Source organism: Devosia enhydra (assembly GCF_900119845.1).
Lineage (GTDB): Bacteria > Pseudomonadota > Alphaproteobacteria > Rhizobiales > Devosiaceae > FPKU01.
In genome coordinates, this window is the sequence record NZ_FPKU01000001.1 from 460,606 (window position 1) to 573,185 (window position 112,580).

Here is a 112,580-nt window from a genome sequence, read left to right on the forward strand (position 1 = left end):
CTTGAGGATGTCGAGCAGGTCCGCCACCGGCATGCCGGGCTTGAGATTGACGAAATAGAGCACCCGGTGATGGGCGCGGCCGAACCCCTGGCGCTCGAGCAGGGCGTCTGCATCCCCCACGAAATCGCGATAGGCAAAAAAGAACAGGCCCATGACGTCGAGGGGCAGGTCGGTTGCATCTGCGCGCGTATTTATGTCAGCTTTGTTGACATTTATTCGGGTCGATGCCATTGTCATCCTGCAAATGAACGGGCCGTTTGTGCGGTCCGGCCGACTATCCCAAAGCCGATCGGGTTTGCCAAGGGCAGCCGGCTGGGGCATTGTCGGGCACTGTTTCGGCATCGAGGTAAGGCCCTTGCGAGGGGCTGTGCTGCAAGGATTGGGAGAGGTTGATGGCAGGCGTGCCAATGGACCAGCGGGATGGCTGGATTTGGTTCGACGGGGAAATGAAACCCTGGAAGGACGCGAAGATTCACGTGCTGACGCACGGCCTGCATTACGCCAGCTCGGTGTTCGAGGGACAGCGCGCCTATGGCGGTGAAATCTTCAAGCTGCGCCAGCATACCGAGCGGCTGATCTATTCCGCCCGCCAGCTTGATTTCCAGATTCCCTATTCGGCCGACGAGATCGACGCCGCCAACCGTGCGGTGCTCGAGGCCAACAAGCTCACCGACTGCTATCTGCGTCCGGTCGCCTGGCGCGGCTCCGAGACCATTTCCGTGCCGGCGCGCGAGAACACCGTGCACCTGGCCATCGCTGCCTGGGTGTGGCCGAGCTATTTCACCATGGAAGAGCGCCTCAAGGGCATTCGCCTGATGTGGGCCAAGTGGAAGCGGCCGAGCCCAGAGACCATTCCCTCGACGGCCAAGGCCGCCGGCCTCTACATGATCTGCACGCTCTCCAAGCATGCGGCGATGGATGCGGGCTATGCCGATGCGCTGATGCTCGATTATCGCGGCCTCGTGGCCGAGGCGACCGGCGCCAATGTGTTCTTCATCAAGGGCGACGAGATCCATACGCCTCTGCCCGACTGCTTCCTCAACGGCATCACCCGCCAGACGGTGATCGAACTGGCCCGCGCCAAGGGCTTCAAGGTCATCGAGCGGCATATCAAGCCGGAAGAGCTGAGCAATTATGACGAGTGCTTCCTGACGGGTACGGCAGCCGAAGTTACACCGGTATCCGAGATCGGGGATTTCCGCTTCACGCCCGGCATCGGCTGCAAGACGCTGATCGATGCCTATACCGATGCCGTGACGCCCAAGCGCCAGGCGGCGGAATAGCGAACGCTCCGATCCTCAAGATGAAGGGCCCGAAAGGGCCCTTTTTCATTTCCGGCTCTGCTCAGGCCTCCCAGCGGGAACGGGCCTCGTCGTCCTCGGCCGTGGCTTCGACCCAGCGGGCGCCCTCCGGCGTTTCCTCCTTCTTCCAGAAGGGCGCATCGGTCTTGAGATAGTCCATCAGCATGCGCGCGCCCTCGAAGGCGGCGTCGCGATGGGCCGAGAGCACCATGACCTGCATGATCGGTTCGCCCGGCGCCATCGGGCCGTAGCGATGGATGACGGTGACATCGAGCAGGTCAAAGCGTTCCGTCGCGGCGGCGATCATGTCGCCGATCTGGCGCTCGGCCAGCTCGGGGTAACACTCGAGCGTGAGCCGAGATACCGGATCGTCCGGTCTCGAGCGCACGATGCCGGTGAAGGTCACCGCAGCCCCGGCATCGCCGCGACCGGCGATGAAAGCATTCGACTCCGCGCCGGGATCGAACAGCGCTTCGAGCAACCGGATCGCCACCTCAGCCCCCCGTCATGGGTGGAAAGAGGGCGACGGTCGTTCCGCCTGCGAGCGGCGTATCATGCGACACGATGCGGGTGTCGATCGCGGCACGGATGCGGTTGGGCTTTTCGAAGGCCATGGCGAAAGCCTCGTCGCGGGCGCTGAGATGGGCGATGAGATCGCTCACCGTCACGACATCGGCCGGCAAGTCGATATCTTCCTCGGAGCGGTTGAGGCGCTCGCGCAGCCAGGCAAAATAGAGAATCTTCATGAAGTGCGTCCGTCGAGATGCGGCCAGCTGGCAATGAGATACTGGGCCCCGGTCCAGGCCGTCATGGCACCTGCGACCCACAGGAGCAGGGAAGCAACCGGATCGACGCCGGGAACCACCGCCTGCAGGATGATGGCGGCCAGCGCGGCGAGCTGGACCGTGGTCTTCCATTTGGCGAGGGCGGTGACCTTGACCACCACTTCGCGGGCGCCAAGGAACTCGCGCAGGCCCGAAACGAAGATCTCGCGCAGCAGGATGGCGAGGGCCGGCACGAGGTCCCAGCCCGAAAGGCTGCCATCCCAGGCGAGGATGACGATGGCTGCGCCTACCAGCAGCTTGTCGGCGATGGGATCGAGCATGCGGCCGAGCGGGGAGACGAGCCCGCTGCGTCGCGCCAGCCAGCCATCGAGCCAGTCGCTGGCGGCGGCAACGACAAAGAGAATCAGCGCGATCCAGCGCAACACATCGTCGCCCGCTGCGATCAGCACGCACACGACGGGGACCGCCGCGATGCGGGCAAAGGTGACGAGGTTGGGCAGGCTGGTCAGCTGCGAGGGGTGTCTGTCGGTCATGGCCGGAGGGAACAGGATTGCCCCCTCCGGGTCAAGTCATGATGCTGGTATGACAATCAGGCGACCTTGGCCGCCAGCGCCCGGCGCTCGGAAACCGCATCGGCCAGGGTTTCGAGCAAGGCGATGGAGGTATCCCAGTCGATGCAGCCATCGGTGATCGACTGGCCATAGACCAGCGGCTTGCCCGGGACGAGATCCTGACGGCCGGCCACGAGATTGCTTTCGACCATGGTGCCGATGATGCGAGTCTCGCCCCCGGCAATCTGGCGGGCGACTTCGGCCATCACCTTGGGCTGGTTGGCCGGGTCCTTGCCGGCATTGGCATGGCTCGAATCGATCATCAGGTTCGGTCGGTAGCCGGCCCGAACGACCTCGGCGGCGGCCGATTCGACGCTCTGGGCATCGTAATTGGGCGCCTTGCCGCCGCGCAGGATGACGTGGCAGTCAGGGTTGCCGGTGGTCGATGCGATGGCCGAGCGGCCGGTCTTGGTCACGGCCATGAAATGATGCGGATGGGCGGCCGCCTTCACCGCGTCGGCGGCGATGCGGACATTGCCGTCGGTGCCGTTCTTGAAGCCGACGGGGCAGGAGAGGCCCGATGCCAGTTCGCGATGGATCTGGCTTTCGGTCGTGCGAGCGCCGATCGCCGCCCAGGCCACGAGATCGGCGATGTATTGCGGGGTCGTCATGTCGAGGAATTCGCAGGCGGCCGGAAGCCCGAGATTGTTGACCTCGAGCAGCAGCGAGCGGGCTGTGCGCAGGCCCTGGTCGATCTCGAAACTGCCATCGAGATTGGGGTCGTTGATCAGCCCCTTCCAGCCGACGGTGGTGCGCGGCTTTTCGAAATAGACGCGCATGATGATCTCGAGCCGGTCCGCAAAGCGCTCGCGCTTGGCCAGCAGGCGGCGGGCATAGTCCATGGCGGCGAGCGGATCGTGGACGGAGCAGGGGCCGATGACGACGGCGATGCGATCGTCCTGCCCGGCGAGGATGTTGTGGAAGGCGTGGCGCGCCGCGATCACGGTGCGGGTGGCCATGTCGGTGCGGGGGAATTCACGCATCACGTCAATAGGCGTCGCCAACTCCCGGATGGCGTTGATGCGCAGGTCGTCGGTGGATTTCAGCATTGGGGTCGGCTCCTGGGTGGACCCGGAGGCGGCCAAAACAAAAGCCGCCAACTCGGGCTGGCGGCTGCTTTCGCGATTTGACTTGGTCCTGTCGTTAGATCAAGCGCGTCCTAGCTTCCGCCAGCGAGGGGGGATAGCTAAAGTACCAATAAAAGGTCGCGGCGGCGGTGATCATGGACCATACGCTAGCCCAAGCCCGAGACCCTGTCACGCGCAAAAATGCGCCTGACGTTACGAGACGAAGACCGTCAACCGCCCTTGTTGAAATGGTCGTAGACGATCTGCGCCATCTGGCGAGACACGCCGGGAACACCGGCAAGGTCCGAGAGCGACGCGCGGGACACCGCCTTGGCCGAGCCGAAATGATGCAGCAGCGCCCGTTTCCTCGCGGGACCGATGCCTTCGATCTCATCGAGCGGGTTCTTGGTGATGTCCTTCTTGCGCCGGGCGCGATGCGTGCCGATGGCGAAGCGGTGGGCTTCGTCGCGCAGGCGCTGGACGTAATAGAGCACCGGATCGCGGTGCGGCAGCATGAAGGCGTCGCGGCCATCGATGAAGAACTTCTCGCGGCCGGCATCGCGTTCCTCGCCCTTGGCGATGCCCACGAACATCACCTCGCGCGGCAGATCGAGCCCACGGACGACTTCAAGCACGGCATTGAGCTGGCCAGCGCCACCATCGATGAGCACGAGATCGGGCCAGTCGGGCATGCCGGTGGCATCGTCCTCGGCATCGGCTGCGCTCTCGGCGGCAAGACGCGAGAATCGCCGTGTCAGCACCTCGCGCATCATGCCGAAATCGTCGCCGGGGGTGAGTTCGGTATTCTTGATGTTGAAGGTGCGGTAGTGCTTTTTCGAGAGCCCTTCCGCTCCGGCGACGATCATGGCGCCGACGGCATTGGTGCCTGAAATGTGCGAGTTGTCGTAGACCTCGATGCGGCGCGGCGTATCGTCGAGCCCGAAGGCTTCGGCCACGCCCTCGAGCAGCGCCCGCTGGCTCTGGCCTTCGGCGAGCTGCCGGCCCAGCGCCTCGCGGGCATTGTCGAGCGCGTGCTTGACGAGATCGCGCTTTTCGCCGCGCCTTGGCACTTCGACATAGACCTTGTGGCCGGCGCGTGAGGAGAGGGCCTCCTCCACGAGCCCGTGCTCGGAAAGCTCATGGCTGAGGAGCACGAGGCGGGGCGGGGTGCGGCCCTCGTAGAATTGGGTGATGAAGGCCTCGAGCACCTCGGCATCATCGAGGCTCTGGTCGGCGCGGGGGCGGAAAGCGTGGTTGCCCCAGTTCTGGAAGGCGCGGAAGAAAAAGACCTGCACGCAGAACTGTCCGCCCTCGTGATGGATGGCAAAGACGTCCGCCTCCTCGACGGTGCGCGCCGTCGCATCGCCCTGGCTCTGGATGAGCGCGAGGGCGGAAAGCCGGTCGCGCAGCAGGGCGGCGCGCTCGAAATCCAGCGCTTCGGCGGCGGCGTTCATGTCGGTCGCAAGGTGGTCCTGCACGACCTTCGAGCGGCCAGAGAGGAATTCGCGGGCATCCGACACCAGCTGCGCATAGCCCTCTTTGGAAATTTCGCCCGTGCAGGGCGCCGAGCAGCGCTTGATCTGGTGCTGCAGGCAGGGGCGGGTACGGGTGGCGTAGAAACTGGCCGTGCAATTGCGCAGGAGGAACGCCTTCTGCAGCGCGGCGATGGTGCGCCCGACCGCCGTGGCCGACGCGAAAGGGCCGAAATAATGCCCAGGGCGACGCCGGCTGCCACGATGCTTGACCAGTTCGGGGGCATCGTGATCGGTTGCGATGAGGATATAGGGGAAGCTCTTGTCGTCGCGCAGCAGCACGTTGAAGCGTGGCCGCAGGCGCTTAATGAGGTTGGCCTCGAGCAGCAGGGCCTCGCTCTCGGTCTCGGTGCGCACGAACTCCATGCTGGCCGTGGCCGCGATCATCCGGGCGATGCGGATCGGGTTGCCTTCGGGCCTTGTGTAGTTGGTGACCCGCGCCTTGAGCGAGCGCGCCTTGCCTACATAGATGACCTCGCCCTCCGCATCGATCATGCGATAGACGCCCGGCGAAGCGGGCAGGGTGCGGACGAAACTCCGGATGACCTCGACGCCGGTGGCGACGGAGGCGGGCAAGGCGGGCGGGTCTGTGTCGGTCATTTGCGCGGCGTGGGGCCCTTGCGCTCGGGCCATTCGAGATGCTCGCCGCCATCGAGCGCCAGCAACTGGCCGGTGATGGCGGGGCTGTTGATGAGAAAGAGCACCGCCTGAGCGATCTCTTCGGGCTTGGCGCCACGCTTGAGCGGCAGGCGCTCGATCGATTCGGCGAAGCCCTTGTCGGTCTGGTGCGTGCTCTTGAGGGTGGGGCCGGGGCCGATGGCGTTGACCCGGATGCGCGGGGCCAGCGACTGCGCCAGTGTGCGCGTTGCCGTCCACAGCACGCCCTTGGAGAGGGTGTAGCTGAGAAAATCCGGAGTCGGGTGCAGCACGCGCTCGTCGATCATGTTGATGATCGCGCCCGGTACGCCCTCGGGCAATTGCGAGGCGAAATCGCGGGCGAGGAACAGGGGTGCTTCCGCATGGATGGCGAAATGGGCGTCCCAGAGCGTCTCGTCAAGATCGGCGACCGAATCGGGCTGGAACAGCGAGGCATTGTTGATGAGCGCGGTGACCGGACCGAAAGGCTTGCCCGCCTTGGCCATCAGCCCGGCGCGCGCCTTGCGGTCGGCGAGATCGGCTTCGACGGTCGCCGCCGCACCGCCCGCCGCTGCAATCTCGGCAACCAGCGCTTCGGCCGGAGCGGCGGAGGCCCGGTAATGCACGAGCACGGCAAAGCCCGATCGCGCCAAGGCCCGGGCGATGGTCGCGCCGATGCGATCGGCCGCTCCGGTAACGAGGGCGACGGGATGGTCGGCGCGGGCGGGAGAGGTGGCTTTGCTCATGGCTGGGTGCATCACTCGACTTGGGGCGACAATAGGCTTTTGTGGGCATGCGCCGCAATGCACCGGGCCCTCGCGGTGGCCGCGCCCGGCACTTGCCAGACACGGCCCGGGCATTGGACAATCGGACTTGAACGCGCGACGAGGCCCAGTTGATCACCCCCACCCATATGCTTGTCGCCGGAGTGCTCGTAGCGAGGCCCGCCGACAGGCCATGGCAGCAGGCCGCTGCCTGGTTCGGCGGCTTTTTTCCCGACATGTCCGTCTTTCTGATGGTCATCCTCGTGCGGCTGAGGGTCGTGGAGGCGCCCAATCTCTGGCGCGCGCCAGACGGGCTCTACTGGCAGGAGCCGTGGCAGGCCATTTCGGCGATCAGCAATTCCATCCCGATGTGGGCGGCGCTGACCGTCGCGGGCGCCTTCGCCGCTCGAAGGCTTGCGGGCCGATGGCAGCCCTTGGCGCATGGCCTGATGCTGTTTGCCCTCGGGGCGCTCTTGCATGTTCTGCTCGACCTGCCGGTGCATGCCGATGATGCGCATATCCATTTCTGGCCGTTCAGCGACTGGCGGTTTCATTCGCCCATCAGCTACTATCAGCGCGCTTTTCACGGCGAACTGGTCGGGATGATCGAGGCCGGGCTGGCGGTGGGGCTCGCGGCGCTGATCATCTGGCGGTTCCGCGCCTGGCCGGTGCGCCTGCTGGCTGTGGCACTGCTCGTTCCGCATGTGGCGAGCTACGGGTTTCTCTTTTGAGAGCCTATGCGGGTGACGGTCTCGGGACTCGTCAAGCCCGCCGCAACCGGCTAGGGCAGGGGCAAGGGCAACAGCCCGGGGCCTGAGGCGGCGAATCGCCCTGAGCCCATCGAGGAAGCGGATCTTTCGATGTCCATACCTGCCGCCGGCGCCAAGAGCGACAACATCGCGCGCGGCATCGTTCTTTCCGTCGTCGCCATCCTGATCTTCGGGTTGCAGGATGCGGCTACCAAGATGCTGGTTGAGAGCTATTCGCCCTTCCAGGTGACGATGATGCGCTATTGGGCCTTCGGGGCCTTTTCGCTCTGGCTGGTGTCGCGGCAGGGCCCGATTACGCGCGCTTTCGCGTCGAAAGTGCCATGGTTCCAGGTGGCGCGCGCCGTGCTGCTGGTCGCCGATATCTGGATGTTCTCGACCGCGACACGCACCGTGCCGCTGGCCGAATTGCAGGCGATGATCCTGATCTATCCGCTGTTGGTGACCCTGGTCGCCATTCCCATTCTCGGGGAGACGGTGGGCATCTTCAGGCTCTCGGCGGTGGGCGCGGGGCTCGTCGGTGCGCTCATCATCATCCGCCCCGGCTTCGTGCCGTTCGAGATCGGAGTGGCCTATGCGCTGCTCGCGGCGGTGTGCTACGCGCTCTATATCGCCTTTACCCGCCGGGTCGCGCGGGAGGACAGCACGGCGACCAGCATGGCCTATATGGGGCTGATCGGGCTCGTGCTGACCTCGGGCGTCGGCATCTTCTTCTGGACGCCGCTGGATGGGCCTGGAATGGCGCTGACGGCCTTCATCATGGTTTCCTCGGTTTCGGCGCACTGGCTGATGATCGAGGCGCTGACGGCGGCGCCGGCGAGCGTGGTGCAGCCGTTCAACTACATGGCGCTGCCCTGGGGCATCGTGTTGAGCTACCTGTTTTTCGGTCACCTGATCGATACCGTTGCGCTGATGGGCGGTCTGGTGATCGTGCTCGCAGGCCTGGCCGTGATGGCCCGCGAACGGCAGCTGGCGCTCAGAAGGGGTCGCCTCGCAGCCGACCTGCAAGCCAGAGGATCAACCCCGCCAGCACCACAAGAGCCGCCAGCGGCACGACGCTGAGGCTCATAAGCGCAGCGAGAAGGCCCAGAAAACCCTGGCTCAAGGCGGGCGGGAGCAGGCCCAGAAGGATGGCCGGCGCACCCGCGATGAGCAGCGCCACCAGCCCCCAGAGCATCAGCCCCTTGCCCCAGCGCATAAGCGTCATGGCGAGATCTCGGCGTGAGCCGGAAGCGGCAGATCGAGCGCCTCGGCGACCCTTGCCCGAAGCACGGGCAGCACATCGGCTTCGAACCACGGATTGCGCTTGAGCCAGCCGGTGGAGCGCCAGCTGGGATGGGGCAGGGGAAAAAATTCGGGCAGCACTTCGGCAAAGCGCGCGACAGTCTCAGTCATGGTGCGCCCCCTCGACATGCCGAGATAATAGCGCTGGGCGTAGAGCCCGACCAGCAGGGTCAGCCGGCGTTCACCCAGATGCGGCAGGATTTTCGGGTGCCAGAGGGGCGCGCATTCGGGCCGGGGCGGCTTGTCGCCTCCCTTGGGATCGACGCCGGGATAGCAGAAGCCCGAAGGGACGATGGCGATGCGGCTCTCGTTGTAAAACTGCTCGGGCGGCAGGGCCAACCACTGGCGCAGGCGCTCGCCGCTGCGGTCGTTCCACGGAATGCCGGTTTCGTGCACGCGGGTGCCGGGCGCCTGCCCGACGATGAGGATGCGCGCCGTCGGGGCGACGCGCACCACGGGACGCGGCCCCAGCGGCAGGTGCTCGGCGCAGAGCGTGCAGGCGCGGATATCGGCGAGAAGGGCGTCGAGCGGTTGTCGATCAATCATGCAAAGCGGCTGGCTATCCACACGCCTCCTGCGGCGGTGACAGCGCTCAATATCGTGCCCCAGGCCATGTCCACAAGGGCGACCGCGGGGGTGAAGCCGCGCACCGTCGAGAGATTGGTGAGGTCATAGGTGCCATAGGCGACAAAGCCGAGCACTGCGCCCAGCGCCGCCGCCTTCCACACATCGCCCTCGGCAGGCGCCGCCACCAGGATGACGAGGCCCGCCACATAGGCGAGGTAGAAACCCGCGGCGATGATGAAATTGGGCTGGTCGAGCAGCAGTGTCCCCAGCTCCCGCTTGTAGAAGCGCGGGCCCATGGTGGAAAGCCAAGCGAAATCGAGGGGGAAGAAGATCAGCGCGCAGGAGGCGTAGAGCACGAGATATCGGGTCACGGGTTATTCCTTGCGCATGTGCTGCGTAATCAACTTACGCGGAGCCAAGTGGTGCCGGATCACCGCGCGATCGTTGCATCATACGGCGACCGGCATCGGCGGGGACAGGTGCTGCTTACCGCGAAAGGTTGAACCGGGCGGCGATTGCGGGCATGTGTGATGCCCAGCCAAAGGAGTGCCGCCATGACGTACCTGCTCGCTGCCGCCGCAGGCCTCTTGCTACTCGGCTTCATCGCCAACGGGCTGATGCGCGGCAAGCGCGGCACGGAGCGGGAGGCGCTCGCCGCCAGGCGCGCCGATGCCTATATCGTCACCATCAGGCGGGGTGGCGCGCATCCCGACCTGGCCGACATGACCGACACCGAACTGCGCGACCTGCTGATTTCGGGGGCGCGCAATTTCCGCATCCAGACCGAGCGGCGCATCCAGGTGCTGATCGGGGCTGCGGGGATTGGCTTTCTCGCAGCTATCGTCGTGGGGACGATGGAAGGCGTGCGCGGCTTCGGCATCGCCATCGTGGTGGCGGCTGTCGCGGTTTACGGCATCAACGAATTCATGAGCCGCCGCATCCGCGCGCCGCTCGAGCGCCTGGGGCTCGACCCCGAGCGCCTGCGGGTGGAATGACGGCGGCGCGATGTATACTCGCAGCGCTCAGTAGCGCCGCATCTTGCCGACCATGAAGACGATGCAGCCGGCAAACACCAGCGCGATCGGCGCGATCACCATCGCCGAGAGCAGATTGGGGTCGAGATGCACGCCGGCATGTTGCGGGCCCGACAGGGTGGAGAGGCCGAAGCGCTCCAGCATGAAGAGGCCGAGGCCGAACAGGATCAGGCCATAGGCCCAGCGCATATAGGGTTTCATCGAACGCTCCGTAGCGACGGCGTAGACATAGGCGGGGCAGGGCTCAAGAACAAGACGCCGCCTCCTTGAGGAAGCGGCGTCTCGTGTGGTCAGGCGAAAACGGCTTTAGTCGCTGACGCAGAACCGGGCATTGGCGCCGCCGAAGCAGACCTGGTTGCGGTCCCAGCGGTTGTCCCAGCGCCGATCCCAACGGTCGTCCCAGCGGCGATCGCGGCGATCATAGCCGTCCCAGTAGCGCGGCGGGGCGGGGCGATAGATCGGCGGACGCGGGGGCGCCGGGCGGTACACGGGCGGACGGGGCGCCGCGCCGCCGCGGGCAAGATAGCTCGCCGAGACCCAGCCATCCGGACCCGGCCGGCTGATATTGCACCAGCTGCCCTGGCAGTATTCGATCTCGACCCGCTCTCCGGGGCGCAGGGTATCGACGACGCGATAGCTCGTGCTCGGCCCGGTGCGGACATTGACGCTGCCGGTGGCTACGGCAGGGGCGGCAAAGCTTGCGGCCGATGTTGCGATGATGCCTGCCAGTGCCAGACCGGCGGCGATGGCGGTGCGTTTGAGCGTCATGGAGAATCTCCCTGATGGCTTGTTGATGATAAGCAAACGACCTCAGGGGCGCAGAGTTGCCGATTGCGGCTGAACCTTGGATGAATGCGCGGTTCAGCAGAACGGATCGAAGCTGCCGCAGGGCATCAGTCCCCAGCCGCGATGTCCGCGCTGGTCGCGGAACAGGGGATCGAGCAGGGGCACGGGGCTGACCCGCTCCTTGGCAGCCATGCCGACGAGATAGGAGCCGCGCACCCAGCCCGACCCCTCGATCCGGCACCAGGCCTGGCCGCGGGTGCACTCGGCAAGCAGCACCGACTCGCCATTTCGCACCCTGTCGATGACGCGGTAATCGCTGCCCGGCCCGGCATGCACTGCAAGATTGCCCGTGACGCGGGCCACGGGCGGGCTCAGCTGCGCCAACGCCGCGCCGGCGGGAAGGATTGTGAGGGCGAAGGCCGCAAGGGCTGTTCTGAACATGCGCATGGGGTTTTGCCTGCGGCACGATCGCGGCGGAATGGTGGCAGCCGGATGCGCCGGCAGGGCGTGGCCCATCCGGGTTCCGGGAGAGGTTGGGCGGCCCGGCGAGGCGGTTTGCCTCGAAGCGGGTGGTCCGCAGTGTGGTGAGACTTGCGCCTCGCCGGGTGTTCGGGATTTTTGGCTTGATCGGGATGCGAACGGGGCGTTTGGGCTATGTCCCCGGGTCCCGGGAGTGTTGAGCCCCCGTCCTGGCCTTGGCCCTCTGGCCATACGCATCATCGACGGCCTGCAGGCCCGCGACCGGCCCCGCACCCGCATCCCACCCCGATCGTTCGTCGCGACACCGCCCGGGTAGGAGATGAGGCGCATTATGGGGGCGGTTGGTGGGGGTGGGGATAAGTTGGGGATGGGGGTGGGAACGCAGGAGCGAGATAGCGCTGCGAGTGGGAAGGGGCGTTCGGCGTGCCCGGTCCTCGTCCTTCGAGACGCCCCTGTGGGGCTCCTCAGGATGACGACCTTCCTTAATACCGGAAGAGCGCCACTGCGCCGAGCCATCCGCGCAGAGCGCGCGGTCCTCCGGTCGTTTGGAAGCCTCAGCATCAGAACCTCGTCACTCGCGATGGCGTCCTGCACGCCGTCGCAGGTCTTGCAACCCACGTGCATCATCGGCATTGACGCGGCAAAGGGTGGGACGGAGGAGAGCGCGGTGAGTGTTGCTTTTACCAAGGAAGACAGCGCCGAAACGGCGGCCGAGACGATCCTGCCCGACAGGACGATACCCGAGGGGCCGAACCTTGTGACCAGGGAAGGCCTCGCCGGGCTCGAGGCGATGCTGGCGACGGCGCGCAGAGCCTATGAGGCGGCGATGGCGATCGAGGACGTCAATGAACGGCGCCGGCAGGCCGCGGGGCCATTGCGCGATATGCGCTATTTTTCCGAACGGCTGCGGACCGCGCAGCTGGTGCCGCCGCCCGTCGACGCCGAACGGGTGGCGTTTGGCAGCATCGTTACAGTCGAGCGCGAGGATGGGCGGGTGCAGACCTATCGTATCGTGGGGGAAGACGAGGCGGACCCGCGCGCCGGCACGATTTCCATCGGCTCACCCATGGCGCGGGCGCTGATGGGCAAGGTCTTGGGCGAGGAAACGAGCGTGGCCGGAGCGTCGGTTGTAATCACGGCTATTGCCTGAACGGCGCCCGGCAACCGCGATGGCAAGGAAGTGTTAGGGGATTCGGGTGCGCAGTGCGCCCGTCTCGAATTCGGAGCGACCATGCGCTTACTCGTTGCCGCCGTCCTTAGCCTGATGCTCGCCACCCCGGCCGCTGCCCAATGGCAGTATGAGGATGCGCCCACCCCGATCGCCTATGTCGACAACGGGCCGGCGCTGTTCCAGTTCGCCTGCCGCGGGGGTGAGTTGACGATGGGTTATTGGGTGCGCAGGCCCCATGAGACGGTGGCGCGCGCGGGGCTCGCCAGCCTTGCGATAACGCCCGATCCCGCTGCGGGGAGCCGGGTGGCGAGGGGCGACGGGTCGAGTTTTGCCGAAGACATGCCGCTCATCCACCTCGATGGCTCATCGGTAATCGTGCGGGGACCGGTGGCCAGGGATTGGGCGCGCATCGCCCAAAGGGCGCGCGCCGAGATGCGCATCACTTTCCTGCCGTCCGGGGGCAGCGGACTGGAGATGCGCGACGCCAATGTCTTCGGCGCGCGCGGTTCGAACGCCGCCATCGCCCAGGTGCTGGGCCGCTGCGGGTGAGGCGTGACGGACGCGTTTCGCCACCGCCTTGAGCGGGTGAAACGCTGCTGGTCGGGTTTCCCGACAAAAGGCCCCTAGGCCGCAACGCCAAAAATGGCGCCGATGCTGGCCGTCGCCGCCATTGCGATGGCGCCCCAGAAGGTGACGCGGATGGCGCCCCGGACCAGACCCGCGCCGCCTGCTGATGCCCCAAGGCTGCCCAGGACGGCGAGGCCGACAAGCGTGGAGCCGGCTACGATCCATCCCACCTGTCCGGTGGGCGCAAAGAGGGCGACGAGGATGGGCAGCACCGCGCCGGCCGCAAAGGTCAGCGCGGAGACGAGCGCCGCCTGTACCGGACGGGTCTCGATGGTCTCGGAAATGCCGAGCTCGTCGCGGGCGTGGGCCGCCAGCGCATCCTTGGCGGTCAGCTGTTCGGCGACCTGGCGGGCAAGGGCGTAATCGAGCCCGCGCGCCTGGTAGATGCCGGTCAACTCGTCGAGCTCGCCGGCCGGATCGCTGCCGAGCTCGGTCCGCTCACGAGCCAGGTCGGCCTGTTCGGCATCGGACTGCGAGCTCACCGACACATATTCGCCGGCCGCCATCGACATGGCACCGGCAACGAGCCCCGCAAGCCCGGCGATCAGGATGGCCTGATGGTCCGAACCCGCCGAGGCGACACCCACCACGAGGCTCGAGGTTGAAACGAGCCCGTCATTGGCGCCCAGCACGGCGGCGCGGAGCCATCCGATGCGATGGACCATGTGAAGTTCGCGATGCGTCAGCCTGCTCAAGACCCTGTCCTCCGGCACTGCCCGCCCCGAGGGACAGGCTAGCCGGTTTTTCGGCAGGAGGCCATGCAGCCGCCGATCAGGCCGCCACCGGGTCGAACAGCCGGAACCGCTTGGGCCGGAAGGCGATGCGGCTGCGTTCGCCGGCCGGGTGATCGAAGGGCAGGTCGATCTCGACCTTGTGGTCGTTTCCGCCCACGGCCAGTTCGATGCGCCGCGTGCCCCCCACCCGCCGCGCGCCTGTGACGACCCCGGCGATGGCCGCATTGCCTTCGGCAAGCTCGACATCATGGGGCCGGAAGAACAGCCGCGCATCGCCCGACACCCGGTCGGGCGCGGGGCAGCCGATGGCCCGCCCACCCACCCAGAGCTCGCGGTTATCGACGGTGACCGGCAACTGGCTCGATTCGCCGATGAAGCCGAAGACGAAGGGCGAGGCGGGTGTATCGTAGACCGCGTCGGGGGTGCCGACCTGTTCGATGCGGCCCTTGCTCATCACGCAGAGCCGGTCGGCGAGTTCGAGCGCCTCCTCCTGATCATGGGTGACGAAGACGGTGGTGTGGCCGGTGCGATCATGAATCTCGCGCAGCCAGCGCCTGAGGTCGCGCCGCACCTGCGCGTCGAGCGCCCCGAAGGGCTCATCGAGCAGCAGCACAGCGGGCTCGATGGCCAGGGCCCGCGCCAGGGCGACGCGCTGCCGCTGCCCGCCCGACAGCTGGGTGGGATAGCGCTTTTCAAGGCCGTTGAGCTGCACGAGCTCGAGCAACTCCATCGCCTTGGCGCGGATGGCCGAGGCTTCGGGCCGCGTGCTGCGGGGCCTCACCTTGAGACCAAAGGAGATGTTCTCGAGCACCGTCATGTGCCGGAACAGGGCATAGTGCTGGAAGACGAAGCCGATATTGCGCTCCTGCACGGTCTTTTCCGAGGCATCCTCGCTGCCAAAGAAGATGCGGCCGGAGGTGGGGCGCTCGAGCCCGGCGATGAGGCGCAGCAGCGTCGTCTTGCCCGAGCCCGAGGGACCGAGCAGGGCGATGAGTTCGCCCGAGCGGATATCGAGCGAAACATCGTCGAGCGCGGGGAAGCGCTCGAACGACTTGCGAACCGACTTGATGGACACGTCCATGGCGTGATCTCCCTAATGACCGCGACGCGTGGCGGCGAGTTCATCGCCGTAGCGCCACTCGAGCAGCGATTTGACCACCAGCGTCACGAGTGCCAGAAGCGCCAGCAGCGACGCCAGGGCAAAGGCTGCCAAGGCATTGTATTCGTTGTAGAACATTTCGACCTGCAAGGGCATGGTGGTAGTCTGCCCGCGGATCTTGCCCGAGACGACTGCGACCGCGCCGAATTCGCCCATGGCGCGGGCGTTGCAGAGCAGCACGCCATAGAGCAGGCCCCATTTGATGTTGGGCAGGGTGACGCGCCAGAAGGTCTGCCAGCCGCTGGCGCCCAGCGAGAGCGCCGCCTCCTCGTCGCCCGTGCCCTGGGCCTGCATCAGCGGGATGAGTTCGCGCGCCACGAAGGGGAAGGTGACGAAGATGGTGGCGAGCACGATTCCCGGCACGGCGAAGAGCACCTCGATGCCATTGGCCTTGAGGAACGGACCGAGCGCGCTGCCGGCGCCGAACAGCAGCACATAGACCAGCCCCGAGATAACCGGGGAGATCGAGAAGGGCAGGTCGATCAGCGTGGTGAGGAAGGCCTTGCCCTTGAACTCGTATTTGGCGATGGCCCAGGCCGCCGCGACGCCGAAGACGAGGTTGAGCGGCACCGATATCGCCGCCACCAGCAGCGTGAGCTGGATGGCCGAGCGCGCGTCGGCAATCGAAAGGGCATCGATATAGGCGCCGATGCCACGCCGGAAGGCTTCGGCAAAGACCGCCCAGAGCGGCAGAACGAGCAGCAGCGCCATGAAGGCGATTGCGGTGCCGATGAGCAGCCATTTGACGAGCGGGCTCTCGCTGGTGGCGCTTTCGCGCTGCCACGCCCCGGCGCGGGCTGGCGCTATGGGCGGATGGGCCCCGAACCGCACGGAAGCGGGATCAGTCATGACCGAACCTCCTGCGGCTCCAGGCCTGGATCAGGTTGATGATGAACAAGAGCGCGAACGAGATCAGCAGCATGATCGAGGCGATGACGGTGGCCCCGACATAGTTGAACTCCTCGAGCCGGATGACGATGAGCAGCGGCGCGATCTCGGACACCAGCGGAATGTTGCCGGCAATGAAGATCACCGAGCCATATTCGCCCACCGCCCGGGCGAAGGCCAGCGCGAAGCCGGTGAGGATCGCGGGAGCGAGAGCCGGCAGCATGATGCGGCTGACGGTCTGCCAGCGGCTGGCCCCCAGCGTCGCGCTCGCCTCCTCGATCTCGACGGCGAACTCCTCGAGCACCGGCTGCACCGTGCGCACGACGAAGGGCAGCCCGATGAAGATCATGGCGATGACGATGCCGATGGGCGTGTAGGCGAGCCGTATGCCGAAGGGCGCGAACAGCTGGCCGATGATGCCATTGGGCGCATAGATCGCCGTGAGCGCGATGCCTGCGACGGCCGTCGGAAGGGCAAAGGGAAGATCGATGATGGCATCGAAGATGCGGCGGCCCGGAAAGCGGTAGCGCACCAGCACCCAGGCGATGAGTGTGCCGAAGACGACGTTGACTGCCGCTGCGATCAGGGCATTGACGAAGCTGACCCGCAGCGCACCCAGGATGCGGGTATCGGTGGCGGCTGCGATGAAACCGCCAAGACCGAGCCCGCTGGCACGCAGCGCAAGCCCGATCAGCGGGATGAGGATGATGAGCGAGAAGTAGACGATGACGAAGCCGAGCGTCAGCCCGAAACCCGGGATGACGCTCGGCTGCCGCCATCGCCATTTCGCCTTGGGCGGAATGGCGATCTGCATGCTTCAGTTACCGGTCGGCACGTAGATCTGGTCGAAGATGCCGCCGTCCCCGAAGAAGGCCGGCTGCGCTTCGCGCCAGCCGCCGAAATCGGCAATCGTCACGAGGTTGACGTTCCCGAAGCGGGCGATGTCCTCGGGATCGGCCGCATCCGGACGGAAGGGGCGGTAGTAGTGCTTGGCGGCGAGCGCCTGGCCTTCATCGGAATAGAGATAGTCGAGATAGGCCTGGGCAACGTCGCGCGTCCCCTTGCGATCGACATTGCCATCGACGATGGCGACCGGGGGCTCGGCCAGGATGGATACCGACGGGGTCACGATGTCGAAGGCGTCGGGCCCCAGTTCCTCAAGCGCCAGATAGGCTTCGTTTTCCCAGGCGAGCAGCACGTCGCCGATGCCGCGCTGGACGAAGGTGGTGGTGGAGCCGCGCGCGCCGGTATCGAGCACGGGAACGTGGCGGTAGAGTTCGGTGACGAATTCCCTTGCCGTGTCGTCGGAGCCGCCCGGCTGCGCCTTGGCCCAGCCCCAGGCGGCGAGGAGATTCCAGCGCGCCCCGCCCGAAGTCTTGGGATTGGGGGTGATGACCTCGACGCCATCCTTGATCAGGTCGCCCCAATCCGCGATGGCCTTGGGATTGCCCTTGCGCACGAGGAACACGATGGTCGAGGTGTAGGGCGCGTTGTTGTTCTCGAGCTTGCCGCGCCAGTCCTCGGGAATGAGGTCTGTGGCATCGGCGATGGCGTTGATGTCGCTCTCGAGCGCGAGCGTGACGACATCGGCCTCGAGCCCGTCGATGACCGTGCGGGCCTGAGACCCCGAACCGCCATGGGTCACCTGGACAGCCACGGTCTTGCCGGTCTCCTGCTTCCAGTGGGCGACGAACGCCTCGTTGAACTCGCGATAGAGCTCGCGGGTGGGGTCGTAGGAGACGTTGATAATCGTCTGGTCCTGCGCCCTGACCGTGGTGATGAAGCCCATCCCCAGCGACGCCAGAAGTGCGCTCAGTGCCAGAACCCTGACTGTCTTGGTGTTCATCATAACCCTCCGTTGCGATTGCCCGGATACACTACTTGTTCAGTCGGGATTAGGAAGGCATGGGTTTGTGCCATGCGGGCCGCTTGAGACATTCCGTCCTCCGGGAGCGGCCCGGTGCGAAAAAGCGGCGTTGATGGGGTGGGAATGGGGTGTTTTGGTGGGGGGTGAGGGGTGGCGCGGGGGCGACGGCAGGTGCATGGGATGCGCAGCGTCGATAACGAAACTGGATTCCGGCTTTCGCCGGAATGACGCCGTGGGGTGGGAATGACGCCGTGGGGTGGGAGTGACACGGTGGGGTAGGAGTGGACGCGGCGGGGGTGGCGGGACCATGCAGGGGGCGCGGATGCCGCTGTGTGGCGGGGGCACCCTTGCCGGTCCCAAAGCAAACGGGACGCCCGAGGGCGTCCCGCGTGGGGTGGGTGGCGAAGTCGCTCAGAGGGTGGCGTGGGCTTCTTCGAGATAGCTCGGATCGGCCCATTGCGAGATGTCGAAATCGTTCCTGATGTATCCGTGCGCGATCAGGAAATCCTTCTCGATGGCGAGGCCGGCAAGGTTCTGCGGATCGAGATTGGGCACGAGGTCGTAATTGCGCAGCGCCTTGGCGATCTCGCGCGCATCCGGATAGATGGTGGTGCGCAGGAAGATCTCGGCGGCGGCATCGGGGTTGGCGTTGATCCAGCGACCGGCGCGGATATTGGCGCGGATATAGGCCACCACGATGTCGCGGTTGGCCTCGGCGAACGCCTTGCTGACGGCAAGGGTACGGGGCGCGTTGGCGATGCGCAGCGTCCAGTCGGGGTAATTGTCGAGGTCCTCGATGACCTTGAACAGGCCGGTGCGTTCGAGCACGGCGGCGTTGCCCACCGAATAATCGTAAAGCGCATCGATGCGGCCATCGAGGAGGGCCTTGGCCTCGAGGGTGCGCACGCCGCCCGCGAGCCGGTTCCAGCCATCGCGCGACTGCGCCCAAACGCCGCCCGGACGATTGGCGGGCGCCTCGTCATGGGCATCGGCGTCTTCGACATCGACCCATTGCACATCGTCGCGCTTGAGGCCGTGCACCTTGAGCGTGGTCAGGATGCCGTGCTCGGTGGTGGCGCGGCGATGGTCAATCTTGCCGTCGTTGCGGCTGGCATAGATGCCGAAGCGATGCCCCTTGAGATCGCCGACGCGGAAGAATTCGCTGTCTGCCCGCACGATGATCTTGCCGGCCGGCTGGGCCTGGGTGAGCCCCAAAAGCACGGTGGGACGAAGATCGGCATGCGACCAGATCGCCGGGCTGTTGCCGCCATCGCGGATCAGCCGGTCTGAATCGTGATTGTAATGGGCTTTCCAGATGCCGGGCTCGGCGATCGACCGCAGATAGGTGGCACGCGCCCCGACCTTGGCCAGATTGTCCTCGATCCAGCCCAGTTCGAGGGCGACGTTCGAAGCCACGAGCACGGGGCAGATCGTGTAGATCAGCTCCCTTGTGGCGGTGCCGCCGGGAACGACGGATTTGGGATCCACTGCAATACCCATTCTAGTCTCCTTTTGAAGAAGGGTTGAAGTCAGGCGAGCTTGAGGCCGAGGCGGCGCAGTGCGGTGCCGACACGGTGACGACCTTTCAGCGCCGCCGCGGTGCCGACGCGATCGGCGACCTGGCGCGTCCAATCGATCGAACGCATGCCCTGTCCGGCCTGGAAGAGGCGCAGACGCTCGTTGTAGGTCGAGAGCTCGGCATCGGCCTGATGGGACGAATAGACCTCGCGATGGACGATGGCCTGCTGGGGCAGCCGCGGCTTGACGGCGGTGGTGACCGCCGGATCGGGGATCCCCACGGTCAGCCCGAAGACGGCGAAGGATTCTGCGGGCAGCCCAAGCTCAGCTGCGACGGCGACCGGATCGTTGCGCAGCGCCCCGATGAAGCAGGAGCCGAGCCCCAGACTTTCGATGGCGATGGCGGCCGATTGCGCGGCCAGTGCGGCGTCGATCACCCCGATCAGGACGCTTTCGAGATAGTCGAGACCGTCTCCGGGCTGGCCGTTGTCGGTGGCGATGGCCCGGAGCCGCCCCAGATCGGCGATCCAGACGAGAAGGACGGGCGCCCGGGCGATGTGCGACTGATCACCCGCGAGCGCATTGAGCCGGGCCTTGCGCGCCGGATCGGTGACCGCGACGATGCTGAAGGCCTGGAGGTTCGACGAACTGGCCGCCGATTGCGCTGCCGCCACGATCGCCTCGAGCGCCCCATCGGGCAGCGGGGCAGCGGTGTAGTGCCGGATGCTGCGCCGGGATAAGATGAGATCGATCACCGGATTGGTGAGCGCATGGCGGGGCTCGGCGCCGGCATAGCGGGCCGCAAGCGGCGCGGTTGCTAAACCGGTATCGGGCAGACGTGCGGAGAGGGTGGCGGAGGTCATGGCAGGCCCTGGGGTTTGATCGTTGGTCATTCGGCGGGGGTGGGGAGAGGCTCCGGGGCGCCCGGCCGATAGCGGCGCCAGGTGACATAGAGCGCCCAGCCCAGCAGCAGCGCGCAGACAAGGAGCATCGACCCCGAAATCGGGCGCTGCAGGATGGTGAGGAAATCGCCCCGCGCCAGCAGCATCGCCCGGCGCAGATATTCCTCGATCAGCGGGCCGAGGATGAAGCCGATCAGAAGCGGCGCGGGCTCGTAGCCGGCCAGCTTCAGGCCGTAGCCAAGGAGCCCGAAGCCGAGCACCAGCACGACATCGGTGAAGCTGTAGGTCAGCGAATAGACCCCGACGCAGATGAAGATGATGACGGCGGGAAAAATATAGCGGTAGGGCAGCGCAAGCAGCCGCACCCAGATGCCCACGAGCGGGATGTTGAGCAGCAGCAGCAGCACGTTGCCGATCCAGAAACTGGCGATGAGCCCCCAGAACATGTCCGGATGATCGGTCATGGTGGAGGGGCCGGCATAGATGCCGTGCATCATCAGCGCCCCCAGGATCAGCGCCATCGAGGCACTGCCGGGGATGCCCATGGTCAGCGTCGGGATGAAAGCGGTCTGCACGGCGGCATTGTTGGCCGCCTCGGGCGCGGAGATGCCCTCGATGGCGCCTGTCCCCAGCTGGCGCCTGTTTTTCGAGACCTGCTTTTCCACCGTGTAGGAGAGATAGGCCGCGATGGTGGCGCCGGTGCCGGGCAGGGCCCCGATGATGCTCCCGATGCCCGACCCCCGGAAGATGGAGGGGGCGGATCGCCGCCAGTCCTCGCGGGTGGGCAGCATCGAGCGCAGCGTGATGTCCTTGGCCGTGAGGCGCGCGGTGAGCTGGTTGGCCGAGGCGAAGATTTCCGACACGCCAAACAGGCCCATGGCGAGGATCACCATGTTGACGCCCTCGAACAGCGCCATGTTGCCGAAGGTGAAGCGGGGGATGCCGCTCGAAATGTCCATGCCGACGCAGCCGATCAGCATGCCGACCACCACCATGGCGATGCCCTTGAGCGGGGAGCCCTGCGCGATGGCCGTCGCGGCGAGGAGGCCGAGCACCATCAGGGCGAAATATTCGGCGGGCCCGAAGGAGAAGGCGATCTTTACGAGGAGCGGGGAGAACCCCATCATCAGCAGGATGCCGATGGAGCCGCCGACGAAGGAGGCAATGCTGGTCATGAACAGGGCCACCCCGGCTCGGCCCTGCTGGGCCATCGGGTAGCCATCGAGGCAGGTGACGGCGTTGGAGGGAGAGCCGGGCAGGTTGAGCAGGATCGAGGCGGTCGAGCCGCCATATTCGGACCCGTAATAGACCCCAGCGAGCATGATGAGCGCTGTGGTGGGATCGAGGTAGAACGTCATGGGCAGGAGCAGCGAGATGGAGGCGAGCGTGCCCACGCCCGGCAGTACCCCGACCAGCGTGCCCAGAAATACGCCGACGAGGCAGTAAAAGAGATTGTCGGGCGAAAACGCTACGGAAAAGCCCTGGATGAGCATGTCCATCACAAGACACCCCTGATCGCGGTGAAGGGAATGCCGAGCACGAGCACGAAGACGGCCCAGACCCCGGCGGTCAGCACGGCCGAATAGACCACCACCGGCAGCGGACGGCTGCTCGCATCGGCGAAGGCCGACAAAAGCGCGGCGACGAAGGTGGCGGGGAGGAGGCCGAAGGGCCCGATCAGCAGGCCGAAAGCGAGGATCGCCGCGCTGATGAACCCGAGCGGACGCCACGCGACCTTCGCTGCGCCCAAGGTCTGCGTGCCGGCCCCGAGGAGGATGACGAGCCCGAGCCCGGCCAGTATGAAGCCGAGGACGAGGGGGAAGAAACCTGGCCCCATGCGGTGCAGCGTGCCCAGCGGGTAGCCCAGCGACAGGAGGGCGAACGTGCCCCCCAATGCGACGAGGCCCAGTGCACTCCAGAACAGTCGGTAATCCTTGATCATCTCTCGCCCCTCGATGGCGGGCCGCCGCAGGACGGGCGGCCCGGCCCGATCACTCCGGCTTGATGTTGTGGCGCACGATGATCGGGCGCCACAGCGCGTCGCTGGCATCGACGAGCGCGACGGCTTCGGCCACCGTACCCCCGAGGGGCACGAAGCCCTGTTCGACCAGCTGCGCATTGGCGCCCGGATCGGCGATGACGGCGTTGATCTCGGCATTGAGCTTGTCGATCACGGCCTGCGGCGTGCCGGCCGGAGCGGCCCAGCCCTGCCAGTCTTCCCACACGAGGCCGGGATAGCCCTGTTCGCGGAAGGTAGGCGTATCGGGGAGCGAAGGGGCACGCTCCGGCGTCGTCACCGCCAGCGGGCGCAGCGCGCCGTCGCGGATGAAGGGCAGCGCAGCCGAGAGCGTCACGAAGATGGCATCGGCATGGCCGGCCACGACATCGGGAAAGGCGGCGGTGGCATTGCGATAGACCACCGGGTTGAGTTCGATATCGGCTTCGTCCTGCAAGAGCAGCACGCCGAGCTGGCCCGTGGTGCCCCAGGAGGGCGAGGCCACCGAGATCGTGCCGGGACTGGCCTTGGCCGCCGCGACCAGATCGTCGATCGTTTCGAAGGGTTGGTCGGGATGGACGGCGAGCACCTGCTGGGAGCCGATGGCCGCGATGATGGGAACGAAGCTGTCGCGGTTGAACGGCAGCCCGGGGAACAGCGCGTCGTTGAAGGCCAGCGAACTCGAAACGGCGAGCAGCGTGTGCCCATCCGGCTTGGAGGTGGCGACATATTCGCTCGCCGGATTGCCCGCCCCGCCCTGGCGGTTCTCGACCAGCACGGGCTGGCCGATCCGCTCGGTGAGGTAATGGGCCAGCGTCCGCGAGAAGATATCGGGGCTGCCGCCCGGACCAGCGGAGACGATGATGTGGATAGGCTGGGAGGGGAAGTCCTGCGCCGTCGCGAGCGCGACGGGGAAGAGCAGCAGCGCCGCCGAGGCAAGGAAGAGGGGCTTCATGTTGGCTCCGGAAGGGATCGACAGTTCCCGGAGCATGCGGCTCAACGTCTATCTTGTCTATTGAAGCGATAGACAAAATAAACCAAAACGGCTGTGCTGCCGAGCATGCCGTTTCAGCGCGTTCGGTATGTTCGGAAGCGGCCTTGGCGCGCAGCCAATCAGCGCTCCCGCAGCCACTTTCTCCCGGCGCGCCAAGATTGAAGGGGCAGATTTATGACCGGTAGCGGAGGCGAGGGGTCGGAGTTCGGTGCGAGACCGAGACGATTGACGCGCCTCGCCGGTCGCGGAGCCGAGCGGTCCGGACCCTGCCCGCTGCCGGGGAAGGCCGATCAGGTGAGCCGGATCACCACTTTGCCTTTGGCCCGTCCCGTCTCGATATAGGCGAGCGCGTCGTTCAGCGCCTCGAACGGAAAGACGCGATCGACGACCGGTTTGATCGCACCGCTTTCGACCAGTTCGGTGATTTTCGCCAATTGGGCGCCATCTGCCTGCATGAACAGGAAAACATAGCCGGTGCCGGCCCGCTTTGCCGCCTGCCGGACCTTCCGGCTGATCAGCCGGAAGACCAGCCCGAGGACAGGATTGAGCCGCTTCTGCCGCGCGAATTCGGGGTCCGGCGGACCGGAAAACTGCAGCTTCACCCAGTTTCCCTCATTGCGCCTTCGATCGCAACGACGTTCCCGCCACCATCGGGGCGTATGCCAAGTCCGGCATGAAACTCACTGCTCCAGACCGAAAGGGCCGACCGAGGGATCACAATATGTGTATTCAGTCTCAGTAATGGGAACCTGAAGGATCTGTTCGAGCAGTGGACACATACGCCGTGGCGGCAATGACACCATCCCGAATATCGTGGCATTGCTTTCCACCTCGCGATTCATCAGTTCCTTCAAAGGGCCGACATGATCCTTGGCCGCCGGACCAGCGAATGCCAAAGCCTGCGCCATTTCATATAGTCTGTTTCTTTGATCCCACGGTACTGGCCCTCCGACGGGTAAGCTGACCAGCAGCTGGTCCATCAACAGTTCGACTTTGGCCAGAGCTTGAGGGTGACCACCCGCGACAGCGATTTGTGCAGCCCCGGTACCCATCGAATTCTCGATGGTGATCTCTGAGAAAGCTCGATCGGCATATGGCGTCGAGGCGCCTTTGATGGAGGCAAGCGTCGCCCGGGCCAAGGGGCGAAGATCACGACGCAGACTATCCGACTCTTGGGGCGTATCGCTGAATGCACTCTCAGCGACTTTGCGGGCCAGATCGGCACTCGGGCTCGGAAGTCGGCCAATCAGGGCGAACCCGAATTCAGTGAGACGACCCTTCAGGAGATGCTCGTTTTCCTGAATGTACATCTGGGCCGTTTGAAATATATTTTGGTCATCGCACAGAAAAAATACTGCTTCTTCGCCCCGCCTAATCAGAGGGCTGGAAAGCAGCCGCATCGATCCATTCCCCAGAGATCTGCTCATTTCGTGCGGAAACGCCAAAACGTCCACAGCGGTCTGCAGCAAAGCAGTTTCAGTCTCTGTTGGAGGCGTGCAGTCATCGCGACCCGCCAACTTCAGTCCGTGTGGAGGGATGGCCCGCGCAAGCTCGTAGGCCGCCAACTGCCGAATAGGCTGAGAGGGTCGCTCATTTTCCCATGAAGAACGCCCCAGAAGAAAGGCCACACTCAGGGACAATGTGGAGAACACGGCGACGACAATAGTAAAAAGCACGCGTCGAAGCGCCATCAATATCGTTATCCTCCCAGTCGCATCTCGGTATTCTGTACCGCTCTGATGATATCAGGGAAAGCGGCGATCACTTCTGAATTCAAGAGAAGTGGGAATGCAGGACCTTAAGATCGATATTCCAGAATTTGGCGGTAGCTTCGACCGCAGTAGGTCGCGAACCCGTCAGTCAGCAAATCACACAAAATCCTATGTGAAGCTGGTCTGCGGACAAGTGGCCGCAGCACGTCATTGATGTAGCCGAGACGCCAACCAGACCGACCGCTTTCGGGAAATCGCAATGTCTGCCCGAAAGGCAGAAGTTCACGGACGCGGCTGACAGGCTGCTCTTGGCCAATGAGCTCGCAGCTGATGCGCTTGGTCCTGGTGGTCTCGACCGCCACCGACCTCGATATCTCCCGATCAGCTGCACAAATTCTGCAAGCGGGGCCGTCAGTTTGGGCGGCATGCGCAGCGCTGATTGTTCATCTTTGAAATCCGGGCCCCGGCTTCCCAGCAGCATTGTGAACAATGGCTGGTGGTTGGTGGCCGAGCTCCCGATTCATGCAGGCCGGAGCGGCGGCGATCACGCTGCGCCTTTCATGTCATCGATGGAGGGGAGCCCAGTGCATAGCACGACACTAAAAGTCCAGAAGAAGCCCGGGATTATGCTCTGGGTCACGACCGTGACAATCCTGCTGGTCATCCTGATCGACATCCTGGTGTTCGCCGCGACTTTCGGCATAAATATATTCCTGACGGCCATCGCAATTGCATTGGCGATAATTTCAGTCGCTTGGCGGCGGCGTCGTTTTCTCTATGGCACCATCGGTTTCCTCATGGCACTGACCTTCTCCTTGCCGCTCATCGAGTCTGCCACGCTGCTTGGTCTCCTGCTGTCCGCTGTAGGCCTTGGTCTTTCGGCGCTTATGGCTGTGCGACTGATGCCAGCGCGGCTCGAGCATATTCCCTTGAGTCTGCTGCGATTGTTCCTGCCGGCACCCACCCGAATGGTCCGCGATGCGGTCGCTATGCGCTCGCCGATGCAGCACCAGGCGGCGCGAAAGGCCCTGCCTTGGCTGGTCGCCTGGATCGTGCCGCTTGGACTGGGCGCTGTTTTTACGTCTCTTTTCGCAGCAGCCAATCCGCTGATCGAAGCGGTGCTGTCGAAGGTGCGGCCGCAAGCCGTGCTCGAGCTTTTCGACCCCATCCGCTTTCTGTTCTGGCTTATTGTGGCTGCAGGCATATGGGCTTTGCTGCGCCCCAAATTGCTACGCAAACGCCGTCGCAAAGTGGTCGTACAGGATGCTGCGCCTAAGACCTCCGCCTGGCTTGGCAGTGCGGCCATTTTCCGCTCTCTGGTTGTCTTTAATGCTCTGTTTGCCACACAGACCATTATGGATCTTGCCTTTCTTTGGGGCGGCGTGGCTTTGCCCGACGGCATGAGCCATGCCGAATATGCCCATCGCGGCGCGTATCCTCTCATTGTCACTGCGTTATTGGCCGCCGCTTTCGTGCTGGCTGCCATGCGCGAGCGCAGTCCTGTGCGCGACGATGGAGTGATCAGGGCGCTGGTCTATCTGTTCATTGCCCAGAACATTCTGCTCTGTCTCTCAGCCATGCTGCGGCTCGAGCTTTATGTCGAAGTCTATTCGCTGACCGAGTGGCGGCTGGCTGCGGGCATCTGGATGGGCCTGGTTGCCGTCGGACTGGTGCTGATGCTGTTGCGCATCTGGCTGCGTCGCTCCAATGCCTGGCTGGTCGCCTCCAATTTTGCTGCTCTAACGATCGTACTCTACGCCTCAGCGCTGTTGGATCTGAGCTCTCATATCGCCCAGTTCAATGTCGAGCATAGCCGGGAACTGACCGGCCAGGATCTCCCGATCGACATAGACTATCTGAGCCTGCTGGGGCCCAGCGCGATTCCGGCGCTGGACCGTCTGATGCCGCGTCTGGTGCCAGGCAGCGGGCTATGGGCCAAGGCCGGCGAAGTCCGGTCCGAGTTGGTCCGGGAGTTGCGCGACCACTCCGGCGATTGGCGTGGCTGGTCCTGGCGGGCACAGCGTCTCAAGGATTACCTTGTCAGGCATGCTGTTGCTTCAGCGCTGCCAAAGCGGCAAAACGACAGGGTAGTCGTCAGGTAGGCCTCATGAGCAGCCGCATTCTCGTCGTTGACGACGAACCCCATATCCGCGACGTCATCACCTTCGCCCTCGAACGGGCCGGCATGGTCGTGACCTCAGCGCGCGATGGCGCCGAGGCCCTGATCGCCTGGCGCCGCCATGCGCCAGATCTGATCGTTCTCGACATCAGCATGCCGGAACGCGACGGGCTGGATGTGTGCCGCACGATCCGCAAGACATCGGAGGTACCGATCCTGTTTCTTTCCGCCCGCGACGAGGAAGTCGATCGCATTATCGGCCTCGAAATCGGCGGCGACGACTATGTCAGCAAGCCCTTCAGCCCGCGCGAACTTTTGGCGCGCGTCAAGGCGATCCTAAAGCGCGCCGGCGATGATTCGTCGGCGCCGTCCGACCTCCTGGTCAAGGGGGCGCTGCGGCTCGACCGTCAGGCCCATAGCGTGACCTGGAGGGCATCACCCGTCACGCTGACGCCGTTGGAGTTTGCGGTGCTCTCTACTTTGCTGGCCCGACCCGACATGGTGTTTTCGCGCGAACAATTGATTGTCTCGGCCTATGGCCCGAGCATGCACGTGTCCGACCGCACCATCGACAGCCATGTCCGCAATATCCGCGCCAAGTTCCTTGCCGCTGGCTGCTCCAATGTCATCGCCACAGTGCACGGCGTCGGCTTCCGGCTCGGCGCAATCGAGGCGAGTGCGTGATGTCCGCGCCACAGGTGCCCGTCAAATGGCGCCCGTCTATCGCGCTGGTTGCTTACGGTGTGCTGCTTGCGGTGCTTGGCCTCCCGTCGGGCCTTATTGTTCTCGTGCGGCTATTGGGCGGACGTGACCTGTCTACCCTTGAGATCGGCGTCCTCATCGCTTCACTCGTCGCTACGCTCTTGACCGCCTATGTCCTCACCCGGGCAGTCACGAGGCCGATCGAGGCGCTTGTGACCCGCACGCATCAGATTGCCGAAGGCGGGCGCAATGCCATCCGCCCGCCCGATGCCTATGGCACTGCCGAACTGGCCACCCTATCGCAGGCCTTCCTGGACCTTGCATCGCGCTTGATGCACCGAACAGATTACATGCGCACCTTCGCAGCCCATGTATCGCACGCACTGAAGTCGCCTTTGACCGCAATCCGGGGCTCCTCCGAGTTGCTGCGCGACGAAGGCGACAGCATGACGCCTGCGGAGCGGCAGAAATTCCTGGACGCGATCATCACCGAGACCGATCGGCTCACGCGCCTTGTGGCTCGACTGCGCGAACTGGCTCAGGCCGAAATGCCCATCAGCACCGGCACGACCACACTGGAGACGGTCCTGCCGGAACTGCGCGCACAATCTGGTGGTCTCGGTCTCATTGTTCTGGGTGGCGACATCATCATCCCGCTGCCTACCGAGACGCTGGGCATCGTCCTGGCCCATCTGGCCGACAATGCGGCGCAACACGGGGCGACGCGTCTCACCCTTGCCGCGAACAGACGCGGCGAATCTCTTGCCCTTACGATCAGCGACAATGGGCAGGGCATTTCCGAGGGCAATCGCGATCGTATCTTCCAGCCCTTTTTTACGACGCGCCATGACAGTGGCGGCACCGGCATGGGGCTCGACATCGTGCGGGCTCTGCTGCGGGTCCACAATGCCGATATCGCACTGCAATCATCCACAAAGGGAGCAGAGTTCCTGATCCTGACTGCGGCTCCGGCCGGCTCCTCCAGCACCTGAATCCCAGTGGCGGCGCGAAGCGGTTCAGCGCTTCGATCAGCATCGAAACCGGAACGACGAGACTTTTTGGCGTCGCGGAGACGCGAAGCCATGGCCCTTGCAATATCGTCACTGCTGTTGCCGTGCCATTCGCGCTGTGCTTCCTTCTAGCGGAACGGCGCTGCCGGATGTCTCCGCAATCTGAGCGCGACGACCAGCGGGGGGTGGCGTCCGATAACCCCCGCTGCGGAGGCATACAGCTATCCTTTGTGGCCGGTCGTCCTGTCTTCGCGAAACCCTGCTCAATAGACGGTCAAGGCCGGGATGAAGCTGACGGCCATCAGGATGCCCATTGCCACGAGGAAGAACGGCCAGAGCTCCTTGGTCGTTGCGCCCAGGCTCGCCTTGGCGATGGAGGAGGAGATGAAGAGCGTGGTGCCGATTGGCGGCGTATAGAGGCCGATGCCCAGATTGATCACCATGATCAACCCCAGTTGCACCGGGTCCATGCCGATTTCGAGCGCGAGCGGCACGAAGATGGGACCGAGCAGCAGGATGAACGGCGGCAGATCGAGGGGCATACCGACGATGAGCATAAGCGCGTTCATCAGGAGGATGATGACGATGGGGTTGGAGATATTGGCCGAGACCCAGAGCGCGAAATTCTGCGGTGCCTGGTCGAAGGTCAGAATTTAGCCCACAGCCGCGCTGCCTAGGATGACCAGCATGATCATGCCTGTGGCGAGGTCCGCCTCGACGATGTTGTCATAAAAGCGGCTCCAGCCCAGATCAAGGTAGAAGACCAGACGCAGGACGAGCGAATAGACCACGGACAGGACGGCGACTTCGGTGGGCGTCGCAAAGCCGAAGCGCAGGCCGAGGATGATCAGAACGGGCAGAATGATGGCCGGCATGGACCGCAGCAGGTGACGTTGCCCCCAACTTCTATCCAGCGTGACGTAGACTCAGGCGGTTGGTTTGGCCGCTCTGGCCTGTGTGAGCGACGGGGGCTGGTGCGGAGCCTTGCATTGAGCGCAGCGGCAGGTCAGCAGTCGACGCGGACCGGCGCCGAATAAACGATCCAGATGTCACCAGACCTCTATGGCGTTGGCTAAAGTTGGATCCTTTGAGGGTCTGAGGCCCATTCTCCGCTGCTGGCCAGGAGGGCTCTGAGGGCGTCGCAGGTCACTTTGCACGCCGGCAACGGTTGCCAAGGCGGCGATCAGGAAATTCCCAATCGAGAGCCAAGATGCGAAAAAGCCCGGAGTTCCGGGCTTTTTGCTAGGCATCAGGAAAGAAAATTTAGCGAATAGCAGCTAGTCGCTATGCTGCTTTCGGTCAGCTGCAGCCGGTGGTGGTGCCGCAGGTGTCGCATTTGAGGCAGGTGCCGTTTCGGACCATCGTGAAGTTGTGGCACTCGGTGCACTGGTCGCCGGTGTAGCCCTTCATCTGGGCTTCGGCGCGCAGGGCGGAGGCATCCTTGGACGCGGGAGGCGAGGGGATGGGGGAGAGTTCGGCGGGGGCGAAGGCGGCCGGGGCCACGGCCGGATCGGGGCGATAGGCCGTGGTGGTCTTGAGCGCCGTCACCGTATTGGCGGCAACCGCCATGGTGGGCTGGCCCTTGCCGATGCCCGGCACGAGCATCAGCGACTGATCCTTGACCCGGCCCCGCGTCATGCCGCGAGAGACCAGCGACTGCGCCGGCACCGGGGCAGGGCCGCCGGCAGGACGCGTCGTGGTTTCGGCTTCGCCCTTGCCGAGCGCGGTGCTGGTGCCCTGTTCGGGGGTGACATGGGCGAGGTCGTCGCGGTCGAGATAGGACACCGCCAGCTCGCGGAAGACATAGTCGAGGATCGAGGTGGCGTTCTTGATCCGGTCATTTCCCATGACCATGCCGGCCGGCTCGAAGCGGGTGAAGGTGAAGGCCTCGACATATTCGTCGAGCGGCACGCCATATTGCAGTCCGAGCGAAATCGCGATGGCGAAATTGTTCATCATGGCGCGGAAGGCAGCGCCTTCCTTGTGCATGTCGATGAAGATCTCGCCCAGCCGCCCGTCATCATACTCGCCGGTGCGCAGATAAACCTTGTGGCCGCCCACGATGGCTTTCTGGGTATAGCCCTTGCGGCGTGAGGGCAGCTTTTCGCGCTCGCGCCAGACCTTTTCGACGATGCGCTCGACGATCTTCTCGGCAATGACGGGCACGCGCTCGTCGACATTTTTCGCGACCAGCTGCTCGACTGCCTCGTCATCCTCGTCGTCGGCATCCGACAGCAGCGAGGAATTGAGCGGCTGGGAGAGCTTGGAGCCATCGCGATAGAGCGCATTGGCCTTCAGCCCCAGCCGCCAGGAGAGCATATAGGCCTCCTTGGCATCCTCGACGGTGGCGTCATTGGGCATGTTGATGGTCTTGGAGATGGCGCCCGAAATGAAGGGCTGGGCCGCTGCCATCATCAGGATGTGGCTTTCCACCGACAGGTAGCGCTTGCCGATCTTGCCGCAGGGGGTGGCGCAGTCGAACACCGGCAGGTGCTCATCCTTGAGGAAGGGCGCGCCCTCGAGCGTCATGGCGCCGCAGACATGGATGTTGGCGGCCTCGATTTCCTTTTTCGAGAAGCCCAGGAAGGGCAGGAGCTCGAAGGAAAAATCGTTCATCTGCGCTTCGGTGACCCCGAGCGACTTAAGGAAATCGACCCCAAGCGTCCACTGGTTGAAGGCGAACTTGATGTCGAAGGCGCTCTTGAGCCCGGCATTGAGGGCTTCGATCTTGTCGTCGGTAAAGCCCTTCGAGCGCAGGGTCGAAGGATTGACGCCAGGCGCCTGGTTGAGATTGCCATGACCGACGGCATAGGCCTCGATCTCGGCGATCTGGTCTTCCGAATAGCCCAGAGTGCGCAGGGCCGGCGGCACGGCGCGGTTGATGATCTTGAAATAGCCGCCGCCGGCGAGCTTCTTGAACTTGACCAGCGCGAAATCGGGCTCGATGCCGGTGGTGTCGCAATCCATCACGAGACCGATGGTGCCGGTGGGGGCGATCACCGAAACCTGCGCATTGCGATAGCCGTGCTTTTCGCCGAGCGCCAGCACGTCATCCCAGACCGATTTGGCACGGGCCGACAGCGGTGGATCCCCGATCGAGGCATGGTCGAGCGCCACGGGCAGGGTGTTGAGCCCCTCATAGCCCCCGGCCTCGCCATAGGCTGCGCGGCGGTGGTTGCGCATGACGCGCAGCATGTGGGGCGCATTGCGCTCGTAATCGGGGAAGGCGCCGAGTTCGGCCGCCATTTCGGCCGACGTGCGGTAGGCGACGCCGGTGAGGATGGCCGAGATGGCGCCGGCTATGGCGCGGGCCTTCGCCGAATCATAGGGAATGCCCGAGGTCATCAGCAGCCCGCCGAGATTGGCGTAGCCGATGCCGAGGGTGCGATATTCGAAGGAGCGCTCGGCGATGGCGCGCGAGGGGAACTGCGCCATCATCACCGAGATTTCGAGGACGATGGTCCAGAGCCGGGCGGCATGCTCGAAGCCGACGACATCGAAGCTCGAATCTGGGTTGCGGAAGGTCAGCAGGTTGACCGAGCAGAGGTTGCAGGCCGTATCGTCGAGGAACATGTATTCCGAGCAGGGATTGCTCGCGACGATGGGGCCGGCGGCCGGCGAGGTGTGCCAGTCATTGATGGTTGTGTGGTACTGGATGCCCGGATCGGCGCAGGCCCAGGCGGCATAGCCCACCTGTTCCCAGAGATCGCGGGCCTTCAGCGTCTTGACGACATTACCCTTGATGCGGCCGGTGAGGTTCCAGTCCCCATCATTTTCCACGGCGCGCAGGAAGTCGTCGGTGACGCGGACGGAATTGTTGGAGTTCTGGCCCGATACGGTGAGATAGGCCTCCGAATCCCAGTCGGTGTCGTAGACGGGGAATTCGAGATCGTCATAGCCCTGGCGAGCGAACTGGATGACGCGCTGGATGTAGTTTTCCGGCACGAGCGCCTTCTTGGCGGCCTTCACCTCGCGCTTGAGCGCCGGGTTCTTGAGGACGTCGAAGCAGTCCTCGCCCGAACCTTCGCAGTTGACGCAGGCCTTCATGATGGCCTTGAGGTGCCGGGACACCACCTTGGAGCCGGTGACGAGGGCCGCGACCTTCTGTTCTTCCTTCACCTTCCAGGTGATGTACTGCTCGATATCGGGATGGTCGATATCGACCACCACCATCTTGGCGGCGCGGCGGGTGGTGCCGCCCGACTTGATGGCGCCGGCAGCCCGGTCGCCGATCTTGAGAAAGCTCATCAGCCCCGAGGACTTGCCGCCGCCCGAGAGCTTTTCGCCCTCGCCCCGTAGCGCCGAGAAGTTCGAGCCCGTGCCCGAACCGTATTTGAACAGGCGCGCCTCGCGGACCCACAGGTCCATGATGCCGCCATCATTGACCAGGTCGTCATTGACCGACTGGATGAAGCAGGCATGGGGCTGGGGATGTTCATAGGCAGACTTGGACTGCACGAGCTTTTTCGTGAACGGATCGACATAGAAATGGCCCTGGCCCGGACCATCGATGCCATAGGCCCAATGAAGCCCGGTGTTGAACCATTGCGGGGAGTTGGGCGCCACGCGCTGGGTGGCGAGCATGTAGCGCAGCTCGTCAAAGAAGGTGCGGGCATCGGCTTCGCTGTCGAAATACTTGCCCTTCCAGCCCCAATAGGTCCAGGTGCCGGCCAGACGGTCGAACACCTGGCGGCTGTCGATTTCCGAGCCATAGCGCTCGGCCTCGGGCAGCTTGGCGAGCGCCTTCTCGTCGGGCACCGAGCGCCAGAGCCATGAGGGAACGTCGTTCTCCTCGACCTTCTTGAGGATTTTGGCGACGCCGGCCTTGCGGAAATATTTCTGCGCGATGATGTCGGCCGCCACCTGGCTCCAGGGCGCGGGCACGGCGATATCAGCGAGCCGGAACACGACCGAGCCGTCAGGATTGCGGATCTCGCTGGTGGCGGTCCGGAACTCGATGCCGGCGTAGGCATCCTGATTGGCGTTGGTGTACCGGCGTTCGACACGCATATTTCTATCTCGGCTTTGTGACAAGGAATCGGTTAGGGCGCAGCTCCTTCCACCATTATGCGCACAATTCCTACTAGGGGTAGCGCATTTTAGACCTCTGGGCGCTAACTATGGTGGGCTGTCGCTAGGGTGGCGGATTCTGTGAGTACATGCCCAAGCCCATGAGTGGCTTATGGAAACGGCGTAACAAGGCTGGGGAAAAGATTTTTCGGTGGATGCTGGCCAACTCGGCCAATCGCCGAGAGACTCGGGCGGATCGTAAGTCAAGATGCCTTTCTTGGTCTAAGCAAGCAGCTATGAAGGTGTGCCGGACCTCGCCCGAGCGTGAAGGGCAGCGGCCTTAGAAAACGCCCCCGACCTCTAGGCTCATGGGGAGGGAAGTGCTACATCGGGCGCCATCCGAACCCGTTTCGAGATGGACGCGCAGTGGCCAAAGACGGCATCAAGAAATTCCTCTCCGAGATTTTCGTGTGGTGGCAGGGGCAGACCTGGGGCACGCGCCTCTATCTCGCCCGGTACTTCGACCATGTGGGAACCGACCAGTTCGGCAACCGCTACTGGAAATCGCGCAAGGGCGACCGGCGCTGGGTCACCTATAACGGCTATGCCGAGGCCTCGACGATTCCGCCCGGCTGGCATGGCTGGATGCACCATCGCACCAACGTGCTGCCCACCGAGGACAACTACAAGGCCCATGACTGGGAAAAGCCGCATGTGCAGAACCTTACCGGCACATCGCTGGCCTATCGCCCCGAAGGCAGCATGCTTGCCAGCGGACAGCGTCCCCGCGTCACCGGCGATTATGACGCCTGGTCGCCCGAGTGATCGCGCCGGCCCGATGGCTTTTCGCGTCCTGAGACCTCTTTTCGCCGCGCTGGTGGTGGGGCTCGGCTGTGCCGCGCCCGCCGTGGCGCAGAGCATCGCCAACCCGGTCGCGACCTTTTCCGGGCTCGACAAGATCACGGCCCGGATCACGACCTTCGATGTCTATATCGACGAGACGGTGCAGTTCGGCGCGCTGCAGATCACTCCGCGCGCCTGCTATACGAGGCCGCCCACCGAGACGCAGCGCACGTCAGCCTTCATCGAGGTTGACCAGGTGAGCCTGCGGGGCCAGATCACCCGGCTCTTTACCGGCTGGATCTTTGCAGACAGCCCGGCGCTCAACGCCATCGATCACGCCGTCTATGACATCTGGCTCCTCGAGTGCAAGCAGCAGACCGACGTGCCGCCGCCCCAGGCGCGGAACTGACGGCAAAACTGATTTCCAAGACCAAACGATCCTGAGCCTGCGCCGCGCGCGGGCTCGGTTGGCGCTAGCCTATGTGCCGACGAAGCTGCGGACCAGCGAGCCGGCAACGAGGTTCCAGCCATCCACCAGCACGAAGAAGATCAGCTTGAACGGCAGCGAGATGACGATGGGGGGCAGCATCATCATGCCCATCGACATCAGCACCGAAGCCACCACCATGTCGATCACGACGAAAGGGATGAAGAGCAGGAAGCCGATCTCGAAGGCGCGGCGCAATTCCGAGATCATGAAGGCCGGAACGAGGATGTTGAGCCCAACCCGCTCGCCTTCGGCCGGCGCCTCGGCCTCGGCCAGATCGAGAAACAGCATCAGATCCTGCTCGCGCACATTGGCCAGCATGAAATCATGCAGCGGCGCCGAGCCGCGTTCGAAAGCTTCCTCGAACTGGATGGTGCCGGCGATCAGGGGCGCCACGCCCTCGTCATAGGCGCGCTGCAGTGTGGGGCCCATGACGAAGATGGTGAGAAAGAGCGCCAGCGAAATCATCACCGAATTGGGTGGCGCGGTCTGAAGGCCGATGGCGGTGCGCAGAAGCGAGAGCACCACCACGATGCGCGTGAAGCTCGTGACCATCACGAGGATGGACGGGGCAAGCGACAGGAGCGTCACGAGCCCGATGAGCTGCACGGCCCGTTCGGTGAGGCTGGCATCGGTGCCGAAATCGATGGAGATATCCTGCCCCAAGGCGATGGCGGGCACCAAGAGGCCAGCCATCAGCACGACACCGGCCAGCGCATGCCGTCGCCCGGAGCGGGGTGCCGCGCTGCGTTCTGCCGATCCGGTCACGAAGCCTTCTCCAGTCCCCTGATTGGCGCGATTGCCAGCGGGACTAGCTCTGCCTTTTAGCTGAGTCGGGGCTGGCCGCTTCCGCATTCTCGGGCGCAGGCGCAGGCCGTACGGGCTCGCCACGGCTGGCTGGCCGCATCAGGCCGGTATGGCGGAGGGAGAAGGGCGGGCGCTGGGATGCCGGCCGGCTGAGTTCGCGCAGGGCCTCGACGGTGCTGCCCGGCGTCACGGTGACGGGCGTCGCAGGCTGGGCCGCGACGGGCACGGGGGCCGGAGCCGCAGCGACCTTTGCGGCAGGGCGGGGGCCGAAGGGGCGTCGCGCCTGACGCTCCTCAGGCTTTTCCGCAGGCGCCTCGCCCGGGCGCGCCGGATTGCGGCGGGGCAGGGTGGGGCGATCAACCGCGATGCCGGTTTCGATCACCACATCGTGCGGGCCGCCGGTGAGCAGCAGGTGCTCGACATTGTCGCGCCGGATGATGACCAGACGTCGGCGCGTATCGACAGCGACCGTATCGATGACGTGGAGCCGCCTGTTGCGCCCCCGGCCCATGCCGGCCGAGACGCGCGAGATGAATTTGAGCCCCCACAGCCCGAGCACGATCAGCACCAGCACGATGGCGAGCGCAAAGATTGTGGTCACCAGCGCGTTGCCCGAACCGCCGAATAGGCTCGTCAGAAACTGCATGGCATGCTCCTTCCAGGGGTGGAGGGCGGCAAGTGTTGCCCAGTATAGCGCACAAAATCCGCGGATTGCGAGGCCGCAGGCTTTACGCGGCGCAAAGTTAACGGGTCGTTAACCATGCGGCCGGCAGAATTTGCCGAGTGCTGCAAGGGGATTCGTCCATGGGTTTGAGTGCTATGCCGCTATTCGCCGCTTTGGGCGAGAAGATGCAGTGGCACCAGGTGCGGCAGGGCATACTGGCAGAAAATGTCGCCAATGCGGAGACGCCCGGCTATCGCGCCCGCGATATTGAGCAGTTCAGCGTCAGCGAGGCGAGCGGGCGCAGCAGCGTGCAGTTGACCACGACCCGTGCCGGCCACCTCGCAGCGGTGGGATCGGCGGGCGATGGCCGCTGGAGCACCGCGCGCGACGAGGGCTTCGAAGTCACCCCCAACGGCAATGGCGTGTCGCTAGAGGACGAGATGATGAAGGTCACTGCCAACCAGATGGACTACCAGACCGCCGCCACCCTCTACACACGCTCGATGCGGCTGATCCGCACCGCGCTGGGCCGTCAGGCCTGATTTTCCGGAGCGCTCCGATGGCCGATTTCCTTTCCTCGCTCAAGATCGCCGCCTCGGGCCTCACGGCCCAGTCGGCCCGCATGCGGGTGATCGCCGAGAACATTGCCAACGCCGATTCCGCCGCGCGCAGCCCCAATGAGGACCCCTATCGCCGCCGCGTGCCGACCTTCGAGGCGGTGATGGACCAGGAATTGGGGGGCACCGGCGTCCGGCTTGGGCCGGTGGCGCTCGACCAGTCGGATTTTTCGTCCCGCTACGAACCGGGCCATCCGGCTGCCGATGAGAATGGCTATGTGCGCTACCCCAACGTCAATTCGCTGATCGAGACGATGGACATGCGAGAAGCCCAGCGCACCTACGAGGCCAATCTCAACGTGGTGACCGTGACCCGGCAGATGCTGGGCCGCACCATCGATATCCTGCGCGGCTGAGGAGCCCTGAAATGGCGATTTCGTCTCCCTTCAATGCCGCGCTCTCGGCCTATGGCAATGCCGCCAAGCTGGTCGAGCGGGCAGGGCCCGCGGGCGGCTCCTCGGCCCCCGTCGCGGGCGCGACGCCCGATTTCGGCAAGATGCTCGCCGATACGCTCTCGGGGGTCGTCGAAAACGGGCGCGCGACCGATGCCAAGGCGATGGACCTCGTCAGCGGGCAGGGCAATGTGGTCGATGTGGTGACCGCCATTGCCGAAACCGAAATCGCCATCGAAAGCATGGTGACGGTGCGCGACCGGGTGATTTCGGCCTATGAGGAAATCATGCGCATGCCGATCTGAGTCGGGGCGTGTCCTCCGTGGCCCGCCTTCGGTTCGCGCCTCGGGGTGAGGTGAGCGCGGAGCGCAGCCGCCAGCGGACAGGAAGGGCGCCAGCATGACCGGCCCGGAAGTGCTCGACATCGCCAGCGAAGGCATCTGGGTGCTGCTGATCATCTCGGCGCCGATGATGATCGTGGGGCTCGTGGTGGGCGTCGTCATCGCGCTCTTCCAGGCGCTGACGCAGATCCAGGAAATGACGCTGGTCTTTGTGCCCAAGATCATCGCGATCTTCATCACGCTGCTTCTGTCCCTGCCCTTCATCGGCAGCATCATGGCCGGCTACATGATGCGTATCGCCGACATGATCGTCACGGGGAGCTAGGTGACCCTCAGCCTCGACTGGCTGCCCCAGAGCGCCTATCTCTACATCCTGATCTTTGCGCGTGTCGGCACCCTGCTGATGCTGCTGCCGGCGCTTGGGGAGCGGGTCATTCCCGCCCGCATGCGGCTGAGCTTCGCGCTGCTCTTTGCCCTCGTGCTCTATCCGCTGGTCAGCCCCGGGCTGCCGCCCCTGCCGGCCGGCATTTTCGACACGCTTGGGCTGCTGCTGCACGAGGTGGCGATCGGGCTCATCCTGGGCGGCATCATGCGGCTGGTGATGATGGCGACCCAGATCGCCGGATCGGTCATCGCGTTTCAGGCGGGGCTCAGCGTCGCGCAGGCCGCCGACCCCACCAATGAGGGGGTACAGGGTGCGCTGATCGGCAGCTTTCTCTCGTTTCTCGGGGTCACGCTGATCTTTGCCGCCGACCTGCACCACATGGCCCTGGCGGCGATCCATGACAGCTACCAGGTGTTTTCGCCGCGTGATCCGCTGATGTTCGGGGATGCAGCGCAGATGGCGCTGCAGTCGGCCGCCGCCGCCTTTATCATCGGGGTGCAGATGTCGGCGCCCTTCATCGTGTTCGGACTGGTGTTCTATCTCGGGCTCGGCATTCTGGCGCGCATGATGCCGCAGTTGCAGGTGTTCTTCATCGCCATGCCGGCCACCATCGGCATCGGGCTGATGCTGATGGCCATTCTGCTGACGGCGATGATGGGGTGGTATCTGGCCCATTTCGAAGGGCAGCTGGCGCTGCTGCGGGGGAGCTAGATGGCCGACGCCCCCGATCGCTCGTCCCAGACAGAGGACCCGACCCAGAAAAAGCTCGACGACGCCCACAAGAAGGGCGACGTGGTCAAGAGCCAGGAGGTGACCAACTGGTTCATGCTCGCCGGCTCGACGCTGGTGTTTGCCGCCATGGCGCCGAGCGTCGGCGCCAGCCTGGGGCAGGCGATGGCCGACCTCATGGCCAATGCAGGCGAACTCGAAGTGGGCGGGCCGGGCTTCGACGGAATGATGAGCGGGTTGACGCAATCGATTCTGGCGATTGCGCTTTTGCCGCTGCTGGTGCTGGCCGTCTTCGCCATTGCCGGCAATCTCATCCAGCACAGGCTGGTGTTCACCGGGGAAACGCTGAAGCCGAAATTCTCCAAGATCAATCCGATCGAAGGCTTCAAGCGGCTGTTCTCGGCCGAGGCGCTGGTCAATTTCGCCAAGGGGCTCGTCAAGCTCGGGCTCGTCTCGGCGGTGCTGTGGTTCGTGCTCTGGCCCGAGCAGAACCGGCTCGAGATGCTGATCGTGGCCGATCCGGCGGTGCTGCTGCCCGAGTTCGTGGCACTGGGCCTCAAGATCTTCGGTGCGGTGCTTGGGGTGGTGACGCTGATCGCCATCGCCGATTATGCCTGGCAGCGCCAACGCTGGTGGCAGCGCCAGAAGATGACGGTGCAGGAGACGCGCGACGAGTTCAAGCAGAGCGAAGGCGACCCGCATATCAAGGCGCGTATCCGCCAGATCCGCCAGGAGCGCGGCCGCAAGCGCATGATGGCGCAGGTGCCCGACGCCACCGTGATCATCACCAACCCCACCCATTATGCCGTGGCGCTGAAATATGAGCGTGACATGGCCGCCCCCATCTGCGTCGCCAAGGGTGTCGATGCCGTGGCGCTGCGCATTCGTGCCGTCGCCAAGGAAAACGATGTGCCGATCATCGAAAATCCGCCGCTGGCGCGCGCCCTTCATGCCAGCGTCGATATCGACGAGACCATTCCCGCCGAGCACTACAAGGCGGTGGCCCAGGTGATCGGCTATGTGATGAAGCTCAGCGGAAGGGCCCGCTGGAAGGCCTGACCCGGGCGCTGTGGTGGCAGGATTGCGGCAAGCCGGCACTACCCAAGCGCAAGCGAGCTTTGCTAGAGCTAGGAAGCCGCCGATTCGGCACCGATCCACCTGCCCGGAGGCCAGCACCCGCATGTCGAACGCGCCGCTCGACGAGGACGGCTATCCAGCCCCTTTCCTGTCGCGACTGCGGCAGATGTCGGGAACCTGGCGGGTCGTGGCGCTCGCGCTGGTCTTCGTGCTCGCCGCCGTGCTGCTGGCGCTCCTTGGGGATCGTATCCCGCCCGATGTCATCCTGATCGCGCTGGCGCTGCTCGCCGTTATCGGCGTCTTCTGCCTTTTTGCCATCGCGGCCGGCCTCTTTCGCCTCAGCCCGGGCGAGGAGGGACGGACGCTGCCGCGCGCCATCGTCGACAGCCTGCCCTTTGGTGCCATCGTCACCGATCGCGAGGGGCGGATCACCTATGCCAACATGCGCTATGGCGATTTTCCGGGCGGCACCAGCAATGGCGTGCCCGTCGGTGTGCCGCGGCTCTTTGCCGGCTACCCGGAGACCAGCGAAGCGCTGAACCGCCTCTCACGCGCGGCGCGCGACGGACGGCCCGCCTTCGAGGACCTGCGGCTGATCGGCGGGCTGGGCGGCGCCATGGGCGGCAGCACGCGGCCGAGTTGGTATCGCGTCGGCGTGCGCAGCCTGCCGCCCGTCGAAGGGCATGGCAGCGCGCTGGTGCTGTGGAGCGTCGAGGACATCACCCGCGATCGCGAGCGGCAGGACAATGCCTATGCCGAATTGCAGCGCGCCATCGATTATCTCGACCACGCGCCGGCCGGCTTCTTTTCCGCCGATGCCAGCGGGCAGATCCAGTATCTCAACTCCACCCTCGCGGACTGGCTGGGCTACGACCTCGCCGAATTCGAGACCGGAGCCATTGCGCTCGAGGACCTCGTGCGCGGGGATGGCGCGAGCCTCTTGATGCGCGGGCGAGCCGATGGGCAGATCCGCACCGAGGTCATCGATATCGATCTCGTGCGCCGCAATGGCACGAGCCTGCCGGTCAGGCTGCTGCATCGCGCGGCGCGGCTTGCTGCCGGTGAACTGGGCGAAACGCGTACGCTCGTGCTCGACCGGCGACAGGGCACCGACAGCGCCGAGGCGCTGCGGGCGGCCGAAGTGCGCTTCTCGCGCTTTTTCAACGACACGCCTTTTGCCATCGCCACGCTGGACGGACAGGGGCGCATCATCCGCACCAACGCGCCCTTCAGCCGCATCTTCGGCTGGTCGAGCAGCGAAAAGAGCATCGAGATGCAGCCGATGGCCGACCTGTTGGTGGAGGCGGACCGCACGCGCTTTGCCGAGGCGGTTACCGCTGCTCACGAGAACCGCTCCTCGATCGAACCGGTGGACGCGCTGCTGGCCGGGGTGGGCGACCATGCGGTCAGGCTCTACGTGTCGGGGTCGGAAGCCTCGGAGGCTTCGTCCGAACGCGTCAACGTCTACGCGCTCGACATGACCGAGCAGCGCAAGCTCGAGGCGCAATTCGCGCAGGGCCAGAAGATGCAGGCTGTGGGCCAGCTGGCGGGCGGAGTGGCGCATGACTTCAACAACGTGCTGACCGCCATCATCGGCTTCTCCGACCTTTTGCTGCTCAAGCACAAACCGGGCGATCCGTCCTTCGCCGATCTGATGGCGATCAAGAACAGCGCCAATCGCGCGGCCGGCCTGACCCGCCAGTTGCTGGCCTTCTCGCGGCGCCAGACGCTGCGTCCGCAGGTGCTGGAAATCCAGGGCCATATCGACGATCTGACGGTGCTTCTGAAGCGCCTGATCGGCGAGGCGATCACGCTGGCGGTGGAGCACGGGCGCGCGCTCTGGCCGGTGAAGGCAGACCTCGTGCAGCTCGAGCAGGTGGTGGTCAACCTCGTCGTCAACGCGCGCGATGCCATGCCCAATGGTGGCACGATCACGTTGAGGACCGCCAATGTCTCGGCCGCCGAAGTGCCGGGGCTTGGCCATGCCGGGCTGCCGGCGGCCGATTATGTCGCCATCGAGGTGGTCGATACCGGCACGGGCATGACCCCGGAGATCATGGACAAGATCTTCGAGCCGTTCTTTTCGACCAAGGAGCTCGGCAAGGGCACGGGGCTCGGGCTCTCGACCGTCTATGGCATCATCAAGCAGACGGGCGGCTTCATCTATTGCGCATCGACGCTCGGGGTGGGCACGACCTTCCAGATCTACCTGCCGCGCCATGTGGCGGCCGAAGGCGACGTGGTGCCCAAGGCGCAGGCCGCGCCGGTCAAGGACCTGACCGGGCACGAGCGCATCCTTCTGGTCGAAGACGAGGACAATGTCCGCTCCTTCTCGGCCCGTGCCCTGCGTGCCACCGGCTACGAGGTGTTCGAGGCGGATTCGGGCGAGGAGGCGCTTTATGTGCTCGACGACATCGAGGATGGCATCGACCTGATGATCTCCGACGTCGTGATGCCGGAGATGGACGGGCCGACGCTTCTGGGCAAGGTGCGCGAGCGCCTGCCGGACCTCAAGGTGATCTTCGTATCGGGCTATGCCGAGGAAAGCGTGCGGCAGGATATCGCCGATGATTCCACGGTGGAGTTCCTCGCCAAGCCCTATTCGCTCGACCAGATCAACTCCAAGGTCAAGGAAGTGCTCGCGAGCGCCCGGCGCGACGTGCGGGAGTGACGGGTCCGCCCGGCGCGCGTTAAGCTTCGGCGTCCTATGCTGCGGCGTCTTGGAGCACCCGGCGTTGCGGGGTTGGCACCGGCCCGCATGGCAGTGTAGAGAGCCCCGGTCGCAGCGCGAGGTGCAGGGGCTCATGAAGATCGTCGTCACGGACCAGGAAGGCGTTGTCCATGAGCTCGAGGGGCTCGATGGCTGGCGCGTGATGGAAATCATCCGCGACTGGGGGCTCAACATCAAGGCGGAATGCGGCGGCAGCTGCACCTGCGCCACCTGCCATGTCTATGTCGATGCCGCCTGGGCAGACCAGCTGGTCGAGCCGAGTGACGACGAGGAAGACCTGCTGTTTTCCACCACCGACAAGAAGCCCACCTCGCGGCTGTCATGCCAGATCCTGATGCGCGACGAGCTCGACGGGCTCAAGGTGACCCTTGCGCCATCGGCCGCCAAGGACTGAGCGAGGCCACTGCCTTCCGTCGCCATGCGCGGCGCGCGATCGCTCGAGACTGCACGTACGGATTAACGCAATCTAGACGGTGGCTGCGGATACTGGCTGCATCCGAAACCCCGGAACAGCCATGGGCCAGTCGACAGTCTGCGCAAATTGCCGCTCGGTCACCGAATTTCCCGTGGCCTTCACGATGGCCTTCCAGCCGATCGTGGATGTGTGCGGCAACCATCTCTGGGGCCACGAGGCGCTGGTGCGCGGCAGCGGCGGCGAGGGTGCCGCGAGCGTGCTGCGGCATGTCGACGACACCAACCGCTATGCCTTCGATCAGGCCTGCCGTGTCAAGGCGATCGAACTCGCCGGGCGACATATCGGGGATCGCCATGGCCGCCTGAGCATCAATTTCATGCCCAATGCGGTCTACGAACCGCGGGCCTGCATCCGCCTCTCGCTGGAGGCGGCGCGCGAAAGCGGCTTCGACCCCAAGCGCCTGATGTTCGAATTCACCGAGGACGAGCGCATCGCCGATGCGGCGCACACCAAGCGGATCATCGATGCCTATCGCCGCATGGGCTTCCTGACCGCCATCGATGATTTCGGGGCCGGCTTTGCCGGTCTTTCGCTGCTGGCGGAATTCCAGCCCGACATCATCAAGCTCGACATGGCGTTGGTCCGTGGGCTCGATGGCAATGAGCGGCGCCGCACCATCGTGGGGGCGCTGGCATCGCTGGCGGCCGCGCTCGAAATCACCGTGCTCGCCGAGGGTGTAGAAACCCAGGGTGAGATGCAGGCGCTGCGCGACGCCGGCATCAGCCTTCAGCAGGGCTATTTCTTCGGGCGGCCTGCGCTCGAGCGCTTCGAGGTGCCGGCGGGCTTCGCTGCGGGCGAGGAGCGTGGCCGCATCATCCCGTTCGTTGCGGCGACGCTCTGATCAGGACCTGGTTTCCGGACGATCCATCACGTTCACAAGCTCGGACAGGAAATCGCGGACCTTCGGCTGCGGCGCCACGGTAAAGGGCAACGGGCGGACGACGATCATCGCCGCGATGCCGACACGCACCGTCATCAGCCCGTTGACGACGCCTTCGCCCAGCCGGGCCGAAAGCTTGGCCGCCAAGCCCTGACCCACCAGTTGCTCGACCACCCCATCGGTGAGCACCAGCCCGCCGGTGACGGCGAGGTGCTGCAGGATCGCACCGGCAAGGCGCCATGAGCCGATGAGGCCGGGCCGCGCGCCATAGAGCCGAGCGATGGCGCCTCCGAGCCGCACGCTTTCATAGACCACGAAGGCGATATCGACGAGCGCGCGCGGCGAGACGGTGGTGACCACCGCAACGCGGCGCGCCGAGGCGGCGGTGAGCGCGCGAGCGCGGGCATCGAGCGGGGCGAGCAGCCGGCGCTCGGCGAGGCGCACCATCTCGGCGCCATCAAAGAGCTGGTCGCGCTCGCTGCGCAGGGCGGTGTTGGCTGCATCGAGATCAGGGCGGCCGGCATAGATGGTGTCGAGTTCTGCGAGCAGGCGCTGGCCATCGCCGCGATGGTCGGTGGCGAGGATCTCGGTGGCGCGCCGCCTCAGATGGGCGACTTCCGCAAGCCGCCGCACGGCGAGGATTTCGCGGATGAGCAGGGCGGTGCCGGCGAGCAGTGCCACCATCAGCACCGCGAGGCCAATCCAGCCCAGTGCCGGATAGGTGGCAAAGAGGTCGCGAATCAGCCGATCTGCGGCGAGGCCGATGCCGAGCCCGACCAGCATGCCGATGGCGCCGATGAAAAGCTTGCGGATGGCGCCGCCTTTTTTCGGCGGAAGGGCCGGATCGACGAGAATTTCAGGATCAGGCTCGGCCACCGGATCGAGCGCGACCCGATCGACCGCGATGGCGCGGGGCGGGCGGGTGCGCAAGGGCTCGTCGGTCTCGGGCGCGATGGGAATGGCGCGGGGCGGTTTCATCGCATCCGGTCTCCGATGAGGAAATCGAGCGCCCGGTCGAACCGGATGTGGGGCAGGATCAACTGGCCGTCGGGTCCGCGCGGCAGATCGGGCGGCAGGAAGCGCAGGAAACGCAGGCCCGGACCGGCGCCGTCATCGAACACCCTGTCCGGATCGTCCGGCAAGTCACCGGGAAACAGGGCGATTTCGGACTTTCCATCATAGGTGACGCCATCGAGCGTCTCGCCCGGCTCCGGGCGACCGATGATGGTGGGAAAGGTCTCGCCACCCTCGCGGAAACTGCCTTCGCGGGTAGCGCGCAGGGCGGCGATCGCCAGCGAGGCGGTGCGGGTGCCGGCGAAGCGGGCGCGATTGGCGGCGTTGCCGACGAGGCGGTTCAAAATACGCTCCAGCCGATCATGCGAAGTGTGGTGGATATGGTCGGCCTTGGTGGCGCAAAAGAGGATGCGGTCGATGCGCCGCGAGAAAGGGCGCAGCAGGGGATTGACCTCGCCCTGCCGGAAGCAGGCTAAGATCTCTGTCATCGCGGTTTCAAGATCAGCGACCGCCGCTGGCCCGGCATTGAGGGCCCGTAGCGCATCGACCAGCACCACCTGCCGGTCGAGCCGGGCGAAGTGATCGCGGAAGAAGGGGCGCACGACCACCGACTTGTACGCCTCGAAGCGGCGTTCGAGCATGGCGTGCAGGCTGGCCGAGGGCGCGGCGTCGTCGCGAGGGGGGAGGGGCGCGAAGGTGAGGGCGGGAGAGCCTTCAAGATCGCCAGGCATGAGGAAGCGGCCGGGTGCCAGCGCCGAGAGCGCCCGCCCATCTTCGCGGCTCTTGCGAAGATAGGCGGTGAAAACGCGGGCGAGGGTTTCGGCAGTCGGATCGCTGGCAGGTGCGAGCGGATCGGTGGCAGCAAGGGCTGCAAGGAAGGGGCTGGCGTCTTCGCCGCCGCGGCTGCGCATGCGCTCGAGGGTAGCGGCGCTCCACTGGGCGTAACTTTGGGCCAGCAGCGGCAGGTCGAGAAGCCACTCGCCGGGATAATCGACGATATCGAGATGAAGCGTCGAGGTGCCCCGAAGCCCCGCGGTCCAGCGGGTCGAGCGGTAGCGCAGGGTGATGCGCAACTGCGAGATGCGCCGGGTCGATTCCGGCCAGCTCGGTGGATCGGCCGAGAGGGCGGCCAGATGCTGCTCGAAGGCAAAGCGCGGCATGGCGCGATCGGGATATTCGGTGAGCGCGCCACCCAGCAGCCGACCCTCGGCGACGGGCGCGAACGCGGGCAGCCGGCCACTGGCGACGAGGTTCTGCACCAGAGCGGTGATGAACACCGTCTTGCCGGCCCGCGACAGGCCGGTGACGCCCAGCCGCAAAGTGGGCACGAAGGTACCGGTGGCGCTTTCGGCGAGATTCGCGAGCGCAATGCCGATCTCGTCGGCAAGTGTGGTGGCAGGGGCCAAGCGGATACTCCTCGACACCCAGACTTAGTTCATGGGCCAGCCGTTGCAAGACCGAGCAAGGCGCGAGCCGGCATCCGGGTTCCACCCGGCTTGAACCGGCGGCGCGATCGCAGCCATATGCGATAATGCGATTGTGATCGCGGGGGTTCTCGATTTCTTCATGGCTTGTGGGCTCGATTATCGGAATGCCACGCGTCGTCGAGAAAAACGGGCCAATAGATTCGCCCGATATCGTAGGATTTGAACCGCCCGCCGAACCAGTGGTGGCGCTGCATGACGCGGTGACGCGGCTGCTCATCGAGAAAAAACAGCTGGCGCTGACCGACCTTGCGGTGGCGTTGCGCCGTCAGCACGAATGGGGGTCGAGCCTCGCGCGGACCGTGATCGGGCTCGGCTTTGTCCGGCCGATGGATTATTATCGTGCGGTTGCAGAGGTTTACGAGGTTCCCTTCGTCAATCTCCAGGATGATCCTGTCGATGCCACGCTGACGCGCGTGGAAGAGCGCAGCGACTATGCCGAGCTCAATGTGCTGCCGTGGCGGCGGGTCAATGGCCGGCTGATGCTGGCCACCATCGAAATCAGCCCGGATCTGATCAGATGGGCCGATGAGCGGTTCGGCGCCGAAAACTACGATTTCGTCGTTACCTCACCCTTCGACATCCTGTGGCAGACGAGCGAGCTCTTCCGGCAATGGGACAGCTATTTCGCGCGTGAGGCGCTGTTTGCCTGGAAGCCCGAGCATTCCGCCAAGACGACGCTGAGCAAATCGCAAAAGATCGCCGTCGCGGTCATGGCCGGCATGCTGGCGATGGCGCTGATCCTTGCGCCGATGGGTACGGCGGTGGTGCTGATGGCGGTCTTCACCACCATCTACACCATCACTTTCGTCTTCAAATTCGTGCTGACCTTCGTGGGGGCCTCGCGCAAGGCAGACATGGAAATCTCGCCCGAAGCGGTGAAGGCGGTGCGCGACGCGGACCTGCCGATCTACACCGTGCTCGTGCCGATGTTCCGCGAGGCCAAGGTCTTGCCGCTGCTGACCCGTTCGCTCAAGGGGCTCGATTATCCGGCGAGTAAGCTCGAGGTGAAGCTGGTGCTCGAGGAGGAGGATACCGAGACCATCGATGCGGCCAAGGCGTTGCGGCTGCCCGGCACCTTCGAGATCATCCGCGTGCCCAAGAGCCAGCCCAAGACCAAGCCCAAGGCCTGCAATTATGCGTTGCAGTTCTGCCGGGGCGAGTTCGTGACCATCTATGATGCCGAGGACCAGCCCGAGCCCGACCAGCTCAAGAAGGCGGTGCTGGCGTTCCGCAATTCAGACGAAAAGCTCGCCTGCGTGCAGGGTCGGCTCAACTATTTCAACCGGGGCGAGAACTGGCTGACGCGCATGTTCACGCTCGAATACAGCCAGTGGTTCGATTTTCTGCTGCCCGGGCTCGACTGGCTGAAGGTGCCCATTCCGCTCGGCGGCACATCGAACCATTTCAAGCTCGCCGTGCTGCGCAAGGTAGGGGCGTGGGACCCCTATAACGTGACCGAGGATGCCGATCTGGGGGTGCGGCTGGCGCAGGAGGGCTATACCGTTGGGGTGATCAACTCGACCACCTTCGAGGAGGCCAACGGCGTTCTGCCCAGCTGGATCAAGCAGCGCTCGCGCTGGATCAAGGGCTATATGCAGACCTGGCTGGTGCATATGCGCCACCCGATCCAGCTGTGGAAGTCGATCGGCACCAAGGGCTTCTTCGCCTTCCACTTCTTCATTGGCGCGCCGCCCTTCACCATGCTGCTGGCGCCGATCCTCTGGATCATCACGCTTCTTGTTTGGCTGACGACGACCTTCGAGTTCGGCTGGCTTTTCCCCGAGCCCTTCGGAACCATGGCGCTGTTCAACCTCATCATCGGCAATCTCTTCCTCGTCTATTTCGGCGTGGTGGCGGCGCTGAAGCGCAAATATTACGACCTCGTGCCGGTAGGCATCCTGCTGCCGGTCTATTGGGTGCTGCACTCGATCGCGGCCTACAAGGCGTTCTGGCAGCTGATCGTGAACCCGCATTACTGGGAAAAGACCGAGCACGGCACATCGAGCGTGACGCAGAAGACGCTCGAAGAGGTGAAGGCGACGCTGAAATGAGCGATGCCGCGGTAACGAGCCCCCCGGCGATCGTCGCCCCGCCCGCGCGGCCGGCAAAGCCGCTCTGGCGACCGGCGACGCTGATCATTGCGCTCAGCGCCCTCGTGATGCTGACGCTATTGGCCTACCTCGTGGTGGAAGCGGGCTATCTGCGGGCCGACATCGAGGCGCTGCAGGGCGGCGAGGCCTGGCGCACGGGCGGCTGGATGGCGCAGGTGGTGCTGCGCGTCGTCAGCCTTCTTCCCGATGCGGAGTGGCAGGCCGTCGTGCTCGCGCTGATGGCGGCGAGTGTCACGGGCGTGATGTTCGGCGTGCTCTATCACCGCTTGCGCCTCAATGGCTGGACGGTGCTCGGCGCCATCGTGATCGTCGCCACCCTCGGGCTGCATGCGGGCGAGCTCTATGCCCTCACCGCTTCGAGCCGCGCCATTCCGCTCTATATCGCGCTCGCCGCGCTGATCCCGGCCATCCGGGCGCTCGAGGATGTGGGCGATGTGCAATCGGCCATCACCTTCGGCATGGTGCTGCCGCTGTTGCTGCTGGCCAGCCCGATCACGACGCTGCTGATCGTGCCGCTGACCATAGCGGGCGCGCTCGCCAATCCCGACAGCTGGCGCGATGGCCGCGCCTTCGTGGCCATGCTGCTGGTGGCAATCCTGCCGACGCTGATCGTCGCCTCGGGTGTCATCGGCTATGCCGTGCAGGCGCGGCTCGACCTCACGCTGATCCTTTCCACCTATATCCGCACCTATGCGCAGATCCGGGTGGGGGATATCAGCGGCAGCCTGATGGCGCTGCTGGCCTTCGCGCCCGTGGGGCTCGTGCCGCTGCTCTATTGCGTCTGGCGCAAACTGCCCGAGCGTCGCCGCTATGTGTGGAGCGCGCTGGCCGTGGTGGGCCTGCCGCTTTATCTCGCCATGGCGCGCCAGACCTTTCCCAGCACCATGTCGGCCATCGTGCCGCCGCTGGCGCTGGTGACGGCGTTCGTGTCGTGGCTCTCGGTGGTGCGCCTGCCCTTCGCGCTCCGAGCCCTCAGCGTGGGACTGATGCTGGCTTCGGCGGTATTGAGCTGGTGGGTCACCGGGCTCTGGGATGATCCCGAATGGAAGGCGACGCTGTGGGCGCTCGCCGCGCCGGTTATGGGGTGGGTGGGCGGCTGAGATCAGGCCCCTTTCCCCGGTGTCATTCCTGCGAAAGCAGAAATCTCTGTTAGCAAGGTAGGCCCCCGTAAACGGAGGTCCCTGCTTTCGCAGGGACGACGTGGTGAGGGGTGGGGTTAGGGCCCTCGTCCTTCGACAGGCTCAGGATGAGGGCCGGTCCGGGCTCCGTGTGAGCCCCTCCCTCGCACGCCCCCTGTCATCGATCCGTCACCGGGCAGTCATGGTGCTGTGATGGGCGCTCCGTAGTTTGGAACAGCTCTACTTTGTGGGCAGAAATTCCAATCGCCGGAGGCACTTATGAACGATCTGACGCCAACCTTCCCGACGCAAGGGTTGGAGACGGCCGAGTTCGAGCCCACCAACACCACCGCCAACCGCACCATGGGCGAGATCATCGGCGCGCGCTTCTCGCGCCGCGCCCTGCTCAAGGGCTCGCTGGCTGTTTCCGCCATTGCGGCGACCGTGGGCCCGGTGGCGCTGTTCACCGCCGACCGCGCGCAGGCGCAGGAGAACGGCACGCGCTTCCTGTTCCCGGAAGTCGAGGCCGGCATCGATGCCGACCATCATGTGGCCGAAGGCTATGACGTCGATGTGCTGCTGCGCTGGGGCGATGCGGTGGAAGCCGGCGCGCCGGAATTCGACCCCGCCAACCAGACCGCCGCGGGCCAGGCCAAGCAGTTCGGCTACAATAACGACTATGTCGGCTATATCCCGCTCGAGGGTTCGGACGAGCACGGCCTGCTGGTCGTGAACCACGAATATACCAACGCCCACCTGATGTTCCCCGGCCTCGTGCAGATCGTCGACGGCAAGCCGGTGCAGGGCGATCTTTCGGCCGAGCAGGTCGATATCGAGATCGCAGCGCATGGCGGCTCGATTGTCGAGATCATGAAGGTCGACGGCAAGTGGCAGGTGGTCAAGGACAGCCCGTACAACCGCCGCATCACCGGCACGACCCCGATGATCATCACCGGGCCGGCGGCCGGCCATGACCGTCTCAAGACCTCCGTGGACGCGACCGGTACGCAGGCTATCGGCACGCTCAACAACTGCGCCGGCGGCGTGACGCCCTGGGGCACCTATCTGATGGCCGAAGAGAATTTCCACGGCTATTTCTCGGGTACGCTGCCCGAAGGCCATGCCGAGGCCGCCAACTACAAGCGTCTCGGCGCGCCGGGCAATTCCTACCAGTGGGCCGGCTTCCACGACCGCTTCGACGTGGCCAAGGAACCCAACGAGATGAACCGCTTCGGCTATATCGTCGAAGTGGACCCGATGGACCCGACCTCGACCCCCAAGAAGCGCACCGCCATGGGCCGCTTCAAGCATGAGGGCGCCGAATCCATCGTGGCCGCCGATGGCCGCGTGGTGCTCTATACCGGCGACGATGAGCGCTTCGACTATGTCTACAAGTTCGTGACGGCCGGCACCTACAATCCCGACGATCGGGCCGCCAACATGGACCTGCTCGACGAGGGCACGCTCTATGTGGCGCGCTTCGAGGAAGACGGCAGCATGGAATGGCTGCCGCTGGTTCATGGCGAAGGTCCGCTCACCGCCGAAAACGGCTTTAACAGCCAGGCCGACGTGATGATCGAAACCCGTCGTGCCGGCGACCTGCTCGGCGCCACCAAGATGGACCGCCCCGAGGATGTCGAGCCCAATGCCGCCAACGGCAAGGTCTACCTCATGCTGACCAACAACACCCGCCGCACGGCCGAGCAGATCCACGCGGCGAACCCGCGTGCCTCGAACGCCTTCGGCCACATCATCGAGATCGCCGAAGAGGGCGGTGACTTCGCCGCGACCAAGGGCACATGGGAAGTGCTGCTCAAATGCGGCGACCCCTCGGTTGCCGAAGTGGGTGCCACCTTCTCGACCGCGACCACCGAGAATGGCTGGTTCGGCATGCCCGACAACTGCGCCATCGACGCCGATGGCCGGCTCTGGGTTTCCACCGACGGCAACAACCCCACCGATACCGGCCGTACGGACGGGCTCTGGGCGGTCGAGACCGAAGGCGAAGGCCGCGGCACGTCGCGCCTCTTCTACCGCGTGCCGGTTGGCGCCGAGATGTGCGGTCCGGTGTTCACCCGCAATGGCGAGACGCTGTTCCTGGCCGTGCAGCATCCGGGCGATGGCGGCGAAGACTGGGACGGCCATGGCCGCCCGTCCTACTACGAAGATCCGGCGACCCGCTGGCCCGATTTCAACCCCAACCTGCCGGTGCGTCCGTCGGTTGTGGTTGTCACCAAGCAGGGTGGCGGCAAGATCGCCGTCTGATCGTCGCGGGAAACGTCAGGTAACGCGGCTCTCGTCACCTCTCCCTTTGGGGGAGAGGTCGGCGCGGAGCGCCGGGTGAGGGGGCCTCGCGATCTCGCGTGGGGCAGGCCCCTCACCCTAGCCCTCTCCCTTTAAGGGAGAGGGGACGCACGAGCCGATGGAACTGCACGAACTGCCGGTTCAATCTGGCCTCAGGCGCCGGACTTGCCGATATCGGCGAGGGCGAAAGGCGTGGTCTGGTAGATCTCGTTGATCCAGTTCTGGAACAGGAGATGGCCGTGGCTGCGCCAGCGGTTCTCGGGCTCCACGCTGGTATCGCCATCGGGGTAGAGGTTGACCGGCAAAGCCGGATCGAGCCCCGCCGCCAGGTCGCGGTGATATTCGTCGGCGAGCGAGCGGTTGTCATACTCCAAGTGGTTGAGCATGTAGGCCGCCCGATAGCGGCGGTCGGCGAGCATGCAAACCCCGATGTCGGGATTATCGATCAGCACCTCAAGGTCGGGTCCAAGGCTGGCCCGATCAATGTCGTTATAGCGCGACACGGGGATCATCGGGCTGTCGGACATGCCGCGCAGCAGCGGGGAACGCGGATTGACGATGTGGTGCCGGAAGACGCCGAAGGCCTTGGTCTCCATCCGGCGGCGGCGCACGCCGTGGAAATGGTGCAGAGCCGCCTGCGCTCCCCAGCAGATGAACATGGTGTGGTGCACGTTGGTCTGCGTCCAGTCCATGATCTCGACCATCTCGGGCCAGTAGCGCACCTCCGCGAAGGGCAGGTTGGCGATGGGGGCGCCGGTGACGATGAAGCCGTCGAAGCGGCGATCGCGCACCTCATCCCACTGCTTGTAGAAGCTGTTGAGATAGTCTTCCTGCGTGTTGCGCGAGCCCGGATCGGTGACGCGCACCAGCGTGAGATCGACCTGGAGCGGAGTGGCCGCCACGAGCCGCGCGAACTGGGTCTCGGTCCGCTCCTTGTTGGGCATGAGGTTGAGCAGCCCGATCTGCAGCGGACGGATATCCTGGCGGGCGGCGCGGGTGGAATCCATGACCATGAGGCCCTCGTCTTCGAGGGTCTTGCGGGCAGGCAGGTCGTCTGGAATGCGGATGGGCATGATATGCCTCGTCTTTGCAAAAAAGGGCAGGCCTCGTGCTTGATGGCTCGCAGGTCTCAGGCCCGGTCCAAAGGGCGAGCGAGACAGGCGAGAAGCCCCCATGGCGAGGCCCGAGGCCGTCTGGCCATTGCCTCAAAGCCATGAGGGCTCAGCGCATTCGCGATGCGATGGCTTTGCCCATCAGGTCGAGAAAATCGGCACCGTCACGCACGGTTGCAAGGTCGGCGGCATCGACGCAATAGCCGAAATTGTCCGCCAGCTTCTGGTAGCGCGGCAGCCTGTCATGCAGCAGCGCCTCGAAGCCCCAGGCCCCGAAGCCGGCCGGATCGACATCATCATCGTGAGCGACGCCGTTGAGGCGCTTGTACTCGGCCCATTTGGCAACGAGGAACTGCGGCCGGTAATACATCGGCTTGGGGCTGGCCTTGAAGCGCGCGATGAGCTTTTCGGCATCGGCATCGGTGCCGCGGATATAGAGCAGCGCCGTATGACGGGTCAGCGCCGCAACCACCGGATCGGCCGGGTTGTCGTGATTAATGACCTCGATCAGCGAGCCGCCGGTATCGGCGATGAAATCATCATAACCATAGAGCACCTTGGCGCGATCAATGAAGGTCGGCACATCGAGCAGGGCCGAGATTTCGGCGACCCGGTGCTGCTCCTGTCGCCGCTGGTATTCGGCAAAGGGCAGGCCGCCGCGCGACGGATCGCCCGGCGTGCCCAGATAGCTCGAGAGCGGGTCGAGATTGTCGAAGGTGATGTTGGACGAAATGTAGATGGAATCCGAGCGCAAGAGATCGCGCAGGAAGGGAACCTTCATCGCTTCGCGCTTGAAATTGTCGACGATGAACTCGCCCATATGGCGGGTGCCGATGCGGTAATCGACTGAATAATGGAACCAGCGGTGGCGGCGCAGCATGGCGGCCAGCCAGGTCTTGCCGACGCCCGCCATGCCGAAGACGGTGACGGCATGGCCGGGGGCGGACACAAACTCGTCTCTCGTTTCGAACAGCATCGGCTTTTCCCCGGAAAGGCGCGTTCGGCTTTAGACCATCGCAATCGTGCCCGCAAGCGCTGGGCAAAAGCTGCCGGGACGCCGGCACGGCTTGCCGGCCGGGGCGGGTGCTGCGGGCCGAGCAGCGCCCAAACCCCTGGAATTGCTGGGGCCCCGGCTTGGCATCAGGCTTGCTTTGAAAGGGATGGACAGGTGCGGCGTCCCGCGGTTCGGGCGCGCATCGCTTGCGGCAATGGAGTGGCAGATGGGTATCTACAGTGCGATGACGACGGCGGTGACCGGGCTCAAGGCCCAGTCCTTCGCGCTCGAGAATATTTCGGGCAACATCGCCAATTCCCAGACCACCGGCTTCAAGCGCATCGATACCGACTTCATCGACCTGATCGCCGATGCACCGCGCACCCAGCAGGCAGCCGGCTCGGTGCTGGCCCAGTCGCGCGCCACCAATGCGCTGCAGGGGGACATCAAGGCGGTTTCGACCGATACCTACATGGCCATCAATGGCAATGGCTTCTTCATCGTCGAGCCGCGCATCTCGCAGTCGGATGGCAATCCGGTGTTTGCCGGACAGAACCTCTATACGCGGCGCGGCGATTTCGACATCGACAAGAACGGCTATCTGGTCAATGGCTCGGGCTATTACCTCAAGGGCCTCGCTATCGATCCGGCAACGCAGAACATCTCGGGTTCTGTGCCGCAGGTGCTGCAGCTTTCGAACGCCTTCCTGCCCGCGGCGCCGAGCACGCGCATCAACTACCAGTTGAACCTGCCCCAGCAGCCCAACACCGACGCCTACAAGATCGCCCAGGGCGTTGCCGGCAGCGAGCTGCTCAAGGCCTCGGATTTCATGACCGTCGCGCCCGATGTGGCCGCCGGCACCACGGGGTCGGCGGTTCTTACCGGCACGGCCGATGCGGCGAGCGTGATGCCGGCCGGCCAGTCCATGAGCCTGACGGTCGGCAGCTCGACCCTGACTTTCGATTTCTACGACGGGGCGCTCGGCGCCTATTCGGGCAGCAATATCGGCATCGATGTGGAAGCCGGGCTGGTTGATATCGATGCGGCTTTGGCCGCGATCCAGGCCCAGTTGCGGGCATCGGGCGTGGCGGGCACAGCCGATGCCACGGTCGCGCGAAACGGCACGGGCGCGGTTGCGATCAGCCTTGGCACCAATACGAGCCAGAGCTTTGCCGTCGCCTCGGCGCCCGCCGGACTGGGGCTGGCGTCGACCAGCAACGCGCCGGTGCTCAACTCGCAGGCGGCCCGCGTCGCGACGGTCTCGGCGGCCAATTCGGTCGATTTCATCGCCCAGTCGGTGGCTGGCGGCGCGATCACGGTCTATGCGCAGAACGGCGCGCCGGCCGACGTGCAGATGCGCTGGGCCAAGATCTCGAGCGAGGCGGAAGGCGGGGTCGACCGCTGGAACCTCTTTTACATGACCAATTCGGAAGCCACCGGCAGCCAGCCGATGTGGCAGAATGTGGGAATCGACTACACCTTCGGCGCCGATGGCGCGCTCAATCCGCCGGTGACTGCGACGCCGCTGACGGGGCTGACGGTGAACGGCGTGTCGATCGGCAACATCACGCTCCAGCACGGCCCCAACGGCATCACCCAGTTCAACGACCCCAACGGCACCGCGCAGGTGACGACGTTGAGCCAGAACGGCTACGCGGCGGGTGAATATGTGTCGGTCGCCATCAACGACAGCGGCCGCGTGGTGGTGACCTACAGCAATGGCCAGCAGCTAGAAGTGGCGCAAGTGGTGATCGCCGAATTCAACGCCGCCAACCAGCTCAAGCGCATGGATGGCGGGGTGTTCGCAGCGACCTCCGACAGCGGCGAGCCGATCTTCAACCTCGAAGGCGGCATCCTCGGGGCCTCGCTCGAAAGCTCCAACACCGACATCTCCGAGGAATTCACCAAGCTAATCGTGACCCAGCAGGCCTATGCGGCGGGCACCCGCATCGTTTCGACCGCCGACGAGATGATGCAGGAAGCCCTCAACATGGTCCGCTGATCAACGGCGACTAGCGGAGTTACGCGCTCATGGGCCTCGGCGTCACCCTCAACAATGCGCTTGCCGGCATGTCGGTCAACCAGAGCAATCTGGAAGTCCTGTCGCGCAATATCGCCAATTCGGGAACGCCGGGCTATCACAGGCAGTCGATCTCGACGGTCGACGGGCTCGGCGCCTCGGGCAGCTATGTGCGCTCGGCCGGGGTGCAGCGCGCCTTCGACCAGAGCCTGCAAAGCTATTACACCCGCTCCACGGCCGATGCCGGCTACGCCAATGCACGGGCGAGCTTTCTCGACAGGTTGCAGACGGCGCTGGGCAAGCCGGGCAGCGCCGGATCGCTCGACACCGCGCTGAGCACCTTCTCGGCCTCGCTGCAGACGCTGGCGACGAGCCCCGAGGCCTATTCGGCGCGGGCCGGGGCCGTGGCCGAAGCGCAGGCGATGGCCGAAACGCTCAACCGGCTTTCGGGCGAGGTGCAGGGGCTAAGGCGGGATGCCGAATCCCGCATCGCCGGACATGTGACGACCATCAACCAGACCCTGAGGAGCCTCGAGGACATCAACCTCAAGCTCGCCGACCGCAGCACCGATCTGGGCGCGCGTTCGGCGATGCTCGACCAGCGCGACAGGCTGGTGGCCGGGCTTTCGGAACTCGTCGACATCCGTGTCGACTACCGGTCGGACGACACCGTCTCGATCATGACGCGGTCGGGGGTGGGGCTCATCGACCTCAAGGCGGCCCAGCTGAGCTTTGAAAGCGGGGGCCAGCTCTCCGCGGGCAACCTCGTGAGCCTCGACCCGACCCGGTCGGGCGTCGCTTCGCTGACCGTGCGCTCGGCCTCGGGGCTGACGCTCGATGCGATCCAGCAGTCTGTGTTCGGCTCGGGTGAACTCGCGGCGCTGATCGAGCTGCGCGACAAGACGCTGGTGACGGCGCAGAACCAGCTGGACGATATCGCAGCCTCGCTGGCGCAGGCCTTTTCCACCATCAGGACGGACGGCAGCCCGGCCAGTGTGGGGCCGCAGCAGGGGCTGGAAGTCGATATCTCCGGGCTTGCGGCCGGCAACGACATCCTGCTCGACTATACCCAGAACGGACAGGCCCGCTCGGTGCGCGTGGTGCGGGTGGAGGATCCGGCACAGCTGCCGATGGACCGGACCGGGCCGGACGGCGTGCGCACCATCGGCCTCAGCTTTGCCGGTGGCGCGGCCGGGGTTGCCGCCGGACTGCAGGCGGCGTTGGGTCCGGGGTTGACGCTTTCGGGCAGCGGCAGCGTCCTGCGGGTACTCGATGATGGGGTGGGCAATACCATCACCGTCTCCGCCCTCGCAGCGCGGCGCACGGCCACCGCGCTCCAGGGCGATGGCGCGGCGCTCGGGCTGTTCGTCGACAGTGCCGGGGCGGCCTTTACCGACAGCGTCGACGGGGCGGGGCAGCGACAGGGCTTTGCCGGCCGCATCCGCGTCAATCCGGCAGTCGTTTCCAACAACACTCTTCTCGTGCAGCATCAGGCGGGCGCGACGCTGGGCGACACCGAACGCGTCGACCTGATGGTCGAGCGCCTGTCGAACACGAGCTTTTCCACCGGCACCGGCGTCACCCCGGCTGGCACGGGCTACAGGCTTTCGGGCTCGCTGGGTGAGATCGTCGCGCAGGTGATGGACCAGCAGGGCACGGTGGTGGCCAACGCCATCAGCGCCCGCGACACCCAGATGCTGGCGCTCGAGGCGGTGGTCCAGCGCATGGACAAGGCCTATGGCGTCAATGTCGATGAGGAAATGGCCCGGCTGATGGAATTGCAGAACGCCTACGCCGCCAATGCCCGCATCCTCTCGGTGGTGCAGGAACTGCTCGACACGCTGCTGCGCATCTGAGGACCCCGATGAGCGTCATCGACAACCGCTATTACCCCATCCAGTCCAGCACGCGGCTGATGACCAGCATGCGCACGCAGTTCGACACGCTGCAGCAGCAGCTGGCGACGGGCGAAAAGCATGCAAGCCTCGCCGAGCTGGGCAGCGAGCGCTATTTCGACCTGACCATCAGGGCGCGGATGGCGCGGATCGAGGGCTATGGCAACACCATGACGGCAGTGTCGCTGCGCATCGACGCCATGGCTTCGAGCCTGTCGCGGCTCGACGCGATCGCCGGGGAAACGCGCGGGCTGATGAACGTGGGCGGCTACGGGCAGGGCAACATCAATCTCGCCACGGCCCCGAGCCAGGCCGCGGCGCGGCTCGACGAGGTGATGAACCTGCTCAATGGCGAAATGGCCGGGCGCTACCTGTTCGGTGGCAATGCCGTCGACGGCAAGCCGGTTACGAGCGCCTCGGCCGTGCTCGACGGCGAGGCGGGCAAGGCCGGGTTCAGGATCGTCGCGGCAGAGCGCAAGCTGGCCGATCTCGGTGCGGGCGGGATGGGGCGGCTGACCGCAACTGCAAGCGGCACGAGCGTGACGGTTGCCGAAGACGGAGCCCACCCCTTCGGCTTCAAGCTCGCAACGCTCAATGCCAGCCCGGCCCAGGCCGGGTTGACGCAGCCGACGGGCGATCCGGCAAGTCTTGGCATTTCGCTGGCGACCCAGCCGCCATCCGGCACGCGCTACACCATCGGCCTCGACCTGCCCGATGGCACCAAGACCGAGGTCAGCGTCACGGCCGGGGGCACCGGGGCCGGCAGCTTTGCGATTGGCGCGACACCGGCCGACACGGCGGCCAACCTGGCAGCGGCCATTGGTACGGCGCTTTCGGGCGCGGCGACGCGCGAACTGGCGGTCGCGTCATCCTTTGCGGCAGCAGAGATGTTCTTTGCCGGGCAGGGCGAGACGCAGATGCGGATCGACGGCCCGCCCTTCGAGACGGCGACGGCCTTGCGGCCCGCGACGACCGGCGACACGGTGCAGTGGTATCGCGGGCAGGACAGTGCCGATGCGCGATCGAGCGTCTCTGCCAAGATCGATGATGCGGCGACCGTCGGCTACGGCGTCCAGGCCAACGAAGCCGGCATCACGCGGCTGGTGCGCACCCTGGCGGTGATGGCGAGCGAGACCTATCCCGAGGGCGACGCGACGTCGCGCGATCGCTTCGATGCCGTGGCGCGCCGGCAATTGTCACAGATGGCCGAGACGACTGCCAACGCACCCGGCTCGCTGCAATCGATCACGGTGGAGATCAGCCTCGCCAAGACGCGCATCGAGCGGGTCTCGGGCCAGCAGAAGGCCTATTCCGAGCAGCTCGAAAGCCTCCGCGCCGGCATCGAAGGCATTGCGCCCGAGCAGGTGGCCGCGGAAATCCTCGCGCTCAAGACCCGCCTCGAAGCGAGCTACCAGACGACGGCGCTGGTCAGCCAGCTGAGCCTCGTGAATTACCTCTGAGGCGGCTCTTCGCTTCTCCCCTCTCGGGGAGAAGGTGGCCCGTTAGGGCCCGATGAGGGGTTCAGATTTGGTGTTGGAGCTGAGAGGCTGAACCCTCCACCCCAACCCTCACGCCATTCGAGCATAGCTCTCATGGCCTTCTCCCCTCAAATCGCTCCTCAGGAGCGATTTGGCCTTCGGCACGGCTCGAACCCCCTCAGGGAGAGGGGGCGAGAGGTCGGCTCGAACTAGCGGGCGGCGCGGAGGCCGGCGGCGAGTTCGCGGTTGATGGAGATCAGGACGTCGAGCTTGGCGGGGTCGGGCGCGATCTCGACCTTGAGGGTGTGGCTCAGAACGAAGATCCCGAGATTGGCGACGTTCTGGCGAATGGCGGCCGGCAGCGGGTTTTCGGGACGCGTGACCGAGGTCAGGAAGATGTTCCACAGCTTGCGGTTGAAGCGCAGCGCGGATGGGAGATCGGCATTGCTCGCATCCCAGTTCTCGCGGATGCGCTGAAGGTCGGTGGCCGAACGGGACAGAAGGTTGGCCTCGAGGTCGCGCGGGCTACCGGTCCGCTTCGCCACCTGCTGATAGGCCTGCGCTGCCTGATGCTGCATTTGAGAGAAGATCCTGTTCGTATGCGACGAGCTTCTTTGCCGCCTTCAGAGCTTTATAATGAGAGTTGGTTAATATCTCGTTGTTGATCTCATCCACCAAAGTCGTGGTGGAGGGCGCGGCGCGCACCAGATCGGTGACGAGCTCGAAATACTGCCGCCTCAAAGCGGCACTCTCGTCGCCCAGATACATGAGCTGTATGGCCAGGTAGATGCGCTTGGCCGGCGTGTCGGCCGTGGCGGGGGAGAGGATGTCCTTCTCGCGCAGGATAGGCGTGCGCCCCTCGATGAAAAGCCGCGTGCGCTGGTCGGAATTGGTGATGACGCAATTGCCTACGATCAGCCGTTCGCCGGGCCGCAATTCGACCTTGAGTGCCATCAGCCGCCCTTCCGCCTTTGCCAGCGCCGCGTAGCGGGCGCGCCGCCAGTATAACGAAAAAGGCGGGCCGGAGCCCGCCTTCGTAAAAACTGCCGGACTGAAGGGATCAGAAGAGACGCAGCACGTTCTGGTCGGCCTGGCTCGCGAGCGACAGGGCGGTGGAGCTCAACTGCTGGCGGGTCTGGAGCGCGAGGAGGTTCGCGGCTTCCTCGTTGCTGTCGGCCAGGGTCAGGTTGGCGGCGCCGGTCTCGAGAACATTGATCATGTTCTTGGTGAAATCCTGGCGGGTTTCGACGACCGACAGGTTCGAGCCGAACTTGGCGGCCTGGGTGCGCAGCGAGTCGATGCCGGCCTTGAGGTCGTTCAGCGTAGCGTTGATGTCGCTGTTGTTGTCGAAGTCACCCGAGGCGAGCGCATCGAGCCCGAGGCCTGCAGCGTTGAAGGTTACGCCGGTGACGGCCAGCTTGGACGAGCCATCTTCGTTGAACAGCACTTCGAGGCTGTCGCCATCGAGCAGGTTCACGCCGTTGAAGCCGGAATCCTTGGCCAACTGGTCGATCTGCGAGAGCAGGTCGTTATACTGGGTGCGCAGCTCTTCGCGCTTGGGGTTCGCGCTGGTGCTGGTGGTGGTCGTGCCGGGGTTGGCGGCGGTGTAGGTATCGCTCTCGGTGCCCGCGAAGCCGGCGGTGGCCGTGGTAACGGCGATGTCGGTATTGGCCGAACCGGTCAGGACGATCTTGCCCGAATCCGTGCCCGTGCCGACGCTTGCGGTCACACCGGTGATGTTGGCGTCATTGATGGCCTGCACGGCCGTGGCAATGTTGGCGCCATCGGTGATGGTAACGTCAGAGCCATTGATGGTCAGGGTCGCGTTCGAACCCGACGGGGCGGCATAGGTGCCCCCGACAACGCGGGCCAGCTCTTCGGGCGCAGCGCCGGTGGTGGTGCTGGTCTCGACGGTCGCGGAGGTCTGGAGCGCCTGGCGGGCAGTGGCCTGGGCGGATTCGACCAGCTTGGTGATCGCGGTCAGGCCCTTGTCGGCGGCAGCGATGGTCTGCACCGCGTTCGACACCGAGTCGAGCAGCTGGTTCAGATCGGACGCGCGGCTGTTGAGCGAGGAGGCCGTGAAGAAATTGGTGGGGTTATCGAGAGCCGAGTTCACCTTGAGGCCGGTAGCAAGACGCTCCTGGGTCTTGCCCATGGCTGCGGCGGTGGACTGGAGGCTGAGGAGGTTCGAGCGAACCGCCTTCGAAAGGGTGACGTCGGCCATGAGATATTCCTCTTCTGAGCAACCGTTCTGACGCAGGCGCCTCCTTCTGGGGCGCATGGGGCCGACTATTGGCAGAGGGTTCGTAAAGAAGCGTTAACAGGGCCAAGGTGTTGGCCGGGACGCGCTCGCAGATCGTGCTCAGACGCGTCGATCGCTGCGCGGACGGCCGTGCAGGTGCGCGGGCAGGGCTGCCGGGGTGGGCGCGGGCCGTGGCAGCCGCAGCTTTTCAGCGAGCAAGGCTGCCAGAAAAGGCAGGGTCGAGCGCGGTTCGGGCGGCAAGGGAGGCGAGCCGGCTGCCTCTACCGGTGGAGCAGGCGCCGGGGCCTCGACCGCATCGTCGGTCACGCTCCGGTCGGGCAGTTCGCCGAGAAGGGTGCGCGAGCGGAACTCGGCAAGGGTGCCGCGCCGCATGCCAACCCTGGTACTGGCGTACGTCTCGGACAGGGCCGCCTCCATCTGCATCGTGGCAGATGAGGGCATGTCCGGCCTAAGACAGGCTTATCGCGATCGCCGGGGTTTGAGGCAAATGCCGCTCAAAGCGCCCGGTTGATGGCAATGCCGCGCGCCGCATGCGCCTGTGGCGCGCCCATTCGGGCGTTGGCGCCATAGGTGGTTGCGCGGGTCGTCCGGCCGACCGTTTGGGCGACATCGGTCAGCAGATCATCGGTCACGCGCCGCATGGTGGCGATGACCTTGAGGTTTTCGGCCAGTTGCGTGGCGAGGCGCTCCTGCCCCGAAACGAGGGTTGCGAAGGCGGCCGGCTCCTCGGAGCGCAACCGCTCGGCCTGCCGCTGCACGGACCTTGAGATTCCGACATAATCCTGCGCGATGGTGGCTTTTTCTGCGCCAAGATGTCCAGCCTGCTGGAAATGCCCTGCACGCAGGAGGGTCGTTTCCTCATTGGTGATGCGGGCGAGCGCGTCGAGGAGATCGCCGGCGCGGGTGCAGAGGGCGGCAGCATCGAGATCGTCGAGCGCGGCGATGCGCCTTGCGGCATTTGACATGGAAAGCTTCCTCACAAGGATCAGGCGGAAGGCCGCGCGGGACACGGTCCGGCGGCCTGCTGCACGAAAAGCAGATCGGCGACGATCTGGTCGGCGAGCCCGATGCCGCCGGCCCGCGCCATGGCCCCGGCCATCTCTTCGGCCTGCAAGCCGCGCCAGGTCTCCTCGGCAAAGCCGCCGCCGAAGCCCGTTTCGCCCGATTGCTGGGTGGTGGCGAACATCTCCTTGACGAGGGTCTGGAGAAAGACGCCTTCGAGCTCCTCGGCCTGCTGGCGCGCGCGGGTGATCGCGGCCGGGGAGTAGGCGGAAAGGGCGGCGGGGCCGAGCGGAGTGGTGGCCATCAGATGACCTCGATCTCGGCCTGCAGCGCCCCGGCGGCCTTGATGGCCTGCAGGATGCCGATCATGTCGCGCGGGCCGATGCCGAGTGCATTGAGGCCATCGACGAGCTGCTGGAGGGTGACGGTTTCGCCCACCATGCCCAGATTGGTTTCGCGCAGGTCGACCGAGAGGTCGGTGCGCTGCTCGGTGGCTGTGGTGCCCAGGCTCAGCGGATTGGGCTGAACGACGGTGGGGCTTTCGGCAATGGTGACGGTGAGATTGGATTGGGCGACCGCGACCGTCGAGACGCGCACATCGCGCCCCATGACGATGATGCCGCTGTTTTCGTCGATGACGATCTTTGCGGGCATGTCGATTTCGACGACGAGCTGCTCGATGTCGGTCAGGAGGTCGACGATATTGCCGTTGAAGTTGCGCGGCAGGTGCAGGCGGATGGTGCCCGGATCTTCCGGCGTGGCGGTTGGCACGCCGATGAAGTCGTTGACGGCGAGGGCGATGCGGCGCGCGGTGGTGAGGTCGGGATTGCGCAGCGCGAGGCGCAGGCTGCGCTGGGAGCCGAGCGCGAAGCCGATCTCACGCTCGATCAGCCCGCCGCCCGAGATGCGGCCCGTGGTGGGCACGCCCGAAACAATGGTGGCGGCATTGCCTTCGGCGCGGAAGCCGTTGATGGCGACCGGGCCCTGGGCAATGGCATAGACTTCGCCATCGGCGCCGAGCAGCGGAGTGACGAGTAGCGTGCCCCCTTGCAGGCTGTTGGCATCGCCCAGAGCCGATACGGCCACATCGGCGCGGCTGCCCTGGGTGGCGAAGGCGGGCAGGTTGGCGGTGACCATGACCGCCGCGACATTGGCGGTGCGCATGCTCTCGCCGCGCGTGTTGACGCCCAGCCGTTCGAGCATGGACTGCAGGCTCTGCCGGGTGAAGGGCGAGTTGTTGAGGCTGTCGCCGGTGCCGTTGAGGCCCACCACGAGGCCGTAGCCGATCAACTGGTTTTCGCGCACGCCTTCGATATCGACGATGTCCTTGATGCGCGCGGAGGCGGCGGTGGCGTCGGCCATGGCGCCGAACAGCCCGAGCAGGAGAAGCGCGGCAGCCAGCGGCCATTTCCATTTGCTGATGATCATCGGGACGTCTCCGGCAAGGTGGGCAGGCTCGAGCCCGCTGCATTGCCCATAAGCTTTGCGAAAAGCATGCCAAGTGAGAAATCGTCTCTAAGTGCCTGATATAGCTGGAGACGTGCAGGTGCAGAAACTTGGCTCGGCAGGAAATGCCGGGCCGGTTAACGTGCTGTTAACCACGAGGGGCAAGATTTGCCGGGTGTGTGGCGGCCAGCGAGTCGGAGTGCCGGTGCGGATCGAGGGGCAGAACAGGATCGGTGGGCCGGTGACGCGCGCGACGGGTCGGCCGCAGGCTGAGGGCAGCTTCACGCTCCAGCCCGAGCGGTCGGCGAGCCAGGCGGCCGGCGCCGCTCCGGCGGCGAGCTTTACGGGTATTGACGCTCTGCTGGCCCTGCAGGCGGTCGATGATGCGCTGCAATCCAAGCGCAAGGCGGTGCGGCGCGGCCGTGGCCTCATCGAGGCGCTGGAAGGGCTTCAGGCCGATCTTCTGGCAGGGCAGCCGAGCGAGGGCCGGCTCAACCGGCTGATGGCGCTGCTATCGCAGCCCCGCGAGTTCATCCCCGCCGATGTTGCGGCACTTCTTGCCGATATCGAGCTCCGCGCCCGGGTGGAGCTTGCCAAGCGCGGGCATTTTCCGGCCTGAGGCAAGCCGATCACATAGGCTTAACCATCTTTCTTCCGCGCTTGTGCGGGGGTGCATGCGCGACTATACAGGCCGCCTTGGCGGCCTATGGGAGTGTTGTCTCGCATGTCATCGGTTCAAGTTCTCGACTATCGGCCCTCTGAAGACGAGCCGTTCATGAATCCGCGGCAGCGGGACTACTTCCGTAAGAAGCTTGAGCGCTGGAAGGAAGAGATCCTGCGAGAAAGCCGCGAGACGCTGGAAAACCTGCAGGAAGAAAGCCAGAACCACCCCGACATGGCCGACCGCGCTTCATCGGAGAGCGATCGTGCCCTCGAACTTAGGACGCGCGACCGGCAGCGCAAGCTGATCTCCAAGATCGACGCCGCGATCAAGCGCATCGAAGACGGCACCTATGGCTATTGCGAGGAAACCGGCGAGCCGATCGGCATCGCGCGGCTCGACGCCCGCCCCATAGCAACCCTGTCGCTCGAGGCGCAGGAGATGCATGAGCGGCGCGAGAAGGTCTATCGCGACGAATAGCGGCTCACGACATCGCTTTGCAAAGGGGCTCCGGCACATCGCCGAGGCCCCTTGTTGTTTCAGAGCGTGATTTCTCTCGTGATGCCGATGGCGGCGAGGAAATCGCGATCGTGGCTGACCACGATCAGCGCCCCGTCATAGGCATTGAGGCCGGCTTCCACGGCGGCAATGGCTTCGAGGTCGAGATGGTTGGTGGGCTCATCGAGCAGCAGCACCTGCGGCGGCCGGCCCGCGCCGATGGTGCAGGCCAGCCCGGCGCGCAGCATCTCGCCCCCGCTCATGGTGCCGACACGCACCAGCGCCCGATCGGCTCGGAACCTGAGGCGCGCCAGGGCGGTGCGGGCGGCAGTCTCATCGTCATCGGGATTGAGGCGGCGATAATTGTCGAGGAGCGGCAGGGCGCGGTCGAGGAGGCTGACCTGCTGGTCGAGATGGGCGAACGGCACCGCTCTGCGCACCAGCCCGGCCATGGGGGCGAGGGCCCCGGTGAGGAGAGCGAGCAGCGTCGACTTTCCGCTGCCATTGACGCCGGTGATGGCAATGCGCTCGGGACCGGTCACGGTGAGGGAAAACCCCTCGATCGTCGGACGCTCCAGGTTATGCCCGCCCGTGAGCCCCGTGACGTCCAGAACGCGGGTGCCTGCTGACAGTCCCGATGGCCCGAGGCTCAGCGCGACAGGCGCGATGATCTCCAGCCGGGCGCGAGCCGCTTCGGCATCGGCCTCTGCCGTCTCTCGCAGGCGCGACGCCTGCACCGCATTGCCGGCAGCGGTGCGGCCGGCCCGATCTTTTCGCGCATCGAGCAGGATCTTGGGCATGTCGTTGCGGGCACGCGTTTTCTGCCCGCGCGCATCGGAACGTGCCTTGCGCTCGGACTGGGCCTGGATGCGGCGATCGACAGCCTCGGCGCGCCGCTCCGCCCCCTCGGCGGCACGTTCGGCCGCCTCCAGCGCGATGGCCTTGCGCTCGGCATAGTGATCGAAATTGCCGCCATAGAGCGTGGCGCCGAGGCTGGTGAGTTCGACGATCTGGTCCATCTGGCGCAGAAGCGCGCGATCATGCGAGACGACGATGGCACCCCCGCGCCAGCCGGCCAGCATGTCGCCAATGGCCCTGCGACCCTCGGCGTCGAGATTGTTGGTCGGCTCGTCGAGCAGGATGAAGTCGGGCGACTCGAACAGGGCGGCGGCCAGCGCGATGCGGGTCTGTTGGCCACCGCTCAGCTGGTCGAGCCGATGTTCGGGGGCAAGACCTGCAAGCCCGATCCGCACAAGGGCGTCTTCGAGGCGCGACGGCAGGGTCCAGTCCGCCTCTGCGGCATCGTCGAGCGATCCGATGCCGGCTTCGAGCCGTTGAAGACGGGCAAGAGCGTCACCAATGCCGAATGCCGAGGCAATGGTATCGTCGGCACGTGGCGCGACCTGCTGGCCGAGCATCGCAAGGCGCGCGGGCCTCTCGACAGCCCCCGACGCGGGCGCGGCGAGGCCTGCGATGATGCGCAGCAGCGTGGATTTGCCCACCCCGTTGCGGCCGACAAGCCCAGTGCGGCAGGCGGCAAAGGAGAGGTCAAGGCCCGAAAAAAGCGCCGTGCCGTCAGGCGTTGTGGCGGAAACCCCGCGAAGGACGATGGAAGCTGGCATACGTATGTGTCCGATGAGCGATCAAGGCGAAGCGATCTCTCAAGGTCACATCCATCATGCACCTGCCGGTCCGGTTGCGGGAGGTTGCAAGATAGGGATTGAGCCCCACATGTCAACCGGTCCAACGGGTTGCGCTCGGAGCGCGCACTCGCGATAGTCTCTGCCAACAACACGCAAGGGAGTGCAATCGGTGCGAAGCGGAACTGGACTGGCGGCGGCCCTGATCGTACTTGCGGCCCTGCCGGTTTCTGTAACGGCGCAGGATGCCGCCTCCTGCGCGCTCATTCCGTCTGATGCGCAGCGCCTCGCCTGCTATGACGCGCTCTTTGGAGGAGCGCCGGTCCCCGAACGCGAGGGCGCGGTGGTGATCGCGTCCGAGCAGCTGATCCCGGCACGGCCAAGCGGACGCGATCAGGCGCAACTAACGATTGCCTGCGAGGCCGGGCAGTTGCAGGTGCTGTTCGGATTTGCGGGACAATTGGTCAGCATCACCGGAAACAACGGCGCCATCACCTTCCAGTTCGATCAGAACCCGCCCTTCGTGCGCAACCTGCCGGCTTCGCAGAGCAATACCGAACTGGGCTATTTCAGCTCAACCGAAAGCCGGATGTTCCTCGGGCAGTTCGCCGGGGCCGACACGTTGAGGGTGCGTATCCAGCCGGTCAATTCGCGCTCGCTGGCCGTCGACTTCCGGGTGGCCGCAGCCTATCCCGAGATCCAGTCGGTGAGCGAAGCCTGCCGCTGAGCGGCAGGCCCGTTCGTCAGGCGCCGAGATAACGGGCTTTGAGATGGTCCTCGAAATAGCCCGGATTGAGCGGCTCGCCAGTTGCGGCGACCAGCAGGTCGGGCGTCGAGAGCGTCGAGGCGAGCGACCAGATCTTTTCGCGGCGCCAGTCATTGAGGGATACGAAGCGGCCCTCGCGCACATGGTCATCGAGATCGGGGATGTCGCGGGCCATGGCGGCGCGCAGCTGCGCGGCGATCAGCGCGCCCTGGGTGTAGCTCGGGAAATAGCCGAACGCACCCGAGGGCCAATGCACATCCTGCATCGGGCCGTTGGCCGGGTCATCGCGGGTTGAAAGCCCCAGCGATGCCCGCATGCCGGCGTCCCAAGCCTCCGGGATATCGGCCGGCGCAAGCGTGCCGTCGATCAGCCCCTGTTCGAGTTCGAACCTAAGGATGATGTGGAGGGGATAGGTCGCTTCGTCGGCATCGACGCGGATGAGCCCGCGCTCGATGCGATGCACGTGGCCCAGAATGTCCTCAACGGTCCAGTCCGAAACGGCCTCGGGACCCAGATGCTCGCCAAGGAGCGGCAGGCCCCAGGCCCAGAATTCGGGGCTGCGGGCAAGCTGCATTTCGACGAACAGCGACTGGCTTTCATGGAACGCCATGCCGCGCGCGCGGCCGACCGGCCAGTGCGACCATTCGGCCGGCAGGCCCTGTTCGTAAAGCGCATGGCCGGTTTCGTGCAGCGTTCCCATAAGGGCCGAAAGGAAATCGGCGGTATCGTAGCGCGTCGTCATCCGCACGTCCGAGGGCACGCCGCCGCAAAAGGGATGGTGCGAGACATCGAGCCGGCCATGGGCGAAATCGAAGCCGAGCGCTTCCATCATCGCCATGCCGAGGGCCTTCTGGCGGTCGATCGGGAAGGGGCCTGCGAGCTTGCGCTTCGGGCGGGCCGAGTCGCGGCGTGCCTGCGCCTCGAGCGCCTCGGGCACGAAATCGGTGAGGAAGGCGGAGAGCCGGGCGAAGACGGGCGCGATGTCGGCGACGCGGTTGCCGGGATCGTACTGGTCCATCATCGCGTCATAGGGGGCAAGGCCGGTCGCCTCGGCGCGCATCCGGGCTTCTTCGCGGGCCAGTGCCACCACCTGCTCGAAGGCGGGCAGGAAGCCGGCCCAGTCGCTGCGCGGGCGCATCTCGCGCCAGAGCTGCTCGGCCCGCATGCGGGCCTTGACCTGGCGGCGGACGAAATCGCCTGAAAGGCAGGTCATGTTGGTGTGAACGCGGCGGAATTCGGCCACTGCGCGCTGCTGGATGGCGCCGAGGTCCTGGCCTTCGGCTTCCGCCAGCCAGTCGGCGACTTCGGGGGCGGTAGCCATCTCGTGGACCATTCCGGCCAGCACCGACATCGACTCGGCGCGCTTCTCGCCGCCGCCGGTCGGCATCATCACGGCTTCATCGACCCCGAGCATGGCTTGAGCATGCTCCAGCGCCTCCAGCCGGCGCCCCAGTTCATCAAGTCGGTCAAAGGACATTCGATGCAGACCTCGCTCTTTGCGCGAGGTTTAGCAGATGGTCGCGCCTTGTCTATGAGCGCAGATCAGTCGCGATCGTCGGTCACGACGCTCCAGATGCCGCTGAGCCCCGCTCCCAGCGCCAGACCAAAGCCAAGGCCGATGGTGACATTGTTGATTGCAAGGCCGATCGCAGCGCCAATGGCCACGCCCAGCGCCATACCCACCCCAATGCTCATGATGGCCTCCATGGGTCTCCGACTTCGCAAGAACGTCCGCCTTCCTGCAAAAGTTTCAGGGCAATTTGCCATCATGATGGCAGTGCTATCATGCGCCGGCAGATATGCGCATCGGGACAAGTGCGAAGGCTCAGCCGCGCCAGCCATGCTCGCGCAACAAAATGAGCAACGGAATGACCCCGAAGAGCGCGACCACGAACAGGATGGCGAAGGCGGGCACGATGCCGATGCTGGCGAGCATGATCGACAGCAGCAGCGGCGCGCCCGAACTGAACATCAGGCGCACGAGCCCGATGCGGCCGACGATTTCGCCATAGCCGTCATGGCCGAACAGTGCGAGCGGCAGGGTGCCGATGACGATCGAGGTCAGCCCCTGTCCGATGCCGAAAAATACCGAGAACGCAAGGGCCGCCACGATCGGGGGCAAAGGCAGCACGAGAATGCCCATGCAGATGGCGATCGACCCGAAGGCGATGAGCGCGGTGACGAGTGGGTGGAAGCCGCGCCAGAAGATGGAATCCACCAGCCGGGCGATGACCTGCGCCGGTCCGAAAAGCATCGAAATGAGATAGGCCGTGCTCCCCAGCCCGAGGCTCTGGAAGACCGGCACGATATGTACCGCCATGGCCGATGCGGGCAGGGCTGAAAGACCGTAGCTCAGCGAGACGAGCCAAAAGGTGCGGCGACGGGCGCGGCTTTCGAGGGGAGTGGCGTGGGTCTCGCCGACCTTCGGGGTCCGTATCGCGACCGGCCCGGTCAGCCGCGCGACCAAGAGGTGCAGGGGCAGGCCGATGAGGATGTTGGCAAAAGCATAGAGAACCAGCGCCCAGCGCCAGCCGATGGCTTCGAGCAGGAAGCCCGAGAGCGGCCAGAAGAGGCTCGATGAAAATCCTGCGATGAGCGTGATGTTGGTGATGAGCCGGCGCGCCTGGGTGGGGCTCGCGGCGGCCGCGGCAACGAAGGCAGCCGAATAAAAGACCGTCGGCGATATGGTGAGGAGCGCCAGCACCGCGAGTGCGAAACTCCAGATCTCCGGGGCTGCGGCCATGCAGACGAGCAGGAGCGCCGAGAGCACGCTGCCCACGGCCATGACGCGCGCCGCGCCCAGCCGATCCATGGTGCGCCCCAGCCAGGGCCCGGCGAGCCCGCTGATCAAAAGGCCGGCCGAGAGGAGCCCGAAGACCAACGCCTCTTCGACCCCGAGATCCCGGGCCATTGTCGGCGCGAAGATCGGGTAGCCATAAAACACGGTGCCATAGCCGATGATCTGGCTGACCCCGAGAGCGATGACGATCGGCAGCAGGCGGGGCGAGACTGGGGCGGCGATCGACATGGGGCTGGCCGGTTACCGCACCGAGGGGACTGATTTCGGCTAAACCCGGCTGCCGCCTTTGGCAAGAGCCCGGCGTTCCGCAAGGAGGAAAGGGGGAGGGCGCAGCCGGGGAAAGCTGCGCCCCCTGCATGGGGCTGCTCCTTCTGGAGCCCGGCCCCGGGGGATGCCGTGTCGTCCAAGGGGATCAGGACGACGCGGCGGGGAAAGGGGTTCAGAACGGCAGGATCGCATCCATGATCTGTGCGCCGTAGCGGGGCTGCTGCACATCGGTGATCTGGCCGCGCCCGCCATAGGAGATGCGGGCTTCGGCGATCTTGGAGGAGGGAATGGTGTTGTCGGCGTGGATATCCTCGGGACGGACGATGCCGGCGACGATCAGGTCGCGGACTTCGAAGTTCACCCGCACTTCCTGCCGGCCCTCGATGACGAGATTGCCGTTGGGCAGGACCTGGGTGACGACGGCGGCCACCTGCGTCTCGACGCTTTCGGACCGGTTGACACCGCCCGCGCCATTGTCGCCGATGCCCGAGCTCGTCTCGATGGAGGGCTCGACGCCGGGCACCGCCATGCCAAAGAGCGAGCCGAGCGCCCCGCCCAGACCCGCCTCGCCCGTGGAAGTGCGCGTGCGGTTGGTGGTGTTGGAGATATTGGCCTTGTCGGCGATGGCGACGCTCACGGTCAGGATGTCGCCGATGCGGTGGGCCCGCTGATCCTTGAAGAAGCCGCGCGCCTGGTTGGAGAACAGCGAATTGGGCTGGTAGGAGGCGACCACCGCCTCGGGCATCGGCATGTAGACCGGGCGATAGCCGGGCTGCGCGGTGGGGTCGGCGATGGCCGAGAGGCGCGGGGCCTCGCCCACCGATTTCAGCCGGTCGAGCGTGCCGCAGCCGGTGAGCGAAAGCGCGAGGAGAAGGCCGGCGATGAGTATTGCGCGGTGCATGGCTGAGGCTCCTAGAGACCGGCGATCTGGGCCGGGGCAGAATGGGGGTGGATCTGAGCCGTACCCGCCGGGGTGATGGCCACGCTGCCATCGGCGCGGGCGACCCCGAAGAGGATCTTGCGGCTCGTCATGTTGAGGATCTGGACCGGCTCGCCGGCAGCGGCGGCGTTGAGCGCCTTGCCGCGCATCGAGAGCGTGAGCGGGCCCTGGTTAAGGTAGACGGTGACCTCGGCATTGCGGGTGACGACCACCGGCTCCACCACATCGGCCGGCCGGAGCAGGAGCCCGGCGCGAGCGGAGCGGCGCAGCTGCTTGCCGATGAGCTGGGAAGGATCGATCGCGCCCGCTGCATCGGCCTGGCGGAGGGGCACCGGGCGCATCTCGATATCGGTTGCCGAAAGGATGGTGCCGGCGGTGGCGGGCGCAACAAGGTGGGGGGCGGAGACGAGCAGGTCGACGCGGCCCGAGATGGCCAGCGGCTCCGCGACGCCCGCAAGGATGAGGCTGCCGCTGAACCGGCCGCTATCGGCACGGTAGGAAAAATCGCGCAGCCGCACCGGTTCGGCCGTGGCCGCCGCCATGGCATCGAGAGCGGCATCAAAGGCGATGCTGGCGGTGACGCCCGGCAGACGCTCGCCACGACGGTCAAGTTCGGCTTCGATAAGCGTCGCGACAAGGGCCTGATCGACGCGCGTGCCCGAGCGGGCGACGCGGATTTCGGCAAGCCCAGCAGTATCGAACGCCGAAACGCCTGCGGCGCGCACGGCCGCAGAGACGGTGGCCACCGGCACGAGCCCGGCCGTGCCGGGGGCCGGCGCGCGGAAGATCGGGGTCGCGGCGGCATCTCCGGCATCAGCAAACATGTCGCCCAGGGTGACGATTTCGGCGATAACCGCGATATCGGCGCGCAGCAGCGGAGCCGCAGACGCGGTGCAGCAGAAGGTGAGCGAGACGCCGGCGAGGAGGAGGGAGCGCAGCATGACTATCCCTCTCAGCGCAGGTTCGAGGTGGCCGAGAGCATCTCGTCGGCTCCCGAGATCACGCGGGCATTCATCTCATAGGCGCGCTGGGCGGCGATGAGGTCGGCGATTTCGGTGACGGCGTTGACGTTGGCCATTTCGAGATAGGCCTGCAGCACATTGCCCATGCCATCCTGGTTGGGCACGCCGAGCTGGGCAGGTCCGGACGCGGCGGTTTCAACGAACAGATTGTCGCCGATCGATTCGAGGCCCGCCTTGTTGGCAAAGCGCGCCAGCTGCAGCTGGCCCAACTGAGTGGGCGCGGTGGCGGTGCCGATATAGGCCTCGACCATGCCCGAGGGGCTGATCGAGATGGAGTTGGCGCCATCCGGAATCGTGATGCCCGGCTCGATCTGGTAGCCATTGGCATTGACCAGCTGGCCCGTCGCGTCACGCTCGAAGGTGCCATCGCGGGTGTAGCCGGTGCGGCCATCGGGCAGGGCAACCATGAAGAAGCCTTCGCCGCGAATGGCGACGTCGAGTTCCTTTTCGGTGGGGTTGACGTTGCCCTGGCTCATGACGCGCGGGGTGGCGACGGTCTTGACGCCCGAGCCGATCTCGAGCCCGACGGGCACCATGGTGCCCTGGTCGGAGGTCTGCGAGCCGGCCCGGCGATAGGCCTGGTAGAGCAGATCCTGGAACTCGGCGCGCTGCTTCTTGAAGCCGGTGGTGCGCATGTTGGCGATGTTGTTCGAGATGACTTCGACATTGCGCTCCTGGGCGCTCATGCCGCTCGATGCGATGTAAAGAGCTTTCATCGGGGGTCGTCCTCTCGTTGCGTCAGGCGCTGATGTCGCCGAGGCGCTGGATGGCGGTGCGGCGCATCTCGTCCTGGCGCTGCATCAGGCTGGCGAGCGACTGGTAGGAGCGCTGAACGCGGATCATCTCGGCCATTTCGGCGATGCCCGAAACGTTGGAGCGCTCGAGTGCGCCCTGGCGGATGCGGGTTTCGGTGGCCGGCTGCGGCTCGCCGCCCGACCACAGATTGTCGCCCTCGCGCACGAGAGCCTGCGGGTTGACGAATTCGGTGACCTGCAGCCGGGCCTTGATGCCGTTCTGCGTGGTGATGAGACCATCGGCGGAAATCGAGATGTCGGTTTCCTCGGGGCCGAAGGTCACCGGGCCGATATCGGTGACCACCGGGCGCCCGGCGATATCGGTGAGGGTGCCCTGGGCATCGATCTGTAGGGCGCCGCCGCGCATCCAGCGGGCGCCTTGCGGGGTATCCACCGACAGGAAGCCTTCGCCCATAACCGCAACATCGAGAGGGTTGCCGGTTTCCATCAGGGCGCCGGGGGTGAGGTCGGTCAGGGTCGCCCAATCCTGGGTGAACGCAAGATTCTGGTCCGAATAGGCAAAGCTCCGGTCACGGGCGACGGGCATCTCGAACGCTTCGAACAGCAACGCCTCGGCCTTGAAGCCGGTGGTGTTGACGTTGGCCATGTTGTTGGCGAGCACGTCCATCTGCCTTTGCAGGCCGATCTGCCGCGACAGCGATACCAGCTGCGCATTTTCCATTCGTCGTCCCCTTGCAGTCCCCGGACCGGCCTCTTCCCCAAGCGGCCGCTCCGCCATCAGCATTGCAGGGGGCATGCCAGTTTTGATAGGCCAATAAAATCAGTCACTTGATGGGATTTCGTGTCAGCGCGCAGCCGGGCCGATCTCTGCCGTGCGGCAAAATCTGCCGGGCAATTTGTGCCAGCCAGGGGCAATCGTAACCAATCGTTAACCATCCGCCGATTAGCTCGAACTGGGGCCGGACTCAGACGGCCACGGGGGCAGGCCGATGGCCGTTGATGCAGATATTGAAGAGGGCGCGGGCCCGGCAAAGCAGGCCAAGCCGGCTCGTCGCCGGCTGATGCTGATGGCCGGGGCCGGCATCGGCGTGCTGCTAGCCGGTGGTGCGCTTTATGCCTTCGTGCTGGCGCCCAAGCCGGTCGAGCCCACGACGGCGGCGTCCGCGCCGCAGAACTTCATTTTCAACCTGCCCACCATGACGGTCAATCTCAACACCGACGGGCAGGGCGAGCAGTTCATGAAGCTCAGCGTTGCGCTCGAAGTGGCCAACGAGCAGGTGATGCTCGATATCCAGCCCCGCCTGCCGCGCGTGATCGATGCCTTTCAAGTCTATCTTCGCGAACTGCGCCGCAGCGATCTCGAAGGCTCGGCCGGTATCTATCGGCTGCGCGAGGAATTGCGGCGCCGGGTGAACCTCGCGATCTATCCGGCGGAGGTGCAATCGATCCTCTTCCGCGAAATCCTGGTGCAGTGATGGCCGGCCCGCGCGATCAGGACAGGCTGGCGGACCAATGGGCCCCGCAGGGCCTCGCCGCCCCCAACCAGGGCGAGAAGGCCGCCGCCGAATGGGCCGCCATGATGCAGGCCGACGCTGCCGAAGAGGGCGACGGGCTCGACAAGGTTCTGAACCAGGACGAGATCGACAGCCTCCTTGGCTTCGATCCCAATGCAGCCGGCGCGGTCGAACTGACAGGGGTGCAGGCGCTGATCAACTCGGCGCTGGTCTCCTACGAACGCCTGCCGATGCTGGAGATCGTGTTCGACCGGCTGGTGCGGCTGGCGACCACGAGCCTGCGCAATTTTACCTCCGACAATGTGGAAGTCTCGCTCGAAGCCATCTCCTCGGTACGCTTCGGCGATTATCTCAATTCAATTCCCCTGCCGGCCATCCTTTCGGTCATCAAGGCCGAGGAATGGGACAATTTCGGCCTGCTGACGGTCGATTCGAGCCTTATCTACGCGATGATCGACGTTCTGCTCGGTGGGCGGCGCATCACCAACGCGATGCGGGTCGACGGGCGCCCCTACACCACCATCGAGATGGCGCTGGCCCGCCGGATGATCGAGCTCATCCTCGAGGACACGCGACGCGCCTTCGAGCCCATCACGCAGGTCAATTTCCGGCTCGAGCGGCTGGAGACCAATCCGCGCTTCGCCGCGATTTCGCGCCCGGCCAATGCGGCGATCCTCATCGAACTCCGCATCGAGATGGACGATCGCGGCGGCAAGATCGAGATCCTGCTGCCCTATGCCACCATCGAGCCGATCCGCGAACAGCTGCTGCAGATGTTCATGGGCGAGAAATTCGGCCGCGACCGCATCTGGGAAGGGCACCTGGCCACCGAGATCTACGCCGCCGATGTCGAAATCGATGCCGTGATGCATGAAGTCGAACTGCCCCTGAGCCGCGTGCTGGCGCTCGAGGAGGGCGACACGGTGATGTTCGAGATGAGCCCGACCGATCCGGTCACGCTGCGCTGCGGCGATGTCGATCTCACGCGCGGTATCATGGGCCATATCGGCCGGCATATTTCGGTCAGGGTCGATCGGCCGCTCAACCCGCCAAAGGTGACGATGGCGGCGTTCGAGGACCTCGACCTGCCTCAGGAGAAGAAGTGATGGGCGGCATGCCTCTGGGAATCGTCGTCGAAGCTGCCGTGGCAATCCTGCTCGCGCTGACCATCGGCTATTGCGTGGTGCTCAACACCCGCCTCAAGCGCCTGCATGCCGACAAGGAAATGCTGCGCCAGATGATCGGGGACCTGGTGCAGGCGACGACGCTGGCCAACACCGCCATCAGCGAACTGAAAGCCACTGCGCGAGACGCCGAGGCCTCGCTCGCGACCCGGCTCGACATGGCGGGCAAGGTCGGGCTCGAGCTCTCGACCCACATCAACTCGGGCCAGCACCTCGTTGAAAAGATTGCGCTCATCACCAATGCCGCGCGTCCGGTGAAGCTGGCCGAGCCGACCCCGGAGCCGAGCCGGGTGCAATCGGCGCTGCAACAGCTGTCGCAGCGCCCGCGTATCGGCGGAACCGCAGCGTGACGCCGCGCCTCATCCCCATCGTGATCTTTGCCGCTGGCGCCCTGCTTGGCCTCAAGAGCATCGGGCTCGTGAGCCAGGGCGGCTATGTGCTTTCGGGCGTTGGCCAGGTGCAGGCGTCGGGCGGCGGCAGTGCTGCGCCCCCGGCCGGCACCGACGCCGCCATGCCTTCGATCGACACGCCGGCCCTTGCCAGCACCCCGACGCTGACCGATACCGCGCCGACGGTTTCCGACGGCGCACCGACGCTGTCGCTCGGCGGGGAGGGCGGGGACGGCCATGGTTCGTCGAACGCGACAGAGGAGCATCTGCCCGATATCGCGGCGCCGATGACGATGGACGGCGCGGGGCGCGAAATTCCGCTCGCACCCGAAAGCGGGCGGCTCGGTGCGGAAGAAGCGCTGGCTGCCCGGCTGGCGGAACGCCGGGCCGAGCTCGATGCCCTGGCCCGTGAACTCGAGGCAAGGCTCGCGCTGGTCGAGGCGGCTGAAAAGCGCATCGACGATCGGGCCGCGGCCCTCGCCGGCGTCGAAGCCCGCATCGCGGCGCTGGTCGATGAACGCAAGGCGATGGAAGACGCGCAGTTCGCTGCGGTGGTCTCGATGTACGAAACCATGAAGCCCCGCGACGCGGCGGGCATCCTCAATGCGCTGCAGATCGATGTGGTGGTGCGGATCGCGCGGGCGATGAACGCACGCAAGATGGCGCCCATTCTGGCGGCGATGGATCCGGGCAAGGCCCAGGAACTCACCGGCCGTCTGGCCGCGCCCGAGGTGATCACCACGCAGACGCCCGTTCCGGGCAGCATCGCGGCCTTGCCCCAGATCGTCGGGCAATGATCGGGTCTGGCGCGTTAAAGCTCGTGTAAGCCCGCCGCGCTAGGATGCGCGCCTCAGCGGAATGGGGCGACAGGCTTGGCAAGCGCAGCAAGGGATGCGGCATGGCGGACGGGATGCGCACGCCTTCTGGCGGCGTTGTTCTGCCTGCTCTGGCCCGTGCAGGCTTTTGCGCAGGACCAGGCGCGGCTCGACGCGTCCGAGCAGGCCGGCTTTTCCCGCCTGATCCTGAGCTTTCCCAATCGCCAGAACCTGCCCGCCTATCGCGTGCAGCTCGAAAACGGCGTGCTCGCGGTGACGTTCGACACCCCGATCACGCTGCCCGTTCCCGAACTCGCCGCCGTTCTGCCCGATACGATCGCGGCTTCGCGTCTCGATCCTGACGGGCGAGGGCTGAGATTCGGGCTCCGCGGCCCGGTGACGGTCAGCCGCATCGAGGCGGCCGAGAAGCTTTTCATCGACCTTCTGCCCCCCGGCTGGCAGGGCATGGCGCCCGGGCTGCCGGCCAATGTGGTGGCTGACCTCGCCCGGCGCGTGCAGAGCGCGTCGCTGCGCGACGATCTGCGGCGCAAGGCCGAACTCGTGCGCACCCTCAACCCGCAGGCACAGCTGCGGGTGGGGCGTAACCCGACATTCGTGCGCGTCGAGTTCAACTGGAACGTCGATACTGTGGCAGACTTCGCCCTGTCCGAGGGCAAGGCACGGCTCGATTTCGACTGGCCGGTGCCCATTGACCTCTTTGCCTTGCAGGCCGACCTGCCGGTCTCGATCAACGATGTCGACAATCAGGTCGATGTCGAAAAGTCGGTGGTCGAAATGACGCTCGGGGAGGGTGTCGCCCCCCGCTATTACCAGACCTCGCCGCGCCAGTTCGTACTCGATTTCGATCTTGATCCCGCCGAGGGCGTCGCAGCAGCGATCGCGGCCGAGGAGGCAGCACGGGCGCTCGGGCTTGCCGAGAGCCCTTCGCCGGATGTGGTGGTGCAGGGCGAAGTTTCCCTGGCGATACCCGATCAGCCCGTGGTGCCCAAGGTTAGTGCCGTCGGCAACACCATCCGCATCGCGTTCCCCTTCGAGCGCGACACGGCGTCGGCGGTGTTCCGGCGCGGCGAGGCGCTGTGGATGATCTTCGAGACCGATGCGACGATCGCCGCGCCCGAGGATCGGGCCATGCTCGACGCCATCGCCTCGGGGTTTGCCGTCATTCCCTCCGCAGAAACCGTGATGGTGAGGATCGACCTCAAGGAAGAACGGCTCGCGACGCTGGGGTCGGAGGGGCGCTCCTGGGTGCTGTCGCTCGGCGATGCACTGCTGGCCCCCAGCGCGCCGCTGGTGCTGGAGCGCCGGCGGACCGTCGATGGCGAATTCGAGATGGCGGCCATGCTGGCAGAGGCCGCGCGCCTGCATGATTTCGTCGATCCTGATCTTGGCGAACATCTCCAGGTGGTCACGGCCTATCCGCCGGCGCGTGGTGTGGTGCGGGGTCTCGACTATGTCGATTTTTCGCTGCTGCGCAGCATTCACGGCCTTGTGCTGCGGCCGCGCGGCGATGGGCTGGCCGTGGCGCTCGAGGATGGCAATGCGGTGATCCGCGCGCCTGGGGGCTTGCGGCTTTCGCCCGACGAGGGATCCCGCGTTCTCGACCGCAATGAGCCGGCGTCGCGCCGCGTCGGCTTCCTCGATCTGGCGTCCGAGCGGCAGGATGATCCGGCGGTGATGATGCAGCGCCAGGAAACCCTCATGGCTGCCGCAGCCAACGCCGAGGGCCCGCAGCGAGACGAGGCGCGCCGCCAGCTGGCCCAGTTCTACATCGCCAACCGCATGGGACCCGAGGCGCTTGGGGTGCTCGCGGTGCTCGAAGGCAATGGCGCATCCGCTGCCCAGCGCAGCCGTGTCGCGCTGCAACGAGCCGTAGCCGATATCCTCGCTCATCGCCCGGCCGATGCGCTGGCCGCGCTCGGAGCTCCTGGCCTTGCCGATCAGGTGGACATGCTCTTCTGGCGCAGCATGGCGCGGCAGATGGCCGGCGATGCCGCGGGGGCAAGAGCCGATGCCATCGGGGCCGAAAGTGCGCTGAGCGACTATCCGGGCTGGGTCGGCGTGCGCTTCCTGCTCTCGGCAAGCCTTGCGGCGCTCGACAGCAATGATCTGGCTTCGGCCCAACGCTTCGCGGGCGCCATCGATCTCTCCCTGCTCGACCGCACGCAGACCACAACCTACCAACTTATCAACGGCCGGATCGCCGAGGCGCAGGGCCGCAGCGACGAGGCGCTCGACATCTACGGCGCGGTGATGGCGGCGGAAATTCCGCCGACCCGGGCCGAGGCCGTCTACCGCACCCTCGACCTGCTCAACCGCCTGGGGCGGCTCGATGTGCCCAAGGCGCGCGAGACGCTGGCCGCCGAGAGCCTGATGTGGCGCGGTGATGGTCTCGAAACGGCGATGCAGGCGCTGCTCGTCGACCTCAATTTCCGGTCGGGCAAGTACCGCGAGGGCTTCGAGACGGTGCGCGACGCGGCCCGTCATGCAGCCTCCGATCGTACGGTGAACGCACTGCTCGACCGGGCGCAGGCCGAATTCCGCGCGCTCTTCCTCGATGGCGCTGCGGCCGGCCTGCCGGATGTGGAGGCTCTGGCGCTCTACTATGATTTCCGTGAACTCACCCCGCCGGGCAGCAGCGGAGACGAGATGATCCGCAAGCTGGCCCAGAGGCTCGTGAAGGTCGATCTCCTGGCGCAGGCGGGCGACCTCCTGGAGTACCAGGTGGAAAATCGCCTCCAGGGAGCCGCCAAGGCGCAGGTGGCTGCCGATCTCGCGGTTGTGCGGCTCGCCGACCGCAAGCCCGAGGCGGCGCTGCGGGCGCTCAACCAGTCGCGCCTTGCCGAATTGCCGCCCGACCTCGAACGGCAGCGCCGCATTCTCGAGGCGCGGGCGCTGATCGATGCCGGACGCGCTGAACTGGCGGTCGACCTGTTGCAGCGCATGGATGGCCGCGACGTGACCCTGCTCCGCGTCGATGGCCTGTGGCGGGCCGGGCAGATGGTGCGCGCGGCCGAACTGCTCGAGGCGCTTTATGCCGATGCGCCGCTGCCCTTGAGCCAGCCGGCCCGGATGAACCTCGTGCGCGCCGGCGTCGGCTATGCGCTGGGCGGCGACCAGCTCGGGCTGTCGCGGCTGCGCGCCAAATATGCCGATGCGCTGGCGCAATCGGCGGAGTGGAGCCTCTTTGATTTCGTCACCGGCACGGTGACCACATCGAGCATCGAGTTCAAGCAGGTGGCGCGCGACATAGCGGCGATGGACCAGCTCAGCGCCTTTCTCGGCGCCTATCGCGAACGCTATGTGGAGAGTGGCGCGGTGACGCCCGATCGGCCGAGCGCGTCCGGATCGGCCTGAGGCCGATCCGGGTCGTCAGGGGGTGCTCAGGCGACCCCGCCATTGGGCAGTGGCGTTCCCTTGGCGACGATGCCCTCGCGGGCCAGCGCAGTCCAGAGTTCGTCGGGAATGGGCGCATTCCACCAGTCGAGAATACCATCGAGCTCGGCCGGGGTCCGCGGGCCGGGCAGCACGTTACAGACGGCCGGATGGGTTAGCGGGAATTGCAGCGCGGCGGCCGGCAGCGGCACATTGAAGCGCTCGCAGACCGCCTCGATACGGCGCACGCGCGCCATGATCTCCTCGGGCGCCTTGGCATAGTTCCAGGTGGACCCGCCCACGAGGATGCCTGAATTGAACGGCCCGCCCACCACTACCGATGCGCCGCGTTCGAGGCAGGTCGTCATGAAGGGCGATAGCGCCGTCTGCTCGAGCAGGGTGTAGCGGCCGGCGAGAAGGAAGACGTCCCAGTCCCCGAGCGCGAAGGCGTCCATCAGCACTTCCCACTCATTGACCCCGAGGCCGATGGCCTTGACCTTGCCCGAGGCCTTGAGCTCGGTGAGTGCGCGATAGCCGCCATCGACCAGCTGCTGCCAGTAGCCGCGATTGACCACGGCGCCATGGGTCATGACGCCGATATCGTGGACATAGAGGATGTCGACCGATGCGAGCCCGAGCCGCTGCAGGGAATCCTCGAAGGAGCGCATCACCCCGTCATAGCTGTAGTCATAGACCTGCTCGAAGGGCAGGGGATCGGCCCAGTTGTGGGGATATTCGCGCACCGCTTCGCTGGCGACGGGCTTGAGCCGGCGCCCGACCTTGGTGGAGAGCACCGTGCCCTCGCGCTTGAAGCGCAGGGCATCGCCCATGAGGTGCTCGGAGCGGCCATAGCCATATTGTGGCGCCGTGTCGAAATAGGTGATGCCCCTGTCGAGGGCATGCTGCACGGTGGCGCGGGCGTCCTCGTCGGGCACCTTGCGGAAGATGCCGGCGAGGCTCGCGCCACCCAGCCCCAGGGTCGTGACTTCTAGATCGGTGCGGCCGATACGGCGCTTCTGGAACATGGCTCAACTCCCGTGCTGACGCGCCGGAGAACTGACATGTTAGTTGCGATTGGGCAAGAGGCGCCGCGGTCCTGAGCCTCCCTGAGGGCTAAAGGCTGCGCACCCTGACCGGCTTTTCGCCCTCGATGGCCACCGGGTTGCGCAGCGGAAGGCCGAACTGGGCCTCCTCGATCTCGAAGACATCGCCGGGCTCGGTTCGGATGCCATCGGCAAAGCTCAGGGTCGCGGTGCCGAACATGTGGACATGCACATCGCCGGGCTGACGGAAGAGCTCGTACTTGAAATGGTGGTGCTCTAGGTTCTCGATGGTGTGGCTCATATTGTCCTCGCCCGAGAGAAACGGCTTTTCCCAGATCACCTTGCCGTCGCGCCGGATGCGGGAAACGCCTGACACATTGGCCGGCAAAGCACCTAGACGCAGTTGCGGGCCGTAGCTTGCGTGCCGCAGTTTGGAATGGGCGAGGTAGAGATAGTTGACCCGCTCGGTGACGTGGTCGGAAAACTCGTTGGCGAGCGCAAAGCCCAGGCGCCAGGGCGTGCCATCCTTGCCGATGATGTAGATGCCGGCCATTTCGGGCTCCTCGCCGGCATCACGGGCAAAGGCCGGCGAGGGGATGGGCTGCTCGGGCGCGACGACCGAAAAGCCGGTGCCCTTGTAGAACCATTCGGGCTGAACGCCGACGGTGCCGGGGGCAGGCTTGCCGCCTTCGAGCCCCATGCGGAACATCTTCATGGAATCGGTGAGCGTTTCCTCGGCGGCCTCGCTGGTCTTCTTGTGCATGGCATCGCGCGTCGAAGCCGAGCCCAGATGGGTGAGGCCCGTGCCGGTGAGGAAGAGATGGGCCGGATCGGGGTGATCGACCGGGGCCAGCATGCGGCCATCGGCGAGAATGGTGGCAGGGTCGATGGCGGCGCCGCGGCCTTTTGCGGCCACCGCGGCGGCAAGGCTGGTGCCGGCAGCGATGGCTTCGAGTGCCAGCCCATAGACCGTCTCGACGCCAGGGACTTCGACCGCGCCCTGAGCGTCGATGAGCCCGACGGCGCGGCGACCGTCGGCGGTGTGGTACTGGATCAGGCTGATCTGGCTCATGGCAGCGGCTCCCGTTCAAGGCTTGCGGCATATGAGGCGAGCCGCGAGCCAAAGGCAAGACGGGCACTTCCGCATTGGATCACTGCAACCGGCTGCAACGAAGGGCGGAGCCCTGGGCGATTGCGCCGGGCGGGGCCGGGCTCTATATCGCTTGCGCCACCGGAGCGGGATGCCATGGAACTCGATACGATCGAATCGGCGCTGGACGCCATCAGGGCTGGGGAACTGGTGGTGGTGGTCGACGATACCGACCGCGAGAACGAAGGCGACCTGATCATGGCGGCGAGCCTCGCCACGCCCGAAAAGATCGCCTTCATGATCCGGCACACCAGCGGCATCATCTGCGTACCGATGCCGAACGAACGGGCCCAGGCGCTTAATCTCGAGCCGATGGTGGCCAATAATCTCGACCCCTTCCGCACGGCCTTCACGGTGACGGTGGACTATCGCGTCGGCATGACCACCGGAATTTCGGCCACCGAGCGTACCGCCACGATCCGGGCGCTGGCGGGCGGCAACGCGCTGCCGGGCGATTTCATCCGCCCAGGTCATATCTTTCCGCTCGTCGCCCGCGAAGGCGGGGTGCTGGCGCGCTCGGGCCACACCGAGGCCGGCGTCGACCTCGCTCGCATGGCGGGGCTCGATCCTGCCGGGGTGCTGGCCGAAGTCGTCAACGACGATGGCACGGTCAAGCGCCTGCCCGAGCTCATCGCCTTCGCCAAGGAGCATGATCTGCGCATCATCTCCATCGAGGACCTCATCGCCTACCGGCTGCGGACCGAGACCTTCCTCAAGCGCGTCGCCGTGGTGCCGACCCTCGTGGCCGGCATGAATGCCGAAGCCTATGCCTATGAGACGCCCTTCGATGCCCTGCAGCAGGTGGCGCTGGTGATCGGCGACGTGCAGGATGGCGAGAAGGTGCCGGTGCGCATCCATCGCGAGCAGCCGCTGGCCGACCTCATCTCGCGCGTCAATGGCGATGCCGGATCGATCGGCCGCGCCATCCAGGAAATCAAGGCGCGCGGCCGCAACGGCATCATCATCATGGTGCGCAAGGCTCCGGTGCTCGATGCCAATGCCGATGGCATGAAGGTGCCGACGCGTTTTGGCGGCGATGGCGCGGGCGGAGAGGCCCATGGCAGCGCGCTCAAGCGCATGCAGGGCTGGCGCGAGGTGGGCGTCGGCGCGCAGATCCTGCGCGATCTGGGTGTTCGCTCCATCGCTCTGCTCGCCACCACCGAGCGGCAATATGTCGGGCTTGGCGGGTTCGGCGTTGAAATCGACGAGACTATCCTGCTCAAGTGAGCGGGCATTGCGGGAGGATATGAGATGACCGAAACTGCGCTTGCCGTGCCCGCGCCGCAACCCGTGCTTGTGCCGGTGGCCGGCAGCGATGCGCGCTTTCCCGTGCGCCGCATCTACTGCATCGGGCGCAATTACGCCGATCATGCGCGCGAAATGGGCCATGACCCGGATCGCGAGCCGCCCTTCTACTTCATGAAGAGCGCCGACATGGTGGTGCTCGAGCCCGAGGCCTTCCGCTATCCCGTGCAGTCCAAGGACGTGCATTTCGAGGTCGAACTGGTCGTCGCGATCGGCGCCGAGGGCACTGACGTGCCAGTGGAGCGGGCGCTCGACCTCGTTTTCGGCTATGCCGTCGGCCTCGACATGACGCGCCGCGACCGGCAGGGCGAGGCCAAGAAGCTTGGGCGTCCCTGGGAAGTGGGCAAGGCCTTCGAGGGCTCGGCGCCGCTCGGGACCATCGTTCCGGTGGCGAAGGCGGGGCATCCCGCAAAAGGCGCCATCACGCTCGAGGTCGATGGGGCGCAGCGTCAGTCGGGCGATCTTTCCGAGATGATCTGGAGCGTGCCCGAACTGATCGCGGAGTTGTCGCGGCACTACCGGCTGATGCCGGGCGACCTGATCTTCACCGGCACTCCGGCCGGCGTCGGCGCCGTCGAGCGCGGCCAGACGATGACGGGCATCGTCGAGGGCGTTGGCCGCATCAGTTTCAAGGTGGCGTAAGCACCCTCCGCTGCATCCGTTCCGGCACTCCCGGATCGACGTTCAGCCTCGAACTGCGCGGGCGGGCAGCAGCCGCCTGCGCAGGGCTGCTGTCACGATCGGGCAGCACGCGTGATCGTCGGCACGCGCAGGGAGCAATGATGCGTCAATCGCCGCCAAACCGGCGATGTATGCCCTGCGCTTATACTTGATACCAAAACTATCATTTTACCTGCTCAACCCAATCGGCAACATGCGCGAAACGGTTATGGAGCTGGATCCAACATCATGGGCAAGATCGTGCCGCTGCAGCAGGCGGTGGCTGAAAATCTCAAGCCAGGCGATACCGTCGCCTTCGAAGGTTTCACCCACCTCATTCCGCATGCGGCGGCCCATGAGGCGATCCGGCAGGGAATTGGCGACCTGACGCTGATCCGCATGACGCCCGACATCGTCTATGACCAGATGATCGGCATGGGGCTGGCCCGCAAGGTGGTGTTCTCCTATGCCGGCAATCCGGGCGTCGGGCTGTTGCGGCGCATGCGCGATGCCATCGAGAACGGGCACCCGCGCAGCATCGAGACGGTAGAGCATTCCCATTCCGCCATGGCGCAGGCCTATGAGGCCGGGGCCGCCGGGCTGCCCTGCGCCATCTTCCGCGGCTACAAGGGCGCGGGCCTCAAGGCCGTGAACCCCGATATCAGAAGCGTCATCTGCCCTTTTACGGGGGAAGAGCTGGCGGCCGTGCCCGCGCACCGGCCGGATGTGACCTTCATCCACGCGCAGAAGGCCAATCGCCGCGGTGATGTGCTGATCGAAGGCATCATCGGGGTGCAGAAGGAAGCCGCACTTGCCGCGAGCCGCGTTGTGGTGACGGTCGAGGAGATCGTCGAGGATTTCGCGGGGCTTCACCCCAATCTCTGCATCCTGCCGCACTGGACGATCACGGCCATCGCCGAAGTGCCGGGCGGGGCGCATCCTTCTTACGCCCATGGCTATTACGACCGCGACAATGCCGCCTATCTCGACTGGGACAAGGTGTCGTCGGATCGCGAGGCGTTTGCCGCCTGGATGCAGGACAATGTGCTGGCAGTGGGACCGGAGGCGTTTGCCGACCGGGTGAAGGGTTTGCGGAAATGAGCGATTTCACCCCGACCGAGATGATGACCATCGCCGCGGCCCGCCAGCTCACGAGCAAGGACGTGTGCTTTGTCGGCATCGGCGCCCCCTCGGCCGCTTGCAATGTGGCGCGCCTGACCCATGCGCCCGACATCACGCTGATCTATGAAAGCGGCACCATCGGTACGGCGCCCGACGTCTTGCCGCTCTCCATCGGCGATGGCGAACTGTGCGAGACGGCCGTCAGCACCGTCTCGGTGCCCGAAATGTTCCGCTACTGGCTGATGGGCGGGCGCATTTCCATCGGCTTTCTGGGGGCCGCACAGCTCGACCGCTTCGGCAATATCAACACCACCGTCATCGGGGATTATCACCACCCCAAGGTGCGGCTGCCTGGCGGTGGCGGCGCGCCCGAGATCGCCTCGTCCTGCGGGGAGGTGTACATCACCCTCAAGCAGGCCAAGCGCGCCATGGTGGAAAAGATCGATTTCTTCACCTCCTTCGGCCATGGCGAGGGCGGCGATCATCGGCAGCGGCTGGGCATCAAAACCAAGGGCCCGACGCTGCTGATCACCGATCTCGCGATCTGGCGGCCCGACCCCGAGACCAAGGAATTCGTGGTGCGCTCCCTGCATCAGGGCGTGACCCGCGAGATGGTGCAGGAAACCTGCGGCTGGACCGTGCGGTTTGCCGACGATCTCGAGGAAACCCCGCCGCCCACGCACGAGGAACTTGAAACGCTGCGGGCGCTCAACGAGCGGACCCGGCTGGCCCATTCTGGCGGAAAGGCTGCGTAAATGACCGAGGCCTTCATTTGCGACTATGTCCGCACGCCGATCGGCCGGTTCGGCGGGGCGCTCTCATCGGTCCGCGCCGACGATCTCGGGGCCGTACCGCTCAAGGCGCTGATGGCGCGGCATGGCGGGCTCGACTGGGCGGCGGTCGATGACGTCATCTATGGCTGCGCCAACCAGGCCGGCGAGGACAATCGCAATGTCGCGCGCATGAGCCTGCTGCTCGCCGGGCTGCCGGTCAGCGTCACGGGCACGACCATGAACCGGCTCTGCGGGTCGGGGCTCGATGCGGTGGCGACCGCCGCGCGCGCCATCAAGGCCGGCGAAGCCGAATTGATGATCGCGGGCGGGGTGGAATCGATGAGCCGCGCGCCCTTCGTGATGCCGAAGGCCGACGCCGCGTTTTCGCGTAATGCCGAGATCTACGACACGACGATCGGCTGGCGCTTCGTCAATCCCGCGATGAAGGCGGCCCATGGCGTCGATTCGATGCCCGAGACCGGCGAGAATGTCGCGCGCGATTTTGGCGTTTCGCGCGAGGCGCAGGACGCCTTCGCGGTGCGTAGCCAGCAAAAGGTGGCCGCTGCGCAGGCCAATGGCCGGCTGGCGCGCGAGATCGTGCCGGTCACCATCCCGCAGCGCAAGGGTGACCCCGTGGTGGTGGACAAGGACGAGCATCCGCGTGCCACCAGCATGGAAGCGCTCGGCAAGCTTCGGCCGCTCTTTGCCGAAGGCAGCGTCACGGCGGGCAACGCCTCGGGCGTCAATGACGGCGCCGCAGCGCTGATCATCGCCTCCGAAGCGGCAGCCAGGCGCTTCGGGCTGACCCCCATCGCACGGATCGTGGGAGGCGCCACCGCAGGCGTCGCGCCTCGAATCATGGGCATGGGGCCGGCCCCGGCGACCGAGAAACTCTGCGCAAGGCTCGGCATGTCGCCCGGCGATTTCGACCTCGTCGAACTCAACGAGGCTTTTGCCAGCCAGGGCATCGCGGTGCTCCGGCAACTGGGCATCGCCGAGGATGCCGAGCATGTGAACCCCAATGGCGGCGCGATCGCGCTGGGGCATCCGCTCGGCATGTCGGGTGCCCGCCTTGCCGGCACGGCGGCGCTCGAGCTCAGCCTTTCGGGCAAAAAGCGCGCGCTCGCCACCATGTGCATCGGGGTCGGGCAGGGCATCGCGCTCGGCATCGAGCGCGTCTGACGCGCAGCGCGCCTAGAGCGTTTCGAGGCGACGTGGCTGCAGCACGGCGGTCCGGTCATTGGCGGCGCAGGCGGTCTCGGTCAGGCGCTGCGCAAGGAGGCGTGACAGGACCGCCCAGTCATGCGGTTTGACGAGGATCGGCAGGCTCGCGAAGACCGATCCGGGATGGGCCTCTGCTGTGCAAACGATCACGCCGATGTCCTGCGCGCACGCCGCCTCCACCGCCTTGGCGGTCGATCGGCCATTGAGGTGGGTTTCCGCAATCAAGAGGTCCCATCGGCCCGTGGCCAGCGCGTCCTCGAGCTGAGCGAGCGTCTGCACCGTCCTGATCTCTGCATCGACGACATCGGCCACGCCCTGTTCGAGATCGATGGCGATAAGTGGCAGGTCCTCGGCGATGAGGACGCGTGGCTTCGAATTGGTCCGAAAACCATGTGACGTCATATGCACGAGCGCCTCCAACCTTATGGTGGAATTGCGCTTTCACGCCCGAAAAACAGCTTGTCGTCACTACCCGCGGGGCAGCAGCTTAGCTCGGCCTTTTTGCAGAGTGGCCGACAGCGCGCTGCGCCGCCTTTAACTTTGTTAACATCTCGCGTCTTTTGCCGGCGCTTCACGCGACGGTGACCTGTGCTCAGCGCGGCAGGGCCCGTGTAGAGTTACGGATGACCAGTTGCACGGGCAGCACGACGTGTCGGGGCTCGGCCTCTCCGTCGATCATCGAAAGGGCAAGGCCCCCGGCCTCGACGCCCATATCGTATTGGCGGATCTGCACCGTGGTCAGGGGCGGCTGGATGCGGTCGACCATCGGCATGTCGTTGTAGCCGGTGACGGAAATATCCTCGGGGCATCGCAGGTTGCGGCGCCCCAGCGCTGCGATGACGCCGACCGCGAGGCGATCATTGGCGCACATCACCGCGGTAAAACTGGCGCCGCGCGCGATCAGCTCCTCGATGCAGTGCTCGCCCTCGGCTTCCGAATAGGCGCTGGCGATGACCGTCAGGCCCGGTTCCACGGCGATGCCCAGGCTTTCGCCATGGCGCCGGAAGGCGCTGAGCCGTTCGGCTCCTGTTGAAACAGCCTGCGGCCCGGCGACGAAGGCGACGCGCCTGTGTCCCAGGGACACGAGATGGGTGAGGGCGCGGAAGATGCCCTCGTCTTCCATGTGCACCACCGAGCTGACGCGCTCGTCATCGATGCGGCGGTTGACGGTCACGACAGGCGTGCCGCTGCCAAGGGCCTCCTGCACCGCATCGTCTTCGCGATTGACGCTGGCGAGGATCAGCCCGTCGATGCCGCGCGAGATAAAAGCCTGCACCAGTTCACGCTCGCGCGCCATGTCGCCATCGGTATTGCCCAGAATGGCGTAATAGCCCTTCTTGAGCAGCGTCGCCTCGATGCCGCGGATCATCGGCGGAAAGATCGGGTTGGCGATGTCGGGCACGATGACGCCGATGGTGCGGCTGCGGTTGGTGCGCAGCGAATAGGCCGCCGCATTGGGCCGGTAGTGCAGCTTCTGGCTGGCTTCTACGATGCGCTGCACGACCTTGGGGTTGATAAGGTCCTGCGTGCGCGGATCGAGCGCGCGCGACACCGTGGAGGGATGAACGCCCACGGCTTCGGCAACATCCTTCAATGTTACCCGCTTTCGCATCACGTCACTTTCCGCGCTTCCGTTACGCCTGGCGATATAGCCGATCCTGCAAACGATTTCCATTAGGGCAGCTGCGGTGAACCGCCGCGACCCGCAAATGGAGAGCCGTCACTATGCGGGCCTCAGAGAAAACGGTCGGGCAGAAAGGCCGTGAGGTCTTCCGAGGTCTTTTCGCCGCTGATGGCCTCGGCCAGAAGCTTGCCCGTCGTGGGTCCGAGCGTGAAACCATGATGAGCATGGCCGAAGGCGAGCCACAGGCCCTTTTGCGACGGGGCCGGACCGATGATCGGCTTCATGTCAGGGGTGCAGGGCCGCGTGCCAAGCCACGGGACGGGATCGCGGCGTTCCGCCAGCGGAAGAATGCTCCGGGCCATCGCCTCGGTGCCATCGATCTGCTTAGGATGTGGGGGCGCGTCGGGGCGCGCGAATTCCGCGCCGGTCGTCAGGCGGGCACCGCGCTGCATGGGCGAGATCAGATAGCCCACTTCGATGTCGAGCAGCCAGTTGCGCAGCGCCGTGCCGGGCTCCATGCCGTAATGCATGTGATAGCCGCGCTTGGCAAAGAGCGGCAGCCGGAGGCCAAGCGGGGCGATCAGCCGGCCCGACCAGGGCCCGAGCGCCACAACCACATGCGCCGCGGTCTTTTCGCCACCCTCGTGACGGATGCGCCAGCCGGTGCCCTGCCGCTCAAGCCCGGTGATTTCACTGGTCTCGATCCGGCCGCCGAGGCGCTCGAACAGCGCAGCATAGGCCGAGACGAGCCCTCCGGGATCGGTCACCGTCCACGGGTCGGTCCAGTGCAGGGCGCCGGCGAGCGACTGACGCAAGTCGGGTTCGGCTCGGGCGAGGCCGGCGGCGTCGAGCTTGCGATAGCCCACGCCGACCGGGGCATATTTTTCGTCCGCGAGCCTAAACGCACGATCGCGCGCTGCCTCGCTGCGGAAGATCAGCATCCAGCCATCCTTGCGGATCAGCTTTTGTGCGCCGGCTTCCGCGATGAGTTCGGCATGATCGGCGACAGCGCGGCGGATGAGCGGGGTGTATTCGCGAACGATCTGCTCATAGCGATCGGGTGCCGAATTGCGCCAGTAACGCACAAACGGATCGGCGAGCCCGGGAAGGGCGCCGACCTCGTAGCGCGTGTCGAGCCGCGCGCCGATGGCGGTGGACCAGAGATCGGCGATGGTGCGCGGAAAGGCGCGTGGCCTGATGCCCTCGGCCTGGATGATGCCGGCATTGCCGTAGGACGTCTCCTGACCCGGCGCCTTCCGGTCGATCAGCAGTACGTCGTGTCCGCGACGGCGCAGATGCAGTGCTGTCGATACGCCGATGATGCCGGCACCCAGAACGATCACTTCAGGCATGGCTTGGGTACTCTGGATGGGGAGACCGGCGGGAATGAGACGTCATGGCGCGCAGTGATTTCTACCGATCCGCAAAGCGGTCGCCAAGCCAGTCGGCAACGAGCGGCCGATAGACCCAGGGAATGTTGTTGCACACATGATTGCCCTCGGGCAGCACGTGGAGGTCAACCCGGCCCGAACAGGCTCTGGCGCTCGCCTCGGCCTCCGAAACGGGGAATATCTTGTCCCGCCCGCCATGGATGATGAGCGCCGGGACCATGATCGGCGGGGCATTGGCGATGGTGAAGCCGGCGGCCGCACCTAGAACGTCCTCCGTACCCAGCGCGAAGCGCAGATTGTCGCGATAGACCTGCGGCAGCGCAGGCGCGAAAGCGCCGAGATCGGCAAAGCCGTTGATGGAGACGACCGCGGCCAGATCGGGCAGGGCGGAGGCCGCACGCAGCACGAGATTGCCCCCGAACGCCATGCCGACCAGAGCGACCTTGCCCGATAGCCCGCTTTCGCCCTTGAGCCTCTCGAGCGTTGCCGCGATGGCGGCCGTGATGTCCGGGCGCAGGGGGCCGAACAGCCGCCCCTCGCCCTGGCCGGGGCCGTCGAGCGAAAAGGTCGCGATGCCGCGCGCAAGGAAGTGCTTCTCGAAGTTCGGGAATTCCTCCTTCGTGGAGTCCGAGCCCGGCACGATGAGCGCCAGCGGCGCAGCGTCTACACCCACCGGGCGCCGCAGGTAGCCGGTGAGCGCCGCCCCTTCGAAAGGAATGCCGACGGGCTGGGCCGGCGGATCGAGCAGGGGCGCGGCGCGGCGATAGATGGTGCATTTGCGCTCGGCCGCCGCGGCCTTGGCCGCGAGATCTTCGAACGCCATGAACTGCCCGAAATGGGCGCAGGCTGCGGCCCGTGCATAGGCCTCGCCGGCCGTCACGCGCCAGCCCTTGGCCTCGGCGTCAACGGCAATGGCCTCGTTTCGGTCGGCCTCCTCAAGCCAGGCCGGAAGCCAGCCCGCCCAGTCGCCGGCCCTCGTGATCACCTCTTTCGCCGTAGCCGAGGGAATGCCGGCCACCTCGATGCGGGGCAGCCAGTGTTCGACAACGCTCAGGAGCTTGCTTTCACTCATCATCGCCGTCCTTTCACGCCGCGTTCTGTGGCCAGACGGGCTCGGCCCGGCTGATCAGCCCACTGCGAGTGTTGATCGCGTCGGCCCGCTCGCGCGCTTCGGCGACGATCAGCGCCGGGTCGATGCCGGCCGTGAAGCGCCCATCGTCATAGGCAGGTCGGCCATTGACCAGAACCAGCCGCGCATCGGTGCCATTGCTGGCCATGACGAAGGCCGCAATGGGATCGGTAGCGAGCCGCTGGCTTGAGCGTTCGCGGCGATAGAGCACGAGATCGGCCCGTTTGCCTGGCTCGATCGAGCCGAGCCAGCTTTCGATGCCCAGTGCCCTGGCGCCGTTGATGGTACCCATGCGCAGGGCCTCGCGCGGAGACAAGGCCGTGGGAGAGCGATGCCGCAGGTTCTGGAAGAGCACGACGGCCTTCATCTGCTCGACCATGTCCATCGAGTAGTCCACAGCCGGTCCATCGGTGCCGAGCGCGCAGACGATACCTTCGCCCAGCATCTGCACCCAGGGGCCGATACCGCCGGCCCGGATCGCTTCGGACGTCGGGGTGTAAACCACGGACGCGCCCCGGTCGCGCACGATGGCGATGTCCTGATCGGTGAAGTGGATGCCGTGGATCAGCAGCCAGCTGTCATCGAGAACACCGAGGCGATCGAGATATTCCACGTCGCTGCGTCCGGTGACGCGCTTGTATTTGAGAAAGCCCATCGCCATCGAGAGCGTGCCGCCCGAGACATGCGAGGCGATGCGCAGCCCGAGGTCGCTTGCCGCTTTGTGTCCCGAGATCACCAGTTCATCCGAGCTGCGGCCGGCCGCCGTATGGTGGGCGTTGCATTCGATCATCGTGGCGGCGAGGTTCATCTGGCCGGGCCCCCGCGAGAAACGCTCGGCCAGAAGCGCGAGATTTTCGGCGGCTTCGGCCGGGCCGAACGGATGGTCGGCAAGAACCGGTGTGCGGATCTGGTAGGCGATGCCATGGACCTGACGCAGGCCGAGATCGGAATTGGGCGGCAGCGGGCCATCCACGTCGAGTTCGAGCGAAGCGCGCGCCGGATGCAGAAGCGCCGTTGTGGTGCCGGTGCGCAGCATTTCGAGCGCACCGATCCGCATGGCGGCGACAAAGTCCGCCCCCTCCATGGCCTCGCGCGAGCGCGACGACACCTGTCGCGACCACGGCTCGAGCAGCAGCCCCTCGGCGATGCCCTTCATCATGTGCATGTAGTCGTGCTCATGCAGGTTGATGAGCCCGGGCGCAATAAAGCCGCCTTCGGCATCGGTGGTGAGGTCGAACGCACCGTGCGGGCAGGCCGACATCGGGCCCACCGCCGCGATGCGCTCGCCCTCGATCAGCACATAGCCGGGGGAAAAGACCTCGTCGCTGGCGTTGACGGTAAGCACGCAGGCATTGGTGATGAGGTGACGCATCGGGGAACTCCTAAGCCCTGGCCAGACCGGGGCGACGGGCGGCGGCCGAGGCTCTCGCCCTCTCGTGCACGACCCTGCCGGCGCAGAGCACGAGGGCGGCATCGGAGGGCTTGGCGCAGGTGATGAGGCCCGAGATGGGCTTGGCATGGACGCCGAAATGATAGCCGCGCATGTCGAACGCGGCGATGTCGGCGGCAAGGCCCGGCGCAATGGCGCCCACCATGGAGTCTCGCCCGAGGGCGCGCGCGGCATTTACGGTCGCCATCTCCAGTGCGCGTTCGGCCGACATCGAAAGCACATCGAGCGCCAGCGAGTTCTGGCTCATGATGGCGTATTTCATCTGCTCGATCATGTCGGTGGTGAACGATCGGCCGGGTCCGTCCGTCCCCAGCCCGCAGGTCACGCCGAGGCGGGCGAGGGCGGAGAGGTCGGTCGTTCCGGTGCCCGATGCAGCCTCTGCGACGGGCAGGCCGACAACGGCGCCCCCGGATTCCTTCACCAGCATGCGCCCCATGTCGTCGAGCCCCAAAGGGCTCACGACGATCCAGCCATCGTCGAGCGCGCTCATTTCCATCAGGTGCTGCGCCGTGGAGCGGCCGATTGCAGCGCGGGCGGCGAGCATCTGTGCTTCGGTGGCACCATCTGGCCAGAGGCGCGACAGGACCTTGAGGCCACGCTCGCGGGCTGCGCGGCACGCGGCCCAGATCGTTGCTTCGGTGGCGCGCCCCTCGCGGCGAGCCAGCAGGTCGGTCTCGACCAGCACGAGGTCTCCCGCTTCGGCGGCCGCAGGGTCGGACACGGCCATTACCACTCTCAGGCCCGAGGCAGCCATGGCCTCGCGCACGGGGCCGGCCTTGTCGCTCGCGCCGACAGGCAAGGTGGCCACGACGGTCGTGACGCCGCCTGCAACCAGCGCCGCCCCGGCTAGGGATGCGGCGCGCTGGTGATCCTCGACGCTCAGTGCCGCGCCGGCAGCCTCAGCGGGCGCGCCTCCGGGAAAGAGCTGAGTCCACGGGCGGTGGTAGAGATCGATCAGCCCCGGCACCACGATATGGCCCCGCAGGTCGAAGCGCGCGGCACCGGCGACCTCAGGACAGGCCGACAGCGGGCCCACAGCCGCGATCTTGCCGGTATCGTCGGCAAGAACGAAGCCCGGCTCATGGATCGTGCGCCGGGCATCCATGGTGACGACATAGCCGTCGGTAAGCAGAGTGGGCATGGCTTCAGGGCCTTCCAGCGTCAGGCAGGGATGCGGGTGACTTCGGCGGGGTGGGTGTGCACCCTCTCGAACCCGGTTTCGGTGATGATGCCCATATCGCCCAGCTGCATGCCGCTCTTGCGGTCGAGCGTAACCGGATTGGGCTGGATGACGAGCGTGGTGTTGGCCTCGAGCGGCTCATCGAGATGCTCGGGCGGCTTGAGCAGATGCGGCACGCGCGGCGGCAGCAGATCGACCCCGAAGCCGTGTGCCAGCCCATCCACCGTGGTCATGCCGGCCTTGCCGATCTCGAGCCCGATCTCGTAGAGCGTGCCCAGCGTCGTGCCGGCCTTGATGGCGCCAGCAAGCGCATCATAGACCGATTTGGTGACATCATAGATGCGCTCATAGTCGGGCGTCGGCTCGCCCACGAAGAAGGGCCGCAGGGTCTGCGAGCAATACATGCCGTAGCTGACGGTCAGCTCGGTATTGATGACGTCGCCGGCCTCGATGCGGCGCCGCGACCACAGCTGGTTGGGCACGCAGGCATCGGAGGCGCGGGTGTTCGTGCTGCTGAGATAGAGGAAGGTCGGCTCGCAATCGGCGTCCCAGGCGGCGTTCTCGCTGATGATCTGCAGGTCGCGCTCGGTGATCCCCGGGCGAATGGCCTCGCGGAGCGCTTCCATCACGGCATCGCAGCCCTTGGCGGCCTTGCGCTGATAGGCCAGTTCCTCGGCGCTCTTGCGCGAGCGCAGGCGCTTGAGTGCTCCTGTCATGTTAGTGGTCTGGAGATCGGGCAGGGCGGCCCGCAAGGCGTCCATCTCGGTATAAAAGAACGAGCCGGCCAGCCCGATACGCGCCGTCGCAAGGCCGCGCGACTGCAGTTCGCGCGCAATGATCACCCCGGCGCCCGGAACACGCGGGGCATCGCGAGTGTCGGCGATGCGGCTGAGCTCGATGGCATTCTGGTGGTGGTTATGCGCGGTGCTCCAGAGCACCGGCTCACCCTCGCGCGGGATCAGCAGGAAACTTTCGTGAAAGAGCGCCACCTCGGCGAAATAATGCACATCGGCCTGGTAGTGGCGCCGGTTGGCGGCATGGCCGCAGATGACGAGGGCGGAGACATCGCGCTCATCCATCAGGGCCCGGGCTGCCTCAAGGCGCCGCGCCATCTCGCCATCGCTGAACCGCGGATATCCGATGTTGCTCATAGGTTTCCCTCCTTGCCCTTGGCCTCAGACCTGCCCCTTGAGGGGAAATTGTCTCCGGGGTCCCGCTCCGCCCCCAAAGGCGAGACCCCGGAGCGCTCCAACGCGAAACGGATGCCGTTCGCCGTCTGGAATCGCGACAGAAGCAAGCTTCAGAGCCGGGTGACGTCGGCCGGATAGCTATGCATGATTTCGAAGCCGTCTGCCGTCACCAGCCCCATATCGCCGATCTGCATGCCGGATTTCTCGTCAGGCGTCGCCGGATTGGGCTGGAGAACCACGGTCGTATTGGCTTCGAATACATAGCCGGCCGGAGATGCGGGGCGGAAGCCCTGCGGCAGTGACGGGGGCTGGATGTCGACGCCAAAGCCATGGCCAGCGCCATCCACCGTCTTGAGCCCCGCGTCCTCGATCTGGCGGGTGATGGCGACGAGCTCGTCGGCAGCGACCCCGGCGCGGGTGGCCGCGCACATCTCGCGATAGGTCTTGATCATCACGTCATAGATGCGCTGGTAGTGCGGGGTGGTCTCACCGACAAAGAACGGCCGCAGGATCTGCGAGCAATAAAGCCCGTAATTCACGGTGAGCTCGGTGTTGATCACGTCGCCCATCTGGATCTTGCGGCGCGACAGCAACTGGTTGGGCACGCAGCTGTCGGAATTGGCCATGGACGTGCTGTTGAGATAGAGGAAAGTCGGCGAACAGCCCGCATCCCAGGCGGCATTCTCGCTGATGATCAGGAGCTCGCGCTCTTCGATGCCGGGGCGGATGGCGGCCTTGAGCGCGTTCATCACCGCATCGCAGCCTGCTGCGGCCTTGCGCTGGTAGACCAGCTCCTCGGCGCTCTTGCGGGTGCGCAGCAGCTTGATCGGCAGCGACAGGTCGACCATCGCCATGTCCGGCAACAGCTCGCGGATCTTGTCGACCTCCTGGTAAAAGAAGGTGCCGACCATGCCCAGCCGGGCTTTTTCGTAACCGCGCTTGCGCAGTTCTTCGGCGATCACCTTGCCCGAACCATCCTTGCGCGAGGCCTTGCGCATGTCCGGAATGCGCGACAGCTCGCTGGCATTGGGGAAGTGATTGTTGTGCGTGGTCCAGAACACCGGCTCGCCGATGCGCGGCAGCAGCAGGTAGGATTCGTGGAAGGTGGCGACTTCTGCAAAATAATGCACGTCGGCCTGGTAGTGTCGGCGGTTGCCGCTGTGGCCGAAAATGAGCAAGGCTTCTACGCCGCGCTCTTCCATGATGGCACGCGCGGCGGCGTGACGCCGATCGATTTCGCCTTGAGAAAAGCGCGGATATCCTTCGGTGCTCATGGCTACCGTCCCTGTTCTGCATGAAGTCGAGGTGCAGCGCCCGCTGATTTAACGCAAGCGATTGCATAATCGGTAGCACGCGTATTTGCGCTTGGCAACGCGCTTGATCGCTCAGTGCAAGAGGCTGAATTCCGTAGATTTCTTTGCTCATGTGCCGAGATTCGAAGGTAAAGGCGGCGCTGATCCGACTTTCGGACTAGGCAGGTTGGCGTGCTCCCGCAAAATCGGCGATTGACAGTCGCCAAATGCCAACGCAAAAATGCAATCGATTTCCAAAGCCAGTCGCGTCCCGTCGGGTCGTGATGCGGGCAGGGAAGCAGTACGGCGCTTTTGTGAGGGCAAATGGCGATCGAGCACAGCGGGGGACCGGCGGGCGCGTCAGGCGCTTCGGCCATTTCCATCAAGGGGCTGCTGAAGCGCTACAAAGCAGCGGGGCGGGAGGACATCCTCGCGCTCGACCGCACCGATATCGAACTGGCCGAGGGCGAGTTCGTCGCGCTTGTCGGGCCCTCGGGCTGCGGAAAGTCGACGCTGCTCAAGATCCTTGCCGGCATCCAGCCGCCCTCCGAGGGCGAGGCGCTGATCAAGGGCGAGCGGCTGACCGGCCCGCGTCCGGATGTCGGGGTGGTGCTGCAATCGCCGGTGCTCTTCCCCTGGCGCACGATCCTCAAGAACGTCATGCTGCCCGTGGATGTGCTGCGCCTCGACAAGCGCCGCTATCGTAGCGTGGCGCTTGAGCTCCTGAAGCTCGTGCAGCTCGAAGGCTTCGAGGGCCGGTATCCGCGCGAGTTGTCCGGCGGCATGCAGCAGCGCGTGGCGATTGCCCGCTCGCTGATCAACGATCCCTCGCTGCTGCTGATGGACGAGCCCTTCGGGGCCCTCGACGCGATGACGCGCGAGCGGATGAACGCCGAATTGCAGCGCATCTGGATGGAGCGCCGCAAGACCGTGCTGCTCATCACCCATTCCATCCCCGAGGCGGTGTTTCTTGCCGACCGCGTGCTGGTGATGTCGCCGCGCCCGGGCCGGATCATCGAGGACATCCGGGTCGACCTCGAGCGGCCGCGCCCGATGAGCATCATGGGTTCAGCCGATTTCGCCCGTTATGTTGGGCATTTGCGCGGACTTCTTCACGCCGAGGGAGGGATCGACGGATGAGCAAGGTCAAGGACACCGCGATCTCGATTGCGTTTTTCGCCTTCACCATGGGCGCCTGGGAACTGAGCACGCGCGCCTTCAACGTGCCCAGCTATGTGCTGCCCCCGCCCAGCGCCATCGCCATGGCGCTCTATCGTGGGCTTTCGAGCGGCCTTTATATCCGGCATCTCGGCTTCACCCTGCAGGCGACGCTGACCGGCTTCGTGCTCGGTAGCATCCTTGGCATCGTGCTCGGCGCTCTGGTGGCGAGCTACCGCTACTTCGAGATGCTCGTTTATCCCTACATCATCATGTTCAAATCCATGCCGAAGGTGGCGCTGGCGCCGCTCTTCGTCCTGTGGCTGGGCCTGGGCATCTGGAGCAAGATCGTCAGTGCGGCGATCCTCTGTTTCTTCCCCCTGATGATCAACACCATCGCCGGCCTGCGTTCAGCCGACGAAGACCGCATCAGCCTGATGAAATCGCTCGGCGCGAGCCGCTTCCAGATCTTCCTCCATCTGCGGCTGCCGAGCGCACTGCCCTTCATCATGGCGGGCCTCGAACTGGCCGTCGTGCTGTCCCTGATCGGTACGATCGTCGCCGAATTCGTGGGCGCCCGGGCAGGGCTCGGCACCCTCATCCAGAACATGAGCTCTAACATGGACGGGGCCGGGCAGTTCTCCGTGCTCGTGCTGCTCTCGGCCATCGGGCTCACCATGAACTACGCCGTTCGCCGGCTCAAGAAATGGGTCCTCTTCTGGGATCCCTCGACCCGAACCGACGAGTCCGGCGCCTCCATCTAGGACCATCTCCAGACGTCACACTGTCATAAAGGGGACTACGCCTATGCTCACCACCGCCTTCAACCGCCGCTCCGTGCTTGGCCTTATGGGCGCAGGCGCCGCATCTCTGGCGCTGCCGATGCCGGGGCTGCGCGCCCAGAGCCTCGAAAAGATCAACTACATCTTCGCCTTCCCGGCGATCTCCACCATCGTGGCCAACCAGACCTCGATCCCCAAATATTACGGTCTCTTCGAGAAGGAAGGGCTCGAGGTCGAGCAGAACGTCTCCTCGGGCGGCGCCTCCACCGCCATCCAGCTCGTCACCAGCGGTGACCAGCAGGTCGCTTCGGGCTCGATCGACCAGACCCTGGTGCGCGCAGCGGCCGGCGAGGATCTTGGGCTGACGCTGTTCTACAACCAGATCCGCCGCAACAACACGACGCTCGTGACCAATCAGGACAGCGACGTCCGCACCATCGCAGACCTGCGCGGCAAGACTGTGGGCGTGCAGTCGCTGGGCTCGGCGCCGGAAAAGACCCTCCGCATCGTCCTGCGCGACAACGATATCGACCCCGATACCGAAGTCACTTTCGTCGCGGTCGGCATCGCGGCACAGGCGCTGCAGGCCCTGCGCGGCGGCGAAGTCGACGCCTATGTGGCGGCGCTTGGCACCGTCTCGACCATGGAAGCCCTGGGCGAGAAATTCCACTACCCCGAAATGCCGGCCTATCTGCGCGAATCCATCGGGCCAGGCCTCTTCACCCGCCGCGACATGATCGAGAGCCATCGCCAGCAGCTGGTGGGTATCGGCCGGGTCGTCGCCAAGTCGACGGTCTTCGTGAAGGCCAACCCGGAAGCGGCCGTGCGCATCCACTGGCACGTCTATCCCGAGCAGGTGCCTCAGGGCATGGGCTTCGACGAGGCCCTGGCCAACGCGGTTGATGGCCTGCGCCGCCAGATCGACCTGCTGGAATTCCAGCCCAATGAGACCGTCCGCAAATACGGCTTCATGTCGGATGCCGCGATCGACCAGCTCAAGCGCATCCAGGGCGCTGAAGCGGTGGATTCCTCGCTCTATTTCTCGAACGCGCTGGTCGACGAGATCAACGATTTCAACGTGAGCGAAATGGAAGCGCTGGCCAAGAACTTCACCGGCGTCTGACGCCGGGCTGCCGCTTGCGGCGGCGCTGATCGTACAGGCCGGCGGAGCGATCCGCTGGCAGCTCGGCGCGCGGCCGGATCCAACCCCTTCTTCACACCACAGTTCAGGCGGGTCGCTTGCGTGACCTGCTAGCCCTTCCGGCTGCGCCGGAGGCACCTTCAAAGACACAAGAGGACAGCAGAAAATGTCAAATGGGAGCGAAACGATCGGCTGGATCGGCCTTGGCCGCATGGGCAGCCCCATGTGCGAGCGCCTGATCAAGGCCGGCTACACGGTAAAGGTGTGGAACCGCACCCGCGAGAAGGCGCTCGGCCTTGAAGCCATGGGCGCAACGCTCGTCGACCGTCCGGCCGATCTCGCCGATGTCGATGTGCTCTTCACCATGGTTTCGACGGGCAAGGACCTGACCTCGGTCTATTTCGGGGAAAACGGTGTCGCCAGCGGCGCGCAGCGCCCGAAAATCTTCGTCGATTGTTCCTCCGTCGGTCTCGAAGAGGGCGCGGCCATCCGCCAGCGCATCACCGAGGGCGGCTCGGCTTTTCTCGCGGCGCCCGTGTCGGGCAATGGCAAATGCGTCAAGGCCGGCAAGCTGAGCCAGGTTGTTTCGGGCGGCAAGGCCGATTTTGAGACCGTTCGGCCGATGCTCGAGGCTATCGCAGCAAATGGCGTCTCTTATGTCGGGGAGGGCGAACTCGCCCGCATCTGCAAGATCGCCCACAACGTCTTCCTTGGCGTCGTCACCCAGAACCTTGCCGAGATCACCGTGCTGGCCGAACGGGTGGGTGTGTCGCGGCACGATTTCCTCGCCTTCATCAACAACTCGGTGATGGGCTCGATCTTCACCCGCTACAAGACGCCGGCGCTGGTCAATCTCGATTGGACCACCACCTTCACGCCCGAGCTGATGCGCAAGGACATGGATCTCGGCCTCTCGATCGCGCGCAAGCTCGATGTCGCGATGCCGGTTTCTGCCGCCACGCGCGAGGCCATCCAGACCCATTTCGGCGCCGCCAGCCTCAAGCCCGATCCCGCCGCCTATCTGGCGCAGGATTTCGCTGCCGTGATCGAGACGGTCGCCCTCCAGGCCGGCGTGACGCTCGAAAGCGAGAACCGCAAGGTCGCCTCCGGCCTCGAGACCTGATCCACAAAAGCCCGCCACTGCCGCGATGCCGAGGAGACATCGATGAATACCACCGCGCTCAGCCCCCGCATCCTGCGGCCTGCCGACATGGACCCCAACTGGCGCTGGGACAAGCGCATCCCGGCGCTGGGCCACACCGCCGTCGATTTCGAGCGCCGCGTGGATCACGATCGGCTGCGCCGCTATCGGCTGAGCCGGGCCAAGGCGGCGCTCAAGGGGTCGGGGCTGGGCGCGCTGCTGCTCTTTGACGTCAACAATATCCGCTACGTCACCGGCACCAAGATCGGGGAGTGGGAACGCGACAAGATGTGCCGCTTCGCGCTCCTGGCGGGCGATGAAGAGCCCTATGTCTGGGATTTCGGCTCGGCGGCCGTGCATCACCGCCAATATTGCGACTGGCTAGATCCCGAGCACTGCCGCGCCGGCGTGGTCGGCATGCGCGGCACCATTCCCCCGAGCTTCGGGCTGATGAAGCATTATGCCGAGGAGATCTACGGGCTCCTCAAAAAGGCCGGCGTCGCCGACATGCCGGTCGGCGTCGACTATGCCGAGACCGCGATGTTCTTTGCGCTTCAGGAGGCGGGGGTTCGCGTCGTCGATGGCCAGCAGGTGATGCTGGGGGCGCGCGAGATCAAGAATATCGACGAGATTCAGCTGCTCAATCAGGCCGCCTCGATGGTGGACGGCGTCTACCACATGATCTGGGAGGAGCTGAAGCCGGGCGTGCGCGAGAACGACATCGTCGCGATGGCCAACAAGATGCTCTACGAGATGGGCTCGGACGACGTCGAGGCGATCAACGCCATCGCCGGCGAGCGATGCAACCCGCATCCGCACAATTTCACCGACCGGCTCTTCCGTCCCGGCGACCAGGCGTTCTTCGACATCCTCCAGAGCTACCAGGGCTATCGCACCTGCTACTACCGCACTTTCAATGTCGGGCGCGCCAAACCTGATCAGGTCGATGCCTATACCAAGGCGCGCGAATGGCTCGATGCGGCGATCGCGATGATCAAGCCCGGCGTCACCACCGACAAGGTCGCAGCCGTCTGGCCGACGGCCGAAAGTCTTGGCTTCCCCAACGAGCTGGCGGCCTTCGGCCTGCAATTCGGGCACGGGCTGGGGCTGGCGCTGCATGAGCGCCCGATCATCAGCCGCGCCGTCAGCCTCGAGAACCCGATGGTCATCGAAACCGGCATGGTTTTTGCGCTCGAGACCTATTGCCCGGCCAAGGATGGCTATTCGGCCGCGCGCATCGAGGAAGAAGTGGTGGTGACCGACAAGGGGTGCGAGGTCATCAGCCTGTTCCCCGCCGAGGAACTGCCCATCGCCAACCGATACTGAGACAAGCCTCAGATGCGGCGATAGAGCAGGGCGTGAAAGCGGTTGAGCAGCCAGTCCCTGGCGCTCAGCCGCGCGCTGTGCTGGGCGGGCGGTATCACGGGAATGTCCGGAGTGATCTGGCAGGCGAAATCAGCATAGGCCGGAATGGTCTTGCGGAACTCCCCGAAGCGGTTGCCATAAACGCCGGCGCGCTCGACCCGCGTGAAGGGGAGCGTGTTTTCGATCACCTTGCGCCGGAAATGCACCTCATAGTCGAGCCTCCCAACCTGTCTTACGGCGTCGAACTGGTCCGCGCAGATCACCTGTATGGCCGTTTCGGGCATGAAGTGGCGCGGACACCAGTACGCCGTCCAGCCCGTATTCGTGCGTGCTATCTCCTGCGCCATGCGCCGCGAGACGATATAGGCGTCGGATTCGATGTGCAGGACCTTGTCGTGGCCGAGCGCCTTGGCGATCTCGACAGAGTAGCAGAAGCTCCGAAGCCAGCCCTCGAAGTCGCGATCGGTAATGCCCTTATGCGTTTCGAAGGTATAGATCGCGACCTTCGACGTTTGCGCCGCCCCACTATCAGCAGAAATTACTTCAATCGCCGGAAGACTGGGCAACCACGGCGACGCATCGTCGATGAAGGCGAATTGCGCGTCGGGGAAGAGCGCGAGATTGTAGTCCAGCCATCGTTCATAGCGGCTTTGCCATGACCGCTCGTCGCGGACATAGCTTGTGCAGAAAATCAACATCGCGACTGCGCCCCCGTGCAGAACCATGACAAAGAAGGACTGAAGATCTCGATATAAGTTCACCAGTCTTGGAAAAGCAGTTCTTGCTCATTGCATTGCAGGATTGCAAGAGCAAGTTATGCCGCAGCGGGCCGTCGCTCCGGGCGAGGTGGGCCCCGAAACGCAGCGGAAATCGCGCGGATCCCTGAGATTGCGCCATTCTGCGCTTTGCATTCGGCCGGCCGCGACACTATGGTGCGGCCAAATTCGAACCATGCCAGCCAGGGCCGTAGATGAGCAACGACAGCATTCTCCGCGAAGTCGACGAGGAATTGCGCGGAGACCGCATGCGCAACCTCTGGCGGCGCTTCGGACCCTGGATCATCATTGCTGCCGTCGCCATCGTGCTGGCCGTCGCCGTCAACGAAGGCTGGAGCTGGTGGCAGCGCAGCACGACCGCGCAGGCGTCGGACACGTTCTATTCCGCGCTCGAGCTGGCCGAGCAGGGCGATGTGCCGGGTGCGATCAGCGCGCTCGATGCCATCGAGGCCACCGGCGCATCCGGATACCAGACGCTGGCGCGGTTCCGCGAAGCGGCTCTGCTGGCGCGCGATGGCCGGCGCGACGAGGCCGTGGCCGCCTATGACGCTCTTTCAACCTCGGTGACAGAGCCGCGCGTGCGTGAGCTGGCCTTCGTGCTGGCGGCCTCGCTGCTGGTTGATGGCGGCGATGTCTCGGCTGTGCGCCAGCGCATTGGCGGGCTCGAGGCGCCCGATAATCCCCTGCGCAACGTGGCCCGCGAGATCGTCGGGCTCACCCAATATGCATCGGGCGAGATCGATGGCTCGCTCGAGACCTTCGAGGCCCTGCTGGCTGATCCGCTGGTCAACCAGGACCTTGCCGGACGTGTGCAGATTTACGTGATGCAGCTTCTCGCCGAAGGCGCCGGCAATCCCGAGCAGCGGGCCGCCGCCGAGGCTGCCGCGGCCGGCGCTGCTGAAGCCGGAGCCGCTGCTGAAGCGACCGACCTGCCGCCGCAGCCCTCCGTCACCGAACTGGCGCCGCTTTTGCCGCCCGCTGTCGACGTGCCTGCCGCCCCTGTGCCGGAGACTGCTGAGCCGGTGGCCCAGACGGGCCCGGCCGCCGACACCATTGTTCCGGAAGTGCCGCAGGCCCCGGCGAATGCCGGCGCCTCGCCGACCAACGCAAACTGAACCGGCGCGGCTTTTTCGCCGCGGCGCATGGAGACTGAAAGCATGAGCGTCCTCGTGGCCATTGTGGGCCGGCCAAATGTCGGCAAGTCGACGCTCTTCAACCGGCTGGTGGGGCGCCGCATCGCGCTTGTTGACGACACACCCGGTGTCACCCGCGACCGGCGCGAGGCCGATGGCCGCATCGGCGACCTGCGCTTCAAGGTGCTCGATACCGCCGGTTATGAGGATGTCACCGATGGCAGCCTCGAAGATCGCATGCGCCAGCAGACCGAGATGGCGATCCGCGACGCCGACGTCATCCTGTTCATGATCGATGCGCGCGCCGGGGTCACCCCGCTCGATGAGCGCTTTGCGCAGGTGTTGCGCAAGGCCGGCAAGGCCGTGCACCTCGTGGGCAACAAGGCCGAGGGCCGGGGCGCCGAGCCCGGCCTCGTCGAGGCCTACCGGCTCGGATTTGGCGAGCCCATCGCGCTTTCGGCCGAGCATGGGCTGGGGCTGGCGGATCTGCACGCCATCGTTTCTGAGGCGGTCGAAAAGGCCGAAGCCGACAAGGCGGATGGCCCCCAAGCGCTCGAGGATCTGCTGCCTGCCGTCGATGTCGACCTGCCCGAGGATGACGGGTCGACCGAAGACGGACCGGCGCCGCGCTGGAATCCCAACCGCTATCTCAGCGTCGCCATCGTCGGGCGGCCCAATGCTGGCAAATCGACGCTGATCAATACCATGGTCGGCGAAGACCGGCTGCTGACGGGCCCCGAAGCCGGTATCACCCGGGATTCCATCCTCGTGCCCTGGGAGTGGAAGGGCCGGGTGATCAACCTTGTCGATACGGCGGGCATCCGCCGGCGCTCCCGCGTCCAGGAAAAGCTCGAAAAGCTCGCCGTAAGCGATTCGTTGCGCTCGATCCAATATGCCGAAGTCGTGGTGCTGCTGCTCGATGCCACCATTCCGTTCGAAAAGCAGGATCTGACGCTCGCCGATCTCGTGGAGCGCGAGGGGCGCGCCATGGTGATCGCCGTCAACAAATGGGATCTGATCGAAGACAAGAACAAGGCGCTGGCCGAACTGCGCGAAGCCTGCGAGCGGCTCTTGCCGCAGCTGCGTGGCGTTCCGCTGGTCACGATCTCGGGTCTCACCGGGCGCAATATCGACCGGTTGATGGATGCCATCTTCTCGGTGGAGCGGGCCTGGAACAGCCACGTCTCGACCGCACGGCTCAATCGCTGGCTCGCCGGCATGATTGAAGGCCATCCGCCTCCGGCCGTCTCGGGCCGCCGGCTCAAGCTGCGCTACATGACCCAGGCCAAGATCCGCCCGCCGAGCTTCATCCTGTTTTCGTCCCGCCCCGATGCGCTACCGGCCTCATACCAGCGCTACCTCGTCAACGGGCTGCGGGAAACCTTCGAGATGCCGGGCACGCCGATCCGGCTCTGGGTGCGCGGGGGCAAGAACCCCTATGTCAAGGATGCGAAATAAAGCGTTTTCGGCGCCGGCTATTCCCACGAACCGATGATTGCCTTATGAGTCGGCGCCCTGAAGCAACCCGATGCTGATTGCGGGTCTGCAGGAGCTTTTTTCGACGTGTACGTCGAACTTATTATTGTGGCCGTCTTAACGGTCGTTAATGGCCTTCTCGCCATGTCCGAACTTGCCGTGGTGTCCTCACGCACGGCGCGCCTTCAGGTCCTCGCCGACAGGGGCAGCCGCGGCGCTGCCACGGCCATCAGGCTGGCGGCCGATCCGGGCAGATTTCTGTCATCGGTACAGATCGGGATCACGCTGGTCGGCGTGCTCTCGGGTGCCTTCTCGGGCGCCACGCTGGGCGGACGGCTCGGCGACTGGCTGATTTCCGTCGGCGTGGACCCCGGCCTGGCCGCACCCGCCGGCGTCGGCATCGTGGTGGTGGCCATCACCTATATGTCGCTGATTATCGGCGAGCTGGTACCCAAACAGATCGCGCTGCGCAATCCCGAGCTCGTCGCCTCCCGCGTTGCGCCTCTGATGGCGGGCATCGCGCTGGTCGCGGCGCCGATCGTCTGGTTCCTCGACGTTTCGGGCAAGCTCGTTCTGGCGCTTCTGGGCCAGAAGGGCGAGACGGAGGAGCGCGTGACCGAAGAGGAAGTGCGCAGCATCCTGACCGAAGCGACCACGGCCGGCGTTCTGGAAAGCGACGAGCGGGCGATGATCAGCGGCGTCATGCGTCTCGCCGATCGTTCCGCCCGCGGGCTGATGACACCGCGCCTCGATGTCGAGGTGCTGGACCTGGCAGACCCGCCGGAGGCCCTGCTCAAGCAGTTGCGCGAGACACGCCGCTCGACGCTGCCGGTGCAGGATGGCGAGGCCGACGCGATCGTCGGGGTCATGCAGGTCAAGGACCTGATCGAGATGTTTGCTTCGGGCAAGCCCTTCGAGCCGCGCTCGCTGGTGCGTCCAGCGCCGGTGGTGATGGACCGGGCCAGCGCGCTCGACCTCCTTCGCGCTATCCGCTCGGCCCCGGTGCATATGGCGCTGGTTTTCGACGAGTATGGCCATTTCGAAGGCATCGTCACGCCCAGCGACGTGCTCGAGGCCATCACCGGCTCCTTCCAGGAGGAGGATGGCGGCGAAAAGGCCTATGTCGCGCGCGACGACGGGTCGTATCTGGTTTCAGGCTGGATGCAGGTGGACGAGTTCGTGGAGCAGATCGGCGTGCCGATCGACCGCAACGACCGCTACGAGACCGTCGCCGGCTATATCCTCGCCCAGCTCGGCCATCTGCCGGAAGTGGGCGAGAAGTTCGATGCAAAAGGCTTCCGCTTCGAGGTGCTCGACCTAGACGGGCGGCGCATCGACAAGGTGATGGTCAGCCGCCTCGGCTGACGATCTCTGCCCGCGCGTCAGAGCGCGCGGGTCTCGCCCGACCTGATATCGAAAACCTGGCCCGTGCGATCATAGCGGGGCTCGATCATGTCGACGAGCGGGCCCGCGACATCCGCCGGTGTCGGCAGCGTCTCGGGATTTTCCCCCGGCATCGCCTTGGCCCGCATCGCGGTGCGCACCGCGCCGGGCAAAAACACATTGCAGCGTACCGCGGTGTGCGCGGTTTCCCCGGCATAGCTCTTGGCCAGGGCTTCCAGCGCTGCCTTGCTGGCCGCATAGGCGCCCCAATAGGGCTTTGCCGAGTGGGCAGCGCTTGATGACAGGAACACGGCGCGCCCGGCATTGGACTGGCGCAGCAGCAGGTCCATCGAGCGGATCAGCCGGTAGTTGGCCGTGACGTTGAGCCCGAAGATCTTGGTGAAGTCCTTGGGAGCGATATGGGGCAGGGGCGAGAGCACCCCGAGCATTCCGGCATTGCCGACCAGCCCGTCCAGCCGCTGCCAGCGTTCGAACAAAGCGGCGCCCAGCCGGTCGATGGCGTCGAAGTCGAGCAGGTCGAGCGGCACCAGCGTGGCCGACCCCCCGACCGCGGCGATAGCGTCATCGAGGTCTTCAAGGCCCCCCACCGTGCGGGCGATGGCGATGACATGCGCTCCGCGCCGAGCGGCCTCCAGAGCCGCCGCATAACCGATGCCGCGCGAGGCGCCTGTGACCAGCACGACACGGTCGGCAAGCGTGCGGGCAGGGTCGGTCATCATGGTCTCCGCGAAATGGTCTGGTGGGCGAGGCCTTCAATAGCTGGGCGCCCGGAAAAAGAAAGCAGCCGCACGGGTTATGCGGCTGCGGCCGATGGTCTCTGAAGCGGGCCTAGCCGGCTTCGCGCAGCAGCGAGACCGTCTTGGGATCGGACCGGCCGTTGCGGCCCTTGAGGTCCGTCAGCGCCGTGGGATAGTCGCCGGTGAAGTAGTGGTCGGTGAACTGCGGAGCGCGCGGATTGCGCGGCTCGCCACCCACCGCATCGTACAACCCGTCGATCGAGAGGAAGCCCAGCGAATCCGCGCCGATGAACTGGCACATCTCCGCGATGGTCCGGTGCTGGTTGGCGAGCAGCTTTTCGGGGTCGGGGGTATCGATGCCGTAATAATCGGAATGCGTGATCATCGGGCTCGCCACACGCATGTGCACTTCGCGCGCTCCGGCATCGCGAATCATCTGCACGATCTTGAGCGAGGTGGTGCCGCGCACGATGGAATCATCGACCAGCACGACCCGCTTGCCTTCGATCTCGGCGCGGTTGGCCGAATGCTTGAGCTTGACGCCAAAGGCACGGATCGACTGGGTCGGCTCGATGAAAGTGCGGCCGACATAATGATTGCGGATGATGCCGAGCTCGAATGGAATGCCCGATTGCTGGGCATAACCGATGGCGGCCGGCGTGCCGCCATCGGGCACCGGCACAACCACGTCGGCCTCGATTGGGGCCTCGCGCGCCAGATTGATGCCCATGCGCTTGCGCGCCGAATAGACATTGCGCCCTGCAACCACCGAATCCGGCCGGGCGAAATAGACGTATTCGAAGAGGCACACCCGCTCGCGCCGCGCCGGGAAGGGCTTGAAGCTGTCGATGGTGATCGACCCATCCGGCTGGATTTCGCAGACGACCACTTCGCCGTTTTCGACATCGCGCACGAATTTTGCGCCGATGATGTCGAGCGCGCAGGTCTCGGATGCAAAGATCGGGCGGCCATCGATTTCGCCCAGCACCAGCGGCCGGATGCCATTGGGGTCGCGCGCGCCGATGAGCTTGGTGCGCGTCATGGCGATCATCGCATAGGCACCCTCGATCGCACCCAGTGCGTCGATGAACCGATCCGACGACGAGGTGCGCTGCGAGCGGGCGATGAGATGCAGCACCACCTCGGTATCGGAGGTCGACTGGCAGATGGCACCCTGTGAAATGAGGCGGCGGCGCAGCGTCAGACCGTTGGTCAAATTGCCGTTGTGGGCGATGGCGATGCCGCCCACTTCGAGCTCGGCGAAGAGCGGCTGCACGTTGCGCAGGATGGTTTCGCCGGTGGTGGAATAGCGGACATGGCCCATCGCCATGTTGCCGGGGATGCGCGCGAGCGTAGCAGGGTTGGTGAAGTGATCGCCGACGAGGCCGAGCTGTCGCTCCGAATGGAACTGCCGCCCGTCGAAGCTGACGATGCCCGCCGCTTCCTGCCCGCGATGCTGCAGGGCATGCAGGCCCAGCGCGGTCAGGGTCGCCGCCTCGGGATGGCCGAGAATACCGAACACGCCGCACTCTTCGCGCAGCGTGTCGCCGTCGAACGGATGGTCGTCTCGCCGGGCTCCGGCGGAGATAAGATGATCGGTCACAGCCTTGCCTTCATGGGTCCTGGTCTGGCGGACTGGGGCGTCCACCCTGCGCTCCCCGCTGACGGCGTTTCCCGTCAGGTATTGGTCGTGGCCGGCGGAAGCGGACTGTCGTCTTCCGGTCCGTCGGTGCCGTCTTCCGGCGGCAAAGCCTCGTCTCCGGCGTCGCCGCGCTGGAGAATGTCGGTAACCTGCCGCTCGAGATCCTCGGGCAGGAGCGCGATCAGCTGATCGCCCAGATTGTTGAGCATCGGCAGCGAGCGCGAATCCCGGGCCCAGGTCGGCAGGCGGCTGTCTCCGCCCGGGCCGGTGGCACCCAGCAGCCAGGTGCCGAAAATCACGATCACGACGGCAATCAGCAGGCCCCTGAGCACGCCGAAGACGAAGCCGAGGGTGCGATCGAGCGGGCCGATCTTGCTGTCGACCACGAGGTCGGCAATGCGCATGGTGATGAGGTGAAGCACGATCAGCGCGACGATGAAGCTCACCACCACGGTGGCGATATCGGCGATCATCTGCTCGGCGATGAAGCCGCGCGCGATCTCGGGCTGGAACTGCCACATATAGATGGCGAAAGCGGCGGAGCCGGCCCAGGTGGCGAGCGACAGCACTTCGCGGGTCAGCCCGCGCGCCGTGGCGAGAATCGCCGAAATCAGGACGAGTACGCCGATTCCGACGTCGAGTGCGGTCAACATGGATCAGGGCTCGCCCGTGGGGTCTCTCTTGGGCTCCGTTTAGCCGCTAATTGTGGCGATGCCAAGCGTCTAGGTCCCCGCGCAGGGGTGAAGTTCACCGATTGCATCCCTCATTCGGCACCCCGTGCTTTTCCCTTCGATGCGATCATGCCCACGAGATCGAGCAACTGGCCATGCTCGCCATGGCGCAGGCCGGCAAGCCTGTCGCCCTCGCCAAGCCTGCCGCTGTGAGCGGCGGCAAAGCCCAGTTTCTGGGCTTCGCGCAGGCGCAGGCCCGCATGCACCACCGGCCGCACGCCACCCGCGAGCGAAATTTCGCCGAAATAGACCGCGTCATTGGGCAGCGGTGAGCCCGTGAGCGAGGAAATGAGCGCCGCGGCCACCGCGAGATCGGCGGCCGGTTCTGCGATGCGCAGGCCCCCCGCGACATTGAGATAGATGTCGTTGGCGCCGATCCTGACCCCGCAGCGGGTTTCGAGCACGGCCAGCACCATCGAGAGACGGCTCGAATCCCACCCCACCACGGCTCGCCTCGGCGTGCCGAGCGGGGAGGGCGCCACGAGCGCCTGGATTTCGACCAGCACTGGTCGCGTGCCCTCCATGCCGGCAAAGACCGCCGAGCCGGCCGCGCCCTCGTCGCGCTGGTCGAGAAACAGCGCCGACGGGTTGGCCACTTCGGACAAGCCCAGCGTCGTCATCTCGAAGACCCCGATCTCGTCGGTGGCCCCATAGCGGTTCTTCACCCCGCGCAGGATGCGGAAGGTGTGGCTCGAATCGCCCTCGAAATAGAGCACCGCATCGACCATGTGCTCGACCACGCGCGGCCCCGCGATCTGCCCGTCCTTGGTGACGTGACCCACGAGCACCACGGCAGCGCCGGATTTCTTGGCAAAGCGCGTCAGCGCCTGGGCCGATGTCCGCACCTGTGTCACCGTGCCCGGCGCGCTCTCCACCCTGTCGGTCCAGAGGGTCTGGATGGAATCGACGATCACCAGATGGGGGGCAGGGCCGGCTTCGAGGGTCGCGAGCACGATCTCGACATTGGTTTCCGCCGCGAGGTGGACATCGGCATCGCCCAGCCCCAGCCGCTGTGCGCGCAGCCGCACCTGGGCCACGGCCTCCTCGCCCGAGACATAGACGACGCGCCTGCCCCGGGCCGCCAGGGCCGCGGCTGCCTGCAACAGCAGCGTCGACTTGCCGATACCCGGATCACCACCCACCAGCAGCGCCGAGCCCATCACGAAGCCGCCCCCGGTGACGCGGTCGAGTTCCGCAATGCCGGTGACGATGCGCGCCGCGC

Annotated in this window: 108 protein-coding genes and 2 pseudogenes (2 of these 110 only partly in view); 47 read left to right on the plus strand and 63 right to left on the minus strand. The window is 65.5% G+C overall.

Features of this window, described 5'->3' with window-relative positions; translation table 11 throughout:
- Positions 1 to 153 carry the beginning of a MarR family winged helix-turn-helix transcriptional regulator gene (locus BT183_RS02305; RefSeq protein ID WP_072341393.1) on the minus strand. The gene continues 288 nt to the left of window position 1, outside the view, so 153 of the gene's 441 nt are visible here — the first part of the coding sequence; it begins with the start codon at positions 151 to 153; the stop codon falls past the left edge of the window.
- Between the two features lie 239 nt (positions 154 to 392).
- On the opposite strand from BT183_RS02305, the gene BT183_RS02310 reads away from it, so the two are divergent.
- Positions 393 to 1,283, plus strand: a complete 891-nt coding sequence (locus tag BT183_RS02310) for a branched-chain amino acid aminotransferase (protein ID WP_072338786.1) — start codon at positions 393 to 395, stop codon at positions 1,281 to 1,283.
- 61 nt (positions 1,284 to 1,344) lie between these two features.
- On the opposite strand, the gene BT183_RS02315 is transcribed toward BT183_RS02310, so the two are convergent.
- The 6 genes from BT183_RS02315 to BT183_RS02340 all read right to left on the minus strand — a co-directional run bounded on the left by BT183_RS02315 (position 1,345) and on the right by BT183_RS02340 (position 6,678).
- A complete protein-coding gene (locus tag BT183_RS02315) occupies positions 1,345 to 1,794 on the minus strand; it encodes a molybdenum cofactor biosynthesis protein MoaE (protein WP_072338787.1) in 450 nt (149 codons plus the stop codon).
- Position 1,795: 1 nt separating this feature from the next.
- Positions 1,796 to 2,047 (minus strand): molybdopterin converting factor subunit 1, encoded by a 252-nt coding sequence (gene moaD, locus BT183_RS02320; protein ID WP_072338788.1) that lies wholly within the window; start codon positions 2,045 to 2,047, stop codon positions 1,796 to 1,798.
- Positions 2,044 to 2,619 carry a CDP-diacylglycerol--glycerol-3-phosphate 3-phosphatidyltransferase gene (pgsA, locus tag BT183_RS02325; RefSeq protein ID WP_072338789.1) on the minus strand — a complete coding sequence of 192 codons (576 nt, stop codon included), beginning with the start codon at positions 2,617 to 2,619 and terminating at the stop codon, positions 2,044 to 2,046. The genes moaD and pgsA overlap by 4 nt, the downstream gene beginning before the upstream one ends.
- A gap of 56 nt (positions 2,620 to 2,675) precedes the next feature.
- Entirely contained in the window at positions 2,676 to 3,746 is a 1,071-nt protein-coding gene (locus BT183_RS02330; RefSeq protein WP_072338790.1) for a 3-deoxy-7-phosphoheptulonate synthase, read from the minus strand.
- 248 nt (positions 3,747 to 3,994) lie between these two features.
- Complete coding sequence (uvrC, locus tag BT183_RS02335; RefSeq protein ID WP_244545237.1) at positions 3,995 to 5,896, minus strand: excinuclease ABC subunit UvrC; 1,902 nt, start codon at positions 5,894 to 5,896, stop codon at positions 3,995 to 3,997.
- The gene (locus BT183_RS02340; protein ID WP_072338792.1) at positions 5,893 to 6,678 is read right to left on the minus strand and encodes an SDR family oxidoreductase; all 786 of its coding nucleotides are present in this window, start codon (positions 6,676 to 6,678) and stop codon (positions 5,893 to 5,895) included. Before BT183_RS02340 ends, uvrC begins: the two co-directional genes overlap by 4 nt.
- A gap of 149 nt (positions 6,679 to 6,827) precedes the next feature.
- Between BT183_RS02340 and BT183_RS02345 the strand changes: the two genes are divergently transcribed.
- Together BT183_RS02345 and BT183_RS02350 are read left to right on the plus strand one after the other, a co-directional pair.
- Positions 6,828 to 7,427 carry a hypothetical protein gene (locus BT183_RS02345; RefSeq protein WP_072338793.1) on the plus strand — a complete coding sequence of 200 codons (600 nt, stop codon included), beginning with the start codon at positions 6,828 to 6,830 and terminating at the stop codon, positions 7,425 to 7,427.
- 129 nt (positions 7,428 to 7,556) lie between these two features.
- On the plus strand, positions 7,557 to 8,525 hold the full coding sequence (locus BT183_RS02350; RefSeq protein WP_072338794.1) for a DMT family transporter: 969 nt from the start codon (positions 7,557 to 7,559) through the stop codon (positions 8,523 to 8,525).
- Here BT183_RS02350 and BT183_RS20395 read toward each other — a convergent pair.
- From BT183_RS20395 to BT183_RS02360, 3 genes are read right to left on the minus strand one after another with little or no spacing between them, the layout of a single operon-like run.
- Positions 8,440 to 8,670, minus strand: coding sequence for a hypothetical protein (locus tag BT183_RS20395; protein ID WP_143145622.1), 231 nt, complete (start codon positions 8,668 to 8,670; stop codon positions 8,440 to 8,442). The two genes, BT183_RS02350 and BT183_RS20395, sit on opposite strands and share 86 nt — an antisense overlap.
- The gene (locus tag BT183_RS02355; protein ID WP_072338795.1) at positions 8,667 to 9,293 is read right to left on the minus strand and encodes a uracil-DNA glycosylase family protein; all 627 of its coding nucleotides are present in this window, start codon (positions 9,291 to 9,293) and stop codon (positions 8,667 to 8,669) included. Before BT183_RS02355 ends, BT183_RS20395 begins: the two co-directional genes overlap by 4 nt.
- The gene (locus BT183_RS02360; RefSeq protein WP_072338796.1) at positions 9,290 to 9,685 is read right to left on the minus strand and encodes a DUF2177 family protein; all 396 of its coding nucleotides are present in this window, start codon (positions 9,683 to 9,685) and stop codon (positions 9,290 to 9,292) included. Before BT183_RS02360 ends, BT183_RS02355 begins: the two co-directional genes overlap by 4 nt.
- Positions 9,686 to 9,868: 183 nt before the next feature.
- Here BT183_RS02360 and BT183_RS02365 point away from each other — a divergent pair, with 183 nt between their 5' ends.
- Positions 9,869 to 10,309: a hypothetical protein gene (locus BT183_RS02365; RefSeq protein ID WP_072338797.1), complete on the plus strand. Its 441-nt coding sequence runs from the start codon at positions 9,869 to 9,871 to the stop codon at positions 10,307 to 10,309.
- A 27-nt stretch (positions 10,310 to 10,336) separates the two neighbouring features.
- On the opposite strand, the gene BT183_RS02370 is transcribed toward BT183_RS02365, so the two are convergent.
- The 3 genes from BT183_RS02370 to BT183_RS20645 all read right to left on the minus strand — a co-directional run bounded on the left by BT183_RS02370 (position 10,337) and on the right by BT183_RS20645 (position 11,581).
- On the minus strand, positions 10,337 to 10,549 hold the full coding sequence (locus BT183_RS02370) for a hypothetical protein (protein ID WP_072338798.1): 213 nt from the start codon (positions 10,547 to 10,549) through the stop codon (positions 10,337 to 10,339).
- Positions 10,550 to 10,654: 105 nt separating this feature from the next.
- The gene (locus tag BT183_RS02375) at positions 10,655 to 11,116 is read right to left on the minus strand and encodes an SH3 domain-containing protein (protein ID WP_072338799.1); all 462 of its coding nucleotides are present in this window, start codon (positions 11,114 to 11,116) and stop codon (positions 10,655 to 10,657) included.
- Between the two features lie 93 nt (positions 11,117 to 11,209).
- On the minus strand, positions 11,210 to 11,581 hold the full coding sequence (locus tag BT183_RS20645; RefSeq protein ID WP_072338800.1) for an SH3 domain-containing protein: 372 nt from the start codon (positions 11,579 to 11,581) through the stop codon (positions 11,210 to 11,212).
- 700 nt (positions 11,582 to 12,281) lie between these two features.
- On the opposite strand from BT183_RS20645, the gene greA reads away from it, so the two are divergent.
- On the plus strand, positions 12,282 to 12,764 hold the full coding sequence (gene greA, locus BT183_RS02385; protein WP_072341396.1) for a transcription elongation factor GreA: 483 nt from the start codon (positions 12,282 to 12,284) through the stop codon (positions 12,762 to 12,764).
- 81 nt (positions 12,765 to 12,845) lie between these two features.
- The gene (locus BT183_RS02390; protein ID WP_143145623.1) at positions 12,846 to 13,334 is read left to right on the plus strand and encodes a hypothetical protein; all 489 of its coding nucleotides are present in this window, start codon (positions 12,846 to 12,848) and stop codon (positions 13,332 to 13,334) included.
- 74 nt (positions 13,335 to 13,408) lie between these two features.
- Here BT183_RS02390 and BT183_RS02395 read toward each other — a convergent pair whose 3' ends face one another.
- The 12 genes and pseudogenes from BT183_RS02395 to BT183_RS02450 all read right to left on the minus strand — a co-directional run bounded on the left by BT183_RS02395 (position 13,409) and on the right by BT183_RS02450 (position 25,161).
- Positions 13,409 to 14,077, minus strand: coding sequence for a VIT1/CCC1 transporter family protein (locus BT183_RS02395; RefSeq protein WP_210185452.1), 669 nt, complete (start codon positions 14,075 to 14,077; stop codon positions 13,409 to 13,411).
- Between the two features lie 106 nt (positions 14,078 to 14,183).
- Positions 14,184 to 15,227: a sulfate/molybdate ABC transporter ATP-binding protein gene (locus BT183_RS02400; RefSeq protein ID WP_072338803.1), complete on the minus strand. Its 1,044-nt coding sequence runs from the start codon at positions 15,225 to 15,227 to the stop codon at positions 14,184 to 14,186.
- A 12-nt stretch (positions 15,228 to 15,239) separates the two neighbouring features.
- Positions 15,240 to 16,154 carry a sulfate ABC transporter permease subunit CysW gene (gene cysW / locus BT183_RS02405; protein WP_084603198.1) on the minus strand — a complete coding sequence of 305 codons (915 nt, stop codon included), beginning with the start codon at positions 16,152 to 16,154 and terminating at the stop codon, positions 15,240 to 15,242.
- Entirely contained in the window at positions 16,147 to 17,007 is an 861-nt protein-coding gene (gene cysT / locus BT183_RS02410) for a sulfate ABC transporter permease subunit CysT (RefSeq protein ID WP_072338804.1), read from the minus strand. Before cysT ends, cysW begins: the two co-directional genes overlap by 8 nt.
- Positions 17,008 to 17,010: 3 nt before the next feature.
- Positions 17,011 to 17,982: a sulfate ABC transporter substrate-binding protein gene (locus BT183_RS02415; RefSeq protein WP_244545274.1), complete on the minus strand. Its 972-nt coding sequence runs from the start codon at positions 17,980 to 17,982 to the stop codon at positions 17,011 to 17,013.
- 489 nt (positions 17,983 to 18,471) lie between these two features.
- Positions 18,472 to 19,560: an ABC transporter substrate-binding protein gene (locus BT183_RS02420; protein WP_072338806.1), complete on the minus strand. Its 1,089-nt coding sequence runs from the start codon at positions 19,558 to 19,560 to the stop codon at positions 18,472 to 18,474.
- Positions 19,561 to 19,589: 29 nt separating this feature from the next.
- On the minus strand, positions 19,590 to 20,441 hold the full coding sequence (locus BT183_RS02425) for a nitroreductase family protein (RefSeq protein WP_072341404.1): 852 nt from the start codon (positions 20,439 to 20,441) through the stop codon (positions 19,590 to 19,592).
- 26 nt (positions 20,442 to 20,467) lie between these two features.
- On the minus strand, positions 20,468 to 21,979 hold the full coding sequence (locus tag BT183_RS02430; protein ID WP_072338807.1) for a tripartite tricarboxylate transporter permease: 1,512 nt from the start codon (positions 21,977 to 21,979) through the stop codon (positions 20,468 to 20,470).
- Positions 21,979 to 22,422: a tripartite tricarboxylate transporter TctB family protein gene (locus BT183_RS02435; protein WP_072338808.1), complete on the minus strand. Its 444-nt coding sequence runs from the start codon at positions 22,420 to 22,422 to the stop codon at positions 21,979 to 21,981. Before BT183_RS02435 ends, BT183_RS02430 begins: the two co-directional genes overlap by 1 nt.
- 49 nt (positions 22,423 to 22,471) lie before the next feature.
- Entirely contained in the window at positions 22,472 to 23,431 is a 960-nt protein-coding gene (locus tag BT183_RS02440) for a Bug family tripartite tricarboxylate transporter substrate binding protein (RefSeq protein ID WP_072338809.1), read from the minus strand.
- A gap of 329 nt (positions 23,432 to 23,760) precedes the next feature.
- A pseudogene (locus tag BT183_RS02445) lies at positions 23,761 to 24,066 on the minus strand (zinc-binding dehydrogenase); the annotation flags it as partial.
- Between the two features lie 84 nt (positions 24,067 to 24,150).
- Entirely contained in the window at positions 24,151 to 25,161 is a 1,011-nt protein-coding gene (locus BT183_RS02450) for a hypothetical protein (RefSeq protein ID WP_143145626.1), read from the minus strand.
- 605 nt (positions 25,162 to 25,766) lie between these two features.
- On the opposite strand from BT183_RS02450, the gene BT183_RS02455 reads away from it, so the two are divergent.
- The 3 genes from BT183_RS02455 to BT183_RS02465 are packed head-to-tail and all read left to right on the plus strand — an operon-like array spanning position 25,767 to position 28,995.
- Complete coding sequence (locus tag BT183_RS02455) at positions 25,767 to 27,284, plus strand: DUF4153 domain-containing protein (protein WP_177282357.1); 1,518 nt, start codon at positions 25,767 to 25,769, stop codon at positions 27,282 to 27,284.
- Between the two features lie 5 nt (positions 27,285 to 27,289).
- A complete protein-coding gene (locus tag BT183_RS02460; protein WP_072338813.1) occupies positions 27,290 to 27,985 on the plus strand; it encodes a response regulator in 696 nt (231 codons plus the stop codon).
- Positions 27,985 to 28,995 (plus strand): HAMP domain-containing sensor histidine kinase, encoded by a 1,011-nt coding sequence (locus tag BT183_RS02465; RefSeq protein ID WP_072338814.1) that lies wholly within the window; start codon positions 27,985 to 27,987, stop codon positions 28,993 to 28,995. Before BT183_RS02460 ends, BT183_RS02465 begins: the two co-directional genes overlap by 1 nt.
- A gap of 281 nt (positions 28,996 to 29,276) precedes the next feature.
- Here BT183_RS02465 and BT183_RS02470 read toward each other — a convergent pair.
- Both BT183_RS02470 and BT183_RS02475 read right to left on the minus strand, forming a co-directional pair.
- Positions 29,277 to 29,927, minus strand: a pseudogene (locus tag BT183_RS02470) (TRAP transporter large permease subunit).
- A 385-nt stretch (positions 29,928 to 30,312) separates the two neighbouring features.
- Entirely contained in the window at positions 30,313 to 34,023 is a 3,711-nt protein-coding gene (locus BT183_RS02475; protein ID WP_072338815.1) for a vitamin B12-dependent ribonucleotide reductase, read from the minus strand.
- A gap of 441 nt (positions 34,024 to 34,464) precedes the next feature.
- Between BT183_RS02475 and BT183_RS02480 the strand changes: the two genes are divergently transcribed.
- Both BT183_RS02480 and BT183_RS02485 read left to right on the plus strand, forming a co-directional pair.
- Positions 34,465 to 34,848: an NADH:ubiquinone oxidoreductase subunit NDUFA12 gene (locus BT183_RS02480; protein ID WP_072341410.1), complete on the plus strand. Its 384-nt coding sequence runs from the start codon at positions 34,465 to 34,467 to the stop codon at positions 34,846 to 34,848.
- Between the two features lie 13 nt (positions 34,849 to 34,861).
- Positions 34,862 to 35,275 (plus strand): DUF2155 domain-containing protein, encoded by a 414-nt coding sequence (locus BT183_RS02485; RefSeq protein ID WP_072338816.1) that lies wholly within the window; start codon positions 34,862 to 34,864, stop codon positions 35,273 to 35,275.
- Between the two features lie 69 nt (positions 35,276 to 35,344).
- Here the strand turns inward: BT183_RS02485 and fliP are convergent, their stop codons facing one another.
- Together fliP and BT183_RS02495 are read right to left on the minus strand one after the other, a co-directional pair.
- A complete protein-coding gene (gene fliP / locus BT183_RS02490; RefSeq protein WP_072338817.1) occupies positions 35,345 to 36,049 on the minus strand; it encodes a flagellar type III secretion system pore protein FliP in 705 nt (234 codons plus the stop codon).
- 115 nt (positions 36,050 to 36,164) lie between these two features.
- A complete protein-coding gene (locus BT183_RS02495) occupies positions 36,165 to 36,806 on the minus strand; it encodes a FliO/MopB family protein (RefSeq protein ID WP_072338818.1) in 642 nt (213 codons plus the stop codon).
- Between the two features lie 158 nt (positions 36,807 to 36,964).
- Between BT183_RS02495 and flgB the strand changes: the two genes are divergently transcribed.
- The 9 genes from flgB (at position 36,965) to BT183_RS02540 (ending at position 44,412) form a co-directional block, all read left to right on the plus strand.
- On the plus strand, positions 36,965 to 37,366 hold the full coding sequence (flgB, locus tag BT183_RS02500) for a flagellar basal body rod protein FlgB (RefSeq protein WP_072338819.1): 402 nt from the start codon (positions 36,965 to 36,967) through the stop codon (positions 37,364 to 37,366).
- 17 nt (positions 37,367 to 37,383) lie between these two features.
- On the plus strand, positions 37,384 to 37,797 hold the full coding sequence (gene flgC, locus BT183_RS02505; protein ID WP_072338820.1) for a flagellar basal body rod protein FlgC: 414 nt from the start codon (positions 37,384 to 37,386) through the stop codon (positions 37,795 to 37,797).
- Positions 37,798 to 37,814: 17 nt separating this feature from the next.
- Positions 37,815 to 38,138, plus strand: coding sequence for a flagellar hook-basal body complex protein FliE (gene fliE, locus BT183_RS02510; RefSeq protein WP_072341413.1), 324 nt, complete (start codon positions 37,815 to 37,817; stop codon positions 38,136 to 38,138).
- 94 nt (positions 38,139 to 38,232) lie between these two features.
- Positions 38,233 to 38,499, plus strand: coding sequence for a flagellar biosynthesis protein FliQ (gene fliQ / locus BT183_RS02515; RefSeq protein WP_072338821.1), 267 nt, complete (start codon positions 38,233 to 38,235; stop codon positions 38,497 to 38,499).
- Positions 38,500 to 39,270, plus strand: coding sequence for a flagellar biosynthetic protein FliR (fliR, locus tag BT183_RS02520; RefSeq protein ID WP_072338822.1), 771 nt, complete (start codon positions 38,500 to 38,502; stop codon positions 39,268 to 39,270).
- The gene (flhB, locus tag BT183_RS02525) at positions 39,271 to 40,347 is read left to right on the plus strand and encodes a flagellar biosynthesis protein FlhB (RefSeq protein ID WP_072338823.1); all 1,077 of its coding nucleotides are present in this window, start codon (positions 39,271 to 39,273) and stop codon (positions 40,345 to 40,347) included. It abuts the gene before it with no gap.
- A gap of 121 nt (positions 40,348 to 40,468) precedes the next feature.
- The gene (gene cckA / locus BT183_RS02530; protein WP_072338824.1) at positions 40,469 to 43,036 is read left to right on the plus strand and encodes a cell cycle histidine kinase CckA; all 2,568 of its coding nucleotides are present in this window, start codon (positions 40,469 to 40,471) and stop codon (positions 43,034 to 43,036) included.
- A 133-nt stretch (positions 43,037 to 43,169) separates the two neighbouring features.
- Positions 43,170 to 43,490, plus strand: a complete 321-nt coding sequence (locus tag BT183_RS02535) for a 2Fe-2S iron-sulfur cluster-binding protein (protein WP_072341415.1) — start codon at positions 43,170 to 43,172, stop codon at positions 43,488 to 43,490.
- A gap of 121 nt (positions 43,491 to 43,611) precedes the next feature.
- Positions 43,612 to 44,412, plus strand: coding sequence for an EAL domain-containing protein (locus BT183_RS02540; RefSeq protein WP_072338825.1), 801 nt, complete (start codon positions 43,612 to 43,614; stop codon positions 44,410 to 44,412).
- On the opposite strand, the gene BT183_RS02545 is transcribed toward BT183_RS02540, so the two are convergent.
- A complete protein-coding gene (locus BT183_RS02545) occupies positions 44,413 to 45,429 on the minus strand; it encodes a YcjF family protein (RefSeq protein WP_072338826.1) in 1,017 nt (338 codons plus the stop codon).
- Positions 45,426 to 46,871: a YcjX family GTP-binding protein gene (locus tag BT183_RS02550; RefSeq protein ID WP_072338827.1), complete on the minus strand. Its 1,446-nt coding sequence runs from the start codon at positions 46,869 to 46,871 to the stop codon at positions 45,426 to 45,428. Before BT183_RS02550 ends, BT183_RS02545 begins: the two co-directional genes overlap by 4 nt.
- A gap of 185 nt (positions 46,872 to 47,056) precedes the next feature.
- On the opposite strand from BT183_RS02550, the gene BT183_RS02555 reads away from it, so the two are divergent.
- From BT183_RS02555 to BT183_RS02565, 3 genes are all read left to right on the plus strand, one after another.
- The gene (locus BT183_RS02555) at positions 47,057 to 49,003 is read left to right on the plus strand and encodes a glycosyltransferase family 2 protein (protein ID WP_084603203.1); all 1,947 of its coding nucleotides are present in this window, start codon (positions 47,057 to 47,059) and stop codon (positions 49,001 to 49,003) included.
- The gene (locus BT183_RS02560) at positions 49,000 to 50,163 is read left to right on the plus strand and encodes a hypothetical protein (RefSeq protein ID WP_072338829.1); all 1,164 of its coding nucleotides are present in this window, start codon (positions 49,000 to 49,002) and stop codon (positions 50,161 to 50,163) included. Before BT183_RS02555 ends, BT183_RS02560 begins: the two co-directional genes overlap by 4 nt.
- A gap of 297 nt (positions 50,164 to 50,460) precedes the next feature.
- The gene (locus BT183_RS02565; protein WP_072338830.1) at positions 50,461 to 52,446 is read left to right on the plus strand and encodes a PhoX family protein; all 1,986 of its coding nucleotides are present in this window, start codon (positions 50,461 to 50,463) and stop codon (positions 52,444 to 52,446) included.
- 191 nt (positions 52,447 to 52,637) lie between these two features.
- Here BT183_RS02565 and BT183_RS02570 read toward each other — a convergent pair whose 3' ends face one another.
- Both BT183_RS02570 and BT183_RS02575 read right to left on the minus strand, forming a co-directional pair.
- The gene (locus tag BT183_RS02570) at positions 52,638 to 53,558 is read right to left on the minus strand and encodes a homoserine O-succinyltransferase (protein WP_072338831.1); all 921 of its coding nucleotides are present in this window, start codon (positions 53,556 to 53,558) and stop codon (positions 52,638 to 52,640) included.
- A 148-nt stretch (positions 53,559 to 53,706) separates the two neighbouring features.
- Positions 53,707 to 54,573, minus strand: coding sequence for an ATPase (locus BT183_RS02575; RefSeq protein WP_072338832.1), 867 nt, complete (start codon positions 54,571 to 54,573; stop codon positions 53,707 to 53,709).
- A 244-nt stretch (positions 54,574 to 54,817) separates the two neighbouring features.
- Here BT183_RS02575 and BT183_RS02580 point away from each other — a divergent pair, with 244 nt between their 5' ends.
- The 3 genes from BT183_RS02580 to BT183_RS02590 are packed head-to-tail and all read left to right on the plus strand — an operon-like array spanning position 54,818 to position 59,966.
- Complete coding sequence (locus tag BT183_RS02580) at positions 54,818 to 56,593, plus strand: flagellar hook protein FlgE (RefSeq protein ID WP_072341420.1); 1,776 nt, start codon at positions 54,818 to 54,820, stop codon at positions 56,591 to 56,593.
- A gap of 29 nt (positions 56,594 to 56,622) precedes the next feature.
- Positions 56,623 to 58,467: a flagellar hook-associated protein FlgK gene (gene flgK, locus BT183_RS02585; protein WP_072338833.1), complete on the plus strand. Its 1,845-nt coding sequence runs from the start codon at positions 56,623 to 56,625 to the stop codon at positions 58,465 to 58,467.
- A gap of 8 nt (positions 58,468 to 58,475) precedes the next feature.
- Positions 58,476 to 59,966: a hypothetical protein gene (locus BT183_RS02590; RefSeq protein WP_072338834.1), complete on the plus strand. Its 1,491-nt coding sequence runs from the start codon at positions 58,476 to 58,478 to the stop codon at positions 59,964 to 59,966.
- A gap of 227 nt (positions 59,967 to 60,193) precedes the next feature.
- Here the strand turns inward: BT183_RS02590 and flaF are convergent, their stop codons facing one another.
- From flaF to BT183_RS02625, 7 genes are all read right to left on the minus strand, one after another.
- Positions 60,194 to 60,562: a flagellar biosynthesis regulator FlaF gene (gene flaF / locus BT183_RS02595; RefSeq protein ID WP_072338835.1), complete on the minus strand. Its 369-nt coding sequence runs from the start codon at positions 60,560 to 60,562 to the stop codon at positions 60,194 to 60,196.
- Complete coding sequence (gene flbT, locus BT183_RS02600) at positions 60,510 to 60,938, minus strand: flagellar biosynthesis repressor FlbT (protein ID WP_072338836.1); 429 nt, start codon at positions 60,936 to 60,938, stop codon at positions 60,510 to 60,512. Before flbT ends, flaF begins: the two co-directional genes overlap by 53 nt.
- A 106-nt stretch (positions 60,939 to 61,044) precedes the next feature.
- Positions 61,045 to 62,208 (minus strand): flagellin N-terminal helical domain-containing protein, encoded by a 1,164-nt coding sequence (locus BT183_RS02605; protein ID WP_072338837.1) that lies wholly within the window; start codon positions 62,206 to 62,208, stop codon positions 61,045 to 61,047.
- A gap of 138 nt (positions 62,209 to 62,346) precedes the next feature.
- Positions 62,347 to 62,688 (minus strand): hypothetical protein, encoded by a 342-nt coding sequence (locus BT183_RS02610; RefSeq protein ID WP_143145629.1) that lies wholly within the window; start codon positions 62,686 to 62,688, stop codon positions 62,347 to 62,349.
- 53 nt (positions 62,689 to 62,741) lie between these two features.
- A complete protein-coding gene (locus tag BT183_RS02615) occupies positions 62,742 to 63,212 on the minus strand; it encodes a hypothetical protein (protein ID WP_143145630.1) in 471 nt (156 codons plus the stop codon).
- 20 nt (positions 63,213 to 63,232) lie between these two features.
- Positions 63,233 to 63,553 carry a rod-binding protein gene (locus BT183_RS02620; RefSeq protein WP_072338840.1) on the minus strand — a complete coding sequence of 107 codons (321 nt, stop codon included), beginning with the start codon at positions 63,551 to 63,553 and terminating at the stop codon, positions 63,233 to 63,235.
- The gene (locus BT183_RS02625) at positions 63,553 to 64,677 is read right to left on the minus strand and encodes a flagellar basal body P-ring protein FlgI (protein WP_177282358.1); all 1,125 of its coding nucleotides are present in this window, start codon (positions 64,675 to 64,677) and stop codon (positions 63,553 to 63,555) included. The genes BT183_RS02620 and BT183_RS02625 overlap by 1 nt, the downstream gene beginning before the upstream one ends.
- Before the next feature lie 223 nt (positions 64,678 to 64,900).
- On the opposite strand from BT183_RS02625, the gene BT183_RS02630 reads away from it, so the two are divergent.
- Together BT183_RS02630 and dksA are read left to right on the plus strand one after the other, a co-directional pair.
- Complete coding sequence (locus BT183_RS02630; protein WP_072341426.1) at positions 64,901 to 65,314, plus strand: flagellar assembly protein FliX; 414 nt, start codon at positions 64,901 to 64,903, stop codon at positions 65,312 to 65,314.
- A 105-nt stretch (positions 65,315 to 65,419) separates the two neighbouring features.
- Positions 65,420 to 65,836 carry an RNA polymerase-binding protein DksA gene (gene dksA, locus BT183_RS02635; protein ID WP_072338841.1) on the plus strand — a complete coding sequence of 139 codons (417 nt, stop codon included), beginning with the start codon at positions 65,420 to 65,422 and terminating at the stop codon, positions 65,834 to 65,836.
- Positions 65,837 to 65,895: 59 nt separating this feature from the next.
- Here the strand turns inward: dksA and BT183_RS02640 are convergent, their stop codons facing one another.
- Positions 65,896 to 67,476, minus strand: a complete 1,581-nt coding sequence (locus tag BT183_RS02640) for an ABC-F family ATP-binding cassette domain-containing protein (RefSeq protein ID WP_072338842.1) — start codon at positions 67,474 to 67,476, stop codon at positions 65,896 to 65,898.
- A gap of 190 nt (positions 67,477 to 67,666) precedes the next feature.
- On the opposite strand from BT183_RS02640, the gene BT183_RS02645 reads away from it, so the two are divergent.
- A complete protein-coding gene (locus BT183_RS02645; RefSeq protein WP_143145631.1) occupies positions 67,667 to 68,221 on the plus strand; it encodes a hypothetical protein in 555 nt (184 codons plus the stop codon).
- Between the two features lie 16 nt (positions 68,222 to 68,237).
- On the opposite strand, the gene BT183_RS02650 is transcribed toward BT183_RS02645, so the two are convergent.
- The 7 genes from BT183_RS02650 to BT183_RS02675 form a co-directional block, all read right to left on the minus strand.
- Positions 68,238 to 69,737 (minus strand): carboxypeptidase M32, encoded by a 1,500-nt coding sequence (locus tag BT183_RS02650; RefSeq protein WP_072338844.1) that lies wholly within the window; start codon positions 69,735 to 69,737, stop codon positions 68,238 to 68,240.
- Positions 69,738 to 69,802: 65 nt separating this feature from the next.
- Positions 69,803 to 69,955, minus strand: a complete 153-nt coding sequence (locus tag BT183_RS20650; protein WP_177282320.1) for a glycine zipper domain-containing protein — start codon at positions 69,953 to 69,955, stop codon at positions 69,803 to 69,805.
- Positions 69,956 to 70,085: 130 nt separating this feature from the next.
- Positions 70,086 to 71,288 (minus strand): MFS transporter, encoded by a 1,203-nt coding sequence (locus tag BT183_RS02655; RefSeq protein WP_072338845.1) that lies wholly within the window; start codon positions 71,286 to 71,288, stop codon positions 70,086 to 70,088.
- 211 nt (positions 71,289 to 71,499) lie between these two features.
- A complete protein-coding gene (flgH, locus tag BT183_RS02660; RefSeq protein ID WP_072338846.1) occupies positions 71,500 to 72,228 on the minus strand; it encodes a flagellar basal body L-ring protein FlgH in 729 nt (242 codons plus the stop codon).
- A gap of 11 nt (positions 72,229 to 72,239) precedes the next feature.
- Positions 72,240 to 73,208 carry a flagellar basal body P-ring formation chaperone FlgA gene (gene flgA / locus BT183_RS02665; RefSeq protein WP_072338847.1) on the minus strand — a complete coding sequence of 323 codons (969 nt, stop codon included), beginning with the start codon at positions 73,206 to 73,208 and terminating at the stop codon, positions 72,240 to 72,242.
- 11 nt (positions 73,209 to 73,219) lie between these two features.
- Entirely contained in the window at positions 73,220 to 74,005 is a 786-nt protein-coding gene (flgG, locus tag BT183_RS02670) for a flagellar basal-body rod protein FlgG (protein ID WP_072338848.1), read from the minus strand.
- A gap of 22 nt (positions 74,006 to 74,027) precedes the next feature.
- Positions 74,028 to 74,765, minus strand: a complete 738-nt coding sequence (locus BT183_RS02675) for a flagellar hook-basal body complex protein (protein WP_072338849.1) — start codon at positions 74,763 to 74,765, stop codon at positions 74,028 to 74,030.
- 268 nt (positions 74,766 to 75,033) lie between these two features.
- Between BT183_RS02675 and BT183_RS02680 the strand changes: the two genes are divergently transcribed.
- From BT183_RS02680 to BT183_RS02700, 5 genes are all read left to right on the plus strand, one after another.
- The gene (locus tag BT183_RS02680; protein WP_072338850.1) at positions 75,034 to 75,519 is read left to right on the plus strand and encodes a flagellar basal body-associated FliL family protein; all 486 of its coding nucleotides are present in this window, start codon (positions 75,034 to 75,036) and stop codon (positions 75,517 to 75,519) included.
- Positions 75,519 to 76,664, plus strand: a complete 1,146-nt coding sequence (fliM, locus tag BT183_RS02685) for a flagellar motor switch protein FliM (RefSeq protein ID WP_072338851.1) — start codon at positions 75,519 to 75,521, stop codon at positions 76,662 to 76,664. The genes BT183_RS02680 and fliM overlap by 1 nt, the downstream gene beginning before the upstream one ends.
- Entirely contained in the window at positions 76,664 to 77,092 is a 429-nt protein-coding gene (locus BT183_RS02690) for a DUF6468 domain-containing protein (RefSeq protein ID WP_072338852.1), read from the plus strand. Before fliM ends, BT183_RS02690 begins: the two co-directional genes overlap by 1 nt.
- Complete coding sequence (locus tag BT183_RS02695) at positions 77,089 to 77,928, plus strand: MotE family protein (protein WP_072338853.1); 840 nt, start codon at positions 77,089 to 77,091, stop codon at positions 77,926 to 77,928. Before BT183_RS02690 ends, BT183_RS02695 begins: the two co-directional genes overlap by 4 nt.
- Before the next feature lie 75 nt (positions 77,929 to 78,003).
- A complete protein-coding gene (locus BT183_RS02700) occupies positions 78,004 to 81,321 on the plus strand; it encodes a hypothetical protein (protein WP_143145632.1) in 3,318 nt (1,105 codons plus the stop codon).
- Positions 81,322 to 81,347: 26 nt separating this feature from the next.
- On the opposite strand, the gene BT183_RS02705 is transcribed toward BT183_RS02700, so the two are convergent.
- Together BT183_RS02705 and araD1 are read right to left on the minus strand one after the other, a co-directional pair.
- Entirely contained in the window at positions 81,348 to 82,364 is a 1,017-nt protein-coding gene (locus BT183_RS02705) for an aldo/keto reductase (protein WP_072338855.1), read from the minus strand.
- Between the two features lie 88 nt (positions 82,365 to 82,452).
- Positions 82,453 to 83,445 carry an AraD1 family protein gene (araD1, locus tag BT183_RS02710; RefSeq protein ID WP_084603378.1) on the minus strand — a complete coding sequence of 331 codons (993 nt, stop codon included), beginning with the start codon at positions 83,443 to 83,445 and terminating at the stop codon, positions 82,453 to 82,455.
- A 183-nt stretch (positions 83,446 to 83,628) separates the two neighbouring features.
- On the opposite strand from araD1, the gene ribB reads away from it, so the two are divergent.
- The 5 genes from ribB to pcaF all read left to right on the plus strand — a co-directional run bounded on the left by ribB (position 83,629) and on the right by pcaF (position 88,574).
- Positions 83,629 to 84,759 (plus strand): 3,4-dihydroxy-2-butanone-4-phosphate synthase, encoded by a 1,131-nt coding sequence (gene ribB, locus BT183_RS02715; RefSeq protein ID WP_072338857.1) that lies wholly within the window; start codon positions 83,629 to 83,631, stop codon positions 84,757 to 84,759.
- Between the two features lie 24 nt (positions 84,760 to 84,783).
- The gene (locus BT183_RS02720) at positions 84,784 to 85,479 is read left to right on the plus strand and encodes a fumarylacetoacetate hydrolase family protein (protein ID WP_072338858.1); all 696 of its coding nucleotides are present in this window, start codon (positions 84,784 to 84,786) and stop codon (positions 85,477 to 85,479) included.
- A 267-nt stretch (positions 85,480 to 85,746) separates the two neighbouring features.
- Positions 85,747 to 86,598 carry a CoA transferase subunit A gene (locus BT183_RS02725; protein WP_072338859.1) on the plus strand — a complete coding sequence of 284 codons (852 nt, stop codon included), beginning with the start codon at positions 85,747 to 85,749 and terminating at the stop codon, positions 86,596 to 86,598.
- Positions 86,595 to 87,374, plus strand: a complete 780-nt coding sequence (locus BT183_RS02730; RefSeq protein ID WP_072338860.1) for a CoA-transferase subunit beta — start codon at positions 86,595 to 86,597, stop codon at positions 87,372 to 87,374. Before BT183_RS02725 ends, BT183_RS02730 begins: the two co-directional genes overlap by 4 nt.
- Entirely contained in the window at positions 87,375 to 88,574 is a 1,200-nt protein-coding gene (pcaF, locus tag BT183_RS02735) for a 3-oxoadipyl-CoA thiolase (protein WP_072338861.1), read from the plus strand.
- A 12-nt stretch (positions 88,575 to 88,586) separates the two neighbouring features.
- Here pcaF and BT183_RS02740 read toward each other — a convergent pair whose 3' ends face one another.
- From BT183_RS02740 to BT183_RS02775, 8 genes are all read right to left on the minus strand, one after another.
- Entirely contained in the window at positions 88,587 to 89,024 is a 438-nt protein-coding gene (locus BT183_RS02740; RefSeq protein ID WP_143145633.1) for a response regulator, read from the minus strand.
- A 184-nt stretch (positions 89,025 to 89,208) separates the two neighbouring features.
- The gene (locus BT183_RS02745; RefSeq protein ID WP_072341429.1) at positions 89,209 to 90,228 is read right to left on the minus strand and encodes a LacI family DNA-binding transcriptional regulator; all 1,020 of its coding nucleotides are present in this window, start codon (positions 90,226 to 90,228) and stop codon (positions 89,209 to 89,211) included.
- Positions 90,229 to 90,350: 122 nt separating this feature from the next.
- The gene (locus BT183_RS02750; protein ID WP_072338863.1) at positions 90,351 to 91,592 is read right to left on the minus strand and encodes an NAD(P)/FAD-dependent oxidoreductase; all 1,242 of its coding nucleotides are present in this window, start codon (positions 91,590 to 91,592) and stop codon (positions 90,351 to 90,353) included.
- A gap of 61 nt (positions 91,593 to 91,653) precedes the next feature.
- The gene (locus tag BT183_RS02755; RefSeq protein WP_072341432.1) at positions 91,654 to 92,703 is read right to left on the minus strand and encodes an alpha/beta hydrolase family protein; all 1,050 of its coding nucleotides are present in this window, start codon (positions 92,701 to 92,703) and stop codon (positions 91,654 to 91,656) included.
- Between the two features lie 13 nt (positions 92,704 to 92,716).
- Positions 92,717 to 94,132 carry an amidohydrolase family protein gene (locus BT183_RS02760; protein WP_072338864.1) on the minus strand — a complete coding sequence of 472 codons (1,416 nt, stop codon included), beginning with the start codon at positions 94,130 to 94,132 and terminating at the stop codon, positions 92,717 to 92,719.
- 10 nt (positions 94,133 to 94,142) lie between these two features.
- The gene (locus BT183_RS02765) at positions 94,143 to 95,351 is read right to left on the minus strand and encodes an amidohydrolase family protein (RefSeq protein WP_072338865.1); all 1,209 of its coding nucleotides are present in this window, start codon (positions 95,349 to 95,351) and stop codon (positions 94,143 to 94,145) included.
- A 20-nt stretch (positions 95,352 to 95,371) separates the two neighbouring features.
- Positions 95,372 to 96,541, minus strand: coding sequence for a M24 family metallopeptidase (locus BT183_RS02770; protein WP_072338866.1), 1,170 nt, complete (start codon positions 96,539 to 96,541; stop codon positions 95,372 to 95,374).
- 149 nt (positions 96,542 to 96,690) lie between these two features.
- The gene (locus BT183_RS02775) at positions 96,691 to 97,854 is read right to left on the minus strand and encodes a M24 family metallopeptidase (RefSeq protein ID WP_072338867.1); all 1,164 of its coding nucleotides are present in this window, start codon (positions 97,852 to 97,854) and stop codon (positions 96,691 to 96,693) included.
- Between the two features lie 342 nt (positions 97,855 to 98,196).
- Between BT183_RS02775 and BT183_RS02780 the strand changes: the two genes are divergently transcribed.
- The 5 genes from BT183_RS02780 (at position 98,197) to BT183_RS02800 (ending at position 103,420) form a co-directional block, all read left to right on the plus strand.
- Entirely contained in the window at positions 98,197 to 99,012 is an 816-nt protein-coding gene (locus BT183_RS02780; protein ID WP_072338868.1) for an ABC transporter ATP-binding protein, read from the plus strand.
- Positions 99,009 to 99,794, plus strand: a complete 786-nt coding sequence (locus BT183_RS02785) for an ABC transporter permease (RefSeq protein WP_072338869.1) — start codon at positions 99,009 to 99,011, stop codon at positions 99,792 to 99,794. The genes BT183_RS02780 and BT183_RS02785 overlap by 4 nt, the downstream gene beginning before the upstream one ends.
- A gap of 43 nt (positions 99,795 to 99,837) precedes the next feature.
- Positions 99,838 to 100,935, plus strand: coding sequence for an ABC transporter substrate-binding protein (locus tag BT183_RS02790; RefSeq protein ID WP_072338870.1), 1,098 nt, complete (start codon positions 99,838 to 99,840; stop codon positions 100,933 to 100,935).
- 184 nt (positions 100,936 to 101,119) lie between these two features.
- Complete coding sequence (locus BT183_RS02795; RefSeq protein WP_072338871.1) at positions 101,120 to 102,076, plus strand: NAD(P)-dependent oxidoreductase; 957 nt, start codon at positions 101,120 to 101,122, stop codon at positions 102,074 to 102,076.
- Positions 102,077 to 102,118: 42 nt separating this feature from the next.
- Positions 102,119 to 103,420, plus strand: coding sequence for a M24 family metallopeptidase (locus BT183_RS02800; RefSeq protein ID WP_072338872.1), 1,302 nt, complete (start codon positions 102,119 to 102,121; stop codon positions 103,418 to 103,420).
- An 8-nt stretch (positions 103,421 to 103,428) separates the two neighbouring features.
- Here the strand turns inward: BT183_RS02800 and BT183_RS02805 are convergent, their stop codons facing one another.
- Positions 103,429 to 104,157 (minus strand): hypothetical protein, encoded by a 729-nt coding sequence (locus BT183_RS02805; RefSeq protein ID WP_143145634.1) that lies wholly within the window; start codon positions 104,155 to 104,157, stop codon positions 103,429 to 103,431.
- A gap of 272 nt (positions 104,158 to 104,429) precedes the next feature.
- Here BT183_RS02805 and BT183_RS02810 point away from each other — a divergent pair, with 272 nt between their 5' ends.
- From BT183_RS02810 to BT183_RS02820, 3 genes are all read left to right on the plus strand, one after another.
- On the plus strand, positions 104,430 to 105,350 hold the full coding sequence (locus BT183_RS02810) for a tetratricopeptide repeat protein (protein WP_072338874.1): 921 nt from the start codon (positions 104,430 to 104,432) through the stop codon (positions 105,348 to 105,350).
- A gap of 42 nt (positions 105,351 to 105,392) precedes the next feature.
- Entirely contained in the window at positions 105,393 to 106,826 is a 1,434-nt protein-coding gene (gene der, locus BT183_RS02815; protein ID WP_072341434.1) for a ribosome biogenesis GTPase Der, read from the plus strand.
- Positions 106,827 to 106,946: 120 nt separating this feature from the next.
- Positions 106,947 to 108,209 (plus strand): hemolysin family protein, encoded by a 1,263-nt coding sequence (locus tag BT183_RS02820; RefSeq protein WP_210185453.1) that lies wholly within the window; start codon positions 106,947 to 106,949, stop codon positions 108,207 to 108,209.
- 17 nt (positions 108,210 to 108,226) lie between these two features.
- On the opposite strand, the gene BT183_RS02825 is transcribed toward BT183_RS02820, so the two are convergent.
- From BT183_RS02825 to radA, 4 genes are all read right to left on the minus strand, one after another.
- Positions 108,227 to 108,964 carry an SDR family NAD(P)-dependent oxidoreductase gene (locus tag BT183_RS02825; RefSeq protein ID WP_072341437.1) on the minus strand — a complete coding sequence of 246 codons (738 nt, stop codon included), beginning with the start codon at positions 108,962 to 108,964 and terminating at the stop codon, positions 108,227 to 108,229.
- Between the two features lie 112 nt (positions 108,965 to 109,076).
- On the minus strand, positions 109,077 to 110,573 hold the full coding sequence (purF, locus tag BT183_RS02830; RefSeq protein WP_143145725.1) for an amidophosphoribosyltransferase: 1,497 nt from the start codon (positions 110,571 to 110,573) through the stop codon (positions 109,077 to 109,079).
- 89 nt (positions 110,574 to 110,662) lie between these two features.
- The gene (locus BT183_RS02835; protein WP_072338877.1) at positions 110,663 to 111,280 is read right to left on the minus strand and encodes a CvpA family protein; all 618 of its coding nucleotides are present in this window, start codon (positions 111,278 to 111,280) and stop codon (positions 110,663 to 110,665) included.
- Between the two features lie 110 nt (positions 111,281 to 111,390).
- On the minus strand, positions 111,391 to 112,580 hold the 3' portion of the coding sequence (gene radA / locus BT183_RS02840) for a DNA repair protein RadA (RefSeq protein WP_072338878.1). The gene runs 199 nt beyond the window's last position; the window shows 1,190 of its 1,389 coding nt (coding positions 200-1,389); its start codon lies beyond the right edge, outside the window; it ends in the stop codon at positions 111,391 to 111,393.

Coding starts and splice junctions, on each gene's coding strand:
- BT183_RS02430 (WP_072338807.1), bottom strand. CDS start 21,979: ATGGACATGCTCATCCAGGGCTTTTCCGTAGCGTTTTCGCCCGACAAT.
- BT183_RS02375 (WP_072338799.1), bottom strand. CDS start 11,116: ATGACGCTCAAACGCACCGCCATCGCCGCCGGTCTGGCACTGGCAGGC.
- BT183_RS02435 (WP_072338808.1), bottom strand. CDS start 22,422: ATGATCAAGGATTACCGACTGTTCTGGAGTGCACTGGGCCTCGTCGCA.
- flgB (WP_072338819.1), top strand. CDS start 36,965: ATGGGTTTGAGTGCTATGCCGCTATTCGCCGCTTTGGGCGAGAAGATG.
- der (WP_072341434.1), top strand. CDS start 105,393: ATGAGCGTCCTCGTGGCCATTGTGGGCCGGCCAAATGTCGGCAAGTCG.
- BT183_RS02610 (WP_143145629.1), bottom strand. CDS start 62,688: ATGCCCTCATCTGCCACGATGCAGATGGAGGCGGCCCTGTCCGAGACG.
- BT183_RS02370 (WP_072338798.1), bottom strand. CDS start 10,549: ATGAAACCCTATATGCGCTGGGCCTATGGCCTGATCCTGTTCGGCCTC.
- BT183_RS02390 (WP_143145623.1), top strand. CDS start 12,846: ATGCGCTTACTCGTTGCCGCCGTCCTTAGCCTGATGCTCGCCACCCCG.
- fliM (WP_072338851.1), top strand. CDS start 75,519: ATGGCCGGCCCGCGCGATCAGGACAGGCTGGCGGACCAATGGGCCCCG.
- BT183_RS02780 (WP_072338868.1), top strand. CDS start 98,197: ATGGCGATCGAGCACAGCGGGGGACCGGCGGGCGCGTCAGGCGCTTCG.
- BT183_RS20395 (WP_143145622.1), bottom strand. CDS start 8,670: ATGACGCTTATGCGCTGGGGCAAGGGGCTGATGCTCTGGGGGCTGGTG.
- cckA (WP_072338824.1), top strand. CDS start 40,469: ATGTCGAACGCGCCGCTCGACGAGGACGGCTATCCAGCCCCTTTCCTG.
- moaD (WP_072338788.1), bottom strand. CDS start 2,047: ATGAAGATTCTCTATTTTGCCTGGCTGCGCGAGCGCCTCAACCGCTCC.
- flgA (WP_072338847.1), bottom strand. CDS start 73,208: ATGCTGCGCTCCCTCCTCCTCGCCGGCGTCTCGCTCACCTTCTGCTGC.
- fliP (WP_072338817.1), bottom strand. CDS start 36,049: ATGGCTGGCCTCTTGGTGCCCGCCATCGCCTTGGGGCAGGATATCTCC.
- flgK (WP_072338833.1), top strand. CDS start 56,623: ATGGGCCTCGGCGTCACCCTCAACAATGCGCTTGCCGGCATGTCGGTC.
- BT183_RS02690 (WP_072338852.1), top strand. CDS start 76,664: ATGGGCGGCATGCCTCTGGGAATCGTCGTCGAAGCTGCCGTGGCAATC.
- BT183_RS02365 (WP_072338797.1), top strand. CDS start 9,869: ATGACGTACCTGCTCGCTGCCGCCGCAGGCCTCTTGCTACTCGGCTTC.
- BT183_RS02620 (WP_072338840.1), bottom strand. CDS start 63,553: ATGGCCACCACTCCGCTCGGCCCCGCCGCCCTTTCCGCCTACTCCCCG.
- BT183_RS02560 (WP_072338829.1), top strand. CDS start 49,000: ATGAGCGATGCCGCGGTAACGAGCCCCCCGGCGATCGTCGCCCCGCCC.
- BT183_RS02750 (WP_072338863.1), bottom strand. CDS start 91,592: ATGCCTGAAGTGATCGTTCTGGGTGCCGGCATCATCGGCGTATCGACA.
- BT183_RS02495 (WP_072338818.1), bottom strand. CDS start 36,806: ATGCAGTTTCTGACGAGCCTATTCGGCGGTTCGGGCAACGCGCTGGTG.
- BT183_RS02565 (WP_072338830.1), top strand. CDS start 50,461: ATGAACGATCTGACGCCAACCTTCCCGACGCAAGGGTTGGAGACGGCC.
- BT183_RS02725 (WP_072338859.1), top strand. CDS start 85,747: ATGGGCAAGATCGTGCCGCTGCAGCAGGCGGTGGCTGAAAATCTCAAG.
- BT183_RS02800 (WP_072338872.1), top strand. CDS start 102,119: ATGAATACCACCGCGCTCAGCCCCCGCATCCTGCGGCCTGCCGACATG.
- BT183_RS02675 (WP_072338849.1), bottom strand. CDS start 74,765: ATGGAAAATGCGCAGCTGGTATCGCTGTCGCGGCAGATCGGCCTGCAA.
- BT183_RS02440 (WP_072338809.1), bottom strand. CDS start 23,431: ATGAAGCCCCTCTTCCTTGCCTCGGCGGCGCTGCTGCTCTTCCCCGTC.
- BT183_RS20650 (WP_177282320.1), bottom strand. CDS start 69,955: ATGAGCATTGGGGTGGGTATGGCGCTGGGCGTGGCCATTGGCGCTGCG.
- BT183_RS02420 (WP_072338806.1), bottom strand. CDS start 19,560: ATGGGTATTGCAGTGGATCCCAAATCCGTCGTTCCCGGCGGCACCGCC.
- cysT (WP_072338804.1), bottom strand. CDS start 17,007: ATGCAGATCGCCATTCCGCCCAAGGCGAAATGGCGATGGCGGCAGCCG.
- BT183_RS02680 (WP_072338850.1), top strand. CDS start 75,034: ATGGCCGTTGATGCAGATATTGAAGAGGGCGCGGGCCCGGCAAAGCAG.
- BT183_RS02745 (WP_072341429.1), bottom strand. CDS start 90,228: ATGCGAAAGCGGGTAACATTGAAGGATGTTGCCGAAGCCGTGGGCGTT.
- BT183_RS02755 (WP_072341432.1), bottom strand. CDS start 92,703: ATGAGTGAAAGCAAGCTCCTGAGCGTTGTCGAACACTGGCTGCCCCGC.
- BT183_RS02400 (WP_072338803.1), bottom strand. CDS start 15,227: ATGGACGTGTCCATCAAGTCGGTTCGCAAGTCGTTCGAGCGCTTCCCC.
- BT183_RS02415 (WP_244545274.1), bottom strand. CDS start 17,982: ATGGGCTTCATCACCACGGTCAGGGCGCAGGACCAGACGATTATCAAC.
- BT183_RS02460 (WP_072338813.1), top strand. CDS start 27,290: ATGAGCAGCCGCATTCTCGTCGTTGACGACGAACCCCATATCCGCGAC.
- BT183_RS02310 (WP_072338786.1), top strand. CDS start 393: ATGGCAGGCGTGCCAATGGACCAGCGGGATGGCTGGATTTGGTTCGAC.
- BT183_RS02465 (WP_072338814.1), top strand. CDS start 27,985: ATGTCCGCGCCACAGGTGCCCGTCAAATGGCGCCCGTCTATCGCGCTG.
- BT183_RS02570 (WP_072338831.1), bottom strand. CDS start 53,558: ATGCCCATCCGCATTCCAGACGACCTGCCTGCCCGCAAGACCCTCGAA.
- BT183_RS02540 (WP_072338825.1), top strand. CDS start 43,612: ATGGGCCAGTCGACAGTCTGCGCAAATTGCCGCTCGGTCACCGAATTT.
- BT183_RS02775 (WP_072338867.1), bottom strand. CDS start 97,854: ATGAGCACCGAAGGATATCCGCGCTTTTCTCAAGGCGAAATCGATCGG.
- BT183_RS02450 (WP_143145626.1), bottom strand. CDS start 25,161: ATGGCGCTTCGACGCGTGCTTTTTACTATTGTCGTCGCCGTGTTCTCC.
- BT183_RS02615 (WP_143145630.1), bottom strand. CDS start 63,212: ATGTCAAATGCCGCAAGGCGCATCGCCGCGCTCGACGATCTCGATGCT.
- BT183_RS02580 (WP_072341420.1), top strand. CDS start 54,818: ATGGGTATCTACAGTGCGATGACGACGGCGGTGACCGGGCTCAAGGCC.
- uvrC (WP_244545237.1), bottom strand. CDS start 5,896: ATGACCGACACAGACCCGCCCGCCTTGCCCGCCTCCGTCGCCACCGGC.
- BT183_RS02795 (WP_072338871.1), top strand. CDS start 101,120: ATGTCAAATGGGAGCGAAACGATCGGCTGGATCGGCCTTGGCCGCATG.
- flbT (WP_072338836.1), bottom strand. CDS start 60,938: ATGGCACTCAAGGTCGAATTGCGGCCCGGCGAACGGCTGATCGTAGGC.
- flaF (WP_072338835.1), bottom strand. CDS start 60,562: ATGCAGCATCAGGCAGCGCAGGCCTATCAGCAGGTGGCGAAGCGGACC.
- BT183_RS02650 (WP_072338844.1), bottom strand. CDS start 69,737: ATGTCCTTTGACCGACTTGATGAACTGGGGCGCCGGCTGGAGGCGCTG.
- BT183_RS02485 (WP_072338816.1), top strand. CDS start 34,862: ATGGCTTTTCGCGTCCTGAGACCTCTTTTCGCCGCGCTGGTGGTGGGG.
- BT183_RS02330 (WP_072338790.1), bottom strand. CDS start 3,746: ATGCTGAAATCCACCGACGACCTGCGCATCAACGCCATCCGGGAGTTG.
- BT183_RS02640 (WP_072338842.1), bottom strand. CDS start 67,476: ATGCCAGCTTCCATCGTCCTTCGCGGGGTTTCCGCCACAACGCCTGAC.
- BT183_RS02625 (WP_177282358.1), bottom strand. CDS start 64,677: ATGATCATCAGCAAATGGAAATGGCCGCTGGCTGCCGCGCTTCTCCTG.
- cysW (WP_084603198.1), bottom strand. CDS start 16,154: ATGACTGATCCCGCTTCCGTGCGGTTCGGGGCCCATCCGCCCATAGCG.
- fliQ (WP_072338821.1), top strand. CDS start 38,233: ATGACCGGCCCGGAAGTGCTCGACATCGCCAGCGAAGGCATCTGGGTG.
- BT183_RS02395 (WP_210185452.1), bottom strand. CDS start 14,077: ATGGTCCATCGCATCGGATGGCTCCGCGCCGCCGTGCTGGGCGCCAAT.
- BT183_RS02575 (WP_072338832.1), bottom strand. CDS start 54,573: ATGCTGTTCGAAACGAGAGACGAGTTTGTGTCCGCCCCCGGCCATGCC.
- BT183_RS02535 (WP_072341415.1), top strand. CDS start 43,170: ATGAAGATCGTCGTCACGGACCAGGAAGGCGTTGTCCATGAGCTCGAG.
- flgG (WP_072338848.1), bottom strand. CDS start 74,005: ATGAAAGCTCTTTACATCGCATCGAGCGGCATGAGCGCCCAGGAGCGC.
- BT183_RS02805 (WP_143145634.1), bottom strand. CDS start 104,157: ATGTTGATTTTCTGCACAAGCTATGTCCGCGACGAGCGGTCATGGCAA.
- BT183_RS02810 (WP_072338874.1), top strand. CDS start 104,430: ATGAGCAACGACAGCATTCTCCGCGAAGTCGACGAGGAATTGCGCGGA.
- BT183_RS02655 (WP_072338845.1), bottom strand. CDS start 71,288: ATGTCGATCGCCGCCCCAGTCTCGCCCCGCCTGCTGCCGATCGTCATC.
- BT183_RS02590 (WP_072338834.1), top strand. CDS start 58,476: ATGAGCGTCATCGACAACCGCTATTACCCCATCCAGTCCAGCACGCGG.
- ribB (WP_072338857.1), top strand. CDS start 83,629: ATGGAACTCGATACGATCGAATCGGCGCTGGACGCCATCAGGGCTGGG.
- BT183_RS02350 (WP_072338794.1), top strand. CDS start 7,557: ATGTCCATACCTGCCGCCGGCGCCAAGAGCGACAACATCGCGCGCGGC.
- BT183_RS02760 (WP_072338864.1), bottom strand. CDS start 94,132: ATGCGTCACCTCATCACCAATGCCTGCGTGCTTACCGTCAACGCCAGC.
- BT183_RS02705 (WP_072338855.1), bottom strand. CDS start 82,364: ATGTTCCAGAAGCGCCGTATCGGCCGCACCGATCTAGAAGTCACGACC.
- BT183_RS02720 (WP_072338858.1), top strand. CDS start 84,784: ATGACCGAAACTGCGCTTGCCGTGCCCGCGCCGCAACCCGTGCTTGTG.
- BT183_RS02475 (WP_072338815.1), bottom strand. CDS start 34,023: ATGCGTGTCGAACGCCGGTACACCAACGCCAATCAGGATGCCTACGCC.
- flhB (WP_072338823.1), top strand. CDS start 39,271: ATGGCCGACGCCCCCGATCGCTCGTCCCAGACAGAGGACCCGACCCAG.
- BT183_RS02785 (WP_072338869.1), top strand. CDS start 99,009: ATGAGCAAGGTCAAGGACACCGCGATCTCGATTGCGTTTTTCGCCTTC.
- BT183_RS02340 (WP_072338792.1), bottom strand. CDS start 6,678: ATGAGCAAAGCCACCTCTCCCGCCCGCGCCGACCATCCCGTCGCCCTC.
- BT183_RS02825 (WP_072341437.1), bottom strand. CDS start 108,964: ATGACCGACCCTGCCCGCACGCTTGCCGACCGTGTCGTGCTGGTCACA.
- BT183_RS02790 (WP_072338870.1), top strand. CDS start 99,838: ATGCTCACCACCGCCTTCAACCGCCGCTCCGTGCTTGGCCTTATGGGC.
- BT183_RS02770 (WP_072338866.1), bottom strand. CDS start 96,541: ATGAGCAACATCGGATATCCGCGGTTCAGCGATGGCGAGATGGCGCGG.
- pcaF (WP_072338861.1), top strand. CDS start 87,375: ATGACCGAGGCCTTCATTTGCGACTATGTCCGCACGCCGATCGGCCGG.
- BT183_RS02555 (WP_084603203.1), top strand. CDS start 47,057: ATGCCACGCGTCGTCGAGAAAAACGGGCCAATAGATTCGCCCGATATC.
- BT183_RS02425 (WP_072341404.1), bottom strand. CDS start 20,441: ATGACCTCCGCCACCCTCTCCGCACGTCTGCCCGATACCGGTTTAGCA.
- dksA (WP_072338841.1), top strand. CDS start 65,420: ATGTCATCGGTTCAAGTTCTCGACTATCGGCCCTCTGAAGACGAGCCG.
- BT183_RS02730 (WP_072338860.1), top strand. CDS start 86,595: ATGAGCGATTTCACCCCGACCGAGATGATGACCATCGCCGCGGCCCGC.
- flgH (WP_072338846.1), bottom strand. CDS start 72,228: ATGCACCGCGCAATACTCATCGCCGGCCTTCTCCTCGCGCTTTCGCTC.
- BT183_RS02605 (WP_072338837.1), bottom strand. CDS start 62,208: ATGGCCGACGTCACCCTTTCGAAGGCGGTTCGCTCGAACCTCCTCAGC.
- BT183_RS02545 (WP_072338826.1), bottom strand. CDS start 45,429: ATGAAACCGCCCCGCGCCATTCCCATCGCGCCCGAGACCGACGAGCCC.
- BT183_RS02355 (WP_072338795.1), bottom strand. CDS start 9,293: ATGATTGATCGACAACCGCTCGACGCCCTTCTCGCCGATATCCGCGCC.
- BT183_RS02765 (WP_072338865.1), bottom strand. CDS start 95,351: ATGCCCACTCTGCTTACCGACGGCTATGTCGTCACCATGGATGCCCGG.
- pgsA (WP_072338789.1), bottom strand. CDS start 2,619: ATGACCGACAGACACCCCTCGCAGCTGACCAGCCTGCCCAACCTCGTC.
- BT183_RS02835 (WP_072338877.1), bottom strand. CDS start 111,280: ATGTTGACCGCACTCGACGTCGGAATCGGCGTACTCGTCCTGATTTCG.
- flgC (WP_072338820.1), top strand. CDS start 37,384: ATGGCCGATTTCCTTTCCTCGCTCAAGATCGCCGCCTCGGGCCTCACG.
- BT183_RS20645 (WP_072338800.1), bottom strand. CDS start 11,581: ATGCGCATGTTCAGAACAGCCCTTGCGGCCTTCGCCCTCACAATCCTT.